Genomic DNA, 112,635 nt, shown 5'->3' on the forward strand with positions numbered 1-112,635 from the left:
CGGCGGCCACAGCGTGGTGGTGATCGAGCACGACCTCGACGTGATCGCCGAAGCCGACTGGATCATCGACCTCGGTCCGGAAGGCGGCGACGGCGGCGGCACCATCGTCGCGGCGGCGCCACCCGACGTGCTGGCGCGCACGCCGGGCAGCCATACCGGCGCGGCGCTGGTGCCGGTGCTGGCGCGCACCGCGGCGGTCGCGGCCAACGAGGTCGGGCCGAGGGTGGTGCGCGGCGCGGTGGCGTAGCCGCGCGCGATGCGCAGACAGCAGAAGAGGCCGCGCGAGCGGCCTCTTCTGCCATGGGCTCTGGCGAAGCACCGCCAGCCCACACATCCTTCCCGCGAAGGCGGGCGGGAATCCCAACGTCTTCCAAAGTCGCTGGATCCCCGCGTCCGCGGAGACGGCTGCGTCCTCGCTTACGCCCCCAGCGCCCCCGCATCCGGCACCACCAGCGCCACCAGGTCGTTCAGTTCCGTCAGCGCGGTGCGATGCACCACCGCGGCGGGTACCACCTCGCCGTTGACCGGATCGGGCAGATCGCGCGTCGCGCAGGCGGCCGCGACTACCGTGGTGGTGAAGCCCAAGTCGAGCGCGGCGCGCGCCGTCGCGCTGACGCACATATGGGTCATGAAGCCCGCCACCACCAGCTGCTTGCGGCCGGTCCTGGCCAATTCGTCGGCGAGGCCCGTGCCGGCGAACGCGTTCGGCAGGGACTTGGTGACCACGGCCTCGCCCTGCGCCGGCGCCAGCTCGGCGATCAGCTCGACATAGGGCCGCTGCGGATCGAAGATCGCGCCGCCGGGCTTGCCGTGATGCTGGATGTGCACCACCGGTGCACCGGCCTTGCGCGCGGCGGCCAGCAGGCGCCGGCACTCGGCCACGGCCTCGGCCATGCCGGACAGCGGCAGGCTGCCGTCGACATATTCGCGCTGATGGTCGATCAGCACCAGGCTGGCTTGCTGCCAGTCGGCCGGCTGGCGGGTCGCGCCGGCGAAATCCATCAGGGTCTTGGCTTGCGGCATGGGGTCTCTTCCTCGTCGAATGCACGACACTCGTGCGATGCCGCCATGATAGGGTTCGGCTTGCCGATCCACCATGCCAAATTCCGACGAGGCACTGTGCAAAAAAGAACAGCCGCGACCACCCATTGGGACGATCTGCTGACGCTGGCCGTGCTGGCCCGTTCGGGCAGCTACGCCGCCTGCGCGCGCGAGCTCGGGCTGACGCACGCCACCGTGATTCGCCGGCTGCGGCGGCTGGAGACCGCGCTGGGCGCGCCGGTGGCCGAATCGATGCAGGGCCGGATCGAGCTGTCGCCGGCCGGGCGCATTGCGCTGGCCGCCGCCGAGCAGATGGAACGGCACGCGGCGCGGATCGGCCGCGAGCTCGAAGCGCGCCGCGCCAGCCCGGGCAGCGTGTCGGGCACGGTCAAGCTGACCGCCACCGAGGGCGTGGCCACGCTGTTCATCGCCGAGCGGCTGCCGGCGCTGCGCGAGCGCCATCCCGGGCTGACGGTGGAGCTGATCGTCGAGGCGCGCCGCGCCAGCCTCGCACGCCGCGAGGCGCATCTGGCGGTCCGGCTCAATCGCCCGGTCGAGGAGCAGGTGGTGGCGCGCCGCGTCGGCACCATCCACTACGGCGTCTACGGCAACGCGGCCATGCGCCGCCGCTACGCCGACGAGGGCCTGGCCGCGCTGCCGTTCTGCCAGCTCGCGCTGTCGCTCGCGCCGGGCGTGGCGCTGCCTGAGATTCGCTGGGTCGACCGGCAGATCGCGCGCGACGCCATCGTGCTGTCGAGCAACAGCGTCGACACGCTGCTGATGGCCGCCGCGGCCGGCACCGGGGCCGCGCTGCTGCCGCACTTCGCCGCGCGGACGCAGCCGTCGCTGCATCTGCTGCAGGACTGCCCGGATGTGCGGCGCGAGGTCTGGCTGGCCTATCCGTCCGAATACCGGCGCCAGCCGCGCTTCGCGCCGTGGCCGAGTGGCTGGCCGAGTGCTTCGCGGAGATGCCATAGGGGGCCATTGGGGGGGTCATGGGTGCCATGGAGGGCCATGGGGGCCATGGGGGCCATGGGCGTCATGGCAGCCATAGGAAGCCATAGGCAGCCCCGGCACGCCAGCCGCTACGGCGTCTGCCGCTGCACCGGCGCGCCGATGCCGGCGTCCGTCACAGGCGCGATCACCAGATAGCGCCGCGCCTCCTGGCGCTCGCCGCCGCCGGCGACGATCTGCCGAATCGGTCCGACCGTATTGACGATCGCCGATCCCGCCGGATTCGCCATGAAGCGCGCCAGCGGCTCGATGCGGCCGCCGCCATCGGCGCGCTCGGCCAGGCCCAGCACATAGGCCTGCTTCGGCTGCAGGCCGGTGACCGAGGCCTGCAGCACCTGCACCAGCCCCTGATCGAACAGCGCGACGCTGGTTGGTGCCTGTCGGTCCGGCGGCTGTTGCGCGTGCGGCTGTCCGCCGGCAGCGACCGGCACCAGCGACAGCTGCGTGGCCCTGGCGATCGTGCCGGCAGGCTGCAGGTTCTGCCGCCCATCGCCCTGCCTGACCGCCTCCGGCACATAGACCACCGCCTGCGGCGCCTGCCCGATGGGGATCGTCGCGACCACGCGCTGGCTCAGCGTGTCGATCGCCGCCAACGCATCCTCGTTCTCGAGCCCGACATAGATGCGGCTGCCGTCGCCCGACGGCCACAGGCCGTGCGGCAGCTTGCCGACCGGAATGGTGGCGACCGGCGCGAAGTCGTCGGTGCGGAACACCTTGACCTCGTTGGTCCCGCCCACCGTCACGTAGGCGAACTGGCCGTTGCGGTTGCGGACGAAATTGACGTGGTTGGTGATCGGCCCGGTATCGATGGTGCGGATCGGCGCGAACGGCGGACGCGCGTCGAAGACCTGTACCTTGCCGATGTCCTTCAGTGTGAACCAGACCTGCTTGCCGTCGGGCGTCGCCGCGATGTTCGGGCAGAAGGCGCTGGCCTGCTCGATGGTGGCGATCACCTTGTGCTCGGCCACCGAGACCACGCTGGTGCGCGGCTGGAACGACGAGCAGACATAGCCGTACTTGCCGTCCGGCGAGAAGATCTGCATGCCGGGACCCGCAGGCACCGTGATGCGCGTCTTCTCGCGATAGGTCGCCGCGTCGATCACGGCGACATAGTCCTCGCCGCGCACGGTGACCCAGACCTCCTTGCCGTCCGGCGTGTAGAACGCCTCGTGCGGCGAGCGGCCGAGATACGTCACGTGCCTGACCGCATTGGTCTGCGTGTCGATGAAGGACACCGAGTTCGAGCCGATCGACACCACCGCCAGCGTGCGGCCGTCCGGCGAGAAGCCGAGCCCGTGCACCAGCAGCTGGCCCTTGTACAAGGGACTGAAGTTCGCCGGCGTCGGCTCGCCCAGCCGGATCATGCCGAGCACCTCGTTGGAGGCGGGGTCGGTGACGGACACCGTGTTGGAGAACTGCTCGGCGGCATAGATGCGGTCGCGATGGCTGATCGGCCGGTCGGGCTCTGCGGCGGCGCGGGGCGGCTGCCCGGCCTGCGTGGCGGCCGGCAGGGCCAGCGCCAGCGCCGCGATGGCGGCGACGGCGGCGGTCGGGGTGGGCTTCATCGTGGCTCCTTGTGCGAATGGTGGACGGTGCGGTGGCGGTGGCGTTCGCCGCCGCCGGCGGCCGCGGCGGGATCGGAGGACATATCGGCCGGCGTTGTTGCCGGCGTTGTGGCCGACGTTGTGGCCGACGTTGTGACCGACCTGGTGGCCGACGTAGTGGGGGGACGTCGTGGCCGACGTAGTGGCCGACGTATCGGCCGACGTATCGGCGGATGTATCGGCACCAGGCGGCGCCAGCCCGATCGCCAGATACATCGCCGCGATCTCCTGCTGCTGCGTGGCGATGATTTCCTGAGCCAGCCGGCGCAGCTGCGGATTGCGCCCGTGCCGCAGCTGCGCCATCGCCATCTCGATCGCGCCGCGGTGGTGCGGCACCATCATGTGGACGAAGTCGCGGTCGACGTCGCCGCTCGGCGTGATCGCCATCTCGTTCATCATCCGCTCCATCGCCCGGTCGTTCTCGGCGAGGAAGGCGGCGTGGTTGGCGGCATCGGGGGGAAGCCGCACCCGTGGCCGCCGAGGGCTCGGCCGCGGCTGCCGGCGCGACGCATATCGCCAGCGCCCCGACGAGGGTCACGGACATGGCCACGGATATGACCAACAACATGGCCAACGGCATGGCGGACGCCACCCGCGCGGCGCCGCGATCGCGGCCGCGCCATCGAAAACAGACTGGCATGCTGCACTCCTCGAGGTCCGTACCCACAGGTAAACAGCGCTCCCGCCCCGCTTATTCCGCCGAGCGGCGAAAAAAATCCGGACGGTGGCCGGCATGGGCCGGAATAAAATCGCCCCGATGGTGTTCACGCTGCAAGGGCACAGTGCAGGAGAAACCCGGCGCGGCCCGCCGACCGACAAAGGAACAGCGATGGGGGTTCGTGAAGAACTGATCGACCACGTGCCGCGGCTGCGCCGCTATGCGCGCGCGCTGGTCCACAACCGCGAGCTGGCCGACGACCTGGTGCAGGACACGCTCGAGCGCGCGCTGCGCCATGCGCGGCAATACCACGACGGCACCGATCTGCGGGCCTGGCTATTCACGATCATGCATAACGCCTTCGTCAACCAGATGCGCGGCGCCGGCATGCGCGCGACGCATGTACCGATGGACGACGACACGCTGTCCGACGGCCTGTCCGGCGCGGACTGGCACAGCACGGCGGCCAATCCGGCCGGCTCGCTGGAAGTGCGCGACCTCGATTACGCGCTGCAGCGGCTGCCGGCCGAACAGCGCGAGGTGGTGCTGCTGGTCGGCCTCGAATCGATGAGCTATGCCGAGGTCGCGCTGGCGCTCGGCATCCCGGTCGGCACCGTGATGTCCCGGCTGTCGCGCGGACGCGAGCGGCTGCGCAGCCTGATGGCCGGTGTCAAACCCGAAGCCCGACTGAGGGTGGTGCGATGAGCAACGAAGCATTCGCGATCAGCGAGGAAGAGATCCACGCCTACGTCGACGGCATGCTGCCCGACGCACGGCGCGCCGAAATCGAGCAGCGGCTCGAGCACGACCCCCAGCTTGCCCAGCGGATCAGCCAGTACTACGCGCTGAACCACATGCTGCACGCGCGCTACGACCGCGTGCTGAACGAACCGCTGCCGTCGCGGCTGCGCGACCCCGGCCGGCGTGGCGCATGGCTGCGACGGCTGGACTGGAAGCTGCTGGGCGGCATGGCCGCGGCGCTTGTGGTCGGCATCGGCATCGGCGCCAATGCCGATGCGTGGCGCCGCGCGGTGCCGTCGCTCGGCGGCGAGCTGGCCCGGCGCGCGCCGACGGGCCTGGATACCGGCGAATCGTTCGCGCGCCAATCGGCGATCGCCCACGTGATCTATGCCCCCGAGGTACGCCGGCCGGTGGAGGTCGGCGCCGACCGCGAGCAGGAGCTGGTCAAATGGGTATCGAACCGGCTGGGGGCCGATGTCCGCCCGCCGATCCTGACACGCACCGGCTTCTCGCTGATGGGCGGACGCCTGCTGCCGAGCAACCACGGCCCGGTCGCGCAGTTCATGTATCACGACGCCAACGGCGAGCGCATCACGCTGTGCATCTCGCACCGCGACCTGGCCGCCGACGTGACCGCGTTCCGGCTGTATCAGGACGGTCCGGTCAATGTCTTCTACTGGATCGACGGCAAGTTCGGCTATGCGGTATCGGGCGGCATCGACCGCCAGCGCCTGCTCGAACTGGCGCACGACGTGCACGCGCAGGTCGCCGCGCAGTAGCGGTGGCCGATGGCTGGCGGCCGGCCATCCGGGGGGGAACGATAGCCGCGCCGGCTCAGAACGTCTTCGTCAGCGAGGCCCAGGCCGTGCCGCGGCCCATATAGCGTCCCCTGGCGTTGGTGTAGAGGGTGCGGTCCGCGTTGGTGTCGACATAGGCCACGGCCAGCGCGAAGCCGTTGCCCAGGTCCTTGGTCAGGCCGAGCTTCCAGTCGGCATACGAGGCGTCGGCCGCCTGCACCTTCTGGTAGCCGACATGCGTGTTCAGCGTCAGGCCCCAGACCTCCAGCGGCACGTTGGCCGACAGGTCCGCATACCAGCTGTGCCGGCTGTCCGCGAGGCCGAACAGGTTGGTCGGCGCATACGAGACCTTGAGCGACACCGGACCGTAGCCGATGCCGGCATAGGCTTCGGTGGTATGGGGACGGGTGAAGCCACCCGGGTAATCGCCAGGGTAGTAGTACTGCAGCACGCCGATGTCGTAGCTCCATTTTTCCTCGGTGCCGAAGGTGTTCCTGAAGCCCGCGTAGAAGTCCATCTCGATCGGCGCCGACACCTCGTCGTTGCTGTCGCCCAGCCAGCTGATGCTCGAGTTCCAGTTGCCCAGATAGAAGCCGCTGGCATGGCTGTAGTCGAAGCCGCCCTGGATCGCTGGCCGGCGATCGGTCTGCGTGATGCCGCGATAGCGGTAGTCGGTGGCCAGCGACAGATTGGCCGTCAACGTGTGCTGGGCGGTCTGCGCGGCCGCCGGCATCGCGGACAGCAGCGTGAAGGAGAGCAGAGAAGCGGCGGGCAGGGGAAGCGGCGAGCAGCGCCGCTGCGGTATGGCGCGGTAGCGTGATTCGAGTCATGAGGATCGTGGCGAAGTGGAAGGAATCGTCCCGTTGGGGACCTTCGCCACGATAGGGATCGGCGCGTAAAAACGGTGTCAAGAGTGCGAGGCGCGGCGTGCGAACGGCGTAAAGGCGCGTGCGGGCCGCCTATGTCCCAGGTCGCTCATGCCGTAGGTCGTTCCTGCCCCGCGTCGCTCATGCGCCAGGTCCCTCATGCCCCCGGGGCGCTCACCCCGCGAAGCGATAGCCGATGCCGGTCTCGGTCAGCAGGTGCACGGGCTGCGCGGGATCGCGCTCCAGCTTGTGCCGCAGGTGGCCCATGTAGACGCGCAGATACTGGCTGCTCTCCGACTGCGACGGCCCCCATACCTCGCGCAGCAGTTCGCGATGCGTCATCACCTTGCCGCGGTGGGCGATCAGCACCGACAGCAGGCGATACTCGATCGGTGTCAGGTGCACCGGCTGTCCCGCGCGCGTGATCACGCGATTGGCGAGGTCCACCTGCACGTCGCCGAAGGCGATCAGGTGGCTGCCCTGCGGATTGGCCCTGGCGTGCCGGCGCAGCAGCACGCGCACGCGCGCCACCATCTCGCCGACCCCGAACGGCTTGGTCAGATAGTCGTCGGCGCCGCCGTCGAGCGCGACGATCTTGTCGGCTTCGTCGCTGCGCGCGGACAGCACCAGGATCGGCACCTGGGTCCAGCTGCGCATCTCGCGGATCAGCTGGACGCCATCGCCGTCGGGCAGGCCGAGATCGAGGATCACCAGATCGGGCTGCCGCGTGCCGGCGTCGATCAGCCCCCGCTTCAGCGTCTCGGCCTCATGCACGGTGCAGCCCTCGGCCTCGAGCGTCGCGCGTACGAAGCGGCGGATATGCGGCTCGTCTTCGACCAGCAGCACCGTGGGAGAGAATTCGAAGGGCATGGCGGTAGTGGATTCCTTGGGATCGACGTGGTGCGGACGTAGCGAGGACGTGGTGCGGACGTGGGCCGAATGTGTTGCGGATGGCGGTGCGCGGACTCGAACGAACAGTCCGCCGGTTCAAGCGGGTGGCATGTCGGACTCGGCCTCCACCGCCGGCGGGTTGCCGCGCGGCAACGCGACCACGAAGCGGGCGCCGGGCCCGTGCACGGCCCGGCGCGCCGCGGACCGCGCCGGTTCGACCCAGATCCTTCCCCCCCATGGGCCTGCACGATCGCCTCGCAGACGGCGAGCCCGAGGCCGACGCCGGCCGTGGCCGACTCGCGCTGCCCGCGCGTGAACTTCGCGAAGATCTGCCGCTCGCTGCCGGCCGGCACGCCGGGGCCCTCGTCCTCCACGGCGATGCGGATCTCGCCCTCGCCTCCCACGCCGCCCTTGCCGTCTTCGCTGTCCTCACCGTCCTCGCGGCCCTCGCGGCCCTCGCTGACCTTGCCGTCCTCGCCAGCCCCGACGGCCTCCGCGGACACGCGAATCGTCGTTCCCGCCGGCGTGTACTTGCCCGCATTCTCCAGCAGATTGCACAGCACGCGCTCGATCAGCACGGCGTCGCACTCGACGAGTGGCACCCGCGACAGGTCCGCCACCTCGACGCGGTGCCGCGACAGCGCCTCGCGCATTGCGGCCAGGCTCGAGCCGACCAGCTCCTCGACCGACTGCCACGCCCGGTGCATCGGCACATCGCGGCTTTGCAGCCGCGCCATGTCGAGCAGGTTGACCACCATCGTGCGCATCCGCCGCGCCTGCTCGAGCATCGCGTCGACGGTATCGGCCACCGAAGGCGCCAGCGGCGGCTCGGCACGCCGCAGCGTCTCGGCCATGCCGATCAGGCCGGTCAGCGGCGTGCGCAGATCGTGCGATACGGCCGCCAGCAGCGAACTGCGCAGCCGCTCCGACTCCATCGACAGCAGCGCCTGCTGCGCGACCTCCACATAGTGCAGCCGCTCGATGGCGATCGCGATCAGCGTGCAGAAGGCGTCGACCTGCCGCCGCAGTGCGGGCTGCGCGAACGCGCGCCACGCGGCCGGCTCCACCGCCAGCACGCCGCGAGTCCGCATCGGCGCCTTCAGCGGCAGATAGAGCACGGTGCTGCCGGGCAGCGTATGCGTGCCCGTGCCGGCGGGCTGGCCGTGGTCGAACACCCATTGCGCCAGCACGCGGTCGATCGAATCGGTGCGCGCGGCGGTGTCCTGCTGTTCCGCGTCCGTCACCGGCGGCAGCAGCTTGCCGTCGGGCGAGGTCAGGAAGAACGCCGAATTGGCGTCGAACGCCGCGCGCAGGGAAGCGACTGCCGATCGGCACGATCTGCTCCAGCGTCAGCGCCGACGACAGTTCGCGCGCAAGTTCGTACAGCGTGCGCGCATCGGTCTCGCGCCGCACCGCGACCTGCGCCTGCTCGCGCAGCCCCGCGGTCAGCTGGCCGATCACCAGGCCCACCGACAGCAGCACCACGAAGGTCAGCAGGTACTGCACGTCCGTGACGGCGAACGACAGCCGAGGCGGCACGAAGAAGAAATCGAAGGCTGCCACCGACAGCACCGAGGCCAATGCCGCCGGCCCGCGGCCGTGCCGCAGCGCGACGCCCATCACGGCGGCGAGAAACAGCATCGCGATATTGACCACGTCGAACCATGGCGTGGCCAGCGCCGACAGCGCCGAGGCGCCGGCGCACCAGGCCACGGCCCACAGGTAGTCCCCTCGCCCCGCGCCTTCGGTGCCGGTGTCGGCCTGCCGCTCGTCGGCGTCGTGGCGCGGCCGCCGATCGGCGTGTGCGGGGTTGCGGGCGGGGCTGCGAGCGGGGTTGCGAATGGTATCGGCGGCGACACGGATGATGTCGATCTCGGGACAGCCCCTCGCCAGCGCGTCGGCAAAGCTGCGCCGTCCGATCCACGCCGCCGGCGCGCCGACCAGCGGCGACAGGCCCAGCGCGAGCAGCGAACGCGCGCGTTCGGCCAGCGACGCACCGCCGCGCCGCCAATCGCCCGGCGCGCGCCCGATCACCACCTTGGTCAGGTTGTGGCGCCGCGCATAGCCGGCCACCGCCTGCACCATGTCCGCGCCGGCCAGCGTCTCGGTGCGCGCGCCCAGCTGCTCGGCCATCCGCATCGCGTCCTCGAGGCGGGCCCTGGCACGCTCCGGAAGGTGGCGCCAGCCGCGGCGTGGCGACCGTGACCACATGCCAGTCGCAATCGAGCTGGTCGGCCAGGCGGCGCGCGCTCCTGACTACCTGCTCGGCATCGTCGCCGCTGCCGATGCAGGCGAGCACCGCCTCGCGCGTGCGCCATACCGGCTGCACCGGTTCCGACTGCCGCCACGCGCGCACGTCGTGGTCGACCCGTTCGGCGGTGCGGCGCAGCGCCAACTCGCGCAGCGCGATCAGATTGCCCTTGCGGAAGAAATGGCGCGCGGCATGGCGCGCCTGCTCGGGCAGGTAGACCCTGCCCTCCTTCAGCCGGCGCAGCAGCTCGTCGGCCGGCAGGTCCACCAGCACGACCTCGTCGGCGCCGTCGAACACCGCGTCGGGCACCGTTTCCCAGACGCGGATGCCGGTGATGCCGCCCACCGCCTCGTTCAGGCTGTCCAGGTGCTGGACGTTGACGGTGGTCCAGACATCGATGCCGGCCGCGCGCAGTTCCTGGATGTCCTGCCAGCGCTTCGGGTGGCGGCTGCCCGGCGCATTCGAATGCGCGAGCTCGTCCACCAGGATCAGCGCGGGTTGGCGCGCCAGCGCGCCGTCGAGATCGAATTCGTGCAGCACGCGGCCGCGGTAGGGCACCTCGCGCATCGGCAGCCGTTCCAGGCCGGCCAGCAGCGCCTCGGTCTCGGCGCGGCCGTGGGTCTCGACCACGCCGATCGCCACATCGGTGCCCTCCGCCATCGCCGCCCTTGCCGCGGTCAGCATCGCGAAGGTCTTGCCCACGCCGGCCGACGCGCCGAAATACACGCGCAGCTTGCCGCGCGCGGCCCGCTCGCCCTCCTGCTGGACCATCCGCAGCAGGGCATCGGGATCGGCGCGCGCACCGGCATCGCGCAATTCGGCTTCGGTCATCGGCAATGCAACCGTGCTGGACAATGGCGGAACAAGGGCAGAACAACGGAAGGGCAAGGGGAAGGCCATTCTGCCACGGCCCGCGCGGCACTACTTCGGGCCAAGCGCGTCGAGCGCCAGGTTCAGCCGCAGCACGTTGACGCCGGCATCGCCCAGCACCGCCAGAGCGGGCCGGTCGGTGTTGGCGGCGATCAGCTGGCGTACGCGCTCCAGCGGCAGGCCGCGGGCGCGGGCGACCCGTGCCGCCTGATACTCGGCCGCGGCCGGGCTGATATGCGGATCGAGGCCGCTGCCCGAGGCGGTGACGAGGTCCACCGGCACCGGCGCCGTGTTGCCCGGGTCGGCCGTGCGCAGCGCCTCGATGCGCGCGCGTGCCGCGTCGGCCAGCGCCGGGTTGCTCGGGCCGAGGTTCGAGCCGCCCGAGGCGGCCGCGTTGTACGGCATCGGCGCCGTGGCGGACAGCCGGCCCCAGAAATAGCGCGGCTCGGAGAACGGCTGCCCGATCAGCGCCGAGCCGATCGTCCTGCCGTCCTTGACGATCAGCGAGCCGGCCGCATGATGGGGAAACAGGCCCTGCGCGAGCCCGGTGACGACGGCCGGATACAGCAGCCCGGTCAGCACCGACAGCGCGGCGAAGACGGTCAGCAGCGGGCGCAGCAGGCCCGCCTGCGCTGGGGGGACGGGGGGCGGCGTGCAGAGATGCGTTGGTGTTCATGGCGTCGATGTCCTTGTGTTCCGGTGATGCCTTGGTCCGGTGGTCCGGTGGTCCGGTGGTCCAGTGGTCCGATAGTCCGGTGGTCCGGAGAGTCGGCGACTCGCTGACTCGATGGCTAGGCGGCCCGGCGTTCAGGCCCACCCCAGCACGGTCAGCAGCATGTCGATCAGCTTGATGCCCACGAACGGCACCAGGATGCCGCCGAGCCCATAGACCAGCAGGTTCCGGCGCAGCAGCGCCGCGGCGCCCAGCGGCCGGTAGGCGACGCCCTTCAGCGCCAGCGGAATCAGCACGACGATGATCAGCGCGTTGAAGATCACCGCGGACAGGATCGCCGATGCCGGCGTGGACAGCCCCATCACGTTCAGCAATGCCAGCTGCGGATAGGTCGTGGCGAAGGCAGCCGGAATGATCGCGAAGTACTTGGCGATGTCGTTGGCCACGCTGAAGGTGGTCAGCGAGCCGCGCGTCATCAGCATCTGCTTGCCGATCTCGACGATCTCGATCAGCTTGGTCGGATTGCTGTCGAGGTCGACCATGTTGCCGGCCTCCTTGGCCGCCTGCGTGCCGGTGTTCATCGCCACCGCCACGTCGGCCTGGGCCAGCGCCGGTGCGTCGTTGGTGCCGTCGCCGGTCATCGCCACCAGCCGCCCTTCGGCCTGGTACTGGCGGATCAGCTTGAGCTTGGCCTCGGGCGTGGCCTCGGCGAGGTAGTCGTCGACACCCGCCTCGGCGGCGATCGACGCCGCGGTCAGGCGGTTGTCGCCGGTGATCATCACGGTCCGGATGCCCATCCGGCGCAGCTCGCCGAAGCGCTCGCGGATGCCGGTCTTGACGATGTCCTTCAGCTCGATCACGCCGAGCACGCGAATGTCGCGGCCCTGCTCGCCGCCTTGTTCGCCGCCTTGTTCGCCGCCTTGTTCGCCGCCTCGTTCGCCGCCTTGCTGGATGCGCTGCTCGTCGACCACCACCAGCGGCGTGCTGCCGGCGCGCGCGACCTCCTCGACCGCCTGCGCCACCGCATCGGGAAACTTGCCGGCGCGCTCGGCGACGTAGCGGCGCACCGCGTCGGCCGCGCCCTTGCGCACGTGCCGCACGTGCCGTCGCTCGCCGTCCTCGTGCAGGTCGACGCCGCTCATCCGCGTCTGCGCGGTGAAGGGCACGAACTCGGCGTGGCGCGGCGCCACCTCGGGGGTACGCGGGTCCGCCTGCCGGCGAGCCAGCGCGACGATGCTGCGCCCTTCCGGCGTGTCGTCGGCCAGCGAGGACAGCCACGCGGCTTCGGCCAGGCGCGACGGCGCCACGCCGGGCGCGGCGATGAAGCGTGACGCCTGGCGGTTGCCGTGCGTGATGGTGCCGGTCTTGTCGAGCAGCAGCACGTCGACGTCGCCGGCCGCCTCGACCGCGCGGCCCGAGGTGGCGATCACGTTGGCCGCCATCATGCGGCTCATGCCGGCCACGCCGATCGCCGACAGCAGCCCGCCGATGGTGGTCGGGATCAGGCAGACCAGCAGCGCCACCAGCACCGTGACGGTCACCGGCACGCCGGCCTTGGCGACCAGCACGCTGTAGACCGCGAACGGCTGCAGCGTCGCGGTGGCCAGCAGCAGCACGATGGTCAGCCCCACCAGCAGGATGGTCAGCGCCAGCTCGTTCGGTGTCTTCTGGCGCTTCGCGCCCTCGACCATCGCGATCATCCGGTCGATGAAGCTCTCGCCCGGGTTGGAGGTGATGCGCACCACGAGCCAGTCGGACAGCACGCGCGTGCCGCCGGTTACCGACGAGAAGTCGCCGCCCGATTCGCGGATCACCGGCGCCGATTCGCCGGTGATCGCGCTTTCGTCGACCGACGCCAACCCTTCGATGACCTCGCCATCGCCGGGAATCATGTCGCCGGCCTCGACCAGCACCACATCGCCGCGGCGCAGCGCCGTGGCCGCACGCGGCTCGGTGGCGCCGCCGCGCCGGCCGTCCTTCAGCACGCGCGCCGTCACCGTGGTGCGCAGCCCGCGCAGCGCCGCCGCCTGCTGCTTGCTGCGCCCTTCGGCCAGCGCTTCGGCAAAGTTGGCGAACAGCACCGTGAACCACAGCCAGACCGACACGGCCAGGGATGAAGCCGGCGCTCTCGCCGCCGGGGGAGGGTTCGGGCGCGAAGGCGGCGCGCAGGAACAGGATCGTGGTCAGGATACTGCCGGCATAGACCACGAACATCACCGGGTTGCGCAGTTGCTGGCGCGGCGACAGCTTGCGCCAGGCCGCCGCCAGCGCCGGCTTGAGCAGCTGCGGCGCGAACATGCCGCGCGACGGCGCGCGCTCGGAACGAGTGGGTTGGCGATCGGCCATGGGCGTGCCGGCCGACACTTCGCCCGGATTGCCGCCGATCTCGGCCGCATTGGCCGTGGAGTCTTGTTGCATGGGATCTCCGCAGTGCGCTAGAGAGAGGGGGACGGACGCCGGCGCGGTCGCAAAGCGCGCGGCGTCCGATGTCATCAAGGGGAACGCCTGGCTCATCGAGCCGGCTCATCGAACGGACTCATCGAACGAACTCATCGAACGAACTCAGCGAACGGACTCAGCGAACGTCGGCGCCCTGCAGCTGCTCGGCCACGGGACCGAGCGCGAGCGCCGGCACATAGGTCAGCGCACCGACCAGCAGCACGGTGCCCACCAGCAGCACCACGAACAGCGGCCCGTGCGTGGGCATGGTGCCGCCGCTTGCCGGCACGCGCTTCTTCGCGGCGAGGGCGCCGGCCATCGCGAGGACCGGGACGATCACCCAGAAGCGGCCGAACCACATCGCCGCGGCCAGCAGCGTGTTGTAGAAGGGCGTGTTGGCCGACAGGCCGGCGAACGCGCTGCCGTTGTTGTTCGCGGCCGACGACAGCGCGTAGAGGATCTCGGAGAAGCCGTGCGTGCCGGGATTGAGCGCGCCGGCGCGGCCGGCCTCCATCGACACCGCCACCGCCGTGCCCAGCAGCACCAGCAACGGCGTGACGAGGATCACCACGGCGGCCATCTTCATCTCGTAGGCCTCGATCTTCTTGCCGAGATACTCGGGCGTGCGGCCGATCATCAGGCCGGCGATGAACACGGCCAGCACCGCATACACCAGCATGCCGTACAGGCCCGAGCCGACGCCGCCGAACACGACCTCGCCGAGCTGCATCAGCAGCATCGGCACCAACCCGCCGATGGCCGTGAAGGAGTCGTGCATCGCATTGACCGCGCCGCACGACGCCGCGGTCGTGACCGTGGCGAACAGCGCCGATGCGGCCAGGCCGAAACGCGTTTCCTTGCCTTCCATATTGCCGCCGACCTGCCAGGCCGAGGCGAGGCTGTCCACCGGCAATCCCGCCAGCGCGGGGTTGGCCTGCTGCTCGGCCAGCGCCGCCACGCAGGCCATCGCGACGAAGATCGCGGCCATCGATGCCAGCACGGCGATGCCCTGGCGGCGGTCGCCGACCATCTCGCCGAAGGTGAAGCACAGCGCGGCGGGAATCAGGAAGATCGCCAGCATCTCGATCAGGTTGGCCAGCGCGGTCGGGTTCTCGAACGGATGCGCCGAATTGGCGTTGAAGAAGCCGCCGCCGTTGGTGCCCAGCATCTTGATCGCTTCCTGCGACGCGACCGGGCCCATCGGCAGCGTCTGCCGGTCGGTGCGGACCGGCTCGGCCACGGGCTTGCCGTCGGCGCCCAGTACCGGCTGCCCGGCGGCATCGGTCTTCGGCACCGTGTACTCGACCGCGGACACCATCGACACCGGCTTGTAGGCATCGAAGTTCTGGATCACGCCCTGGCTGACCAGAGCCAGCGCGATGACCGTCGCGATCGGCATCAGCACATAGAGCGTGGTGCGGGTCATGTCGACCCAGAAATTGCCGATGGTCGCCGCGCTCTGCCGCGCGAAGCCGCGGATCAGCGCGAACACCACCGCGATGCCGGTCGCCGCCGACACGAAGTTCTGCACGGTCAGGCCCAGCATCTGCGTCAGATAGGCCATCGTCGATTCGCCGGCATAGCCCTGCCAGTTGGTGTTCGCGACGAAGCTGATCGCCGTGTTGAACGCGGAATCGGGCGACACCGGGCCGAAGCCCTGGGGATTGAGCGGCAGCACGCCCTGCAGCCGCTGCAGGCCATAGACCGCCACCACGCCCAGCACGTTGAACGCGAGCACCGCGACGGCATACCGCTGCCAGCCCATCTCGGCATCGGCGCGTACGCCTGCGACGCGGTAGAGCAGGCGCTCGACGGGCCGCCCCCATGCCGTCCCTGCGTATTGGCCGTCCTCGACGGCGCGGCGCAGATAGCGGCCCAGCAACGGCGCCATCGCCAGCAGGATGGCGAGAAACAGGGCCAGCAGGCCCATGAACTGCGTGGTCATCAGAATTTCTCCGGGCGCAGCAGCGCGATCAGCAGATAGAGGAAGATGCCCGCGGCCATCGCCGCGGCCAGCAGATCGGTCCAGTTCATCGCTGCCCCTCGCCCGGGGTCATGCCGCGCCGCGGCGGCATGTCGTTGGCCGGGCCCTGCAGGCCCGCATGCGCCGGCACGCGCGGCGCCAGCACGGCGCACAGCCGCAGCAGCGCGGCACAGAGCGCGGCAAAACCGGAAAGTACGATCAGGAAGATCCCGTCCATGGCAAATACCGAGAGTGATATCGGCTTGCAGATTAGGGAGGGACGGCTAAAAACGGGGTAGAAAGGTGGAGGGGTGCCGTAAAGAAGGTATAAAGATGCGGCACGGGGCGTCCGTCAATGGATTTGCCGCATTGTTTTGACAGCCCGGCACATGACCTGTATAACGGGAACCGCAGGATCTTCAAGCAAGCACGTCGATTACCGAGTTGGCCGCCCCCGGCTCCGCCACTTCTTCTCCATGTTTCTTCTTGATCGTCATGCCCCTCGGGACATTCGTCCGATGGGAACAATCCAGGAGATACACATGGATACTGGTACCGTAAAGTGGTTTAACGATTCGAAGGGCTTCGGCTTCATTACGCCGGACGCCGGCGGCGACGATCTGTTCGCGCATTTCTCGGAAATTCAAGGCAGCGGCTTCAAGTCGCTGCAGGAAGGACAGAAGGTGCGCTACGTGCGCGGCGTCGGCCAGAAGGGCCCGGCCGCCACGAAGATCGAGCCGATCTGACGCATGCCACGAAAACCCCGCGCTTGCGGGGGTTTTTTATTGCCGGCCGCTTTTTCTGCTTGCCGCAGCAAGCCGGCGTCCACGCTGTTCAACAGGAGCGATGCATGGACTCCCTTCCGACCGCCAGCTACAAGGGCTACGAGCTCTACCCGCTGGTCTACCGGCGCACCCCGGTGCAGACATGGCCGCGTACCAAACCCGAACTTGCTTTTGACGTTTCGGTGATGATCTGCATCGAAGGCCAGCCCCCTGGCAACGAGCAATCGCGGCTGTACCGCCTGACCAGCGGCTCGTGCGAGAACGTCGGCACCGCCCGACGCGCCGCCGTCGACTACGGCCGCGCCATCATCGACGGCCTGGTCCCGACCGAAACGCTGCCTACGGCGTAAAGCGCCAAAGCGAGCCCGCCATGAGCGAAGCCGTCAGTTACCTCTGTACGTTGCCATGGGCCGGAACCAGCCTCGCCTACCATGTCAGCGTCAATTTCGCCGGTTCCGGCGAATGCGATTGCGTGCGGTTCACCAGTTTCGTCGGCGTGGGCCGGCGCTCGTTCACGATCCGCGCCGATGCGGATACGGAGCTCGGCACGCTGACGCGCGACGGCGAAGCGCTGTGCCGGCTGGCGATCGGCCAGGCGCTGCGCGACGCGCTGCACGACAAGACCCTCGCCGGCGATCATCTGCTCGATGCGTTGGCCGCCCCGTGGCAAGGCGAACTGCGCCCGGTCCGATCGCGCGACGCCAGCCGGCCGGCGCGTTCGCGATTGCAGTCGTTCGGCGTGTAAAGGCCGGGTATAAGGGCCCCGGTATAAGGGCCCCGGTATAAGGGCCCGGCCATAAGGGCCGGCGCGTACGGTTCCGCGAGGGGCCGCGTACAACCGGTTCCGCGTATCCCTGCCCGCATCGTCGATCCCGCTCAGCGCTCCCGCTGCTCGGCATCGGCGGCCGCCTGCACCGATTCGGCGCCCAGGCGCACCACTTCGATACGGTCGATGCGCCGTTCGGTCGCCTCCACCACCGTGAAGCGATAGCCGTCCAGATCGATCGCGCTGCCCGCGGGCGGCACGATGCCGAAGCGGTCCAGCAGCAGGCCGCCCAGCGACGCATAGCGCCCCTGCGATTGCGTCCACGGTTCGCCCAGCTCCAGCACATGGGCGACCGCATGCAGATCGGCACTGCCGTCGATCAGCCAGCGCCCCTCCCCCGCCGCCGCGATGGTTGGAAGTTCGTCCTCGTCGGGGAATTCTCCCGCGATCGCCTCCAGCACATCGACCGGCGTGACCACGCCCAGCACCGCGCCGTATTCGTCGGTCACCAGCACCAGCTGGCCGCGCGAGGCGCGCAGCGTCTCCATCAGCGGCAGGATGCGGATCGATTCGGGCACCACGATCGGCGGCCGCAGGCTGGCTTCGTCGATGCGGCCCTGTTCGGCCAGCGTGCCGATCAGGTCCTTGCCGCGCGCGACGCCCAAAATATCGTCCAGCTGCCCGCGGCAGACCGGAAAGAAGCTGTGCGGCGTGGCCAGGATCTGCCGGCGCAGCGTGTCGGCATCCTGCTCGATATCGATCCACGACAGCTCCGAGCGCGGCGTCATGATCGAGCGCACCGAGCGTTCGGCCAGCGACAGCACGCCGCTGACCATGGTGCGCTCCTCCGGCGCGAAGGCCGCGGGCGCGGCGGCGTCGCGCCTGACCGGCTCGCTGGCCTCGCCCTCGGCCGCCCGGCGCGCGCCCAGCAGGCGCAGCACCGCATCGGCGGTGCGCTGCCGCATCGGGCGGCGCGCCTCGTAGCGCAGCAGATTGCGGCGTGCCAGCTGGTTCAGCGCCTCGATGCCGACCGAGAAGCCGATCGCCGCGTACAGATAGCCCTTGGGGATATGGAAGCCGAAGCCGTCGGCGACCAGGCTCAGGCCGATCATCAGCAGGAAGCTCAGGCACAGCACGACCACGGTGGGGTGGGCGTTGACGAAGCGCGTCAGCGGCTTGGACGCAAACAGCATCACCGCGATGGCGAACACCACCGCGACCATCATCACGCTCAGATGATCGACCATGCCCACCGCGGTGATCACCGAGTCCAGCGAGAACACCGCGTCCAGGATGACGATCTGCGTGACCACGAGCCAGAAGCCGGCATAGGCGGGCTTCTCGCTCTCATGGTGGGGCTTGCCCTCGATGCGCTCGTGCAGCTCCAGCGTGGCCTTGACCAGCAGGAAGATGCCCCCCGCCCAGCAGGATCAGGTCCCGCCCCGAAAATTCCAGCGGGCCGAGCGCGAACAGGGGCCGCGTCAGCGTGACCAGCCACGACATCACCGACAGCAGACCCAGCCGCATGAACAGCGCCAGCGACAGGCCGATGATGCGCGCCTTGTCGCGCTGGTCGGGCGGCAGCTTGTCCGCCAGGATCGCGATGAACACCAGGTTGTCGATGCCCAGCACGATCTCGAGCACGATCAGCGTCGCCAGGCCTATCCATATCGTGGGGTCAGTCAGCCATTCCATGTGGGCATCGTCGCGTGGGGGAAGGAGCAAGGGGGGACGCTGCGCACGGAACGGGAATGGCCGCGGCAGCCGGATACGCCACAGTGTAGGGCCTGCGCCGGCTACCGCGTCAATAGGAGGGAGGATGACAAGACCGCGGCGTGCGCCCGGTCAGGCAGCCGCGCGCGCCGGTGCCCTGCCGGCGGGACGCGCCAGCTGCAGATGGTCGCGCAGCGTCGCGCCCGTGTACTCGGTGCGGAAGATGCCGCGCCGCTGCAGGATCGGCACCACGCCGTCGACGAAGTCCTGCAGGCCGTCGGGCAGCGCATCGGGCATCAGGTTGAAACCGTCGGCGGCGCCATCGCGGAACCAGTGCTCGATGTCGTCGGCGATCTGCTCGGGCGTGCCGACGATCACGCGATGGCCGCCGCCGCCCGCCAGCTCGCGGATCAGCTCGCGCACCGTCAGGTTGCGCCCTTGCGCCGCGGCCAGCGTCGCGCGGAAGAACGTGTGATTGCCATTGGCCGGCACCGCCAGATCGTCGGGCAAGGGCGCATCGAGCTCGAGCCGCCCGGCGTCGATGCCCAGCGTGCCGGCCAGGCGGTTCAGGCTGTAGTCCCACGGGATCAGATCGACCAGCGCATCGCGCCGCTGCCGCGCCTGCGCCTCGGTGGCGCCGATGATGGTGGTCAGGCCCGGCAGCACCTTGACCGCATTCGGGCCGCGCCCAGCGCTCCGGCGCGCGCCTGGATCGCGCGCCGGTAGGCCAGCGCCTCCTCGAACGACTGCGCCGCCGAGAACACGGCCTCGGCATGGCGCGCCGCCAGCTCGCGTCCATCGTCCGAGCCGCCGGCCTGGAACAGCACCGGATGGCCCTGCGGCGGCCGCGGCAGGTTCAGCGGTCCGTGTACGTCGAAGAACGCGCCGTGATGGGCGACCGGCTGCAGTCTGCCGGTATCGACGAAGCGCCCGCCGGCCTTGTCGCCGATGAAGGCATCGTCCTCCCAGCTGTCCCACAGCGCCTTGACCAGCGCCGTGAACTCGTCGGCGCGGGCGTAGCGCTCGCCGTGATCGGGGGGCGCGCTGCGGCCGAAATTGCGCGCCGAGCCGGCGTCGGCGGTGGTCACCACATTCCAGCCGGCGCGGCCGCCGCTGACATGGTCCAGCGTCGCGAAGCGCCGCGCGATGTTGTAGGGCTCGTTGTAGCTGCTGGAAACCGTGGCGACGAGGCCGATGTGCATGGTCGCGGCGGCGACGCAGGCCAGCAGCAGCGTCGGCTCCAGCGCGGTGATCGGCCGGAAGTGGATCTGGTCCGCGATCGACGCGTTGTCGGCGAGGAAGATCGCATCGAACTTCGCGGCCTCGGCGATGCGCGCCACGCGGACGTAGTGCTGCACGTCGACGAAGGCGCGCGGATCGCTCGCGGGCAGGCGCCATGCCGAGGGCACGAAGCCGGAATGCAGCGCGTTGATGTTCAGGTGCAGCTGGCGCGGGGGCGTGGTCGATGTCGATGTCGATGTCATTGTCGTTGCCATGGCTCGTCCCCGGGGCTCAGAACACCCGGCCCTCGGTCAGGTGGGTGGTCTCGCCGTTCAGGTGATAGGCGCCGATGACGCGCGCCTTGTGCAGCAGCGGGTTGTGGCTGAAGATCGTGCGCAGATTGCGCCAGTGGCGGTCGAAGTTGTAGCGCTTCGCCGTGAACGACGCCCCGCCCGCCTCGAACATCCGCTCGCCGACGTGCAGCGCCAGCTTGCTGACCACCAGCTGCGTCTGCGCGGTGGCCAGCGCGCCTTGCAGCACCAGCGCCTCGGCATCGTCGGCGCCCGCCTGCAGCGCGTCGGCCGAGCGGTCCAGCACGCGCGCGTTCTCCCGGACCAGCGCGTCGATCGCATGGCTGTGCGCGGCCAGGTCGCCGATGACCTGCTGGATGACATGGTCCTCGCGCGCGGACGGCGCCGGACTGTGCAGCGCGGGACGGCCATGCCGCTGCACGTAGTCCCGCGCATCGGCCCACGCGTTGCGCACGATCCCGGCGGCCACCGCGACCAGATGCAGCTGCCGCAGCGCCCCGCAATGGCGGCCGATCAGCGTGCTGTTGCCGCGCCGGGTCACCTCGTCGGCAAATACCTGCACGTTGTCGAGCACCAGGCTGCCGCTGGCCGTCATGCGCTGGCCCATGCCGTCCCAATCGTCGAGCACGCCGAAGCCCGGGCGATCGGTCGGAATCACGATCGACGCATCGGCGCCGTCGGCATCCTTGACGTTGATGCGCGCGTAGTCGGCGAAGGCCGTGCCGGTCGAGTAGTACTTGCGGCCCGACAGCCGGTAATGGTCGCCGTCGCGGCGCAGCGCCGTGGTGATTTCGCCGGGCCGCGCGGTGCCGACCTCCGTCGATGCCCCGCCGAAGATCGCGCCGCCGACGATGCGCCGCACCTGCAGGTCGTTGAACGACGAGCGCGGCGACAGCCGCAGCGACTCGGTCTGGTCGAAATGGATCCGCAGCGCGTGCGCGACATTGGACTCGTGCGCCGCGATGGTGGCGATCACCTCGAACAGATCGACCAGCGAGCCGCCCAGCCCGCCCTGCTCCGCCGGAATCCGCAACAGGCCCAGCCCCGACCGCCGGAACAGCGCGAAGCCCTCATAGGGCAGCAGGCGCCGAGCCTCGCGCGCCGCGGCATCGGTACCGATCTTCTGCGCCAGCTCGGGCAGCGACTCGAGCGCGGCGCGCAGGGCATGGCGCGCATCGAAGTCCAACGGGGCATTCATTGGCGGGTCCTCTCGTCTGCAATACGAGCCTGAGAGGATAGGGACGGGGCCGGCGGAGGGGAACGAAGGAAAGGGGATATCGATATCCGGGGGGACGTTCTTTGCATAGGAGCGCGCGCAGACACGCCGCCGCAGTTCCGTCCGCCAATGAACGTCCGCCAACGAAAAGAGCCCGCATGAAGCGGGCTCGATCGGATGCCGGTGAAGCGCGGAACCTGGACTCAGAACGGAATATCGTCGTCCATATCCTCGAAGCCGTTCGACGGCGACTGCTGCGGCCGGCGTGCGCCGCCGCCCTGGCCGCCGCCACCGCCCTGCGCACCGCCACGGCCGCCGCCACCGCCATAGCCGCCGCCCGACGATTCGCGCGCGTAGCCGCCGCCTTCCTCGCCGCCGCCGCCCTGGCGCGAGCCCAGCATCTGCATCTGCTCGGCGACGATCTCGGTGCTGTACTTGTCCTGGCCGGACTGGTCCTGCCACTTGCGGGTGCGGATGCGGCCCTCGATATAGACTTGGGAGCCCTTGCGCAGGTACTGGCCGGCGATCTCGGCGAGCTTGCCGAAGAAGGCCACGCGGTGCCATTCGGTCAGCTCCTTCATGTCGCCGCTCTGCTTGTCCTTGTAGCGGTCCGTGGTGGCCAGCCGGATATTGGTCACGGCATCGCCACTGGGCATATAGCGCGTTTCGGGGTCCGCGCCGAGGTTGCCGACGAGGATGACTTTGTTGACGGATGCCATGAGGTGTTCTCCGAGAACCGCGCCCCGATGGGCGGCGCGGCAATGTGCTGACTGATTTGACTCTTTCGACTGATTTGCGCCCGGCGCGCCGATGGTAGTGCGGCCCGGCGCCGGAAAGCGTTTCCGCGTGATGCGGCCGTTGCCGTGGACCGCCGTGGACCGCGCTGGAGACGTCGTGCCCGGCAGCCCGCAGCGTCAGTGCGCCGGCTGCGGCTCGCTGTCCGGGCCGCGGTGGCGGACCCTGGCGGGCGGCGGCTTCATGCCCCAGGCGATTATAAGCCAGAGCACCAGCACGGCCGCGCAGCCATGGAAGACCGCGCTGCGGCCCGCATGCTGCAGCAGCCAGCCGCCGACGGCGCCGCCGAGAAACAGCCCGATCGCCTGGGTGGTGTTGTAGACCCCGAGCGCGGCGCCGCGCGAGGCCGCCGCGTAGCGCGACACCAGCGAGGGCTGCATCGCCTCGAGCACGTTGAAGGCGACAAAGAACAGCAGCAGGACCCCGACGATCGGCCACAGGCCATGCACCGCGGCGAACAGCAGCTGCACCGCCGTCATCAGCGCGACCGCGCCGAGCAGCACCGGCCGGATCCGGCCGTAGCGCTCGGCCGCCATCATCGGCGCCAGCATCAGCAGGAACGACACCAGCACGACCGGCAGATAGACCTTCCAGTGCGAATCGACCGGCATGCCGGCATCGGCCAGCATGCCCGGCACCACCATGAACATCGCAACCTGGGAGGCATGCAGCGCCAGCACGCCGACGTTCATGCGGGCCAGGTCCGGATTGAGCAGCACCTTCGGCAATACCCGGTGCAGCGGCAGCTGGTCCGGGTGGGGCGGCGGCGGAGTCGGTACCAGGAACAGCGTGACGGCGATCGCCAGCAGGCCGAGCACCGACATCAGCGTGAAGATGCCCGGCATGCCGATGGTGCGCAGCAGCGGCGAGGCGATCACCAGCGACAGCGCGAAGGTCAGGCCGATGCTGCCGCCGACCATCGCCATCGCCTTGGTGCGATGGCGCTCGCTGGTCAGGTCGGCGATGCAGGCGGTGATCGCCGCCGAGATCGCGCCCGTGCCCTGCAGCGCGCGGCCGGCGATGATGCCGGTCAGCGTGTCGGAGAACGCCGCCACCAGCCCGCCGGCGACGAACAGCAGCAGGCCGCCGACCATCACGGGCTTGCGGCCGATGCGGTCGGACAGCCAGCCGAGCGGGATATGCAGGAAGGCCTGCATCAGGCCGTAGATGCCCATCGCCAGGCCGATGCGCTGGGCGTCATGGCCATCGGGCAGCGTACGGGCGTATTCGGCGAAGACCGGCAGGATCAGGAACAGGCCCAGCATGCGCAGCGCGAAGATGCTGGCCAGCGACACGCTGGCGCGCAGTTCGATACGGGTCATCCGTGCGGAGACCGTGCCGGCTGTTCGTTCGGCACCATCGGCCGCGGCTGGGGAAGAAGACTGGGTCGACGGCATTGCGCTCGTGGGGACTCGGGGATACGGGTGGCCGGCCGTGCGCCGGGCCCCGCGCCGCGGTGCGCGGCCATGCCGGGGCGCCATGCGAACCGCCACCGTGGCCACCGTGCCGGGCGCCGGAGCCGCGCCCCCTCGCCGGCAGGGGCAGAGGCAGGGGCAACCCCGGAAACCGAAGTTCGGTATATTAGCAGGTTTGCTCCCGGCGTCAGACGCCGGATCGGCGGGAAGTGGCCCCGGGCTGGCGAGGCAAATCGGCCAGCGGCACGGACGTGGCGGCCAAGGGTGGACAGGTAGCGGCAGATGGCAGCCGGAAGCGGCGGAAAGCGGCAAAAGCGGCCACCGAAGCCGCGCCAAGGCAGCCGCCGCCCCCCCTCTCCCCGCCGGCCCGCGCCGAAGCCCCGGCCTGCTTCCTGCTTTGAGCGTACGCCCGCTGCTGGCCATGGCCATGGCGCGGGCGCTCCGTGAGACCGGCCTGTCGACCCCGACTGGCGGCCCCGCCTGGCGAAGACAAACGGTATATGGAAGAAATCAGAATCCGTGGGGCCCGCACCCACAATCTCAAGAACATCAATCTCGATCTGCCGCGCAACAAGCTGATCGTGATCACCGGCCTGTCGGGATCGGGCAAGTCCTCGCTCGCCTTCGACACGCTCTATGCCGAAGGCCAGCGCCGCTACGTCGAGTCGCTGTCGGCCTATGCGCGCCAGTTCCTGCAGCTGATGGAGAAGCCGGACGTCGACCTGATCGAAGGCCTGTCGCCGGCGATCTCGATCGAGCAGAAGGCCACCAGCCACAACCCGCGCTCGACGGTCGGCACCGTCACCGAGATCCACGACTACCTGCGCCTGCTGTACGCGCGCGCCGGCACGCCGTATTGCCCCAACCACGACCTGCCGCTGCAGGCCCAGAGCGTGTCGCAGATGGTCGACGCGGTGCTGGCGCTGCCGGAGGACACCAAGCTGATGATCCTGGCGCCGGTGGTGGCCGACCGCAAGGGCGAGCACACCGACCTGTTCGAGACGATGCAGGCGCAGGGCTTCGTGCGCTTTCGCATCCGCTCGGGCGGCGGCGCCGCGCACGAGGCGCAGGCCAAGGTCTACGAGGTCGATGCGCTGCCCAAGCTGAAGAAGACCGAGAAGCACAGCATCGAAGTGGTGGTCGACCGCGTCAAGGTACGGGCGGACATCAAGCAGCGGCTGGCCGAATCGTTCGAGACCGCGCTGCGGCTGGCCGACGGCCGCGCCATCGCGCTCGAGCTGGACAGCGGCGCCGAGCATCTGTTCAGCTCGAAGTTCGCCTGCCCGATCTGCTCGTACTCGCTGCCCGAGCTGGAACCGCGGCTGTTCTCGTTCAACAACCCGATGGGCGCCTGCCCGAGCTGCGACGGCCTGGGCCAGATCACCTTCTTCGATCCGAAGCGGGTGGTGGCCTTCCCGAACCTGTCGCTGGCCTCGGGCGCGATCAAGGGCTGGGACCGCCGCAACCAGTTCTATTTCCAGATGCTGCAGAGCCTGGCGGCGTTCTACGACTTCGACCTGGACACCGCCTTCGAGGACCTGCCGGCCGAGGTGCAGCAGGTGGTGCTGCACGGCTCGGGCGAGACCGAGATCCCGTTCACCTACATGAACGAACGCGGCCGCACCACCACGCGCTCGCATGTGTTCGAGGGGATCATCCCCAATCTGGAGCGCCGCTATCGCGAGACCGACTCCGTCGCGGTCCGCGAGGAACTGGCCAAGTACCAGAACAACCAGCCCTGCCCCGCCTGCCATGGCACACGGCTGCGCACCGAGGCGCGCCACGTCAAGGTCGGCGACGGCGAGCAGGCGCGCGCGATCTTCGAGATCAGCGGCTGGCCGCTGCGCGACGCGCTGACGTGGTTCCTGACGCTGCAGCTGCAGGGCGCCAAGCGCGAGATCGCCGACAAGATCGTGCGCGAGATCTCGGCGCGGCTGAACTTCCTGAACAACGTCGGGCTCGACTATCTGTCGCTGGAGCGCAGCGCGGACACGCTGTCGGGCGGCGAGGCGCAGCGCATCCGCCTGGCCTCGCAGATCGGCTCGGGGCTGACCGGCGTGATGTACGTGCTGGACGAACCGTCGATCGGGCTGCACCAGCGCGACAACGACCGGCTGATCGGCACGCTCAAGCATCTGCGCGACATCGGCAATTCGGTGCTGGTGGTCGAGCATGACGAGGACATGATCCGCGCCAGCGACTATGTGGTCGACATCGGCCCGGGCGCGGGCGTGCATGGCGGGCAGATCGTCGCCGAGGGCACGCCGCCGCAGATCGAGGCCTCGCCGGCCTCGCTGACCGGGCAGTACCTGTCGGGCGAGCTCAGCATCGAGGTGCCGGCCTCGCGCACGCCGCCGGACCCGGAACGGATGCTGCGCATCCTGAACGCCAGCGGCAACAACCTGAAGCAGGTCAGCGCCGAGATTCCGGTCGGCCTGCTGACCTGCGTGACCGGTGTCTCGGGCTCGGGCAAGTCGACGCTGATCAACGACACGCTGTATCCGGCGGTGGCGCGCCACCTGTACGGCTCGACGCCGGAGCCGGCGCCGCACGACCGCATCGACGGGCTGGAGCACTTCGACAAGGTCATCAACGTCGACCAGAGCCCGATCGGCCGCACGCCGCGCTCGAATCCGGCCACCTATACGGGGCTGTTCACGCCGATCCGCGAACTGTTCGCCGGCGTGCCGTCGGCCAAGGAGCGCGGCTACGATCCGGGCCGCTTCTCGTTCAACGTCAAGGGCGGGCGCTGCGAGGCCTGCCAGGGCGACGGCGTGCTCAAGGTCGAGATGCACTTCCTGCCCGATGTCTACGTGCCCTGCGACGTCTGCCACGGCAAGCGCTACAACCGCGAGACGCTGGAGGTGCTGTACAAGGGCAAGAACATCTCGGAGGTGCTGGAGCTGACGGTCGAGCAGGCCTACGAATTCTTCAGCGCGGTGCCGGTGGTGCGGCGCAAGCTGCAGACGCTGCTCGACGTGGGGCTGGGCTACATCCGCCTGGGCCAGGCGGCGACCACGCTGTCGGGCGGCGAGGCGCAGCGGGTCAAGCTGTCGCTGGAGCTGTCCAAGCGCGATACCGGCCGCACGCTGTACATCCTCGACGAACCGACCACCGGCCTGCACTTCCACGATATCGCGCTGCTGCTCAAGGTCATCCACAAGCTGCGCGACCAGGGCAATACCGTGGTCATCATCGAACACAACCTCGATGTGATCAAGACCGCGGACTGGGTGCTGGACCTCGGTCCCGAGGGCGGCGCCGGCGGCGGGCAGATCATCGCGCGGGGCACGCCGGAGGACATCGCCGCCAGCAAGGCGAGCTTTACCGGCAAGTACCTGGCGCCGCTGCTGAAGCGGCCCGTGGAAGAGGCCGCGGCGCAGGCCGCGGCACGGGCCCCGGCGCGGGTCAGGCGCCGCTGACGCGCGGCGGCGCCCGGCCCTCGTCGGCGTGTGCCATCGGCGCGCGCGCCGAGGCAGGCGCGCCGGCGGCGGCCGCGGGCGCAGGGATGCCCTCCTCCTGCGGCTGGCCGCCCTCTTCGCGCAGGCGGCTGCGATCGAGCGCGCCGGCTTCCTCCAGCACCGGATAGGCGGTGGCGCAGAACAGCGAGTTCAGGCGCTTCAGATCGCTGATCACGTCCAGGTGCAGCGAGCTGGTGTCGATGCTCTCGATGGTCTGCGTGGCCACGCGGCGCAGGTGGGTATGCGAATACTTGCGCTCCAGTTCGCGGAAGGTCGCCTTCTCGTGCATCAGCTGCCGCGCGCTCTTCAGGTCGCCGTTCAGGAACACCGACAGCCCCAGCCGCAGATTGCTGATCAGGCGCGCATGCATCTCGGTGATCTCCTCCATGCCGGCTTCCGAGAACACCAGGTTGTGGGCGATCTTCTTGTCGCGCGCGTCGAGCAGGATCCGCTCGATGATGTCCGCCGCATGCTCGAGGTTGATATTGAGCGAGATGATCTCGGTCCAGCGGCGGCCGTCGCGCTCGTCGAGCGCCTCGACGCTGATGCGCGTCAGGTACAGCTTGATCGCGGTGTAGAGATCGTCGATCTCGTCGTCGATGCGGCAGGTGGCGGCGGCCAGCTTGGCATCGTTGGTCCGCAGCACGCGCAGCATGTTGTCGAGCATCTGCTCGACGCGGTCGCCGATGCGCAGCACCTCGCGCGCGGCGTTGGCCAGCGCCAGCGTCGGCGTGGACAGCGCGGCCGGGTCGAGATGGCGCGGCGTGACCTGGCTCTCGCCGGTGTTGCGGCCCGGCAGAATGGTTTCGCACAGGCGCGCCAGCGGCGCGGTCAGCCCGATCAGCGCGACCGCCAGCACCACGTTGAACAGCAGGTGGAAATTGACGATCAGCCGCTGCGGGTCCGCGTCGAGCGCGCGCAGCAGCGTCTGCGATTCGTCCAGCAGCGGCAGGGCCACCACGCAGCCGAGCAGGCGCGACAGCAGATTGCCCAGCGTCACGCGCTTGCCGGGCTGGTTGTTGCCGGAGGTGGTCAGGAACGCCGAGATGCCGGAGCCGAGGTTGGCGCCGAGCACCAGCGCCAGCGCGACCTGGATCGACACCACGCCGGCCGAGGCCAGCGCGCCGCAGAACAGCACCACCGCCAGGCTCGAATACGACAGCACGGTCAGGAAGGCGCCGACCAGCATGTCGAGCGCGGTATCGCCGGTCAGGCTGGCGAACAGCACCTTGACGCCGGCGGCCTCGACCACCGGTCGGGTCGCATTGGAGATCAGCTCCAGAGCCAGCGTGATCAGCCCCAGGCCGATCAGCACGCGGCCGACGTGGCCGGGCCGACTGCCCTTCCAGCTCAGATGCGCGATCACGCCGACGAAGATCAGCAGCGGCGACAGCCACGACAGGTCCAGCGAGAACACCTGCACCATCAGCGCGGTGCCGACGTTGGCGCCGAGCATGATGGCCAGCGCGGGAGCGACCGCGATCAGGCCCTGGCTGACGAAGGAACTGACGATGACGGCGGTCGCATTGCTGCTTTGCACCAGGCCGGTCACGCCGAGGCCGGCGGCGAAGGCGGTGAAGCGATTGGCAACGCTGGCGGAGAGCACGTGGCGCAGATTCGCGCCGTAGACGCGCAGAATGCCGACCTTGACGATATTCGTGCCCCAGACCAGCAGCGCGACCCCGGAGAGCAGATGAAGCAGAACGCCCATGGTGTGGCACCCATTGCGGCCGGTGCGGCGGTCAGAGGCAGGGGCCGCCCGGCCCTTGTTGTGAATGAACGGCCATTATGCGCCCGCGCTGCGGGCAAGGGCAACGCGGGGCGCCAGCGATGGTGGGCTTTGCAACGCTTCGCGGTGCTGCGGCGTCGCGACTTTGCGGTTCAGTGGCCTTCGAAGCGACACACGGTAAACAGCGGCAGGCCGCTGTCGAGCAGATGGCGCGAGCCGCCCAGCTCCGGCAGGTCGACGATCGCCGCGCCCTCGACCACCGTCGCGCCGAGCCGCTCCAGCAGCCGGCGTCCGGCCATCATGGTGCCGCCGGTGGCGATCAGGTCGTCGACCAGCAGCACGCGCTCGCCCGGCTTGCAGGCATCGGCGTGGATCTCGACGGTGGCGCTGCCGTATTCGAGCTCGTATTCCTCGGCCACGGTCTGGAACGGCAGCTTGCCCTTCTTGCGGATCGGCACGAACCCCAGGTTCAGCTCGTAGGCGACGATCGCGCCGAGGATGAAGCCGCGCGCATCGATGCCGGCCACCACGTCCAGGCCGGCATCCATGTAGCGGTGCACGAACACGTCGATCAGCACGCGCAGCGTCTTCGGGTCCTGCAGCAGCGGCGTGATGTCGCGGAACATCACGCCGGGCTGCGGCCAGTCGGGCACGGTGCGGATGCGGTCGCGCAGATAGGTGGTGACGTCGCCCAGGGGCGGGGACTGGATGGTGGGAGCGGGCATGGTCTGAAACGGCGGATGAAGAATGGCGGAAGCGCCAGCCATCTAGGATAGCGGCTTCCTCTCCCCCTACCCCTTCTCCCGCGGGTGGGAGAGGAGATCGGTTTGCGTCCGTCGCGGTGCTTGCTGTCTATTTCGCCCCGCTCCCGCTTGCGCGTGGGGGGGCCGGGGGAGAGGGAGCGTGCTCCGTCAGCGCTCGGTCAGGCGCTGCTCGGCCGCCTCGAGCGCCTCGGGCGTGCCGCGCAGCACCAGGATGTCGCCGGGCTCGAGCACGGTATCGGGCTGCGGATCGAAGGCGCGGATGCCGCGCCGCCGCACGGCGGTGACCTCGGCGCCGATATGCTCGAGCCCCAGCGTGCCCAGGCGCCGGCCGACCGCGGTGGCGTCCGGTCCCAGCGACAGCGAATGCAGCCGCACCGAATCGCGCTCGATCATGTCCTCCTCGTCGTCGCGGCCGTGGAAGTAGCCGCGCAGCAGGCTGTAGCGCGCGTCGCGCGCCTGCTGCACGCCCCGCACCACGCGCCGCATCGGCACGCCCAGCAGCACCAGCGCATGCGAGGCCAGCATCAGGCTGCCCTCGATGATCTCGGGCACGACCTCGGTGGCGCCGGCGCGCTGCAGCACCTCCAGCTCCGAATCGTCGACCGTGCGCACGATCACCGGCAGCGCGGGCTCGAGCTCGTGCACATGGTGCAGGACCTTCAGCGCCGACGGTGTGTTGGCATAGGTGATGATCACCGCCGCGGCGCGGTGAATGCCCGCCGCGATCAGCGCCTCGCGCCGGCCGGCGTCGCCGTAGACCACCGTATCGCCGGCCGCGGCGGCCTCGCGCACGCGGTCCGGGTCCAGGTCCAGCGCGACATAGCCGATGCCCTCGCGCTCGAGCATGCGGGCCAGGTTCTGGCCGCTGCGGCCGTATCCGCAGATGATCGCGTGCTTCTCGGTCTGCAGGCTCTGCGCGGCGATGCGCGTCATGTTCAGCGACTGCAGCAGCCATTCGTTGGCGGCAAAGCGCATCGCGATCGCGTCGCTGTACTGGATCAGGAACGGGGCCACCAGCATCGACAGCAGCATCGAGGCGAGGATCACCTGCGTCAGCACCGGATCGACCAGCCCCAGCCCGTCGATCTGGTTCAGCAGCACGAAGCCGAACTCGCCGGCCTGCGCCAGCCCCAGCCCGGTACGGATCGCCACGCCGGGACGCGAGCCGAACAGCCGCGCCAGGCCGGCGATCAGCAGAAACTTGAACAGCACCGGCACGATCAGCAGCGTCAGCACCAGCCACAGGTTGTCGACCACCACGCGGACATTGAGCAGCATGCCGATGGTGACGAAGAACAGGCCGAGCAGCACGTCGCGGAACGGCTTGATGTCCTCCTCGACCTGATGCCGGTACGGCGTTTCCGCGATCAGCATGCCCGCCATGAAGGCGCCCAGCGCCATCGACAGGCCCAGCCGCTCGGTCAGCGCCGCCATGCCCAGCGTGACCAGCAGCAGGTTCAGCATGAACAGTTCCTGCGAGCGGCGCGCGGCTACCACATGGAACCAGCGGCTGACCACCTCCTTGCCGAGCACGAAGATCAGCGTCAGCGCGACCACGATCTTGATGATGGCCAGGCCCAGCGCCATCGGCAGCTCGCCGGGGTCGCGCGACAGCGCGGGAATCACGATCAGCAGCGGCACCACCGCCAGATCCTGGAACAGCAGCACGCTGAAGATGTTGCGGCCGTGCTCGGTCTCCAGCTCCAGCCGTTCGGACAGCATCTTGGAGACGATCGCGGTCGACGACATCGCCAGCGCCCCGCCCAGCGCGATCGAGGCCTGCCAGCTCAGGTCGAACACCGCGCTGAACAGCCAGCCGGCCGGCGCCACCGCCAGCATGGTCAGTACCACCTGGCTGCCGCCGAGGCCGAACACCAGCCGCCGCATCGAGCGCAGCTTGGCCAGATTGAACTCCAGCCCGATCGAGAACATCAAAAAGACCACCCCGAACTCGGCAAGGTACTTGGTCTGCCCGGAATCGCTGGCCAGGCCGAGCGCGTGGGGTCCGATCAGGATGCCGACCGCCAGATAACCGAGCATCGGCGGCAGCTGCAGCATGCGGAAGGCAACCACGCCGAGCACGGCGGCGGCCAGCAGCACAAGGGTCAAGTCCAGCGGAGAATGCATTCGGGCGGGCCGGTGGTGGTGCGAGCGTTGATGCGAGCGTTGATGCGAGCGGTAGTACGAGCGGTTGGTGCGGGCCGTAGTGCGAACGGTTGGTGCGGGCCGTAGCGCGAACGGTGGTGCGAATAGCGGTACAGCAGCGCAGCGGTCGCTGCGGGCAGCATGCAAGCGGTGGACCAGGGCCGGGCTGTCCGCACGGCGGTATCCCGCCGGGGCGGCCAGCCGGCGGAGACGCAACCCGGACGCGGAGGCGGACGCCGCGCCGGACGCGCCGCGACCGGCCCGGGCGTCATCGCATTCATTGGTATACTTCGTCGCCATGATAGCCAATTTCAATGCGGAAAGAGCACTCGAGCTCGCACGCCATACCCTGCAGATCGAAGCCGATGCGGTCGCCGCGTTGTCGTCGCGGCTGACGCCGGACTTCGCGCGGGCGGTGCAGTTGGTGCTGGAGTGCTCGGGCCGCGTGGTGGTCTCCGGCATCGGCAAGTCCGGCCATATCGGCCGCAAGGTCGCGGCCACGCTGGCCTCGACCGGAACGCCCGCCTTCTTCGTCCATCCCGCCGAGGCCTCGCATGGCGACCTCGGCATGGTCACGCGCGACGACGTGCTGATCGCCTTCTCCAACTCCGGCGAGACCTCCGAACTGCTGTCGATCGTCCCGATCGTCAAGCGGATCGGCGCCAAGCTGATCTCGGTGACCGGCAACGTCGAGTCGAATCTGGCCCAGCTGGCCGACGCGCATCTGGACGCCCGCGTCGAGAAGGAAGCCTGCCCGCTGAACCTCGCCCCGACCGCCAGCACCACGGCGGCGCTGGCGCTGGGCGACGCGCTGGCGGTGGCGGTGCTCGACGCGCGCGGCTTCGGCGAGGAGGACTTCGCCCGCTCGCACCCCGGCGGTGCGCTCGGCCGCAAGCTGCTGACCCATGTGCGCGACGTGATGCGCACCGGCAATGCGGTGCCCGAGGTCCGCGAAAGCACGCCGCTGGCGCAGGCCCTGATGGAAATCACCCGCAAGGGCATGGCCATGACCGCGATCGTCGATGCCGACGGGCGCGCGATCGGCGTCTTCACCGACGGCGACCTGCGCCGGCTGCTGGAGACGCCGCGCGACTGGAAGACCGTGCCGATCGGGGATGTCATGCACGCCAACCCCTTCACCGTCGGGCCGGATCAGCTCGCGGTCGAGGCGGTGCAGGTCATGGAAGCGAACCGCATCAACCAGCTGTTGGTGGTCGACGCCGACCACCGCCTGGTCGGCGCGCTGCATATCCATGACCTGACCCGGGCCAAGGTCATTTGACGCAAGCCATGCGGGATCTGTTTCCTTCCCTGTCCCGCCTCGCGCTGCGGCTGATGCCGCTGCTGCTGATGGCGCTGGTTGCCGGCAGTACCTTCTGGCTGGTGCAGGTCAACACGCCGCGCGAGGTCAGCGATGGCGAACGCCAGAAGCGCCATGTACCCGACTACTGGATGGAGCGCTTCACCGCGACCGAACTGGCCGAGGACGGCAGCACCAAGATGCGCTTCACCGGCGAGCGGATGATCCATTACGAGGACGACCAGACCTACGAGGTCACGCGGCCGGCGATGCGCGCCTACGAGCCCGATCGGCCGCCGGTGACCGGCACCGCCGATGTGGGCAAGATGAACGCCGACGCCAGCGTGATCGACCTGTTCGGCAACGCCCATATCGTTCGCGTGCAGGGCGCCGATCCGTCGCAGGACCCGCAGATGAGCGCGACTTCCAGCTACTTCCAGATCCTGATCAACGACGACATCGTCAAGACCGACAAGCCGGTCAAGCTGACCCGCGGCCCGTCGGTGATGACCGCCAACGGCCTGGTCTTCAACAATGTCACGCGCGAGGTCAACCTGCTCGGCAATGTGCGCGGCACCATCGTGATGGCGCCGCGCGGCGGCGGCGCGAAACCATGACGCATCGCGCCCGCGCGCCAGGCGCGCACCCTTCGAACGATCCTTGCGCCAGTCCGGGCCGCCTGCCCTCCCTGGACGATTCCCGGACAACGCCAATCAACGCCATCGTGGCCAACATGACCCTGACCCTGACGACCTGGACCCGCCGCCGCGCCACCGCCGTGCTGCTCGCCTTCGCCGCCGGCATGACGCTCGCCCTGCCGGCGCTCGCCGAACGCGCCGACCGCGACAAGCCGCTGGTGCTCGAGGCCGACAACGCCAGCTACGACGACGTCAAGCAGATCTATACGCTGACCGGCAACGTGGTGCTGACCAAGGGAACCATGGTGCTGAAGTCCGATGCCGCCGAGGTGCGCACCGACCCCGAGGGCTACCAGTACGCGGTGGCCACCTCCAAGGGCGGCAAGCAGGCCTATATCCGGCAGAAGCGCGACAACGTCGACGAGTACATCGACGGCTGGGGCGACCGCATCGAATACGACGGCAAGCAGGAAGTGGCCAAGCTGATCGGCAATGCGCGCATGGCGCGCCTGGCGGGCGCCAAGGTGGTCGACGAGATCCGCGGCGCGGTGCTGACCTATGACAGCCGCAACGAGTTCTACACCGCCGCCGGCGGCAGCGGCAACGCGGCGCCGGCAAACCCGTCCGGCCGCGTGCGCGCCGTGCTGTCGCCGCGCCAGAGCCAGGGGACCGGCGGCAGTGGTGCCGGCGTCGACCTGAAGGGGCTCGCCGACGGCCAAGCCCTGATCGCTTCCCGGGCCTGACGTACCCGCACGCCACGCACGCTTCGCCACGCCTGCTCCGCCACGCACGCTTCGCATGACGCAGTATCAAAGGATTGCCCACATGTCCGTTGCCGACACCGCTACCGCCACCGCTCCTGCCGCCAACGCCAACACCGCAGCCGGCGCTGGCGCGGGCACGATGCCCGCCACCAGCAACCTGGTGGTGCGCCATCTGAAGAAGCGCTACGGCTCGCGCACCGTGGTCAAGGACGTGTCGCTGGACGTCAAGAGCGGCGAGGTCGTCGGCCTGCTCGGCCCCAACGGCGCGGGCAAGACCACCTCGTTCTACATGATCGTTGGTCTGGTCGCGCTCGACGAAGGCGACATCGTGCTCGACGGCCAGCACATCAGCGGCCTGCCGATCCACGAGCGCGCCCGCATGGGCCTGTCGTACCTGCCGCAGGAAGCGTCGGTGTTCCGCAAGCTCAATGTCGAGCAGAACATCCGCGCGGTGCTGGAGCTGCAGCGCGACAACGGCAAGGCGCTGTCCGGCGCGGAGATCGAGCGCCGGCTCGACAGCCTGCTCGACGACCTGCAGATCGCGCACCTGCGCAACAACCCCGCGCTGTCGCTGTCGGGCGGCGAGCGCCGCCGCGTCGAGATTGCGCGGGCGCTGGCCTCCGCGCCGCGCTTCATCCTGCTCGACGAGCCGTTCGCCGGCGTCGACCCGATCGCGGTCGGCGAGATCCAGCGCATCGTCAGCTTCCTGAAGGCACGCAATATCGGCGTGCTGATCACCGACCACAATGTGCGCGAGACGCTGGGCATCTGCGACCACGCGTACATCATCAGCGAAGGCGCGGTGCTGGCGGCCGGCGAGCCCAAGGACATCATCGCCAACGAATCGGTGCGGCGCGTCTATCTGGGCGAAAACTTCCGCATGTAATGGCGGTTTGGCGCGCGGCCGCCCTCGCACAGAGGGCGGCCGTTTTCATTTGGGCACGGGCGATGTACGGATCCTGCACTGGTGATCCATCAGGCAATCGCTTCTGACCACGCAATCGAAACTTCCGATAGCAAATTCCGTTCCATCGCGGCCGAAGTTGCGCATAAAATAGGCCGCATGAAACCGTCGCTACAGCTACGCCTCTCCCAGCATCTGGCCTTGACGCCGCAGCTGCAGCAGTCGATCCGGCTGTTGCAGCTCTCCACGCTGGAACTGCAACAGGAAGTCGAGCAGGCGCTGACCGAGAATCCCCCTGCTCGAACGCGAAAACGACTGGATCGAAAGCCCGCTGCGGGTCGCCGCAGACGGCTCGGTCAATGTGCAGACCACCACCACGACCCCGTCCTCCGAGCCCGCGGCGCCCGCGGACTCGCGCGCGGATGGCGCGGCCGCGGCCGACGACGGCTACGCCGACGGCGCGGGCGACGATTATGGCGGCGACTGGAGCCTGGACGACTTCGCCCGCCGCCCGCAAAGCGACGAGGACGAGAAAACGCCGCTGCAATTGCGCGATGCCGAGCCTACGCTGCGCGAATATCTGATGGAGCAATTGGCGCCGCTGAAAATCTCCACGCGCGACAAGGGCCTGGCGATTTTCCTGATCGAATCGCTCGACGACGATGGCTATCTGAGCGCCTCGCTCGAGGAAATCCTCTCCGAATTGCCCGAGGAGCTCGAATTCGAGCTCGACGAAGTGCACGCGATGCTCACGCTGCTGCAAAGCTTCGACCCGCCCGGGGTCGGCGCACGCAACGCGGCCGAATGCCTGTCGCTGCAACTGCGCCGCATCGAACATCCGCAGCGCGAGCTGGCGATGACGATCGTGCGCCATCACCTCGAACTGCTGGCCGCGCGCGACTACACGCGGCTGAAGAAGGCGCTGCAGGTCGACGACATGCAGCTGAAGGCCGCGCACGAGCTGATCCGCTCGCTGGCGCCCTATCCCGGCCATGCCTACAGCCGGCCCGAAGCGGACTTCGTCGTGCCGGACGTGTTCGTGCGCAAGAGCGGCCATAACTGGATCGCCCAGCTCAATCCCGATGTGATGCCGCGGCTGCGCATCAACGATATGTATGCGCAGATTTTGCGCGGCGCAAAAGGCGATACCGGCGCCGCGGGATTGCAGCAGAAACTGCAGGAGGCGCGCTGGCTCATCAAAAATATCCAGCAGCGTTTCGACACCATTTTGCGCGTCGCACAAGCGATCGTGGAGCGGCAGAAGAATTTCTTCACGCACGGTGAAATTGCGATGCGCCCCTTGGTTTTGAGGGAGATAGCCGATACACTGGGTCTACACGAGTCGACCATTTCTCGTGTGACGACCAATAAGTACATGGCCACCCCGATGGGGACATTCGAGCTGAAATATTTCTTTGGCAGCCATGTATCGACCGAAACCGGCGGTGCCGCCTCTTCCACCGCAATCCGTGCGCTGATCAAGCAGTTGATAGGAGCCGAAGACCCCAGAAACCCGTTGTCCGACAGCCGGATTGCCGAACTGCTGGGGGAACAAGGCTTCGTCGTGGCGAGACGTACCGTCGCCAAATATCGTGAAGCCTTGAAGATCCCCGCCGTGAACCTTCGCAAGTCTTTGTAGCCGAGTCGCATCGCCTGCCTGGTGCGGCTCTTTCAGAAGGAGAAGCGCTATGAACTTCAAGATCAGTGGACACCACTTGGACATCACGCCTTCACTGCGTGAGTACGTGGAAACGAAACTGGAGCGAATCCTCAGGCATTTCGATCAGGTTATTGACGTCAGCGTGCTGCTATCGGTCGACAATCAAAAGGAAAAGGATCGCCGTCAACGCGCGGAAATCAATGTGCATCTGAAGGGCAAGGACATCTTTGTCGAGGCGCACCACGAAGATCTATACGCGGCAATCGACATGCTGGTCGACAAGCTGGACCGGCAAGTGATCCGCTACAAGGACAAGGTGCAGAGCCACGACCGCGAATCGCTGAAGTACCACAGCTTCGTGGCCAGTCAGGCCCAGCAGTAGCTTGAAGATTCGGCGCGGCCACAACGCCGGCCGGCCTTGAAGTGAGGAAAGAAGCCGTGCCAGGTGCACGGCTTTTTTGCGCCCTGCGCACCGGCCCTCGGGCGAGCCCGCAGTGCCGGCTCGCCGTGCAACCTATAGGATGAAACCGGGATGGGGTTCCGTCTGGCTGGCTTCCCGGTGTATGCTGTGCAATACATATAGAGAATGCCCGCCCCGTTTCCTTGCGCAATGCCGCTCGGGGCGATCGGCATCGGACGGCAGGGAGCCCCCTGCACTATAATGTGCCGCACGCTGATAGTCGGGAAGCGGCGGCAACGAACGCGCACCGCCCAGCAACGGCAGACCGGCCCACGCCGGCAAGAAACCGCATGGCGGCGCCAGTATCAGGAATTCCGCGCATTTTCAAATGAACCGTTTGGCCAAACTGCTGCCGCCCGGCAATATCTCGCTCGACGTCAGCGTCACCAGCAAAAAACGCGTGTTCGAACAGGCCGGGCTGCTGTTCGAAAACAACCATGGCGTGGCGCGCGCCACGGTGACCGACAACCTGTTCGCCCGCGAATCGCTCGGCTCGACCGGCCTCGGTGCCGGCGTGGCCATTCCGCATGGCCGCATCAAGGGCCTGAAGCAGCCGCTGGCCGCCTTCATGCGGCTTGCCGAGCCGATTCCGTTCGAATCGCCCGATGGCAAGCCGGTTTCGCTGCTGATCTTCCTGCTGGTGCCGGAACAGGCCACGCAGCAGCATCTCGAAATCCTGTCGGAAATCGCTCAGCTATTGTCCGATCGCGATATGCGTGATGGTCTCGCCGCTTTGCCGACGCCCGATGCGGTTCACCAGCTGCTGGTGCAATGGCATCCTTGATCCTCTCGGCGTAAGCGGCCGACCGCCGCGCCGCTCGCCCTCACCACCGCCCTAGCGCCCCGCCTCATCCCGCATGGAACTCACCGGCGTTACCTCCCAGTCGATCTTCGACGACAACGCAGCCGACCTCAAATTGTCCTGGGTGGCCGGGCTGGAGGGCGCCGATCGCGCCTTCGATCTCGACTTCGCACGCGAGGCAACCTCCGCGGCCGACCTGGTCGGCCACTTGAACCTGATCCACCCGAACCGGATCCAGGTGCTCGGCAAGCCGGAGATCACCTACTACCAGCGGCTCGACGACGAAACGCGCAAGCGGCAGATGGGCGAGCTGATCCTGCTGGAGCCGCCCTTCCTCGTCATCGCCGACGGCATGGAGCCGCCGCCGGACCTGGAACTGCGCTGCACCCGCTCGTCCACGCCGCTGTTCACCACGCCGGTGTCCTCGGCGGCGGTGATCGACCATCTGCGGCTGTACCTGTCGCGCATTTCCGCGCCGCGCGTGACGATGCACGGGGTATTTCTCGACATCCTCGGCATGGGCGTGCTGATCATGGGCGAATCCGGCCTTGGCAAGAGCGAACTGGGCCTCGAACTGATCTCGCGCGGACACGGGCTGGTCGCCGACGATGCGGTCGATTTCGTGCGTCTTGGACCGGATTTCGTCGAAGGCCGCTGCCCGCCGCTGCTGCAGAACCTGCTCGAAGTGCGCGGCCTGGGTCTGCTCGATATCAAGACCATCTTCGGCGAAACCGCGGTACGCCGGAAGATGAAGCTCAAGCTCGTGGTCCAACTGGTCCGCCGCAACGACGGTGAATTCGAGCGGCTGCCGCTTGATTCGCAATATCTCGACGTGCTGGGCCTGCCCATCCATATGGTGAAGATCCAGGTGGCGGCCGGCCGCAACCTTGCGGTGCTGGTAGAGGCCGCGGTGCGCAACACCATCCTGCGCCTGCGCGGCATCGACACGCTGCGCGATTTCATGGATCGCCAGCGCGCCGCGATGCAGGCCGACGCGGCCTCGCGCGGCCAGGGCCGCCTGCTCTGAGCGTCTGGCCGAGTGCGAATTCGCGGGTCGCCCTGGCCCGCGCCGCAGCACGCATTGACGCATCGGCGTGCCGGACACGCCGACAGCGTCAACCTGATTGGGGTTTTCAGCGTTTTGTGCTGTAATGGGCATCACGCCCAGCCTGCGCCGTTGCGCATCCTGCGCTTGGCGACCCGATCCTCAGTCAGGAGATTCCAGCATGAAGACACTGATCGCAACCTGCGTGCTGCTGTGCCCTCTGGTCGCCACGGGTGCCTTTGCCCAGACCGCCTCCGGCAACAGCCAGCAGAGCAAGATGAAGACGTGCAACACGCAGGCGGCCGGCAAGACGGGCGACGAGCGCAAGGCCTTCATGAAGGAATGCCTGTCGGCCAAGCCCGCCACGGCCGGCAACTCGCAGCAGCAAAAGATGAAGGCGTGCAATGCGCAGGCCAGCGGCAAGAAGGGCGACGAACGCAAGGCGTTCATGAAGGAATGCCTGTCCGCATGACGGCTCACTGATCCGGCATTGTTCCGGAACGGCCGGAAGGCGAAACAGGAAGCAAAGAAGGCGAAAAGAAAGGCGGATCGCGCGGCATACGGCGGTTCGCCTTTTTCGTTGCCGAGCGGCTTCCTGCAGTTGCGCGGCTTTCGCACGCTTTCGCCGCCTTTTCCGGCCATCCCTTCCTTGCACGCGGCCGATTTCATCGGACCGTCATGACGCAATCATCACGCGATGCTATCCTTCAAGGGTTATGCGCATCGTCCTCATCACCGGCATTTCCGGCTCCGGCAAATCGGTTGCATTGAACGTGCTCGAAGACGCAGGCTACTACTGCGTCGACAACCTGCCCGCGCAGTTCATCCCCGAACTGGCCCGCTACCTTGCGGCCGAGGGCTACACGCATCTGGGCATCGCCACCGATATCCGCAGCCGCGAATCGCTGGCCCGGCTGCCGGAGACGCTGCGCAGCCTGTCGGCCGAGCACGAAGTCCGCGTGGTCTTCCTGACCGCCAATACCGATTCGCTGGTACAGCGCTATTCCGAAACGCGGCGGCGCCATCCGCTGTCGGTGCGGCTGGCCGCCCGCGAAGTGGACGGTGCACCGGCGCCGACCGAGACCCCGCTGGTCGAAGCGATCGAGATGGAGCGCGAGTTGCTGAGCCCGCTGGCCGAATCGGCGCATCGGATCGATACGAGCAATGTGCGCACCAATACGCTGCGCGCGTGGATCAAGGATTTCATCCGCGACGACAACCTGCAACTGACGCTGCTGTTCACCTCGTTCGGCTTCAAGCACGGCGTGCCGAGCGATGCCGACATGGTGTTCGACGTGCGCTCGCTGCCCAATCCGTATTACGACCTGCAACTGCGGCCCCTGACCGGACGCGATGCGCCCGTCATCGATTTCCTGCAGAGCCAGCCGATGGTGCTGGCGATGGCCGAGGACATTCGCGCCTACGTGGAGAAATGGCTGCCGAGCTTCGTCGCCGACAACCGCAGCTATCTGACGGTGGCAATCGGTTGCACCGGCGGCCAGCACCGCTCGGTCTACATCGCGGAAAGACTTGCCAACTACTTCCGCGCGCATGGTAATGTGCTGGTCAGACACCGCGAGCTGGTGCCGGTAGGCTGAACCGGCCAGCGCCAAGGCGGTGGATCCCGGCGGCGGCGCGACCTGCGTGCCCCCGCCCCGTGAGCGACAGTCTTCTCGGGATCGCATGTCTTCCAGTTCCCCAGCGTCCAATCACGCGGCACCGCTCCACGTCGAAGTCGACAGCCTGCCGCTGTTTCCCCTCCATACCGTGCTGTTTCCCGGCGGCCGGCTGCCGCTGCGCGTATTCGAACCCCGCTATGTCGACATGGTGCGCAATTGCCTGCGCGACAACGCGGCGTTCGGCGTCTGCCTGATCGCCAGCGGCCCGGAGGTCGCGCAGGAAGGCAGCGCCACCGTGCCGGAAGCCGTCGGCTGCCTGGCCGAAATCGTCGACTGCAATATGGAGCAGCTCGGCGTGCTGCTGATCGAGACGCGCGGCAGGCAGCGCTTTCGCGTGCTCGAGCACCACACCCGCGACGATGGCCTGCTGGTCGCGCGCGCAGAACTGCTGCCCGACGACGTGATCGACTGCAAGCTGGAACTGCTGGGCGAATGCCTGGCGGCCCTGCGCCGGATCGTGGCCTCGCTGCATGCGCCGCCGCACAAGCTGCCGTTCGCCGAACCGATGCAGTGGGAAGACCCGAGCTGGGTCGCCAACCGGCTATGCGAACTGCTGCCGGTGCCGATGAAGGCGAGGCAGATGCTGATGGCGCTGCCCGATGCGGGCATGCGGATCGAGATCGTGCATCGCTTCATGCGCCAGCACCACATGCTGTAGCGCGCGGCGGCTGCGCGGCGGTCGGTGCCGTCGGCGCGGCGGGTGTGGACCTGTGCTGGCCTGTGTCGGTCGAGGTTCAGAACAATTGCGGCATCACCTGGCCCGCCAGCAGCTTGCGCACCGGCGCCGGCATGCCGAGCTCATCGAGCCGGTCCAGCGACAGCCAGCGCCATTGCTCCGCCGCTGCTCCCGCATCGCTTGCACCGCCCGCACCGCTTGCACTGTTTGCAGCGCTTGCATCGCGCAATGCCAATGCCGCCATGTCGACCCGCACCGCGCGGATCAGCAGCCGGAAGTGGGTGAAGACGTGGGTCATCTCGGCGACCATCGCGGCGCGCGCCGGCGTACCGAAGGCCCGTCCGAAGGCGAGCGCGTCGTCCTCGGCCCGTTCGGCATCGAACGGCGGCGCCGGCACGGGCAGCTCGGGCAGGCTCCACAGGCCGCCCCAGATCCCGCTGTCCGCGCGCAGCCTCAGCAGCACCTCGCGGCCGTGCCGCAATACCACCATCACGGTGCTGCGCTCGGGTATCGGCGCACGCGTCTTCGGCGTCGGCAGCACCGCGGTCAGTCCCTCGCGCCGGGCCACGCACAGGTCCGACAGCGGACAGCGCGCCGCGTCGTCGAGACAGCCCGGCTTGCCGCGCGAGCAGACCGTCGCGCCCAGGTCCATCAGCCCCTGCGTATAGGCCACCATGTCCTCGGACTGGTGCGGACCCGGCGCCGGCAGCGCGGCCTCGGCCATCGCCCACATCCGGTTCTCGATCGCCTTCTCGCCGGGATGGCCGTGCACGCCGAAGCAGCGCGCGAAGACCCGCTTGACGTTGCCGTCGAGAATCGGCGCACGCACGCCCGCGCTGAACGCGGCAATGGCGGCGGCGGTCGAGCGGCCGATGCCGGGCAGCTCGGCCAGCAGGGCCGGATCGCTGGGAAACCGGCCGCCGTACTGCTCGACCACCAGCTTGGCGCAGCGGTGCAGATTGCGCGCCCGCGAGTAGTAGCCCAGCCCGGCCCACAGCGCCATCACCTCGTCGGCCGGCGCCTCGGCGAGCGCCTGCACGGTCGGCAGTCGCGCCAGAAAGCGCTGGTAGTAGTCGATCACCGCGCTGACCTGGGTCTGCTGCAGCATGATTTCCGACAGCCAGATCCGGTAGGGATCGCGCGTGTTCTGCCAGGGCAGGTCGTGGCGCCCGTGCCGCCGCTGCCATTGCACGACGCGGGCGCCGAAATCGGACGGCACCGCGTTGGTGGCAAGGTCGGCGGCGCGATCGGCAGTGAAATCCATGGCGGATCGGCTGGTGGAGCGGCGAGGCATCGATGCGTAGCGAGGGGATCGGGATGTTTTTGGAGTCAGGCGCGGCGTGTCGGTCCGCTCAGCGCTGGCATTGCGGGCAATAGAACGTCGAGCGCTGGCCCTGCACGATCTGCCGGATCGGCGTGGCGCAGTGGCGGCAGGGCTTGCCGGTGCGATCGTAGACCAGGCAGTCGAGCTGGAAATAGCCGCTGGCGCCGTCGCTGCCGACGAAATCGCGCAGCGTGCTGCCGCCGCGCTCGATCGCCAGCGCCAGCGTCTCGCGCACCGCGGCGGCGAGCCGCTCGCAACGCGCGCGCGACAGCCGGCCCGCGGCGGTGGTCGGCCGGATGCCGGCGCGGAACAGGCTCTCGGAACAATAGATGTTGCCGACGCCGACCACGATATCGCCCGACAGCAGCACCGTCTTGATCGCCGCGCTGCGTCCGCGCGTATGGCGGTACAGCCAGTCGCCGTCGAAGGCCGGGTCGAACGGCTCGATGCCGAGATTGCGCAGCAGCGGATGGGTCTGCAGCAGCGCCTCGGGTAGCGTGGTCCACAGCACCGCGCCAAAACGGCGCGGGTCGCGGAAACGCAGCGTCAGCGGCCGGCCGGCCGCATCGTGCAGCTGCAGGTCGATATGGTCGTGCGTGCCCGGCGCGGGCGGCTCGTGCCACACGCGCAGGGTCCCGGTCATGCCGAGGTGGATCAGCAGCCAGCCGGCGCCATTGTCACCATTCACACCATTCCCACTATTGCCACCATCGCAACCATCGCCACCATGGCCATCAGCCACGCCGCCCACCACCGCGGCCGCCTCGCGCACGCATTCGAGCAGCAGATACTTGCCGCGCCGCTCGACACGCCGGATGACCCGCCCGGGCAGGCAGGCTTCCAGCTCCTCGGGCACCGGCCAGCGCAGGCCGCGATGGCGCACCGCCACCCCGACGATGCGGCTGCCCTCCAGATGCGGCAGCAGTCCCCGTCGGGTCACCTCGACCTCGGGCAATTCCGGCATCGAACCTCTCCTTTGCGCACGACTCCAAGCGGCAGACGCCATGCCAGCCATGGTGCACCGCAGCCGGGCATTGTAGCGGCACGTTACAATGGCCCTAACTTGTCATATGGCACCACGCGTGCCGGAGTCCCACCCATGCCGGACCGCCTGGACCGCATCTCCGCTCTGCTCCCTTCCCACGTACCGCTTGACGAGCCGCCCGCGCAGACCGCCGCGCGCCGCACAGCGCCAGGTCGGCGCCTGCTGCCGCTGCTGGTGGCGGCCCTGGTCGGCGCCGGCGCGCTGACCGGCTGCGCCAGTGCGCGCGATGCCCGGCCCGCCGAGGCCGATCCGGCGCGCGCGGAGGCGAAGTCCGACGGCGCAGAAGCCGGCCGCCCGATGTTCACGCTGGGCAGCGACGGCGAGCTCGAGCCGACTCCGGCGACGCCGCTGCCGCCGAAGATGCCGCTGCCCGAGCTGCCGCTGACGGCCGACATCATGTACCGCGTGATGGCCGCCGAGATCTCGATGCAACGCGGCCTGACCGGCCCGGCCTACCGCACCTACGTGGAACTGGCCCGCTCGACACGCGATCCCCGCTTCGCGCAGCGCGCCACCGAAATTGCCTTCAATGCGCGCGTTCCGCAGCAGGCCCTCGATGGCGCCCGCCTGTGGACCGATCTGGCGCCCACTTCGCCGGCCGCGCGCCAGGTGCTGTCCACCCTGCTGGTGCTCAACGCGCGCTGGGAGGAAGCCGAGCCGCTGCTGTCGCTGCAACTGAACGGCGTGCCGCCGAGCCATCGGCCCGAGGCCATCCTGCAATTGCAGCAGCAGCTGTCGCGCACCAGCGATCCGGCCGGCGCGGCCGCGCTGCTGCAGCGGCTGGTCGCCAACGACATGCAGTCGGCCGAGACCCGGCTGGCGCTCGCGCGGGCCAAGGAAACCGCCGGCGACGTGCCGGGCGCGCTGGCGGAACTCGACGAAGCGCAGCGCCTGCGTCCCGACTACGAAGCCGCGGCGCTGATGGCGGCCGAACTGCGCGCCGACAACGCGCCCGAGCAGGCGATCGCCGGCCTGAAGCGCTTTCTCGACAAGGCGCCCGCCTCGGTGAACGGCCGCATCACGCTGGCGCGCGTCTATCTGCAGCGCAACGAGATGGACGCGGCCCGGCGCGAATTCGAGGCGCTGCGCAAGGTCGCGCCCGACGACCCCCGCGTGCCGCTGGCGCTCGGCCTGACCGGGCTGCAGGCGCGCCGCTACGACGAGGCCGAGCGTTACCTGCACGAATATCTGCGGCTGGCCGAAAAGGCGCCCACCTCCAATCCCGACATCGCCTACCAATACCTCGCGCAGATCGCCGAGGAGCGCAAGGACTACGCGGGCGCGGTGCAGTGGCTGGACCGGATCGAGGACCAGCGCATGGTCGGGGCGGCATCGGTCAAGCGCGCGCAGATGCTGGGCCGCATGGGCCGGTTCGACGATGCGCAGGCGATCTTCGGCGACATGCTGGCCGATGCGGAGGACATTCCCGACCCCGACCAGCGCGCGCAGCGGATGATGGCGGTGCGCCAGGCCGAGGTCGGCATGCTGATGGAAGTCAAGGCCTACGACCGCGCGCGCAAGGTGCTGGACGAACGGGTCAAGGCCGAGCCGAAGAATGCCGAATGGCTGTACGAGCTGGCGATGCTGGACGAGCGCGAGAAGCGCTACGACAGCATGGAACGCCGGCTGCGCCAGTTCATCGCGATGCAGCCGGACCAGAAGCAGGGCTACAACGCGCTGGGCTATTCGCTGGCCGATCGCAACATCCGCCTGCAGGAAGCGCTGAAGCTGCTGGAGAAGGCGACCGAGCTCGGCCCCGACGATCCGTACATCATGGACAGCCTGGGCTGGGTCAAATTCCGCCTGGGGCAGCTGCAGCCCGCCGCCAAGCTGCTGCGCGACGCCTATGCCAAGGCGCCCGAGGCCGAGATCGCCGCGCATCTGGGCGAGGTGCTGTGGCAGCTCGGCGAGCGCGACGAGGCCCGCAAGACGTGGGAGGAAGGCGTCAAGCTGGACCCGAACAATGAGACGCTGGTGGAAACGCTGCGGCGCTACAACGTGCGCTTGGCGCAGTAGCGTCGCCGGCCTGCCGCCCGTGCCCCGGCACTCCGCGCCATTCATCGACATCCATCGGCGATCCCGCCACCATCGACATCCATCGCCGGCACGGTCCGCGCCAACGCGCGCCGTGACCCGGCCTCGATCTCCGTTCTGCGCATGGACCGATCCCGCCGTACCCTGACCCTGCTTTGCCTGTCCGCGCCGCTGTGGCTCGCCGCCTGCGCCAGCGTCACGCCGTCGCGCCAGTTCGATGCCGCCGCCGGTGCCCGCGCCAGCGAATTGACGGGGCGCTTTGCGGCCAATTACGTTCGCTATGGCCGCGACGAAGGCGTGCAGGGCAGCTTCCACTGGCGCGAACAGGGCGACAACGTGCGGCTGGACCTGATCTCGCCGCTGGGCCAGACGCTGGCGGTGGTCACCGCGACGCCCTCGGGCGCGACGCTGGATCTGCCCAACGAACCGCCGCGCAACGCGCCCCAGGTCGATGCGCTGCTCGAGCAGAGCCTGGGCTTCGCGCTGCCGGTGGCCGGCATGCGCGACTGGCTGCGTGCGCGGCCCGCGCCTGGCGCCCCGGCCAGCGCCACGCGCGACGCGCAGGGCCGGCTCGAGACCTTGTCGCAGAACGGCTGGACCGTGCGCTACGCGGCCTGGCAGGCCGCGCCGGACGGCGCCGAAACGCTGCCGCGCCGGATCGACCTGGCGCGCGACGGCGCCGGCGGGCCGATGTCGGTCAAGCTGGTGATCGACGCTCCGGCTTCGCATTGATCGCCCGATGTCGGCCCCCTTGCCCCCCGCGCAACTGCGCGACTGCCCCGCCCCGGCCAAGCTGAACCTGTTCCTGCATGTGACCGGCCGCCGCCCCGACGGCTATCACACGCTGCAGACGGTGTTCCAGCTGATCGACTGGAGCGACACGTTGCATTTCGAGCGCCGCGATGACGGCGCGGTACTGCGCGTGACCGACGTGCCCGGCGTGCCGGCCGACAGCGACCTGGTGGTGCGCGCGGCCAGGGCCCTGCAGGCGGCGACGGGAACCCGGTACGGCGTCGAGATCGCGCTGGACAAGGCGCTGCCGATGGGCGGCGGCATCGGCGGCGGCTCGTCCGACGCCGCCACCACGCTGCTGGCGCTGAACCGGCTGTGGGGCCTGGGCCTGGCACGGGAGCAATTGATGCGGATCGGCCTGAGCCTGGGCGCGGACGTGCCGTTCTTCGTGTTCGGCCAGAACGCCTTCGCCCAGGGGATCGGCGAGGAGCTGACCGCGGTCGACCTGCCGGACAGCTGGTTCGTGGTCATTCATCCACGCCAGCATGTGCCGACCGCAGCAATTTTTTCGGACGAACGCTTGACAAGGGATACGCCCATCTCCATAATTGCGGACTTCGCTGCTTGCACAAACAAATTCGGTTTCGGTCGCAACGATCTGGAAGCGATAGCGACAGCGAAGTTCGGCGAAGTTGCCCGAGCCCTTGCCTGGCTGAAACAATTCAGTCCCGAGGCGAGGATGACCGGCTCCGGTGCCTGTGTGTTTGCACGTTATCGTGACGCGCAAACTGCGCAACAGGTGCTCGACCGGTTGCCATCCGAATGGGATGGCAGATGCGTGAGAAGTTTGTCGCGCCATCCGCTCGCAGCGTTCGCATAGCAAGTTTTCGTTCGGCGTTGTGGCAGTCGGCGCAACGAAGAACGGTCCCGGTTGTGTAGGGGAGTCGCCAAGTCGGTTAAGGCACCGGATTTTGATTCCGGCATTCGAGGGTTCGAATCCTTCCTCCCCCTGCCATTACATTCCTCGCAGATCTGCAGAATCCGTCGCCGGCAGCGCCGGCGACCCTCCCCCAGCAGCAAGACAGGTGCCCCTCATGAGTAGCGACGGCTTGATGGTATTCACCGGCAACGCCAACCCCAAACTCGCGGAGGCTGTCGTGCAGCACCTCGGCATTCCGTTGGGCAAGGCGCTGGTGGGCCGATTCTCCGATGGCGAAGTCCAGGTCGAAATTCAGGAAAATGTCCGCGGCAAGCACGTGATCGTGCTGCAGTCCACCTGCCAGCCGACCAACGACAACCTGATGGAACTGATGGTGATGGTCGACGCGCTCAAGCGCGCCTCGGCACGCAGCATCACCGCCGCCATGCCCTACTTCGGCTATGCCCGCCAGGACCGCCGCCCGCGCTCGGCGCGCGTCGCGATCTCGGCCAAGGTGGTTGCCAACATGCTGGAAGTGGCCGGTGTCGAGCGCGTGCTGACGATGGACCTGCACGCCGACCAGATCCAGGGCTTCTTCGATATCCCGGTCGACAACATCTACGCCTCGCCGGTTCTGCTGGGCGATCTGCGCGAAAAGAACTACGGCGACCTGCTGGTGGTCTCGCCCGACGTGGGCGGCGTGGTGCGCGCCCGCGCGCTGGCCAAGCAGCTGAACTGCGACCTGGCCATCATCGACAAGCGCCGTCCCAAGGCCAATGTGGCCGAGGTGATGAACATCATCGGTGAAGTCGACGGCCGCAACTGCGTGATCATGGACGACATGATCGACACCGGCGGCACGCTGTGCAAGGCGGCCCAGGTGCTGAAGGAACGCGGCGCGCAGAAGGTGTTCGCCTACTGTACCCACCCGGTGCTGTCCGGCGGCGCGGCCGCCCGCATCGCGGACTCGGCGCTGGACGAAGTGGTCGTCTGCGACACCATTCCGCTGCGCGACGACGCCCGCCAGACCGGCAAGATCCGCCAGCTGTCGACCGCCTCGCTGCTGGCCGAGACGTTCACCCGGATCGTCAAGGGCGACTCGATCATGTCGCTGTTCGCCGATTCCTGAGCTTCCTGTTAGAATTCAAGGCTTTGTCGCGTCCGCCGGCTTGTCCGCAAGCGGCAATGCGACGCAGAGGCGCCCGGTCACCGTACCTGGCGCCGGTTCATCGGGCTGTCTGGTCGCGGGCAGCCCTCTTACTTTTTGGAGTGCACAATGAAAGTCATCGCTTTCGAGCGTAGCGTACAGGGAACGGGTGCGAGCCGCCGCCTGCGCAACGCCGGCAAGACCCCCGGCATCATCTACGGCGGCACCGCCGAACCGAAGATGATCGAGCTCGATCACAACGCGCTGTTCCACGCGCTGAAGAAGGAAGCCTTCCACTCGTCGATCCTCGACCTGGAAGTGGGCGGCACGACCGAGAAGGCCCTGCTGCGCGCCTTCCAGATGCACCCGTTCAAGCCGCTGGTGCTGCACGTCGACTTCCAGCGCGTGTCGGCCACCGAGAAGATCCACGTCAAGGTGCCGCTGCACTTCATGAACCAGGAAACCGCTCCTGGCGTGAAGCTGGGCCACGGCATCATCAACCACATCCTGAATGAACTGGAAGTGTCGTGCCTGCCGGGCGACCTGCCGGAATTCATCGAAGTGGACATGGGCGCGGTCGAACTGGGCCAGACCGTTCACCTGTCGGACCTGAAGCTGCCGAAGGGCGTGACCCCGATCACGCACGGCGACGACAACCCCGCCGTGGCGAGCATCGCCCTGCCGGCCGGCGGCGTGTCGGAAGCAGCCAGCGAAGGCGAAGGCGAGACGCCGGCTGCCTGATCGGCGCCAGCCCTCGGCTGACCCGGCGGCACTGTCGTACCGACAGGCGCCGCCACAAAGACCGCCGGTTCGTCCGGCGGTTTTTTTCGCGTATGCTTTCCTGCTGCGCCGCGTCCCGGATGCCGTGCGTGTCCGCCACCGAACCCGTTTGCACCATGATCAAGCTCATCGTCGGCCTCGGCAATCCCGGGGCGGAATACGAAGCCACCCGGCACAATGCCGGCTTCTGGCTGATCGACCAGCTGGCCCGCATGGCCGGCGCCACGCCGCGCGTGGAAGGCCGCTTCCATGGGCTGGCGGCGCGCGCGCGCTTGTGGGATCAGGATATCTGGCTGCTGAAGCCGTCGACCTTCATGAACCGCTCGGGCCTGGCCGTGGTGTCGCTCGCCCGCTTCTACAAGATCCTGCCCGACGAGATCCTGGTCGCGCATGACGAGATGGATCTGCCGGCCGGCGCGGTCAAGCTCAAGCGCGGCGGTGGCTCAGGCGGACACAACGGCCTGAAGGACATCTCGGCGCATCTGTCGACGCCGGATTACTGGCGCCTGCGCATCGGCGTGGGACATCCGCGCAACGCCGGCGGAGCCGGCGATCGGGAGGACGTCGTCAACTTCGTGCTCAAGCCCCCGCGCCGCGAGGAGCAGCAGGCGATCGACGAGGCAATCGACCGCAGTATTGCGCCCGTGTCGCTGCTCGCCAAGGGCGAGGCCGAACGCGCGATGATGCAGTTGCATTCGGGCAAATGATGGCTTGAGCGGCCGCCCGCCGACGCCTGCGGTGAGTCGGTGCGAGTTGCCATTGTGGTTCGCAGGCGGTTCACGATACCGCCACAGGCTTGGCTTCCCGATCGGGCGCCAACCTTTTTCGGCGGCGCACCGTGCACCATCGCCGTCCACGAGGTTGTGGATCCTTATTTTCAGTTCCTCGATGACAGGGTTCCTGGCGGCGGGATCCGATGAGCAGTACCGCAGCGGCCAAAGATCCCCCGGGGCTCACGCCCAACTCCTTCAACGTTTGCTTGATCAACCTGCGCGCATTCGGATGGGGATTGCGCGTCCTGTCGAGCAAGCGAATCGCCTGCTCGGTGGCGTCATCAAGCGACAGCGGCTGCGTGTCCGGCTGTTCATCCAACGCCTTCTCCGGCCGAGTGCCCGTCCCCGCCGTGAGGACATTGTTTCCCTTCTCGATCGCGGCCTGAATGGAACTCGCAGCGTGACGATGGCGATATCCCGCATAGAAGGTCCATCCCGCCAATACCAGGCCACCGACGATGCCAAAGAGGATGCCACCGGTCGACACTCCACCCGCGACAAGAAAAAGCGCCAGCGAAATCCCACCGACTGCCATCGCCGCCCCGCCATAGGTCATCCGCCATTTTCCCAGGCGGATCTGGTGCCTGGCGTCATCCTCGGCACGCCGTTCGTTGCGCTTGGCATGCGAGAGCAAGGACTCGGCAACCGTCGCTGCGTCGACCAGTTCCGCTTGCTGACTCTCCTTTGCTTCCTTGACGGTTCTTTTGGCGCGCCTTATCGCGTTCAGCACTTCGCTCGCTGCCGCCAGCTTCTTGAGTCCGTCGCGCCATCGCACTGCACCGGCGATGACATGAAGCGCGCCGCAGCCCAGACTGAAGGCAAAGCCGCAGATGGCAGTCGCCGTGGCATGGATTGGCACTGTCGCCAGGTGCAGCAGCTCGCTTACCTTCAGGTTGTCCCAGAGCAGCGCCAGGTTGCAGCCGACCCCCGCGGCCTGCAAGACGCCGTCGCGCGTGAACATGACGAAGGAGTGCTTCAAGGTATCGGTGGCTTCCGGGCGGTCCATCTGCGCGGTTTGATAGTGCAGATAGCCGGTCGCCAACACCGCCATGGCGCCCCCGTCGGCTCGGACGCTGGTTGGACATGGCTGGACCGACGTGCTGCCGTCGGGCGGATATGCGGCAACCGCTCCACGGCTAGCGGCCGTCACCGCCATCGCCTTCGATATTCTCGCCGCCCGCTTTTGGTGGGCGATTCGCTCAATAAAGATCGCGCGCAATTCACCGGTTGCGACAAGCTGCCGTGCGATTCGCAAACGCGCGCGCAGGTGCCTGCCGAACACGATTGTCGTGATCACGATTTCCACAATGGAGGCCGCGGTGCTTAATCCCATTGCCGCTTGCGAAATCGCATGCCTCGGACCATCGGTGCTGAATCGTGCGGTCAAGACAGACGACGAGGGATTGGCGCGGAAGAAGGCGACGATGGCCTCGGCAAAAGCGCCGGCCTTATATAGCGCAATGCCGCTCCATCCGAAGTACAAGACCGAATTCGCAAGGGCGACATGCCGGGCCTGAGGCAGCGCGTCTGTCTGTTCGACGATCCGGCTTGCACATGAAATGTGACCGCATCCCTCGCTCATCGAGCGTCCCCTCCTCTGCCTTGGCCGGTGCCTCGATCCGCTACAGCCCCTTGGATCCATCTTCGGTTCTTTTCGCCGATTTTCTCCGGGGTTTTTTGCGCATCCCACGGCAAGACATCGCCATCGCTGGGCACCGCCTCCTGCGGTTTCGCACCAGGGACCAGCGCGACGCGCGTACCTGGCCGCTTGAATCTCCTGCTGGCAGCGTTGTCGGGGGGCACAGTCTTTGGCATTCCGCAGACGATCCCTGTCCTGCGCGATGCGGGGCTCTTCGGAGTCCGCCTCGTCCGAGGTAGAAACAAACGCCGCGAACTCATCGATCGCAACGTCCGACGGAATCGCCTTGAACCGGTCCCGCATCAGTGATACGGCTGCAAAGCCGCTGCCGCACTGCTGGCCATGGTTTCGCCAACAGCATCGAATGAGAAGGGCGGTCCTGGCCAACCCCAGCACGGCGGCTGAATCCACTGGCGTCATCGATGGAACCAGCTGCAGTATGGTTTTCCACCTCGTTTCGTCCCGCGCCCGCGTGTTGTCGTGCAGCCGCTGTGCAATGGCGCCGATCAGCAGCTCCGTTTCTTTCCTGATAATAGGGTCCTGCAAAAGCGGGGCCGCGAAGAGACGCAGCTTGTCGTGGAAGTCGGCGTCGATGTCATCCTGATAAATCGTGCGACGCGCAAATTCGGGCAGCACCATCACGGCCCAACTTGGGCAACGCTCCATGGCGAGATGAAACGCCTCGTCTAGGACTGCCTGCTTCGCGTGCCTGGTGAGCGCCCTGAACAGTGGCCATAGCTCGCAAAAAACGCGCTCCGGTATACGCGGGTACATCCTGCCCAACCGCTTGAACGTCTCCACGAATACCGTTCTTGCGCGCCAGCTCGTCCAGCGGTCTCCGGTCAGGAGATGCGGCATGGCGCTCGACCGAGCTGTAGGGATGCCGCACGGTTGCACGGTGGCGAGCGCCAGCGCTTAACAATGAGTTGCGAGCCGACAACTTTTGATTGCGATTGTTACGAAGATGTATCCGGGTGCGGGATAGACGGCCCGAAGCGGCGGCTAACGACGTAAAAAAAACCCCGCCATCGTCGATGCGGGGTTCTTGCCGTGGCTTGCGATGCAGGCGGCTGGTAGAGCCGCGGCGTAGCGCGAGTCGCCTCAGGCGGCGTGCTTGGCGGCAGTCAGCAGCCGGTAGCGCTGCATCAGCACCTCATGGGTCTCCACGCGGTTCGGATCGCGCGGAATGCAGGCCACCGGGCACACCTGCTGGCATTGCGGCTCGTCGAAGTGGCCGACGCACTCGGTGCATTTGTTGGGGTCGATCTCGTAGATTTCGGGCCCCATCGAAATGGCTTCGTTCGGGCACTCGGGCTCACAAACGTCGCAATTGATGCAATCGTCGGTGATGATCAGCGCCATGGTGGTTCCTTCTGCTATCCGGCCATCGCCGCGCGATACGCCGCCGGAGTCCGCCCGCGCCCGACTGGCCGCGTCCTGACGGTTTCCGAACCCCGTATTCTAGGCGTTTTCGGGCCGGCCCACCGAGCCGGCCCCGGCCTGCAGCGCAGGCAGCGGTCGACGGCTCAGTCGGCCTTGCCGATCTTTCCTTGAGCCAGCGCTCGACGGAGGGGAACACGAACTTGCTGACGTCGCCGCCCAGCACCGCGATCTCGCGCACGAAGGTGCCGGAGATGAACTGGTATTGATCGGACGGCGTCAGGAACATCGTTTCGACGTCCGGCAGCAGATAGCGGTTCATGCCGGCCATCTGGAACTCGTACTCGAAGTCCGACACGGCGCGCAGGCCGCGCACGATCACGCGCGCATTGTTCTTGCGCACGAAGTCCTTCAGCAGGCCGGAAAAGCCGTCGACGCGCACGTTCGGATAGTGGCCCAGCACTTCCTTGGCGATGCCGATGCGCTCCTCCAGCGAAAAGAAGGGGCGCTTGTTGGGACTATGGGCGACTCCGACCACCAGCTCATCGAAGATATTGGACGCCCTGCGCACCAGATCCTCGTGTCCCCGGGTCAATGGATCGAACGTGCCGGGATAGACCGCGACGACCATGCTTCCTCCTTGTTCTGCCCGCTGCCGTGAACCGGCAAGCCGCACCGGCACCGGCTTTGCAGCCGGCTTGCGCCGATGCCGCCAGGCGAGCGTTGGCGACAGCGGCGTAGTGTACCCCTAAATGCGCGGCTTGAAAGCCGCCGCGGGGAGCGGGCGCGAGCGCCCTGGGCGATCATCGCGCACCGGCGCTCGCAGCGCCAGCGGCCGGATTCAGTCGGCCGCGCCGCGATGGCGCAGCAGGTGGAAATGGACCGCGCCGGCACGCGCATGGCGGACGATTTCCAGCGACGCGGGCACCGGCGCATCGGCGCCGTTCAGCGGGCTTTCCGATTCGACATAGACCAGCCCCGCCGCATGGGTCAGCCGCTCGGCATGGGCCAGCGCCGGGCCGATCCAGTCTTCGGCGAACGGCGGATCGAGAAAGACGACGTCGAAGCTGGCGGCCGGCATCTGGGCCGCGATGGCGAAGGCATCACCCTGGAGAATCTGGATCTGCTCGGCGCCGAGCCGCTCCTGGTTCTCGCGCAGTTGGCGCACCACGCGCGGATTGGCTTCGACCATCGCGACGTGGGCGGCGCCACGCGAGGCGGCCTCGAAGCCCAGCGCGCCCGAGCCGGCGAACAGGTCCAGGCAGCGCTGGCCGCTCAGGTCCTGGCCGAGCCAGTTGAACAGCGTCTCGCGGACGCGGTCCGGCGTGGGCCGCAGGCCTTCGGCATCGAGCACCGGCAGCGGGGTGCGCTTCCATCGGCCCCCGATGATGCGCACCTGCGCGGGGGTCTGGCGGGAGGAGAACGAGGGAACGCGCCCACGGGGGGCGGTCTGGCTGCGCCCGCCGGCGGCGGGCTGCGGAGAGGGGGAACGCGGGCTCATTCCGTGATTGTAGAGCCTGGCGGGCGGGCGGCTGGCGCCGGCGCGCAGGCGGCGCTGGAACACTATGCGCGCCAGCGCACCGAGTCCAGTCCACGAAGGGGCGACGAATCGGCGCTGCCACGATGCGTTGCCGGGCTCAGTCGGCCGCCCCGCTCAGCTGGCCCTCGCGCTCAGTTGGTCGCCAGGCTCAGCAGCCGATAGGCTTAGCGGACCACCGCGTTCAGCGAATCGCCGGGCAGCCGGCCCTCCAAGCTCGGCGGGCCACCAGCCTCAGTCGGCCCCAAGACCCTCAGCGGGCCGCCGCCGTCGGCGCGCCGCCGGTCGGACCGCCGACGATCACGGTAGCCATCGCGTCGGGGCGGACATGGCGCTGGAAGGCCTGCCTGACGTGCTGGCGATCGACCTTGGCGATCTGCGCGGTCCAGGTATCCAGATAATCCAGCGGCAGCCCGTACCAGCCGATATTGGCGACGTTGGTCAGCAGCTTGCGGTTGCTGTCGATCCGGAGCGGGAAGCCGTTGATCAGATTGTCCTTGGCCGCCTTCAGCTCGGCCTCGGTCGGCCCTTCCTCGACGAAGCGCTTGAGCACCTGCCGCACCAGCGCCAGCGCCTCGTCGGTCTGCGCCTTGCTGGTCTGCAGGCCGATGCCGAACGGTCCCGGTTGCTTGGATGGCGCGAAATAGCTGTCGACGCCGTAGGTCAGCCCGCGCTTCTCGCGCACCTCTTCGGTCAGCCGGGAGCTGAAGCCGCCGCCGCCGAGCACATAGTTGCCGACCAGCAGCGCGAAATAGTCGGGATCGCCGCGCGCGATGGCGGGCTGCCCCAGCACCACGGTGGCCTGCTGGGCCGGATGCGGAACGCGCTGTACGCTGGCGCCGATGTCCATCTTGACCGGCGGCATCGCCGGCGGTGCGGCGCCGTTGGGCAGCCCGCGCGTCAGCAGCTCGGCGATCTGTTCGGCCTGGCGGCGGTCGATCGCGCCGATCAGCGTGACCACCGCGCGCGAGGCCGCGTAATTGGCGCGCCAGAAGCGCTCCAGGTCGGCGCGCGTGACCGAGGCGACCGACTCGGCGGTCGCCGACATGCCGTAGGGATGGTTCGGGTAGATGGCCTTGGACAGCAGCTTGTCGGCGATCACGCCCGGACGCGTATCGCCCTCGCGAATCGCAGCGATCATCCGCTCCTTCTCGCGCGCGACCACGGCCTCGGGGAAGGTCGGCGCCTTGATCAGCTGCGCGGCCAGCGTCACCGACTGCGTCAGTTCCGGGTTCGAGGTCAGCGTCCGCAGGCCGATGCCGCCGCGGTCGCCGCCGGCCGCGCCGCCGAAGCTGGCGCCGGTATCGGCGAAGGCGTCGGCGATCTGCGCTTCGTCGCGCGCCGGCTGGCCTTCCACCGCGCCGGTGCCCTTGTCGAGCAGCGCGGCCGTCAGCGTTGCGAGCCCGGCCTTGCCCGGCGGGTCATAGCGGCTGCCGGCATCGAAGTCGACGTTGATGTCCAGCATCGGAATCGACGGGCTGCGCACGAAATAGACGCGGGCGCCGGTCGACGCGGTCCAGTGTTCGATCGGAATGGCGGCCTGCGCGGTGGCGGCGCCCAGGCCGGCCAGCAGGCCGGCGGCCACCGCCAGTGCCCGGCGCAGCCGCGCCGAGGGACGGGAAAACGAGAGCGAATCCATGGCGAACATCGGCGGTCCTCAGTGGCGCAGGCCGGACGGGGCCTGGGGCTTGGGCTGGTTGGGATCGATCGGCTGCGGCAGCAGCGTTGCCACGGTCAGGTTGTCCTCGCTGAAGTATTTGCCCGCCACCGTCTTGACCTGCTCCGGCGTGACCTGCTTGATCCGCTCGAGAATGCGGTCCAGCTGCTGCCACGAGATGCCGGCGATCTCCGCGACGCCGATCTCCATGCCCTGCCCGAACACCGAATCGCGCTTGTAGATCTGGCCGGCCACGACCTGCGCCTTGACCCGGCGCAACTCCTCGTCGGACACGCCCTCGCGCGCGATCCGCTCGATCTGCTGCCGCAAGGCGCGCTCGATCTCGTCGGTGGTATGGCCATTGGCCGGCGTGCCGTCGAGCACGAACAGCGACTCGCCGCGATTGATGCCGTCGTAGCCGACATTGACATCGTCGGCCAGCCGCTGCGTGCGGACCAGGTCGCGCGTCAGCCGCGCATTGTCGTAGCCGTTGAGCACGGCGGCCAGCACCTCGAGCGCATACGGATCGATGTCCTTCTCGACGTCGCGCAGGCGCGGCACCTTGTAGGCGAGCACCAGATAGGGATTCTCCGCGGGCGCCTTGACCCAGATCCGCTTGACGCCCTTCTGCGGCGGCTCGATCTGCGGCTTGCGTACCGGCAGCGCACGCGGCTTGAGCCTGCCGTAGGTGCGCTCGGCCAGCGCCCGCACCTCGGCCGGATTGACGTCGCCCGCGACCACCAGGATCGCGTTGTTGGGCACGTACCAGTCGCGATACCAGGCGCTGACATCGTCGACGCGCATATTGACCAGATCGTTCATCCAGCCGATCACCGGATGGCGATAGCCGGCGCTGGTGTAGACCGTGGCCAGCAGCTGTTCGTAGACCGTGCCGCGCGGCGAGTCGTCGGTGCGCAGCCGGCGCTCTTCCATCACGACCTTCATCTCGCGTTCGAAGTCCTCGGCGCGGATCACCAGGTTGGCCATGCGGTCCGCCTCGAGCTCCATCATGCGCGGCAGATGCTGCTTGGCGATCTGCTGGAAGTACATGGTGAAGTCGCGATTCGTCATCGCGTTCTCGCGGCCGCCGAGCGCGGCGATCTGCCGCGAGAACTCGCCCGGCCCGACCTTGGGCGTGCCCTTGAACATCATGTGTTCGAGCATGTGGGCCACGCCCGTGGTGCCGCTGACCTCGTCGATGCCGCCGACGCGATACCAGACCTGATGGGCGACCGTGGGCGCGCGGTGGTCTTCCTTGACGATCACGCGCATGCCGTTGGCGAGCTTGAATTCGGTGGTGCCGCCATCGGGGACCGCCGCCTGCACCGCCGCGCCCGGAGCCGGCGGGGCGTCGACCGCCACGCCCTGCGCATGCGCCAGCGGCATCCAGGCGGCCGCCGCGAACAGCGCAAGCGAGGCCAGACGGGCCGGAAGCGATGGAGAATCAGGCCGCCATGATGGCAAGGAGGATGGCGAAGAGGAATGCCGGCGCCGGTCGGCGCCTTTGGTGACATGCTGATGGGCGGGCGTTGCGCCCTGCCACGTCGACGCCGCGGTCGACCCTGCGCGATGGTTCATGCGACCCCGTCTGCTAGAATTTTGGCGATTGATTCTACCGGGGTATGGACCCCTTCCCAATGTTTAGTTTCTGGAAGAAGCGCAAGGCCGAGCCGGCCGAGGCACCGGCCGCCGAAGCGCCGCCGGTCAGCGCCGCACCGCCGCAGCCGGAAACGGTGGCGCCTCCCGCGCCGATCGAGCCGCCGATCGAGACCACCCCAGCGGCCGCCGAAGCCAAGCCCGCACCGTCCCGACTGTCTCCACTGTCCTGGTTCACGCGTTCCTCGCGGCCGGCGGCGGAAGAGGCTCCGCAGGTTTTGCCGCAGGCGGAGCCGCAGCGAGAGCCCGAGCCTGAGCCACAACCCGAGCCCCAACCCGAACCTCGTTCGCAGCCGCAAGTAGCACCACAAGTAGCACCACAAGCGGCTCCCCAAGCTGCACCACAACCGGCGGGCGCTCTCGCGCCCCAACCGGTCCCCGCCACGCCACCCCAGGCCGCGCCGCTGTCCCCGCCCGCGCCCGTCGCCACGGAGCGCGACGATGGCGAGGATGGCGACGATGACGACGAGATGGTGCTGGTCCCGGTGCCGCCGCCGAGCGAGGAAGCCAAGCGCGGCTGGATGCAGCGGCTGCGCACCGGCCTGTCGAAGACCAGCCGCGGCATCAGCACGCTGTTCGTCGGCGTCAAGGTCGACGAGGCGCTGTTCGAGGAATTGGAAACGGCGCTGCTGATGGCCGATGCCGGCGTCGAGGCCACCGAATACCTGCTGGGCGAGCTGCGCCGCCGCATCAAGAGCGAGCGGATCGACACCGCCGAGGGCGTGCGGGTCGCGCTGCGCGATCTGCTGACGGAACTGCTGCGTCCGCTCGAAAAGACCATGGAGCTCGGCCGCGAGCAGCCCATGGTGATGATGATCGCGGGCGTCAACGGCGCCGGCAAGACCACCAGCATCGGCAAGCTGTGCAAGCACTTCCAGCACTACGGCCAGTCGGTGCTGCTGGCCGCGGGCGATACCTTCCGCGCGGCGGCGCGCGAGCAGCTGACGATCTGGGGCGAGCGCAACAACGTCACCGTGGTCTCGCAGGAGAGCGGCGATCCGGCCGCGGTGATCTTCGACGCGGTCAACGCGGCGCGCGCGCGGCGTCGATATCGTGATGGCGGACACCGCCGGCCGCCTGCCGACGCAGCTGCATCTGATGGAAGAACTGAAGAAGGTCAAGCGCGTGATCGGCAAGGCGATGCCCACCGCGCCGCATGAAGCGCTGCTGGTGATCGACGCCAACACCGGGCAGAACGCGCTGGCGCAGGTCAAGGCCTTCGATGATGCGCTGCAGCTGACCGGCCTGATCGTGACCAAGCTGGACGGCACCGCCAAGGGCGGCATCCTGGCCGCGATCGCGCGCCAGCGCCCGGTGCCGGTCTACTTCATCGGCGTCGGCGAAAAGGTCGAGGACCTGCAGCCGTTCAAGGCCGACGAGTTCGCGCGGGCCCTGCTCGGCGATTGATCGCGCGTCAAGCGCGACGGCAAATAAAAACGGGCGCCGCTGGAAACAGCGGCGCCCGTTCTTCATTGACGTCCCTTCGCCTGGCGGCGTCGGCTATTCCGCGTCGGGCTGCGCCTTCGGTGCGGCCTGCTGGAACGCCGGCAGCGCCATGCACGCCTCGAAGATCCGCACGATGGTCGGATAGGGCTCCAGATCGACCTGGAAGCGCTGCGCGTTGAAGACCTGCGGCACCAGGCAGATATCGGCCAGCGTCGGCGTATCGCCGAAGCAGAAGCGGCCCGCCTTGCCCTCGCGCGTCAACGTGGCCTCGAGGCCGTCGAAGCCGATCTCGATCCAGTGGCGGTACCAGGCGTCCTTCGCTTCCTCGCTGACACCGAGCGTGTGCTTCAGGTACTTGAGCACGCGCAGGTTGTTCAGCGGATGGATCTCGCAGGCGATCGACTGCGCCAGCGCGCGCACGTAGGCGCGGTCCAGCGCCGTGCCGGGCAGCAGCGCGGGCTCGGGATGGGTCTCGTCCAGGTATTCGACGATCGCCATCGACTGAGACAGCGCGTGGTCGTCGTCGAGCAGCGTCGGCACCAGCGCATTGGCGTTCAGCGCGCGGTATTGCTCGCTCAGTTGCTGGCCGCCATCCTTGAGCAGATGCACCGGCACGTATTCGAAGGGCAGGCCCTTGAGCGCCAGCGCGATGCGCACGCGGAACGCCGCGGAACTACGGAAATAGCTGTAGAGCTTGAGCATCGCTTCAGACCACCTTGACCGACAGTTCGCCCACGCCTTCGATCGCGCATTGCATGCGATCGCCCTTGACCACCGGGCCCACGCCCTCGGGCGTGCCACTATAGATCAGGTCGCCCGGCTGCAGCTCGAACAGCTTCGACAGATACGACACCATCTCCGGCACCGACCAGATCAGGTCCGACAGGTCGCCGCGCTGCTTCTCCGCGCCGTTGACGGCCAGCGTCACCGCGCCGCGCTCGGGATGGCCGATGGCCTGCACCGGCACGATCGGGCCGATCGGCGCCGAATGGTCGAACGCCTTGCCGGTCTCCCAGGGGCGCCCGGTCTTCTTCGATTCGTTCTGCAGGTCGCGGCGCGTCGTGTCCAGGCCCACCGCATAGCCGAACACGTGAGAGGCGGCCTGCTCGACCGGGATGTCGCGGCCGCCCTTGCCGATCGCGACCACCAGCTCGACTTCGTAGTGCACGTTGTTCGAGCCCGGCGGATACGGGAACGTGCCCTCGACGCCGTCGGCGATCGGGCTGACCGCATCGCTGGGCTTGCAGAAGAAGAACGGCGGTTCGCGGTCCGGGTCCGATCCCATCTCGCGTGCGTGGGCGGCGTAGTTGCGCCCGACGCAGTAGACCCGCCGCACCGGGAAACGCGCGCTGCTGCCGCGCACCGGCACGCCGGTGGGCGCGGGGGGTTGGAATACGAACTCCTCGGTCATGCATCTCTCCACTGGATGGATTCTGGAATGGATATCGGAGGGTGGTCCGGGCGGTGCGGCGAGCGCAGCGCGGGACCGGCCCGCGAGGGTGCGCGGCGAAGGCCTGCGGGTCGCGTCGGGGGCGCCCGGGGCCCCGCGGCAGGGCATCAGCATACACCGGCCGCCCCATCGCGGGGCAAGGCTACGCCCCAAAACCCGGCGTGATTCTTGCATGAAGGCAGGGGCAGACATCGGCCGCCCATGCGGCCATACAAGGCCACAGAAGGCCACAGAAAGCCGGCGAGCAAGCCGACCACCGAACGTCGGCCGTCGCCTGACCGAACCATGAATCGCCGCCCGTCCCCTCCCTCGCCCGCGCGTTCCGCATCGTCAGCCGCTCCGGCAGCCGCTCCGTCGGCCGCAGCATCGGCCGCAGCAAACGCCGTACCATCGGCCGCCCCCGGGCTTCCGCAGCGGCCGCCCCGACTACGGCCGGGCGGCCGCTGCGCATCCTGCTGGTGCGCGATCCGCTCGACGCCGATCCGCTGAACGTCGACACGATCCGCGCGGGGCTGGCCGCGGCCGGCTTCAGCGAGGTCGAGACGGTGGACGCGGACTTGGCACTGCCCGACGCCATCGCCGCGCGGCAGCCGGACCTGATCATCATCGCGTCGGAGTCGGCCGCGCGCGACACGGTCGAGCACGTCTGCGTATCGACCCAACATGCGCCGCGCCCGATCGTGCTGTTTACCGACAACGACGACGCCGACCGCATCAAGGCCGCGCTGACGGCCGGCATCACCGCCTATATCGTCGACGGCCTGCGCGCCGAGCGGGTCAAGACCGTGCTCGACGTCGCCTACGCGCGCTTCCAGCTCGACCAGGCGCTGCGCGCGGAGCTCGATGCGACCCGGCTGAAGCTGACCGAGCGCAAGCTCGTCGAGCGCGCCAAGGGCCTGCTGATGCAGGCGCGCGGCCTCAGCGAGGACGAGGCCTACAAGCGCCTGCGCACGATGGCGATGGAGCGCGGCCTCAAGCTGATCGACGCCGCCCAGCGCGTGATCGACGTGATGGGCTAGGACGCCCGTGGCCGCTTTTCTTCAGGAGCCTGCATGCCCTCTCGCCCCAGTCCCGACAAACCCAGGCGCCCGGCCCTCGCTGCCGATGCCGTGGGCCACGGCGCCGACGCGCCGCCCGCCAGCCAGCGCCGTCGCCGCGCACCGACCACCGCTGCGGGCACCAGCGTGATGACGCTCGTCGATCCCGCGGTGCGCGCCGGTGCGTGGGCGGCCGGCTCGGATGCGCCCGAGAAGCCCGAGGTCCGCATCGGCTTCATCCCGCTGACCGATTGCGCCTCGGTGGTGATGGCCGCCGCGCTCGGGCTGGACCGCAAGCACGGCATCCGCATCACGCCGACCCGGGAGGCCTCGTGGGCCGGCGTGCGCGACAAGCTGGTCAACGGCGAGCTCGATGCCGCGCACGTGCTGTATGGCCTCGTCTATGGCGTGCAGCTGGGCATCGGCGGACCAAGGAAGGACATGGCGGTGCTGATGAACCTGAACCACAACGGACAGGCGATCTCGCTGTCGGCGAAGCTGGCCGACAAGGGTGTCAGGGACGGCGCCAGCCTGCGTGCCTACATGACGCGCGAGCCGCGCCAGTACACCTTCGCGCAGACCTTCCCCCACCGGCACGCATGCGATGTGGCTGTACTACTGGCTGGCGGCCAACGGCATCGATCCGCTGCGGGAGGCCCGCGCGATCACCGTGCCGCCGCCGCAGATGGTGGCCAATATGCGGGTCGGCCACATGGACGGCTTCTGCGCCGGCGAGCCGTGGCACGCACGCGCGATCGCGGATCGCATCGGCTTCACCGCCGAGACCACGCAGGGCATCTGGCGCGACCATCCGGAGAAGACGCTGGGCACTACCGCCGAGTTCGTGCAGCGGTATCCGAACACCGCGCGCGCGATGGTGGCGGCGGTGCTGGAGGCCTCGCGCTTCATCGACGCATCGGCGTCGAACCGGCGCCGGACCGCCGAGACCATTGCCGCGCCGTCCTATGTCGACACCGACACGGACCTGATCCTCGACCGCATGCTGGGCCGCTATGCCAACGGTCTGGGCAGGACCTGGGACGACCCCGAGGCGATGCGGTTCCACGGGGACGGCGAGGCCAACTATCCCTACCTGTCCGACGGCATGTGGTTCCTGACGCAACACAAGCGCTGGGGACTGCTGAAGGAACACCCCGACTATCTCGCGGTGGCGCGCAAGGTCAATCGGATCGACGTCTACCGGCAGGCGGCCGCGGCCGCGCAGGTGGCACTGCCCGCGAGCGACTTCCGCACGGCGAAGCTGATGGACGGCGTGGTGTGGGACGCCAGCCGGGACCCGAAGGCCTATGCCGATGGCTTCGCGATCAGGGCCTGAGGCGGCCCGGCGAGCCGTGTGCGCGTATCGCGCTATCATCGGCCGGAAGCGCCCTCACCGGCCGCCCTTGCCGCACCGCCCTTGCCGCACCGCCGTTACCGCATTGCCGTTATTGCAGTGGGCGCGCATTGCCCTCGCACTACCCTTGCGCACCGCCCTTACCGTACTGCCCTTAGCACACCGACATGCCCACTGACCGCCACGACACCTCGTCCGCTTTTTCCGCGGCGCCCTATATCAAGGAAATCGGCCGCGGCGTCGCCGGGGCACGCGCCCTGCCGCGCGACGATGCGCGCCTGCTGTTCGATGCGATGCTGTCCGGACGCGTCTCGGACCTCGAGCTGGGCGCCGTGCTGATGGCGTACCGGATCAAGGGCGAGGCGCCGCACGAGCTGGCCGGCATGCTGGAGGCCGCGCATGCGCATTGCCTGCCGCTGCCGGCGCCGGAGCGCCAGGTGGTGGTGATTCCCAGCTACAACGGTGCCCGCAAGCAGCCCAATCTGGTGCCGCTGCTCGCGCTGCTGCTGGCGCGCGAGGGCATCCCGGTGCTGGTGCATGGCACGCGCGAATTCAATCAGCGGGTCACCAGCATCATGCTGTTCGAGGCCTTGGGGATCCCGCCGTGCGCGACGGTGGACGAAGCCGCGCGGCGGCTCGCGCAGCCCGGTGGCGGCGGCGATGCCGATCCCGGCCCGCTGGCCGTGCTGCCGATCGACGTGCTGTCGCCGGCCCTGTCGGCGCTGCTCGACAAGCGCACCGTGATCGGGCTGCGCAATTCCTCGCACACCATCGTCAAGATGCTGCAGCCGGTCGGGGCGCATACGCCGGCCGAGGCGCTGCGGCTGTACAGCTACACCCACCCGGAATACCGCGAAACGCTGACGGACTACTTCTCGCACGAGCCGGCCAACGTGCTGCTGGCGCGCGGCACCGAGGGCGAGGTGGTGGCCGACGCCCGCCGCGGCAGCCGCATCGACTGGCTGCACGACGGCCATCAGCGCACGCTGGTGGATCCGATGTCGGGCTCGGTCGCCGACGTGCCGGCGCTGCCGCCGGGCACCGACGTGGCGCTGACGGCGGCGTGGATCCGCCAGGTGCTGTCCGGCGCCGTGCCGGTGCCGGCGCCGATCGCCACGCAGATCGAGACGATCCGCGGCTGCCTGCGGGAGAGCGCGCGGGTCAGCTGGGTCAGTCCGCTGTAGCGGAATTTCCCTTCGCCTCTGCCCCGGCCCGTCTCCCTGACCCCTTTCCGGCGCGCGGAAGAGTTGGGCCCTCGCCCCTCGTTCAGACCCGCCGCGGCGGCAGCGGAATGCGCTCGGTCTCGCCCGGCACGTGCGGGAATTCGTCGTTCTCCCAGCGCCGCGCCGCCTCCTCGATCGCCTCGCGGCTGCTGGCGACGAAATTCCAGAAGATATGCCGCCGGCCGTCGACCGGCTCGCCGCCGAGCAGCATCAGGCGCGACGGCTCCAGCGCCGTGACGGTGGCCTCCGCACCGGGCGTCAGCACCGCCAGATGCTCCGCCGGCAGCGGGGTGCCCTCTATCGCGGCGGCGCCGTCGACCAGATACAGGCCGCGCTGTTCGTGCTCGGGCGGAATCGCCAGGCTGGCGCCGGCGTCCAGTTCCAGCGCCGCATAGAGCGTGCGGCTGAACACCTGCACCGGCGAGCGCGCCCCAAAAGCGTCGCCGGCGATCACGGTGATGCGGGCGCCGCCATGGACCAGTTGCGGCAGCGTCGCCGCCGGATGGTGGAAGAACGACGGCGCGACGGTCTCGTGCTCGCGCGGCAGCGCCACCCAGGTCTGGATGCCATGCAGCCGCGGGCCGGCGTCCCGGGCGGCCTGCGGCGAGCGCTCCGAATGGACAATGCCGCTGCCGGCGGTCATCCAGTTGACGTCGCCAGGCCGGATCGTCTGTTCGCTGCCGACGCTGTCGCGATGGACGATTTCGCCTTCGAACAGATAGGTCACGGTGGCAAGGCCAATATGCGGATGAGGACGCACATCCATACCGTGGCCGGGCGGCAGTTCGACCGGGCCCATATGGTCGAAGAAGATGAACGGCCCCACGGTCTGGGCGGCGGCGGAAGGCAGCACACGCCGCACCGAGAAGTCGCCGATATCTCTTACATGCGGTTTCAACAAATGTTCAATGGCGGACATGGCTGACACTCCGAGGACGTGGGCGGATCGACGCAATGCTGGCAAGTGTAGCCCTTGCGGCGTATGGCATGGTCCCTGCACAGAACCCCGGCCGACGCCGGCCCTCTAACGAACTTGTGTCCGTCTCCGCGGCGATACCTCGGCGGTACCTGCGCGATACCCGGGCGCTTCGGAGCCGTTTCCGGGCGATGTCCGGGCGATGTCCGGGCGATGTCCGGGCGATGTCCGGGAGATCACCGGGCGATCACGGGGCGATTACCGGGCGACTTCCAGGCAACGTAGACTGCTATGAAACATTTTCTCCGATATCCTGGAACTATCGCCGCGAGCCGGACTCCAATTAGCACTCACCCGGATGGAGTGCTAATATGCGTTGCATTGCAGTGTGGGAAGCGCCGGCAACAACGCCGATGATGCTTCCGGCACGCGGGCACGCCGCCCGCCGGATGCGAAAGGAGCCCTGAGTGAACGCAGTCCTGTCTGCCGATTCGATCACCATGAACAACACCCTGCCGATGGTGCCCCAGCGCGCCAACAGCATGGCCCTGACCCTGCCCGCCGGGCTGGGCAATCTCGACAGCTATATCCAGGCTGTCCACCGAATTCCGATGCTCACCGCCGAGGAGGAGCAGCGGCTCGCGCGCGAGCTGCGCGACCACGACTCGGTCGAGGCCGCCCGCCGGCTGGTGATGTCCCACCTGCGTCTCGTCGTGTCGATCGCACGCCAGTATCTGGGCTACGGCCTGCCGCACGCGGACCTGATCCAGGAAGGCAATATCGGCCTGATGAAGGCCGTCAAGCGCTTCGACCCGGATCAGGGCGTGCGCCTGGTGTCGTACGCGATCCACTGGATAAAGGCGGAGATCCACGAGTACGTGCTGCGCAACTGGCGCATGGTCAAGGTCGCCACGACCAAGGCCCAGCGCAAGCTGTTCTTCAACCTGCGCAGCCACAAGCAGGGCGCCCATACCTTCACGCCGGACGAGATCGACGCGGTCGCCCGCGAGCTGAACGTCAAGCCCGAAGAAGTGATGGAGATGGAAACCCGCCTGTCGGGCGGCGACCTGGCGCTGGAGGGCCAGGTCGACGACGGCGAGGAGGAGTTCGCTCCGATCGCCTACCTGGCCGACAACCATAACGAGCCGACCCGCGTGCTCGAGGCCAAGCGCCAGGACCGGATGCAGGTGGAAGGCCTGGAGCAGGCGCTGACCAAGCTCGATCCGCGCAGCCGCCGCATCATCGAGGCGCGCTGGCTGCAGGTCAACGACGACGGCTCGGGCGGCGCCACGCTGCATGAGCTGGCCGACGAGTTCGGCGTCTCGGCCGAGCGCATCCGCCAGATCGAGTCCGCCGCGATGAAGAAGATGAAGGGCGCGCTGCAGGCGTTTGCGTGATGGACGCCGAGGCAAGCAGCAAGCCGTAAGCCGCCGGGCCCCCGCATGCGCGGGGACGGCGGCGGGAAGGGCCGGGTTCCGCAAGGACCCGGCCCTTTTCTTTGCCTCCCGCCTCCCGCCTCTCGCCTCTCGCCTCCCGTCTCTCGCCTCTCGCCTCTCGCCTCTCGCCTCCCGCCTCCCGCCTCTCGCCTCTCGCCTCTCGCCTCCCGTCTCTCGCCTCTCGCCTCTCGCCTCTCGCCTCTCGCCTCTCGCCTCTCGCCTCTCGCCTCCCGCCTCCCGCCTCCCGCCTCCCGCATCCCGCCTCCCGCCTCCCGCCTCTCGCCACCGCCTCCCGCCACCGCATTCCGCCACCACCGCCCTCCGACGCCCCCCACGCCACCCGCGCGGCCCCGCGCCGCACCCACGCGCCGCCCCTCCTCGGGGTTTGCCCGCATCCGTCCGCCGTGATGTTGACAATCACCGAGCCGTGATCTACAAATCCGTACACAACTACAAACGATTTTGTAGACAATCTTGTCTACAAAGAAATCCTGAGAGCGGATTCCCGATCCATTCGATCCACACCGCCCGCCCGGCGCGCCCGCGCGCCGGCCACCGCATGGCATCGCCTTGAGGAGACAAGCATGATGCACACCACCGCGCCTGCCGCCGCCGAGCTGCAGGACAGCGCGTCCGTCCACCATGGCAACGCGCTGATCAAGCCGTCGTACGACGAACGGCTGACCAACGAAGACCTGGCGCCGCTGAAGAAGCAGACCTGGAGCACGTACAACATCTTCGCCTTCTGGATGTCGGACGTGCACAGCGTCGGCGGCTATATCACCGCCGGCAGCCTGTTCGCGCTGGGCCTGACCAGCTGGCAGGTGCTGGCGGCGCTGCTGGTCGGCATCGTCATCGTGCAGTTCTTCTGCAACCTGGTGGCCAAGCCCAGCCAGGTCACCGGCACGCCGTATCCGGTGATCTGCCGCGCCTCGTTCGGCGTGCTCGGCGCCAACATCCCCGCGGTGATCCGTGGCCTGATCGCCGTGGCGTGGTACGGCATCCAGACCTACCTGGCCTCGTCGGCCTTCCTGGTGCTGGCGCTGCATTTCTTCCCGTCGCTGGCACCCTATGCCGACGTCAAGCTGCATGGCTTCGCCGGGCTGTCGACGCTGGGCTGGGCGGCCTTCATGACGCTGTGGGTGCTGCAGGCGCTGGTGTTCTGGACCGGCATGGAGACCATCCGCAAGTTCATCGACTGGGCCGGCCCCGCGGTCTATGTGGTGATGATCCTGCTGGCGATCTGGCTGGTGAACAAGGCGGGCTGGAGCAACGTCAGCTTCACGCTGAGCTTCGTCAAGTACAGCGGCTGGGAAGCGGTGCCGGTGATGCTGACCGCGATCGCGCTGGTGGTCTCGTACTTCTCCGGCCCGATGCTGAACTTCGGCGACTTCTCGCGCTACGCGAAGAACTTCGGCGCGGTGCGCAAGGGCAACTTCTGGGGGGCTGCCGATCAACTTCCTCGGCTTCTCGCTGCTGACCGTGATCACCACCTCGGCCACGCTGCCGGTGTTCGGCAAGCTGATCACCGATCCGGTCGAGACCGTCAGCCATATCGACAGCACCTTCGCGATGGTGCTGGGCGCGCTGACCTTCATGATCGCCACCATCGGCATCAACATCGTCGCCAACTTCGTCTCGCCGGCGTTCGACTTCTCCAACGTCTCGCCCAAGCACATCAGCTGGCGCACCGGCGGCATGATCGCCGCGGTCGGCTCGATCTTCATCACGCCCTGGAATCTGTACAACAACCCGCAGGTCATCCACTACACGCTGGACGTGCTGGGCGCCTTCATCGGGCCGCTGTTCGGCATCCTGATCTCCGACTACTACCTGGTGCGCCGCCAGCAGGTCGACGTCGACGACCTGTACACGATGCGCCCGCAAGGCAAGTACTGGTACACCCGGGGCTACAACCCGGTGGCGATCGCCACCATGATCCCGGCCGCGATCATTCCGATCCTGTGCGTGGTAGTGCCGGCCTGGCAGGGCCTGGCCAACTACAGCTGGTTCATCGGCATGGGCATCGCGCTGGTGCTGTACCGCCTGCTGGCGCGCCGCATGATGCCGCACTTCTTCGCGGCCGCCTGACGCCGCGCCACCACGACCCGACGACCAGACGACCAGACGACCTCGACGACTTCACGACCTCGACGACCCCGACGATCCGACCACCCGACGTTTGCCATGAAGCTGAAGATCATCAATCCCAATACCACGCAGAGCATGACCGACAAGATCGGCCAATGCGCCCGCACCGTGGCCTCGCCCGACACGCGCATCGTCGCGGTCAGCCCGCGCATGGGTCCCGCCTCGATCGAGAGCCACTATGACGAGGCGCTGTCGGTGCCGGGCATCCTCGAGGAGGTCCGGCTGGGCGAGGCCGATGGCGTCGACGGCTACGTGATCGCCTGCTTCGGCGATCCGGGGCTGTACGCGGCGCGGGAGATGGCGCGCGGGCCGGTGATCGGCATCGCCGAGGCCGCCATGCACATGGCCAGCCTGATCGGCACCAGTTTCAGCGTGGTCACCACGCTGGCGCGCACCTGCAATATCGCGTGGCACCTGGCCGAGCGCTACGGCATGGAACGCTTCTGCCGCAACGTGCACGCCTGCGATCTGCCGGTGCTGGAGCTCGAGCGGCCGGGCTCGGACGCGCGCCGCATCATCACCGAATCGTGCCGCCAGGCGCTGGCGCAGGACCGCAGCGACTGCATCGTGCTCGGCTGCGCCGGCATGACGGACCTGTGCGAGGAAATCTCCGAGGCGATCGGCGCGCCGGTCATCGACGGCGTGGTGTCGGCGGTCAAGATGGTCGAGTCGCTGGTCGCGATCCGCCTGCGCACGAGCAAGCGCGGCGACTGGGCCAGGCCCTTGCCGAAGGCCTACGCCGGCATGCTGGCGCCGTTCGCGATCAACTGAGGCGCCGCCTTCATCGATTTCCGCTTACCGCAGACCATGTCCACTTCGCTCTCCCCTTCCCGCTCGCCGGCCGGCGCCGATGCCGGCCAACCCCTATCCCCGCGACCTGATCGGGTACGGCGCGCAGCCGCCGCATGCCCGCTGGCCCGGCGGCGCCCGCGTGGCGCTGCAGTTCGTGCTCAATTACGAGGAAGGCGGCGAGAACTGCGTGCTGCACGGCGACGCGGCCTCCGAGCAGTTCCTCTCCGAGATCGTCGGCGCGGCGGCCTACCCCGACCGCCACATGAGCATGGAGAGCATCTACGAATACGGCTCGCGCGCCGGCGTCTGGCGCATCCTGCGCGAGTTCGAGCAGCGCGGCCTGCCACTGACCATCTTCGGCGTGTCGATGGCCCTGCAGCGCCATCCCGAGCTGACCCGCGCCTTCGTCGAGCTGGGCCACGAGATCGCCTGCCACGGCTGGCGCTGGATCCATTACCAGAACATCGACGAGGCCACCGAGCGCGAGCACATGCGCATCGCGATGCAGATCATCCGCGAGCTGACCGGCAGCGCGCCGCTGGGCTGGTACACCGGCCGCGACAGCCCCAACACGCGGCGCCTGGTGGTCGAGCACGGCGGCTTCGTCTACGACTCGGACTACTACGGCGACGACCTGCCGTTCTGGACCGAGGTGCAGACGAGCAACGGCGAAACGAAGCCGCATCTGGTGGTGCCCTACACGCTGGACTCGAACGACATGCGCTTTGCCACGCCGCAGGGCTTCAACACCGGCGAGCAGTTCTTCCAGTACCTGAAGGACGCCTTCGACGTGCTGTACGCCGAGGGCGATCCGCAGGGCCTGAACCAGCCGAAGATGCTGTCGATCGGCATGCATTGCCGGCTGCTCGGGCGGCCCGGGCGTTTCCGCGCGCTGCAGCGTTTTCTCGATTACGTGCAGTCGCACGACAAGGTCTGGATCGCGCGCCGGATCGACATCGCGCGGCACTGGATCGAGACCCATCCCCATCCGGGATCGGCGCGTGCGCCGATGGCGACGGCCGTACAGGGCGATCTGTCGCTGGCGCTCTGAAGGGGCGGTGCGGATGGCTGGATGGCACGCGGCGCGGACGACCGGATGGCACGCTGCTGCGCGGATGGCTCGACGGCACGCTGTGCGCATCGTCGCGGTGCCGGGCCCGATCCTTCCATCGGTGCGCGCGCCCGGCGGCGTTTCGGACCGGTGCCGCGCGCTTTGTGTACGATATGCGGATCGTTCGTCGCCAATCGCGGTGACAAAGTCCACCGCGCATCGTCACAATGTCATCACTTCGCAAGCCGACCGGCGGCAAGACGGCCGCCGCCTCGGCGCCCACGCCGGCCGCCCGCAAGAACGCCGCCGGCAAACCCGCCGCCCGCAGGACGGCCTCCCGCGGCGCTTCGCCGGCTGAGGACGCGCACAGCATGGACGCCGCCGAGGCCGCCGCTGCCAACGCCGCCGACGGCCCGGAGAACGGCACCGCCGAGGCTTCGGCCACCGAGGCGATCTATCTGAGCCTGCTGTCGGCCATCATGGAACACCGGCTGCTGGCCGGCACCAAGCTGGTCGAGGAGCGGCTGTGCGAGGTCACCGGGGCCAGCCGCGCCCGCATCCGCCAGGTGTTCGCCCGGCTCGCGCACGAGAAGCTGGTGACGCTGGTGCCGAACCGCGGCGCCTTCATCGCCAGCCCGACGGTCGAGGAAGCGCATCAGGTGTTCCAGACGCGCCAGGTCATCGAGCCCGAACTGGCCGCCACGCTGGCGCGCCAAGCGACGCCGGCCAAGGTCCGCAGCCTGCAGCGGCACGCGCAGGAGGAGGACGCGGCGCGCGCGCGCGGCGACCGCGCCGCGGTGATCCGGCTATCGGGGGAATTCCACATCCTGCTGGCGGAAATGGCGGGCAACGCCATCCTGGAGAAGGTCATCCGCGAGATGGTCTCGCTGACCTGCCTGATCATCACGCTGTACGACCGGCCCGGCGCGCCGGCCTGCCCGGAGCACGAGCACCGCGAGCTGATCGCGGCGATCGAGAAGCGCGACGAGGCCGCGGCCCGCGCGGTGATGCGCGAGCATCTGGAGCACATCGAAGGATCGCTGGACCTGACGGTGACCGAGGCCGGGGCACCGGACTTCTACAGCATCTTCAACAAGGGCTGAGCTCGCCGTACCGAGGACTCGGGACGCAAGCATGCGAGACCTGAGGGCTCGGGTCCTGAGGACTCCGGAGGTGAGGATTCAGGACCTGAGCCCTCGGGTCGATCGAGGCGCTCAGGACAGCAGCTGCTTCATGTCCTTGACGATCGGCTCGGTCCCCTGGCCATGGCGGATGAACAGCCGCAGCCGCCCTTCCGGATCGAACACATAGCTGCCGGCCGAATGGTCGACCGTATAGTTGCCCGGCGCGCTGCCGGGCACCTTGGCGTAGAACACCTTGAAGTCCTTGGTCAGCTGGCGCAGCGATCGCCTCGTCGGCGGGCCGCATGCCGAGGAAGCGCGGATCGAAGGCCGGCACGTACTGGGCCAGCAGCGCCTGCGTGTCGCGCTCCGGGTCAACAGTGATGAACAGCACCTGCACGCGGTCGGCGTCGGGGCCGAGCTGCTCCATCACGGTCTTCCACTCGACCATCGTGGTCGGGCAGACGTCCGGGCAATGGGTGTAGCCGAAGAACATCACCACCGCCTTGCCCTTGAAGTCCGCCAGCGTGCGCTGCTTGCCGGTGTGGTCGGTCAGCTTGAAGTCCTTGCCGAATTCGCTGCCGCCGGTCACGTCGATATTCTGGAAGGTCGGCTTCTGCTGGCCGCAGGCGGCCAGGCCCAGCGCCAGCAGCGCGACCAGCAGGAAGCGCCGCAGGTTGGCCAGCAAGGGGAAGACGGACGAGGAAAACGAGGCGGTGCGCATGGTATCGGTTCGGTTTGGGCTTGTCGGCCACTTGTTGGCGGCTTAGGCGGCTTATTGGCGCTTATTGGCGCTTATTGGCGGCTTCGCTGGTGCTTATCGCAACTGATCGGCGGCTTCGTTTGCGGCCTGTCGGCGCTTGTCTGCGTGTGCCGGGGCCTGAGGTGGCGCGGCAGGCGCGCCGGCGGCAGCGGCTAGTATCGCCGATCGCGGCGCACCGGGCGGTGGCCGCGACATCTTGTCGCGGCCCGGCCGCCATCACGCCTGCGGCACGAACTTGAAGTAGTGGTCGATCAGCAGCGCGGCGAACAGCAGCGACAGATAGAGGATCGAGAAGCGGAAGGTGCGCTGCGCCAGCGCGTCCGAGTACTGTCGGTACAGCTTCCCCGCGTAGGCAAGGAAGATGCCGCCCAGCACCAGCGCCGCCGCCAGATAGATGTAGCCGCTCATGCCGTAGACGAAGGGCAGCAGCGTGGCCGCGATCATCACCAGCGTGTACAGCAGGATGTGCAGCAGCGTGAAGCGCTCGCCGTGCGTGATCGGCAGCATCGGCAGGCCCGACTTCGCATAGTCCGCGCGGCGGTACAGCGCCAGCGCCCAGAAGTGCGGCGGGGTCCAGGTGAAGATGATCAGCACCAGGAACCAGGCCTCGGCGGGCACGTCTCCGGCCACCGCGGCCCAGCCCAGCGCGGGCGGCATCGCGCCCGACAGGCCGCCGATCACGATGTTCTGCGGCGTGGCCGGCTTGAGCAGGATCGTGTAGACCACCGCATAGCCGACGAAGGTGGCAAAGGTCAGCCACATCGTCAGGTCGTTGGTGAACACGTGCAGCAGCCACATGCCGGCGCCGCCCAGCACCAGCGAGAACACCAGGATCTGGCTGGTGCCGATTTCGCCGGTGGCCGACGGGCGCCACGCGGTGCGGCGCATCAGCGCGTCGACCTTCTGCTCGACCAGGCAGTTGATCGCGAAGGCGCCGGCGGCCAGCAGCCAGATGCCGGCGGCGCCGCCGATCAGCACGCGCCACGGCACCATGCCGGGCGTGGCGAGGAACATGCCGATGATGGCGCAGAAGACCGCCAGCTGCGTCACGCGCGGCTTGGTCAGCGCGGCGTACTGGCGGGCGAGGTGGCGCAGCCGGCTGGGCGGTTGCTGGGTCTGGGTAGCGGTGGTGGCCACGGGAGCTGTCTTGTCTTTCATGAGGCGCGCGCCGTGTCGGCCGGGCGGTTTGCGCCGGCGGCATCGGGAGCCGGGGCGTCAGGGGCGGCAGCGGGGGCGCGATCGAATGAACCGGGGGCCGCGGCGGTGGCGGCACGGGTCGCGAGCCCTATATTGTAATTGAGCCTGACCAACAGCATCAGCAGCACCGCCGCGCCGCCATTATGGGCGACTGCCGGCAAAAGCGGCCAATCCAGCACGATGTTCGACAAACCGGTCGCCAACTGCAGTACCAGCACCGCCAGCAGCCAGTGCGAGGCCCGCGCCAGCGGCGCGAAATGGCGGGTGCGCAGCGCGAACCAGGCCAGATAGCCCAGCACGACCACCGCGAAGCCGCGGTGCACCCAGTGGATCGCCACCAGCGCCGAGTGCGGGATGTAGTCGCCGTCGGCCGTCATGCCCAGCTGCCGCCACAGCGTGAAGCCATGGCGGAAGTCCATCTCCGGGATCCATTGCCCATTGCACAGCGGGAAGTCGGTGCACGCCAGCACCGCGTAATTGGTGCTGACCCAGCCGCCGAGGAAGATCTGGATCACCAGCAGCGCCAGCGCGATCCGTCCCGGCCAGCGCAGGCCGGCTGCCGCCGGCGCGATCGTGCGCGGCGGGTCGCTGCGCGAGCCCAGCCAGATCAGCGCCGCCAGCAGCGCCATGCCCAGCAGCAGATGGGTCACCACGATGATCGGCTGCAGCTTCATGGTCACCGTGAAGGCGCCGAACGCGCCCTGCACGCACACCAGCAGCAGCACGCCGGTGGCGAACCACGGCGACTGCTTCAGCTCGCGGCGCTTGCTCCAGGCCAGCACCACCAGCGCGATGATCAGCACGCCGACCGCCATGGCGAAGTAGCGGTGCAGCATCTCGATCCAGGCCTTGGCCCAGGTCACCGGCCCGCTCGGCAGCGCCGTTTCGGCCGCGCGAATGTGCTCGACGGCGGCATACGGGTTCGAATGGCCGTAGCAGCCGGGCCAGTCGGGGCAGCCCAGGCCCGAGTCGGTCAGCCGGGTGAAGCTGCCGAACATGATCAGGTCCAGCGTCAGGAAGGCGGTGATCCAGACCAGCTTGCGGTATTTGTCGCGGCTGCCGCGGGCCAGCACGTAGCTGAGCGGCAGCAGCGCCAGCAGCAGGCCGATCAGGGCGAGTTGAGTCAGCATGGGCCCTCCATCAGCCGATGCGGTTGTACTTGAGCAGGCGGCTGAGGTCCGAATGCACCTTCTTCGGGTCCGGGTCCTTCGGGAACCGCATCATCAGATTGCCGAGCGGATCGACCAGATACAACGTCGCCTCGACGGCCTGCCCTTCCGCCGGCGGCAGCCAGCCGCGGATCTGCTCGCGGTCCATGCGCAGGAAGCGCACGCCGGCATAGGGCTCGTTGTAGGCCGCCGTCAGGCGCGGATCGATCGGCCCGTCGTCGCTGACCAGCCAGACCGGCACGATGCGCTCGCGCTCCTTGCCCTGGCCGGCCCGGATCTGCCGGATCGTGAACAGCCGCTTCGCGCAGGCCTCGTCGCAGGCGGCGCTGTCGGTCGACACCAGCAGCCATTTGCCCTTGAAGTCCTGCAGCGGCACCGGCTGGCCGCGTTCGTCGGTCACGCGCACGGCCGGCGCCGGGCGCTGCGGCTCGATCAGCGTGCCGTAGTTGGTCTGCCCGCCGGCCGGCCGGAACACGTAGTAGGTCAGATACGAGGCGATGACCGGCGAGGCGCAGACCAGCAGCAGCAACAGCATCTGGATCCGGCCCCGGCGCGTGCGGGCATCGATGCGCGGATCGCTGCGGGAGTCTTGCGGCGCGGCCGGCTTGGCCGTGGCGGGATCGGAAGGCATGGATAGTCGTTGGAGTGATTAATCGTCGTGGCGGGCACCGCGCGTGGGGGCCGTGGCCGTGGCCCCGCCGGCATCCGCGGGCATGGCGAGCCGCCGGGCACGCCGCCACGTCAGCGCCACCAGCAATACCAGCGTCAGCGCGGCCAGACCATACCACTGAAAGGCATAGCCGTAGTGGCGCTCGACGCCGAGGTCGGCGCTGGCCCAGTCGCGCGCCAGGCCATCGCCGGTGTCGCTGCGCTGCTGCAGCACGAAGGGCTGCAGGGGCGTACCCAGTTCGGTGGCGAAGGCGTCCAGGTCCAGGTTCTGCCGGATGCGTTCGCCGCGCTGGGCATCGGGGCCGCCGAGCTGATAGACCTTGGGCACATCGGCCAGTGCCACGCCCTGCAGCGTCACCGTGCCCTCGGGCGTCGGAAACGGCGCGATGCGGGTGCGGTCCTGCGCATCGCGCGGCAGCCAGCCGCGCAGCACCAGCACGGCGCGGGGGGCATGCGTGCCAGTACCAGTGCCAGTGCTGCTGCCGGTGCCGGTGCCGGCGTGCGTGCCGGCGTGCGTGCCGTCGAGCCCCGTAGCGTCGTCGGGCCGCAGCGGTGTCAGCACCAGGAAACCGGAGCGGCTGTCCTGCCCGTTGCCGTGCGGACGGTTTTCCAGCAGCACGGTGTGGGCCGGATCGAACCGGCCGCGCACGACCACCTTGCGCGAGACCAGATCAAGCGCGGGCAGCGGCGGCGGCGCCGTGCCGATCCGCAGCGGCGGCGCCTCGGCCAGCGCGCGCAGCCGCTCGGCGCGCGCGATCTTGTCGTGCGCCCGGCCCAGCTGCCAGTTGCCGAGCGCACAGGTCACCGCGATGACGACCAGCGCCGCCACCGTGGGCACGGGGCTCAGGGCGCGCAGCAGCTTCATCGCGGGAACGGCGGGAAGGGCCGGAGCGGCTGCAAGGGCCGCGGCGCCGGGAACGGCCGCGGAGACCCGGTGCGATAATGGCGCACCATTGCCCCGACCGCCGCCATGCGCATCGTCATCGTCATTGCCTTCATCCTGATCGTCTCCAGCCTGGCCTCCGCCCTGTTCTTCATGATGCGTGACCGCGGCAAGTCGAGCGCGCATATGGTCCGTTCGCTGACGGTTCGTGTCGGGCTGTCGATCGCGCTGTTCCTGTTCATCCTGTTCTCGTACTGGATGGGATGGATCGAAAGCACGGGCATCCGCACGGGGCCGTAGCACCGGGCCCCTTCGACAGCCGGACAAAAAAGCAAGCGCCGCAGGGATGGGATTCCTGCGGCGCTTGCTTTTTGGACTGGCAGGCAACGCACGGCGATGCCCGCATTCTAAAGGATCGGCCGCAGCGGCCGCGCCGCAGGGTCTTTTCCACCGCGCCGGCGCACTCCACCTCCCACAGGCCACGCTCGCCACAAGCTGACCACCGCGCGATGCCCGTGCATCACAATCCAAAAATATTTACCTAAAAACGCGCCGCGTAATTCGCCATTCTTGATTCTGATCAAAAGAAGATTTGATTCCGTTTTTGCCGATCGAGTGGCATGTTAATGTGGCTTCGCGAATCTTCCATTTCGCCTTCACTCGACAATACCAATAGCCGCCCCACGAATTGTGACCTGTCGGAGCGCGTGCGTCCGCACGTGCGGGACGGCTGTGGCCGCTGTCATTCCGGGTTCGCGCTGAAGCGGCCTGGATTGCGCCATTGCCCATGCGCGACACGCTGGATTGCCGCGCCGGATTGAATTCTCCCGCAGCCGACAGGCGGGATCGATCGGAGCCGTCATGAGCCATTTCCTCGATCGCTTGCGTTTCTTTTCCGCCGAGCGCACCGCATTTTCAAATGGTCATGGTGCCGTCACGGACGAAGACAGAAAATGGGAAGACGGTTATCGCCAGCGCTGGCAGCATGACAAAATCGTGCGCTCAACGCATGGCGTCAATTGCACCGGTTCCTGTTCCTGGAAAATCTATGTCAAGGGCGGCATCGTGACATGGGAAACCCAGCAGACCGACTATCCGCGTACCCGTCCCGATCTCCCCAATCACGAACCGCGCGGCTGTTCCCGCGGCGCCTCCTATTCCTGGTACCTCTATAGCGCCAACCGGCTCAAATATCCGCTGGTGCGCAGCGCGCTCGTCAGGCTCTGGCGCGAACGGCGCCAGTCGATGGGGCCGGTCGAGGCCTGGGCCTCGATCGTCGACGACCCGGATGCGCGGCGCGGCTATCAGTCGCGCCGGGGCCTCGGCGGCTTCGTCCGTTCGAGCTGGGACGAGGTCAACGAGATCGTCGCCGCCGCCAATGTCCACACCATCGCCCGCCACGGCCCGGATCGCGTGGTCGGCTTCTCGCCGATCCCGGCGATGTCGATGGTGTCCTACGCCGCCGGCGCGCGCTATCTGTCGCTGCTGGGCGGCGTCTGCCTGAGCTTCTACGACTGGTATTGCGACCTGCCGCCGGCCTCGCCGCAGACCTGGGGCGAGCAGACCGACGTGCCCGAATCGGCCGACTGGTACAACTCGACCTTTATCGTGATGTGGGGCTCGAACGTGCCGCAGACGCGCACGCCCGACGCCCACTTCATGACCGAGGTGCGCTATCGCGGCACCAAGGTGGTATCGATCTTCCCCGATTATTCGGAAGGCGCGAAGTTCGGCGACATCTGGCTGCATCCCAAGCAGGGCACCGACGCGGCCCTGGCGCTGGCGATGGGCCACGTGGTGCTGAAGGAATTCCATCTGGCGCCCGGCCGCAGCGACTACTTCCTCGATTACTGCCGCCGCTATACCGACATGCCGTGCCTGGTCCGGCTGGTGCCGCATGGCGACGGCTATGTGCCGGAGCGGCTGGTGCGCGCCGCCGATTTCGACGACGCCCTCGGGCAGTCCAATCGGCCCGAGTGGAAGACCGTGATGATCGACGAGACCACCGGCCGCGTCGTGGTGCCACCCGGTTCCGCCGGATTTCGCTGGGGCCAGCAGCAGGACGGCAAGCCGGCCGACGACGCGGGCAAGTGGAACCTGCGCATGGAAAGCGCCGACGGCACGCCGATCGTGCCGCGGCTGTCGCTGGCGCAGGCGCACGACGAGGTGGTCGACGTGCAGTTCCCCTACTTCGGCAACGTCCCGCATCCGCACTTTGCCAATACCGGCCACGCCTCGGTGCTGTCACGCCGGATCGGCGCGCGCCGCATCGCCACACGCAGCGGCGACATGCTGGTCGCCACGGTCTACGACCTGTTCATCGCCAACTATGGCCTGGACCAGGGACTGGGCGGCCGCGATGTCGCCGCCTCGTACGACGACGACCTCCCCTACACGCCGGCATGGCAGGAGGCGATCACCGGCGTCAGGCGTGCCGACGTGATCAACGTCGCGCGGCAGTTCGCCGAGAACGCGCACAAGACCGAGGGCAAGTCGATGGTGATCCTCGGCGCGGGGCTGAACCACTGGTTCCATATGGACATGTCCTACCGCGCGATCATCAACCTGCTGATCATGTGCGGCTGCGTCGGCAAGTCGGGCGGCGGCTGGTCGCACTACGTCGGCCAGGAAAAGCTGCGTCCGCAGACCGGCTGGACGCCGCTGTCGTTCGGCCTGGACTGGTACCGCCCGCCCCGGCAGATGAACGCGACCTCGTTCTTCTATGCGCATACCGACCAGTGGCGCTACGACCCGATGGACCCCGGCGCGCTGCTGTCGCCGCTGGCCGACCGGTCGCAGTTCCACGGCGCGCCGATCGACTACAACGTGCGCGCCGAACGGATGGGATGGCTGCCGTCCGCGCCGCAGTTGCTGCAGAACCCGCTGGAGCTCGGCCGCGAGCTGGGCCGCGCGCTGGGCCACGAGTCCGGCCGCCAACCTGCCGATCCGGCCGCTGCCGCCAGCGCCGTCGCTGACGGCCTGAAGTCCGGCGCGCTGCGCATGGCCTGCGAGGACCCCGACGATCCGCGCGCCTTCCCGCGCAATCTGTTCGTCTGGCGCTCGAACCTGCTGGGCTCGTCCGGCAAGGGGCACGAATACTTTCTCAAGCATCTGCTGGGTACCACGCACGGCGTGCAGGGCGAGCAGATCGGCGAGGGACGCCATGGCGAGGTGCCGCGCCCGGAAGAGGTGAAGTGGCACGAGCACGCGCCCGAGGGCAAGCTGGACCTGCTGGTGACGCTGGATTTCCGCATGTCGACCACCTGCATGTACTCCGACGTCGTGCTGCCGACCGCGACGTGGTACGAGAAGGACGACATGAACACGTCCGACATGCACCCGTTCATTCATCCGCTGTCGGCGGCAGTCGATCCGGCCTGGCAATCGAAGAGCGACTGGGAGATCTTCAAGGGCATCGCGAAGCGTTTCTCCGAACTCGCGCAGGGCCACCTCGGCGTCGAGCGCGACGTGGTGCTGTCGCCGATCGGCAAGGACACGCCGGCGGAGCTGGCCCAGCCCTTCGACGTCCGCGACTGGAAGCGCGGCGAGTGCGAGCCGCAGCCGGGCCGCACCATGCCGTCGGTGACCGTGGTCGAGCGCAACTATCCGGCCACCTATCGCCGCTTCACCTCGCTGGGGCCGCTGATGGACAAGCTGGGCAACGGCGGCAAGGGCATCGGCTGGAATACCGAGGACGAAGTCAGGTGGCTGGGCGAGCTCAACGACCGCACGCCCGGGCCCGACAGCGGCGATCCGCAAGCCAGCGATGCGGGCCACGCCGGCCCGCGGCCGCGCATCGATTCGGCGATCGACGCCGCCGAGGTGATCCTGTCGCTGGCGCCGGAGACCAATGGCGCGGTCGCGGTCAAGGCATGGAAGGCGCTGTCGGCGCTGACCGGCATCGACCATACCCATCTGGCGCAGGCGCGCGCGGACGAGCGCATCCGCTTTCGCGACATCCAGGCGCAGCCGCGCAAGATCATCTCGTCGCCGACCTGGAGCGGCATCGAGTCCGAGCACGTGTCGTACAACGCCTGCTACACCAATGTGCACGAGCTGATTCCATGGCGCACGCTGACCGGGCGCCAGCAGCTGTACCAGGACCATGCGTGGATGCGCGCGTTCGGCGAATCGCTGTGCGTCTACAAGCCGCCGATCGACACCGGCAGCTACGCGGGCATGGTCGGCACGCGCTCGAACGGCAATCCCGAGATCGTGCTGAACTTCATCACGCCGCACCAGAAGTGGGGCATCCACAGTACCTACACCGACAATCTGCTGATGCTGACGCTGTCGCGCGGCGGCCCGATCGTGTGGATCGCCGAGGACGACGCCAGGCAGGTCGGCATCGTCGATAACGACTGGATCGAGTGCTACAACGCCAACGGCGCGCTGTGCGCGCGGGCCGTGGTCAGCCAGCGGGTGCCGCGCGGCATGGTGATGATGTACCACGCGCAGGAGAAGATCGTGAACACGCCGGGGTCGGAGATCACCGGCGGGCGCGGCGGCATCCACAACTCGGTGACGCGGGTCTCGCTGAAGCCGACCCACATGATCGGCGGCTACGCGCAGCTGTCGTACGGCTTCAACTACTACGGCACCGTCGGCGCCAACCGCGACGAATTCCTGATCGTGCGCAAGATGCGGCGCGTGGACTGGCTCGACGATGCGCAGCCCGATCCGGTCAATCCGGCCACCGAACACAAGATCCGCGAAGGAGAGGCCCGATGAAAGTGCGCGCACAGATCGCGATGGTGCTGAACCTGGACAAATGCATCGGCTGCCATACCTGCTCGGTGACCTGCAAGAACGTCTGGACCAGCCGCGAGGGCATGGAATACGCGTGGTTCAACAACGTCGAAACCAAGCCCGGCATCGGCTACCCGAAGGACTGGGAGAACCAGCAGCGCTGGCGCGGCGGCTGGACCCGCAAGGCCAACGGCCGGCTGGAGCCGCGCCTGGGCAGCAAGTGGCGGATCCTGGCGCAGATCTTCGCCAATCCGCGCCTGCCCGAGATCGACGACTACTACGAGCCCTTCACCTTCGACTACGCGCATCTGCAGGACGCCGGCGACAGCCGCGCGATGCCGGTGGCACGGCCGCGCTCGCTGATCAGCGGCGAGCGGCTGGAGAAGATCGAATGGGGCCCGAACTGGGAAGAGATCCTCGGCGGCGAATTCGAGAAGCGCGCGCAGGACTACAACTTCGAGCAGGTGCAGAAGGACATCTACGGCCAGTTCGAGAACACCTTCATGATGTACCTGCCGCGCCTGTGCGAGCACTGCCTGAATCCCGCCTGCGTGGCGGCGTGTCCCTCGGGCTCGATCTACAAGCGCGAGGAAGACGGCATCGTGCTGGTCGACCAGGACAAATGCCGCGGCTGGCGCATGTGCGTGTCCGGCTGTCCCTACAAGAAGATCTACTTCAACTGGCATAGCGGCAAGGCGGAGAAATGCATCTTCTGCTATCCGCGCATCGAGGCGGGCGAGCCGACCGTCTGCTCGGAGACCTGCGTCGGCCGCATCCGCTATCTCGGTGTGCTGCTGTACGACGCCGATCGCATCCAGCAAGCGGCGAGCGTCGAGTCGGAACAGGACCTGTATGCCGCGCAGCTGTCGCTGTTCCTCGATCCCAACGATCCGGCGGTGGCCGCGCAGGCCGAGCGCGACGGCGTGCCGGCCAGCTGGATCGAGGGCGCGCGCAAGTCGCCGGTCTACAAGATGGCGATCGACTGGAAGATCGCCTTTCCGCTGCATCCGGAATACCGCACGCTGCCGATGGTCTGGTACGTGCCGCCGCTGTCGCCGATCAACGCAGCCGCCAACAGCGGCGACCTCGGCATCAACGGCTATCTGCCCGACGTCGGCTCGCTGCGCATTCCGCTGCGCTACCTGGCCAACCTGCTGACCGCGGGCGACGAGGCGCCGGTCAAGCTCGCGCTGGAGCGGCTGCTGGCGATGCGCGCCTATATGCGCGCGCGCCATGTCGACGGCATCGACGCGCCGGGCGTGCTGGCGCAGGCGGGGCTGAACGTCGGACAGGTCGAGCAGATGTACCGCTACCTGGCGATCGCCAACTACGAGGACCGCTTCGTCATCCCGACCTCGCACCGCGAATACGCCGAGGATGCCTTCGACCTGCGCTCTTCGTGCGGCTTCTCCTTCGGCAACGGCTGCTCGGACGGCCGCTCCGAGACCAGCCTGTTCAGCACGAAGAAGGGCAACCGCAAGATCCCGATCCGCCAGGAGTTCTGACATGTTCGCCGACGTCTTCTCGCGCGCCGCCGGCCCCTCGCCGGCCACCTTCACGCTGCTGTCGGTGCTGCTCGACTATCCCGAGGCTGCGCTGCGCGACGCGGTACCGGAGGCGCGCCGGCGCGTCGCCGACGATCGCTCGCTGCCGCGCGACAGCCGCGCCGACCTCGAACGCTTCCTCGACTACCTGGCCTCGCGCGAGCCGCTGACGCTGCAGGAGAACTATGTCGCGCTGTTCGATCGCGGCCGCGCGACCTCGCTGCATCTGTTCGAACACGTGCACGGCGAATCGCGCGATCGCGGACAGGCGATGGTCGACCTGCTGCAGATGTACGAGCGGCACGGCCTGCGGCTGCAGCCCGGCCACCTGCCCGACTACCTGCCGGTCTTCCTCGAATACCTGTCGCGGCTGCCGGCTGCCGAGGCGGTGGCGCTGCTGGCGGAGACCGGCGAGATCCTGCAGTCGATCGCGACGCAGCTGGCGCAGCGGCGCAGCCACTACGCGCTGCTGCTGGGCACGCTGCTGCGGATGATCGGCGAGCGGCCGCCGGCGGTCACGCTGCCCGACGCGTCGGCAGCGGACGGCGACGACGCCGCGCGGGTGCCCAGCACGGCGGACTACCGCGAGCTCGATGCCGCCTACGCCGACGAGCCGGTGCGCTTTGTCGGCGCGGGCCAGCCCGCCGCCGAGCCGGTCCGCTTCTACGACAAGCGGCCCACGCGCTGATATCCGGACATCCAGACACGCAAACACCGGAACATCCGATCACCCGATCACCCGAACATCCGATTCCGCACGGAGGGCCGCCATGACGCACTACCTGCATACGTTCCTGTTTGGCATCTACCCGTATATCTGCCTGGTGGTGCTGCTGCTCGGCAGCCTGATCCGCTTCGACCGCGAGCAGTACACGTGGAAAAGCGACACCTCGCAGCTGCTGCGGCATCGCTCGCTGCAGATCGGCAGCAATCTGTTCCACTGGGGCGTCCTGGTGGTCGTGATCGGGCATTTCGTCGGCTTCCTGGCGCCGCACTGGCTGGTGTCGCCCTTCCTGTCGGCATCGGGCCATCAGCTGCTGGCCATGGTCGGCGGCGGCGCGGCCGGCGTGGTGGCGATCGTGGGCCTGTCGATCCTGATCTGGCGGCGGCTGTTCGATGTACGGATCCGCCGCAACAGCCGTATCTCGGACATCGTGATCGTGCTGATGCTGTGGGTGCAGCTGGCCCTGGGGCTGTGGACCGTGGTGCTGTCGATGCGGCATATGGACGGCGTGCTGTTCGAATCGCTGACCAGCTACGTCAAGGGCATCGTGACGTTCCAGCCCGGCGCCGCCGACATGCTGCGCGGCGTGCCGCTGACCTACCAACTGCATATCCTGCTCGGCTTCACGCTGTTCCTGGTGTCGCCGTTCACGCGGATGATTCATATCTGGAGCGGCATGGGCACGGTCGCCTATCTGGTTCGGCCGTTCCAGCTGGTGCGCAAGCGCTGAACGCGGCGTTTCGAGAAGGAGGACATCGCCATGAACGATGCGGCAATCGAAGGCATCGAAGCGATCGCGCCCGCCAGCGTCAACGGCGTCGCGATCGGCGCCGAGGCGATCCGCGAGGAGAGCCGGCTGTACCGGGACGAGCCCGATGCGATCGGCAGCGCCCGGCGCGCGCTGGCGCTCCGCGAACTGCTGCGGCAACGCGCCGTGGCGCTGGGGATGGTCGACGCCAGGGCCGAGCTCGACGACGCCGCGGTCGATGCGCTGGTCGACGCGCTGATCGCGCGCGAGGTCAGCGTGCCGGTGCCGACCGAGGCGGATTGCCGGCGCTACTACGACGGCCATCCGGCGCGGTTCCGGCGCAACGAGATCGTCTACGCGAGCCATATCCTGTTCGCGGTCACCGGCGGCGGCGCGCTGGCGCCGGTTCGGCACCACGCCGAGCAGACCCTGCGACGCCTGCTGTCGGAGCCCGAGGCCTTCGAAGCGGCGGCGCGCGAGATGTCGAATTGCCCGTCGGCCGGCGTCGGCGGCAGCCTGGGCCAGCTGCTGCGCGGCGACAGCGTGCCGGAGTTCGAGCAGGCCGTGTTCGACGGCGAGGCGCTGGGCGTGCTGCCGAGCCTGGTCCGCACGCGGTTCGGCTTTCATATCGTGCGGATCGAGCGACGCGTGCCCGGCGACGCAGTGCCCTTCGACGAGGCCAGCGCCGAAATCGCTCACTTTCTCGGCGAGCGCGTGCGGCACAAGGCGATCCAGCAGTACATCGCGATCCTGGCCGCGCAGGCCAGCATCGTCGGCGTGGCGCTCGGCGAGGCCAATGGCCCGCTGGTGCAGTAGCGCCGCTCCCATCGATCCGAACCTCCTAGGGAGAACGACATGAGGAGAACGACATGAGCTCGGCGGCGAACGTGACGGCGGTCGGCGGCGGCGCCAGGGTGTCCGCGCAGGCTTGGTCGGTGCTGGTCGCCAGCACGCTGGCCTTCATGGTCTGCTTCGTGGTGTGGATGATGTTCGGCGTCATCGGCGTGCCGCTGCGCGACGAGCTGGGCCTGAACAGCACGCAGTTCGGCCTGCTGACGTCGACCCCGGTGCTGACCGGCGCGCTGATGCGCCTGCCGCTGGGGGCCTGGACCGACCGTTTCGGCGGCCGCGTCGTGATGACGGTGCTGCTGGCGGTCTGCGCGCTGCCGGTGTTCGCGGTCAGCTACGCCACCGCGCTGTGGCAGTTCCTGCTGATCGGGCTGTTCCTCGGCTGCGTGGGCGCGTCGTTCGCGGTAGGCACGCCGTACGTGGCGCGCTTCTTCCCGGCCGAGAAGCGCGGCTTCGCGATGGGCTTCTTCGGCGCCGGCACGGTCGGCGCGGCGGTGAACCTGTTCGTCACGCCGGCGCTGCAGCAGGCCTACGGCTGGCGTGCCGTGCCGCGCGTCTACGCGGTGGCGCTGCTGGTCACCGCGGTGCTGTTCTGGCTGGCCTCCGCGCGCGACCCGGGCGCGGGCAAGCAGGGCGGCTCGTGGACCGAATCGTTCAAGGTACTGCGCGATCCCCGGGTCTGGCGGCTGTGCCAGTACTACTCGATCACCTTCGGCGGCTTCACCGCGCTGTCGCTGTGGATTCCGCAGTATCTGCAGGGGCAGTACGGCATGACGCTGGTGGTGGCGGCCGCCTTCGCGGCGGGATTCTCGCTGCCGGGCTCGGTGCTGCGCGCGGTCGGCGGGCTGCTGGCCGATCGGGTCGGCGCGCACAGCGTCACGTGGTGGGGGGCTGTGGGTCGCGTGGATCTGCCTGTTCCTGCTGTCGTATCCGCCGACCGACTTCACGATCCACACCATCGACGGTCCGCTGACGATCGCGCTGCATACGCCGATGGCCGCCTTCGTCGTGCTGACCTTCGTGCTGGGCGCGGTGTTCGCCTTCGGCATGGCGTCGACGTTCAAGTATGTCGCCGACGATTTCGCGGCGAATATGGGCGTGGTGACCGGCATTGTCGGGCTGGCCGGCGGCGTCGGCGGCTTCCTGCTGCCGATCCTGTTCGGCGCGCTGCTGGACCTGACGCGGGTGCGCTCGAGCTGCTTCATGCTGCTCTACGGCATCGTCTGGGTGTCGCTGATCCTGATCTATTTCGCCGAGGTGCGGCGCACACCCGTGATCGGGACCGGGGCCGCGGTGCGGGCCGGCGCCGCCTGAATCGAAACGGCCGCGGCAAAGGAAACGGGGGCGCGATGCGCCCCCGTTTTCCGTTCCTTCGAACCGGTGTCCGCTTACAGCCAGTACACCACGACGTAGAGGAACAGCCAGACCACGTCGACGAAGTGCCAGTACCAGGCGGCGCCTTCGAAGGCGAAGTGATGGTCCGGCGTGAAATGCCCCTTGAGCACGCGGATCAGCACCACCGTCAGCATGATCGCGCCCATCGTCACGTGGAAGCCGTGGAAGCCGGTCAGCAGGAAGAAGGTCGAGCCGTAGATGCCCGAGGTCAGCTTCAGGTTCAGGTCGCTGTAGGCGTGCATGTATTCATAGACCTGGAAGCCCATGAAGACCGCGCCCAGCAGGATGGTCAGCACCAGGCCCTGCACCACCTGGCTGCGCTTGCCGGCCAGCAGCGCGTGGTGTGCCCAGGTCAGCGTGACGCCCGACATCAGCAGCAGCGCCGTGTTGATGGTCGGGATCGGCCACGGGCCCATCGCCTCGTACGGCTCGACCGTGCCGGCCGGACCGGCGTTCGGCCACACCGCGGCGAAATCGGGCCACAGGATCTTGTTGTTCAGGTCGCCCAGCCACGGCATCGTGTAGACGCGGGCGTAGAACAGCGCGCCGAAGAAGGCGCCGAAGAACATCACCTCGGAGAAGATGAACCAGCCCATCGACCAGCGGTACGAGATGTCGATGCGGCGGCCGTACATGCCCCCTTCCGACTCGCCGATCGCGTCGCCGAACCAGCTCTTGAGCACGAACAGGAACCACAGGATGCCCAGCACGCAGACATAGGGCGCCCACGGCTGCCCGTTGACCCACCCTGCCGCGCCGGCGGCGGTGGCCAGCAGGCCGAGGCTCGCCGTGATCGGATGGCGCGACGGGCCCGGTACGAAGTAGTACGGAGCGTTTGCGCGATTCGCACTCATTCTGTTTTCTCCAGCTCAGATCTCTGATTCATCGTTATACGCCGGCTGCCCGAGGGCGGACGACGCTCTGTCTTCTGTCTTCTTTGCCTGTTCCGGCCGACCTGCCTGCTCGCCTATCCGCCAACCACCAGGCGGACGATGCCAATCAGCACCAACACCAGGATCACGGCACCGAGCACGCCGGCGACGATCACATGGATCGGGTTCAGGTTCGCCATGTCGCGATCGTGTTCCGCGCCCTTGCGCAGGCCGATGAACGACCAGAACACCGCGCGCAACGTCTGCCAGAACGACATCTTGCGTTTGACCGCGTCCTTCAACTCGTCCATGGCAGCCCTCCTCTACTGCGTCAGCTGCCGGCGCTGGCCGGCGGCTGGTCGAGATGGCCCTGCGGCGCGGGCGCCATCGGCGTGCCGATCTCGAAGAATGTGTACGACAAGGTGATGTTCTCGACGTCCTTGGGCAAGTCCGGGTCGATCACGAACACCACCGGCATCTCGCGCGATTCCTTCGCTTTCAGCGTCTGCTGCTGGAAGCAGAAGCACTCGAGCTTCTTGAAATACTGGGTGGCCTGCTTCGGCGCGTAGCTCGGAATGGCCTGCGCCGAGATATCGCGGGTCTGCCCGTTGGCGACCTCGTAGACGATGGTCGCCATCTCGCCGGGATGGACCTGCATGCTGCTCTTGACCGGACGGAACGCGAACGGGCCGCGGGCGTTGGAATCGAACTCCACCGTGATCGTGCGGCTGGTGTCGACCTGCGTGTTCTGGCTGACCTTGCCGGCGCTGGCGCCGTAGAGCTCGCGCGTGGTGACGACGTTGATGCCGGTGATCTCGCAGATCTTCTTGTACAGCGGCACCAGCGCATAGCCGAAGGCGAACATCACGCCCACGATCACCAGAAGCCGCAGCATCATGCCGCGGTTGTAGCGCTTGTCCTCGACGTCGCCGGTCGGGGCCGGCTGCTTCGTGCTCATCTCGATACCTTGCAGCGGGACTCAGCCAAGCCAGGTCATCTTCGCGAAGAAACCCAAAAAGAAGACCAGCACGATCGACAGCAGGATCAGGCCGAGACGGCGATTGGCGGCCTTGCGATCGGTCGGCGATGGGCTTTCGTTTGGATGCTGCATCGAATTCTCGGATAGGTGATGGCCGCTGCGGGCTGGAGGGGCCGGTGCGGCCGGTGCGGCGGCATCGGGGGCGGGGCGCGGACCTTGCGGCCCGCCGCCCCGCCTGCCGGATGCCGTTACCGGACCTGCGGCGGCACCTCGAAGGTGTGGAACGGCGCCGGCGACGGCACGGTCCACTCCAGGCCTTCGGCGCCTTCCCACGGCTTGTCGGCGGCCACTTCGCCTCCGCGGTACGACGGCAGCACCACGAAGAAGAAGAAATACACCTGCATCAGGCCGAAGCCCAGCGCGCCCAGCGACGAGATCGCGTTGAAGTCCGCGAACTGGATCGCGTAGTCCGCATAGCGGCGCGGCATGCCCGCCAGCCCGAGGAAGTGCATCGGGAAGAAGGCGATGTTGAAGAAGATGATCGAACCCCAGAAGTGGACCTTGCCGCGGGTTTCGTTGTACATGAACCCGCTCCACTTCGGACCCCAGTAGTAGAAGCCCGCGAACAGCGCGAACAGCGAGCCGGCCACCAGCACATAGTGGAAGTGCGCCACGATGAAGTAGGTGTCCTGGATCTGGATGTCGATCGGTGCCACCGCCGGGATCAGGCCGGTGAAGCCGCCGATGGTGAACACGAAGATGAAGCCGATCGCGAACAGCATCGGGGTCTCGAAGGTCATCGAGCCCTTCCACATGGTGGCGATCCAGTTGAAGATCTTCACGGCCGTCGGCACCGCGATCAGCATCGTCGCGTACATGAAGAACAGCTGGCCGGTCACCGGCATGCCGGTGGTGAACATGTGGTGCGCCCAGACGATGAACGACAGGATCGCGATCGAGGCGGTCGCGTAGACCATCGAGCTGTAGCCGAACAGGCGCTTGCGGGCGAAGGCCGGCACCACCTGCGAGATGATCCCGAATGCCGGCAGGATCATGATGTAGACCTCGGGGTGGCCGAAGAACCAGAAGATATGCTGGTACATCACCGGGTCGCCGCCGCCGGCCGCCGAGAAGAAGCTGGTGCCGAAGTGGCGGTCGGTCAGGACCATGGTGATGGCGCCCGCCAGCACCGGCATCACGGCGATCAGCAGGTAGGCGGTGATCAGCCAGGTCCAGCAGAACATCGGCATCTTCATCAGCGTCATGCCCGGCGCGCGCATGTTCAGGATGGTGACGATGATGTTGATCGAACCCATGATCGACGACGCGCCCATGATGTGCATGGCGAAGATCGCCATGTCCATGCCCGGGCCCATCTGCACCGACAGCGGCGCGTACAGCGTCCAGCCGGCGGCGGTGGCGCCGCCCGGCACGAAGAACGACAGCGCCAGCAGCAGCGCGGCGGGCGGCATCAGCCAGAAGCTGAAGTTGTTCATCCGCGCGAACGCCATGTCCGAGGCGCCGATCTGCAGCGGGATCATCCAGTTCGCGAAGCCGACGAAGGCCGGCATGATGGCGCCGAACACCATCACCAGGCCGTGCATCGTGGTGAACTGGTTGAACAGCTCGGGGCGGAAGAACTGCAGGCCCGGCTCGAACAGCTCCAGGCGGATCAGCAGCGCCAGCACGCCGCCCGAGATCAGCATCGTGAAGGAGAACAGCAGGTACAGCGTGCCGATGTCCTTGTGGTTGGTGGCAAACAGCCAGCGGCGCCAGCCATGCGGATGATCGTGGTGTTCGTCATGCGCGTGGTCGTGCGGATGGGCGAGTGCGTCCGGGGTAGCAGTACTCATCGCGAAAACTCCTGAAATCCTGTTCTAACGTCCACGCGCTCAGCTCGCGGCGCCCTGGGCGCCCGCGCTGGCTTGCTCTGCGGCGGGCTTGGCGTCCGCCGGTGCGCCTTGCGCCGACTTGGCGCCGCCGCCCTCGGGGAACTTGCCTGCACGCGCATTGACGAAGTCGGCCGGCTGGATGACCTCGCCGGTCTTGTTGCTCCAGACGTTGCGGGTGTAGGTCATCACCGCGGCGAGCTCGGTATCGGACAGCTGCTTCCATGACGGCATGCCGCCCTTGCCCTCGAGCAGAATGTGCATCTGGTCGGCCTGCGGGCCGTTGACCACCTTCGAGCCGTCCAGCGCCGGGAAGGCGCCGGCGCCCTTGCCGTTGGGCTGGTGGCAGACCGCGCAGTTGGCGGCGTAGACCTTCTCGCCGCGCACCTTCAGCTCGTCCAGGGTCCAGGTCTTGTTGGGATCGTCGGCCGCGGCGGCCATCGCCTTCTTCTTCTCGTCGACCCACTTGGTGTACTCGGCGTCGGTCACGACGCGCACCACGATCGGCATGAAGGCGTGTTCCTTGCCGCACAGCTCGGCGCACTGACCGCGGTAGACGCCGGTCTTCTCGGCGCGGAACCAGGTGTCGCGCACGAAGCCGGGAATCGCATCCTGCTTGACGCCGAAGGCCGGGATCATCCACGCGTGGATCACGTCGTTGGCGGTCGTGACGATGCGGATCTTCTTGTTGACCGGCACCACCATCTCGTTGTCCACCTCCATCAGGTAGGTGTTCGACTTGGGTGCCTCGTTGTTGATCTGCTCGCGCGGGGTGGTCAGGGTGGACACGAAGGAGATGCCCTCGCCCTCACCCTTCAGGTAGTCGTAGCCCCACTTCCACTGGTAGCCGGTGGCCTTGATGGTGATGTCGGAGTTGGTGGTGTCCTTCATCGCCACCACGGTCTTGGTCGCGGGCAGCGCCATGCCGATCACGATCAGGAACGGGATGATGGTCCAGACGACTTCGACGGTGATGCTTTCGTGGAAGGAGGCCGGCTTGGAGCCCTTGGCCTTGCGGTGCGTGAAGATGGAATAGAACATCACGCTGAACACCGCGATGAAGATCACCGTGCAGATGATCAGCATCATCCAGTTCAGCCAGTGAATCTGCTCGGCGATCTTGGTGACCGGCTCGGTCAGGTTCAGCTGGCGCACGGCGGGACCGCCCGGCATGTCTTCGACAGCGAGGGCTGCCTGGCTGGCGAGCAGGGACGCGCCTGCCAGACACGCTGCGGATGCCTTCTTCCACATTTTCATTTGTTGTCTCTACCCAAATTACAGATTCGAATCTGCCCCTCGCTCCCAACCGTGCCGCCTTTACAAGGCGCGCAATGCTGAAACGAGTTCCTGCGCGAACTTTCGTCGCTTGTACGGGTCCAGAAAACACCCCACCTGCACAGCGTGCGTTCCAGAGCGCACCACCACCAGCGCCGGGAACGATTCGCCCAGTTCGACCCGCACCCAGTGCGGATTGAATTCCTCGCGGGTCACCTCACCGGCGCTGGCCTTCTCGACCACCAACCTGCCCTCGCTGAGCGTGACGCGCTCGTAGTCTGTCGCGTGCTGTGCATAGGCGAGCAGGGCCACGCCCAGCCCGGCCAGTTCGAGCCCCGCAAAGGGCAGCACGAGCCAAGCCCCTCGCCACGCGAAGAACAAGGCGATGGCAAGGGAAATACTGACGATGGAGAGGTAAAACCAGCCGACCTGGCGTGGAGACAGCGAACAATTCCGCTTCATCAGCCAGTCGTTGTTCGGCACGGCATGGGCTCCGTTGGGACTATCACCGGGCCCGTCACGCGCCGTCTGGAGTGCGATACCGAGTTCCTGCATCGCCAACCACTCTGCATCGCTGCATCGGTTGCACGCCTGGAATTCTGCCGGCTTCACCGCACTGCTGCACTGCTTCGGTGCTAAAACGCCGATCTTCTGTGCCAGGGGACCACTGCGACAAACTGGCGCATTATAGGGCGCTTCGTCAACCGTAACAAGCCAAGTCCGGCGCGGCACGGCGCCCGCGCCACAGCGCGGCGGTGCACAGCGGCAGTGCAGCGGCGCGATGTACGCCGGGTCGCGGCGGTGCCGGAGGGCGCTTGATGCAAGGTCCCGCGCGACGTAGGCGCGCGGTCTTGCGCGAGATCCGCCGCGCGGCGGGCGCGCGGTCGGGGCGAGCCTGGAGCGGCTCAGCCGCGCGGGCGGCCGCGGCCGATGCGGTCGATCGGCACGACGGTACGGCCCTGCTCGTCGCGGACCTGGCCACCCTTGGGCGGCAGCTTCCACGCATGGCCGTAGACGATCTCGAAAGTCAGCGCGATCACGCCGTCGCGATTGCGGCGGCGCTCCAGCGCGGCCAGCAGCGCCTGGTGCCAGTGTCGGCCCTTCAGTCCGCGCGGGCGCTGCGCACCGTCGGCGTCCGCGGGCCGGCGCAAGCCGCCGAAGGCATGCACGTCGCGCAGCAGCCTCTCGGGCGTCTCGTAGGTGACCGTCAGCGTTTCCATGTCCATCACCGGCGTCGACCAGCCGCTGTGGACCAGCATGTCGCCGATATCGTGCATGTCGACGAAGCGCAGCGTGTGCGGCTCGGCATCGACCTCGGCGAAGGCATCGCGCAACTCGCGCAAGGTGTCCGGGCCGAACAGCGAGAACAGCGCCAGGCCGTCGGTCCGTGTCACGCGATGCCATTCGGGAAACACGCGATGCGGCTCGGGATGCCAGTGCAGCGCCAGGTTCGACCACAGCAGGTCGAAGGCGCCCTCGGCAAAGGGAAGCGTGGCAAGATCGCCCTGCACCAGGTCGAAGGTCGGCCGCTTGCCGAGCAGGCGGCCGAGCCAGCCGGGCTGGCGCTGCGGATCGCGCTGCGCCGCCTGCGCCAGCATCGCGCCCGAAATATCGAGCCCGGCGATCTGCGCGTCGGGATACTGCGCCCGCAGCGCGGCCAGGCCCTGGCCCTGCCCGCAGCCGATATCGAGCGCGCGCTCGGGCTGGATGCGGATCAGCTGCATGCGCTCCTGCATGCGCCGGCCGATCTCGCCGAGCAGGAAATCCAGCTGGGCGAAGGCGGGGCTGCGCCGGTCGAAGGCGAGCCGGGTCAGCCGCGCGGGCGGCAGATAGGTATCGGGGGGAGTCGGCGTGAGGCGTGGACACGGAAGCGGCGGCAAGGACGAGGATCGGCACGGCGGCGCGCGGCGCGAAGGCGCGACGGGTCCGCGCGGTGGCGCCGGGCCGACAGTATACGCGCGCCTCGCCCGACTTGCCGGCGGCGCCCGCGAGCGGCTGGCGCGGTGGTGGCTGCCGTGTGCCTGCGTGCTGTGCGGACAGGTGCAGGCGGACGTCGTCTGCGCCGGCTGCGCGGACGACCTGCTGAAGCCGACACCGCGCTGTCCGCGCTGCGCCCTGCCGCATCGGGCCGCCGGCCTGTGCAATATGTGCCGCTGCGCGCCGCCGCCCTTCGACGCCACCATCGCCCTGGGCGACTACGCGCCGCCGCGCGAGGCGCTGGTGCTGGCCCTGAAGTTCGGCGGCGTGCTGCCGCTGGCGAACTGGCTGGCGCGCGAACTGGCGTCGGCCTGGACCGCTGGGCCCTCACCGTCATCGACCGATCCGGACGGCAAGCCCTGCCTGGTCGTGCCCATTCCCTTGGCCCCGGCACGGCTGGCCGAGCGCGGCTTCAATCAATCGTGGGAAATCGCGCGGCGGCTCGCGCCTCGCCTGGGCGCGGCGGCCCGTGCCGATCTGCTGGTGCGGGCGCGCGGCACCGCGCCGCAAACCGCGCTGGCCGCCGAGCGGCGGCATCTCAATATCGCGGGCGCCTTCGCGCTGGCGCGCCATGCCGACGCCGACGACGTGCGCGGACGGCATGTCGCGCTGGTCGACGATGTGATGACCACCGGCGCCACGCTGGCCGAGGCGGCCGCCGTGCTCAAACGCCACGGCGCGGCGCGCGTCACCGCGCTGGTGGCGCTGCGCACGCCCGCGCCGCAGTGATGCCTGCCGTGATGCCTGCCGTGATGCCCGCCGTGATGCCTGCCGTGATGCCCGCCGTGATGCCCGCCGTGATGCCCGCCGTGATGCCCGCCGTGATGCCCGCCGTGATGCCCGCCGTGATGCCCGCTGTGATATCCGCGATGGTGCCCGCGGAGATGCACGCCGTGATGCCGCCGATGGAGCCCGCGATGGCACGTGGGATGACAGCGGCGCCCCGGCACGGTAAGCTGCGCGCGCCATGTTCCATGTCGTCCTAGTCGAACCCGAGATCCCGCCGAACACCGGCAACGTGATCCGCCTGTGCGCCAACACCGGCGCCCAACTGCATCTGGTCAAGCCGCTCGGCTTTCCGCTGGACGACGCGCGCATGCGCCGCGCCGGCCTCGATTACCACGAGTACGCCAGCATGAAGGTGCACGACAGCTGGGACGCCTTTCTCGCCGGCGAACGTCCCGACCCCGCGCGGATGTTCGCGCTGACCACGCACGGCTCGACGCCGTTCGGCCAGGTCGCCTTCGCGCCCGGGGACTGGTTCGTATTCGGCTCGGAAACGCGCGGGCTGGCGCCGGAGCGCCGCGAATGGTTCGCGCCGTCGCAGCGCATCCGCCTGCCGATGCGCCCCAACAATCGCAGCCTGAATCTGTCGAACACCGTCGCCGTGGTGGTGTTCGAGGCCTGGCGCCAGCAGGGCTTTGCCGGCGGCGCCTGAACGCCTGTCGAACACCGTGGCCGTGGTGGTGTCCGGGGCCTGCCGCCAGCAGGGCTTCGCCGGCGGCGCCTGAACGCCTGTCGAACACCGTGGCCGTGGTGGTGTCCGGGGCCTGGCGCCAGCAGGGCTTCGCCGGCGACGCCTGAACGCCGAACGTTCGGCTATTCCGGCTGCACTCCGGCCGCGCGGATGACCTGGTCCCAGCGCGCCTTCTCGCTGGCCATGGTCTGGCGCAGCGAGGCCGGCGCGGTGCCGGCCGGCATGAAGTACTGCGCCCGCATCTGCGCGCGCACGCTGTCGCTGCCGATGATCTTCACGAGTTCCCGATAGAGCCGGTCGACGATGGGCGCCGGCGTGCCGGCCGGGGCCAGCACGGCCTGCCACGAGATCGCCTCGAAGCCCGGGTAGCCGGATTCGGCCACGGTCGGCACCGACGGCAGCAGGCTCGTGCGGCCGCTGGTCGTGACCGCGAGCACGCGCAGCCTGCCCGCATTGACCTGCGGCATCGCGATCGCCGGCACCATGAAGGCGGCCTGGATCTGCCCGGCGATCATCGCAGCCGCGATCTGCGGAAAGCCGGGATACGGGATGTGTTCGAGCGAAATGCCGGCGCGCGCCTTCAACTGCTCCATCGCCAGATGCGCGGCGCTGCCGTTGCCGACCGAGCCGTAATTGAGCGCACCGGGCCGCTGGCGCGCCAGCGCGACGAACTCGCGCAGATCGCGCACGCCGGTGCGCGGGTCGACCACCAGCACATTGGGCGAGGTCGCGACCAGCGTGATCGGCGCCAGCTGGCGCACCGGATCGTAGGGCAGATGGCGCGACAGCGTCGGCGCCGTGACCAGCGGACCGTTGATGGTGAACAGCAGCGTGTAGCCGTCCGGCGCGGCGCGGGCGACCTGTCCGGTGCCGATATTGCCGCCGGCGCCGGGGCGATTCTCGATCACCACCGGCTGGCCCAGCGCCTGCGCCAGCGGTTCGGAGATCAATCGCGCGATCAGGTCCGGCGACGAGCCGGGCGGAAACGGCACCACCATGCGAAGCGGCCGCGCGGGCCAGTCCTTGTCGGCCGCCAGCAGCGAGCGCGGCAGCGCCAAGGCCCCGCCGCAGGCGGCCAGCGCGCCGAGCCAGTGGCGGCGTGGTTTCAAGCGATCCGGGGCCGTCATTCGTCGCGCGCGTCGCGTTGCAGCAGCTGCGTGACCGCGTCGGCCACCGCCAAGCCCTCGAACAGCACCGCGCAAACGGCGCGCGTGATCGGCATCTCGACCCCGTGCTGGTCCGCCAGCGCCGCCACCGCCTGCGCGCAGCGCACGCCCTCGGCGACGTGGCCCAGGTCGGCCAGCACCTGCTCCAGCGTCCTGCCACCGGCCAGTTGCTGGCCGACCTTGCGGTTGCGCGACAGATCGCCGGTCGCAGTGAGAATCAGGTCGCCCATGCCGGCCAGGCCCATGAAGGTCTCGGCGCGTCCGCCCAACGCCAGCCCCAGCCGCGTCATCTCGGCAAGGCCGCGCGTGACCAGCGCGGCGCGGGCATTGAGCCCGAGGCCGAGCCCATCGCTGGCGCCGGTGGCGATCGCCAGCACGTTCTTGACCGCGCCGCCGACCTCGACGCCGACCAGATCGTCGCTGCCGTAGATCCGCATCGCGCGATGGTGGAAGGCGCGCTGCGCGAGTTCCGCGATCGCCGGCGCATTGCCGGCCACGGTCAGCGCGCACGGCAGCCCCAGCGCGACCTCGCGCGCGAAGCTCGGCCCCGTCAGCACGCCGTACTCGACCGGCACCGAGGCGCCGGCCGCCGCCAGTTCCTCGGCCACCATCTGATGCGGCATCGCATGCGTGCCGGCCTCGAAGCCCTTGCACAGCCACAGCATGCGCAGCGGCACGCCGTGCGCGGCGGCCTCGGTGGCCAGGCGCCGCGTCATCTCGCGCAGGCCCGACACCGGCGTGGCGACGATCACCAGCCCGTCAGGCGCGCACAGCGCATGCGCGGCCGCGCGGGCGAAATCGGCTTCGAAGCCGAGCCGCTCGGACAGCGGCACGCCGGGCAGATAGTCCGCATTGACGCCGGAGGCTGCCATCGCGGCGAGCTGGCCGGCGTCCCGGCCCCACAGCACGACCGCGTGCGCGGCGGCGGCATGGCTGGCCAGCGCGGTGCCCCAGGCGCCGGCTCCGAGAAAGGCGAGGTTCATGGTCGAGGCGTTGGTCGTGGCGTTAGTCGGTAGCGTTGATCGTGGCGATGGTCGATGGCGGTCGAAAGATCAGCCCGCTGCATGCCCGACGGTGGACGCGATGTCAGCGATGACAGCATCGCAGCGATGTCCGTGGTCATAGCGAAGTCAGCGGTCGCAGCGATGTCGGCGATGGCGTCGATGGCGTCGATTGAAGCTATAGACGCAAAAGGCGGAACGGGGCCGCAGCCCCGTTCCGCCGGCAGATATTTCGACGATCAGTGACGTGCCTGCGTGCCATCGGGCATCACGATGCCGGAGCCGCCGCCTTCCGCCTGGGCCTGCTCCATCGCCGCCTGCAGACGCTGCTCGTACAGCGCCTGGAAGTTGATCTCGGACAGATGGATGGCCTGGAAGCCGGCGCGCGTGATCACGTCCGCGATATTGCTGCGCAGGTACGGATACAGGATGGTCGGGCAGGCGATGCCGAGCAGCGGATCGAGCTGTTCGTCCGGCACGTTGCGGATATCGAAGATGCCGGCCTGATGGGCTTCGACCAGGAAGGCGACCTTGTCCTGCACCTTGGTGGTGACCGTGCCGGTCACGACGACCTCGAAGATGCCGTCCGTCAGCTGCGAGGCGCCGACGTTGACCTGCACTTCGACCGAAGGCGCTTCGGTTTCGAGGAAGATCTGCGGCGAATTCGGCTGCTCCAGCGACATGTCCTTCAGATAGACGCGCTGGATATTGAAGTACGGTTGATCGTCCTGCTGCTGATTGGTTTGCTGGTCGCTCATGGATGGCTGCCCGAATGGCGGGAATGAAACGTGGCGGGAAGGGGGACGGGCTGCGGACGGCCGCGCGCCAGGCGGCGGCCAACCGCGTGGTCCGGTTGGAAAACGCATATGGTACATGACGCGGATGACGAATTCATCCGCGTGGGGGGGCGGATCAGGCAGCCAGCAGCGGCGCCAGGCCCCCTTGGCGATCGAGCGCGGACAGATCGTCGAAACCGCCGACATGGCGGTCGTCGATATAGATCTGCGGCACGGTGCGGCGACCGGTGCGGCTCATCATTTCCTCGCGCTTGCCGGGCTCGCGGTCGATCATGATCTTCTCGATCGTCTCGACCCCCTTCGAGCGCAGCAGGCGCTCGGCCATCTGGCAATACGGACACACCATCGTGCTGTACATGACGACGCGGGCCATGCGCTTATCTCCTTGCATCTTGCGGTTCGGACCGGTCCCGCCGCTGCGGTGGCAGCGGCGGCCGGTCGACTTCCGGACTGTACCAGCGTCGGGCCGGACCTGCTGACGGCCCGCCCGAGCGCGGCATCGGCCTGGTGCGGTACTTCTTGGTGCGGTACTTACTTGACCAGCGGCAGACCGGCCTGCTGCCAGGCGGCCACGCCGCCTTCGAGCGAATAGACCTCGCCGAAGCCGGCCTGCTTCAGTGCGGCGTGCGCCTTCGACGAACGCTGGCCGGTCTGGCATACGACGATGATGGGGGGCGGACTTGTCCTTCGCAAGGCTGGCCGCGCGATTGGCCAGATCGGCCAGCGGCGCGCTCTTGGCCTGCGGCAGGTGGCCCTTGGCGTATTCGGCGGGCTCGCGGATATCGACCACGACGGCGCCGCGCTTGTTGATCAGCTGCGTCGCCGTGGTCGCATTGACCGTCTTGCCGCCCGCGCTGCGCGAAATGGTGGGCCAGGCCAGCAGGCCGCCCGACACCACCGCGAGGGCGATCAGGGCAAGGTTGTTGTAGTCGGCGAAGAAATTCACGTTGGGTTTCCGGTGGGTTGTGTCGGCGGCATTATAAAATAGCCGGTTTCGCGCCCAGGCCCTGTCGCGGGCCCTGTCGCGGGTCATCTTGCAGGCTCATCCGGCAGGCCCATATCCGCGGAGCCGGTTCCGCAGCGGCAAGTGGCTCGCGAGCGGCGCGCGCAGCATTCTCACTCTTTGGAAGCACCATGTACAAACTCGTTCTCATCCGCCACGGCGAATCGACCTGGAATCTGGAAAACCGCTTCACCGGCTGGGTCGACGTGGACCTGACCGAGACCGGCGCACAGCAGGCCCGCCAGGCCGGCCAACTGCTGAAGGACGCCGGCTTCGCCTTCGACGTGGCCTATACGTCGGTGCTCAAGCGCGCGATCCGCACGCTGTGGCACGTGCAGGACGAGATGGATCTGATGTGGATCCCGGTGCGCAACGAATGGCGCCTGAACGAGCGCCACTATGGTGCGCTGGCGGGCCTGAACAAGGCCGAGACCGCCGCCAAGTTCGGCGACGAGCAGGTGCTGGTCTGGCGCCGCAGCTACGACACCCCGCCGCCCGCGCTGGAGCCGACCGACCCGCGCGCCTCGTTCGACGATCCGCGCTACGCCAACGTGCCGCGCGAACTGGTTCCGCTGACCGAATGCCTGAAGGACACGGTGGCCCGCGTGCTGCCGCTCTGGAACGAATCGATCGCACCGGACATCAAAGCCGGAAAGCGCGTGGTGATCGCGGCCCATGGCAACAGCATCCGCGCGCTGGTGAAGTACCTCGACCAGATTTCCGATGACGATATCGTGGGCCTCAATATCCCGAACGGCACGCCGCTCGTGTACGAACTCGACGCCGAACTGCGGCCGATCCGGCATTACTACCTGGGCGACCAGGAAGCGATCGCCGCCTCGCTGGCCGCTGTCGCCAGCCAGGGCAAGGCCCGCTGAGCCGGACCCGCCAGCCTTGGCGCATCAAGGCCTGCGCCGCATCGCGGCGCGGCCTTTTTTCCGCCCGCTCTTATACTGTCGGTCAGACCGGACCGGCAGCGCCCCTTGCGCCACGCCGCAACCGGCGCAATCCACGGCGCCCTGGCCGGCGCCAATCAACGTTCAGGCAGCCCACATGCGTAAGACGCTCAAGAACATCAGCCTTGTCTCCGCGGGACTCGTTGCCGGCGTGCTCGCCACGCTGCAGCTGTCCGCGACCGCGCAGAACTCCTCGGGGCCGCTGCCCCTGGAGCAGTTGCGGCTGATGGCGGACATATTCGGGCAGATCAAGCGCGAGTACGTCGAGCCGGTCGACGACAAGAAGCTGCTGACCGAAGCCATCAAGGGCATGGTGGCCAGCCTCGACCCGCATTCGTCGTATCTGGACGCCAAGGACTTCAAGGAACTGCAGGAAGGCACGCGCGGCCGTTTCGCCGGCCTGGGCATCGAGATCTCGCAGGAAGAGGGCCTGGTCAAGGTCATCAACCCGATCGAGGACACGCCCGCCTTCCGCGCCGGCATTCAGCCCGGCGACCTGATCACCCGCATCGACGACAAGCCGGTGCGCGGCCTGCCGCTGGAACAGGCGGTCAAGCGCATGCGCGGCGAGCCGGGCACCAAGGTCACGCTGACGATCTACCGCAAGAGCGAGGAGCGCACCTTCCCGGTATCGATCACGCGCGCCGAGATCCGCGTGCAGTCGGTCAAGGCCAAGATGGTCGATCCGGCCATCGGCTGGGTCCGCCTGACCAGCTTCCAGGAACGCACCGTGTCCGACCTGGGCCGGCGCCTGGCCGAGCTGGCGCAGAAAAATCCGAACATGAAGGGCCTGGTGCTGGACCTGCGCAACAACGGCGGCGGCGTGCTGCAGGGCGCGGTCGGCGTGTCGGCGGCCTTCCTGCCCGAGGACGTGACGGTGGTCTCGACCAACGGCCAGGTGCCCGACGCCAAGCGGGTCTACAAGACCAACTTCAACAACTACCGGCTGTCGTCGGTCGAGGACGATCCGCTGAAGGATCTGCCGCCGCTGTTCAAGAAGATCCCGATGGTGGTGCTGACCAACGCCTATTCGGCGTCGGCCTCGGAAATCGTCGCGGGCGCGCTGCAGGACCACAAGCGCGCGCTGATCATGGGCAAGACCACGTTCGGCAAGGGCTCGGTGCAGACCGTGCGGCCGCTGACGAACGACACCGGCATCAAGCTGACCATCGCGTACTACTACACGCCGTCGGGCAAGTCGATCCAGGCCAAGGGCATCCGTCCGGACATCCCGGTCGACCAGAATCCGGAAGGCGATCCGGACGACGCGCTGATCACGCGCGAGATCGACACCGAGCGCCATCTGCACAACAAGCAGGAGTCCGAGGAAGCCGAGATGACCGAGCGCGAGCAGCGCCGCGTCGAGGAACTGCGCCGGCTCGAGGAAGAGAACGCGAAGAAGTCGCCGGAGGAGCGCGAGAAGGAACGGCGCAAGAAGCCGATCGAGTTCGGCACCGCCGAGGACTTCATGCTGCAGCAGGCGATCCACCAGCTCAAGGGCGAGCCGATCAAGCGCTCGCGCTCCAAGCTCGAGGCGACGCCGGTGTCCGACAGCAAGGTGCCGAAGGGCCCGGTCAAGGCCGATCCGTCCAGGCGTGCACCGGCTCCCGACGCCAAGCCCGCCGCGCCGGAAGTGAAGCCGGACAGCAAGCCGCCGGCCAGCGCGCCGATGGGCAAGCCGCTCGGCACGCCGACCGGCAAGGCGCCCTGACCCAGTCCGCGAACGCAACCTGAACGCGTAGACCGACGCATCGCGGCGGGACCCCGGTCCCGCCGCCCGCCCGATGAACGACGACCAACTGCTGCGCTACTCGCGGCACATCCTGCTCGATGAACTGGGCATCGAAGGCCAGGGCCGGCTGCTGGCCGGCCGCGCGCTGGTGATCGGCGCCGGCGGCCTGGGCGCCGCGGCGCTCCCCTACCTGGCCTCGGCCGGCGTCGGCACCATCGTCGTGGTCGACAACGACGACGTCGACCTGACCAATCTGCAACGCCAGATCCTGCATACCACCGCCAACGTCGGCCGGCCCAAGGTCGAGTCGGCGCGCGAGGGCATGCTGCGGATCAATCCCGAGATCGATGTGCGGCTGGTGCCGGCGCGCGTCGGCGACAGCGAACTGGATGTGCTGGTGCGCGACGCCGACGTGGTGCTGGACTGCTGCGACAACTTCGCCACGCGCCATGCGGTCAACCGCGCCTGCGTCGCGCATCGCGTGCCGCTGGTCTCCGGCGCCGCGCTGCGCTTCGACGGGCAGATCAGCGTGTTCGATCGCCGGCGCGACGATGCGCCGTGCTACGCCTGCCTGTTCCCGCCATCGGAGAACGCGCCGGAGGCCGCCTGCGCGACCATGGGCGTGTTCGCGCCGCTGGTCGGCATGGTCGGCACCGTGCAGGCCGCCGAGGCGCTGAAGCTGATCGCCGACGTGGGCGAGACCCTGGCCGGGCGGCTGCTGATGGTCGATGCGTTCCGCATGGAATGGACCACGATGGCGCTGGCGCGCACGCCCGACTGCGAGGTTTGCGGCGGGCATTGAAGGCGCCGCGGTCCCGCCCTCTCCCCCTACTCCTCTCCCGCCCGCGGCGGGGAAAAACCCACCGGCCGGCCGGCTCCGTTGTTCAGCGAGCAATCTGCCGCTGTACGGTCGCCTGATTGCGCAGATATTCGCGCACTGCCTGCCGATCGCCGCGAAACACGATGCGGCTCTCCCTCGCCTCGCGCTGGTAGTCGTACATCGGGTCGTAGTAATGGCGCAGCAGCACCGCGATCCAGACGCGGTGCTCGTCGACCTCGCCGCTCTGCGCCTGGCGTTGCAGCGCATGGGCGAGCAGCGCGGCCAGGCGCTCGTAGCGCTGGCCGCCGAGCCGGCGCGCGATGCCGGCCAGCGCGTCGCGCATCCGTTCCGAGAAGGCATCGAAGCCCTTGTCCGGCCCATGCGCGGCGACATATTCCGCCGCCAGATCCACCACATAGTCGTGCAGCACGCGTTCGACGCGCGCCTCGAACGGTTCGTCCAGCCACACCAGCGGACTCGCCTGCATGCGGGCGTACAGCCGCGGCGGCACGTCGCGGCTGCCGATCAAGCGGCCCTCGTCTTCCACCACCAGCGTGCCGGCGCCGGCCGCGCGCCGCCGCAGCAGATCGATGGCCAGCCCGTTCTCGAAGTCGATCTGCGTTGGCTGGGGACGCGCGCGCCGGCCGAAGCTGGAGCCCCGATGCGCGGCATGGCCTTCCAGATCGACCCCGCTGTCGAGCTCGGCCAGCAGCGCGGTCTTGCCGCTGCCCGTCAGGCCGCCGAGCACCAGCCAGTCGCATTCCGTGACGGCGGCGTCCAGCGTTTCGATCAGGAAGGTCCGCATCGCCTTGTAGCCGCCGGTGACGCGCGGATACTCGATGCCGGCCTCGCGCAGCCACTGCTGCGAGATCTGCGAGCGCAGGCCGCCGCGGAAGCAGTACAGATAGCCGTCGGGATGTTGCCGCGCGAACTCGGCCCAGGCGGCCACCCGCATCGCCTTGCGCTCGCCGCTGACGAGCGCATGGCCGAGCGCGATCGCCGCCTGCTGGCCTTCCTCCTTGTAGCGGCAGCCGACCTGGTGGCGCTCGTCGTCGTCCATCAACGGCAGATTGACCGCGCCCGGAAAGGCGCCGCGCGCGAACTCGGCCGGCGCGCGCACGTCCAGCATCGGCACGCCGGACAGCAGCAGCGCCCGATAGTCGGCGCTGTCCGGTCTTGCCGTGAGCGAAGGTCCGGGCATGCGGTCCATCAGCACACCACCACGGCGTGATCGGCGCGCTCGGTCATCTCGCCGATGCATTCGAGCGCCAGGCCGCATTCGGCCGCCACGGCCAGGAATTCCTGTTCGCCCGCGGGCTCGACCGCGACCAGCAGCCCCCCGCTGGTCTGCGGGTCGCACAGCACCGCCCGCTGTTCCGCACCGAGTTCGCCGTCGGCGCCGGCGATCCGGTGTCCGTAGCTGGCGAAGTTGCGCTGGGTGCCGCCGGGCACGCAGCCGGCCGCGACGTAATCGCGCACGCCCGGCAGCAGCGGCACCGCGGCGTGGTCCAGCCGCGCGGTCAGCCCGCTGCCGTCCGCCATTTCGACCAGATGGCCGAGCAGGCCGAAGCCGGTCACGTCGGTCATCGCGCGCACCGCCTCGAGCCGGCCGAAGCGGCTGCCGGGACGGTTCAGCCGGCACATCCAGTCGGTCGCCAGGCGGCTGTGTTCGTCGCGCAGCTTGCCTTGCTTGCCGGCGGTGGTCAGCACGCCGATGCCCAGCGGCTTGGTCAGATACAGCCGGCAACCGGCGCGCGCGGTGTCGTTGCGCTTCAGATGCGCGCGCTCGACCATGCCGGTCACGGCCAGGCCGAAGATGGGCTCGGGCGCATCGATCGAATGCCCGCCCGCCAGCGCGATGCCGGCCTCGTCGCAGGCGCGCCGCCCGCCGGCCACCACTTCGCGCGCGACCTCGGGCGGCAGCACATTGACCGGCCAGCCCAGGATCGCGATGGCGAGCAGCGGGTCGCCGCCCATCGCATAGACGTCGCTGATCGCATTGGTCGCCGCGATGCGGCCGAAGTCGAAGGGATCGTCGACCACCGGCATGAAGAAGTCGGTGGTCGAGACCAGCGCGCGGCCGTCCTCGGTGCCGTCGATCGCGTAGACCGCCGCGTCGTCGCGCGAGGCGTTGCCGACCCACAGCCGCGGGTCCAGATGCTGCGGCCCGCTGCCGGCCAGGATCACGTCGAGCACCTGCGGCGAAATCTTGCAGCCGCAGCCGGCGCCGTGGCTGTATTGCGTCAATCGGATGGGTTCCGGCATGGGGATGTCCTCTCTGGGAAATCGGACCGCGGAGGGGGCGGCAGCGCTGGAGATGGAAATCGGACCGGTAGATGGGACCGGAGATGAGAAACCGAATGGGAATGAGAGGGATTCAAGCTGCGAAACGCGCGGCGGCGGGCGGCTCGGTGAGGCGCCGCTGACGACCGCCTGGCCCGGAAACTGGCGTTACGGGGCCTTGCGGGTCCTGCCGCGGCCGGGCTTTACTGCTCGCCCGGCTCCATCTGCGATTGCAGATAGTTCTGCAGGCCGACCTTGTCGATCAGGTCCAGCTGCGTTTCCAGATACTCGATGTGCTCTTCGGTATCGGTCAGGATGTCGACCAGAATCTCGCGGCTGACATAGTCGCCGACCGATTCACAGTAGGCGATGCCTTCCTTGACCGTCACGTGAGCGGTCTGCTCCAGCTTCAGGTCGCACTTGAGCATCTCGGGCGTGTCTTCGCCGATCAGCAGCTTGTGCAGGTCCTGCAGGTTGGGCAGTCCGTCGAGCATCAGAATGCGGTCGATCAGCCGGTCGGCATGCTTCATCTCGCCGATCGATTCCTTGTACTCGACGTCGCCGAGCTTTTTGAGGCCCCAGTGGCGATACATACGGGCGTGCAGGAAATACTGGTTGACCGCGGTCAGCTCGTTGGTGAGCTGCGCATTCAGATACTGGATGACCTTCTTGTCACCTTTCATCGGGGGGCTCCTGTTGCTACGGGCCCGCAAAAACGCGACGCGGCGCTGGTTGCGCCGCGTGCAGTCAGAGAAAAACGACGAAGACACGCGCCGATCGCCGGTCTGCGATCGGGAGGCGTGTTCAGGCAACCAGCTCGGTTTGCTGGTCGTTCGCGACTGCCGGGTCCCGTGTGTCCATTATGGCACGCGGTCCCGACGAGGAACAGGAGGAAAACTGGACGACGTGAACGGTCTGGGCCGTCACCGTGGCGGAAGCGCTGTGGCAGGACGCTGCAACGCCCTCGGCAAGAACCTGCTGCGCGCAATCGCGGCAGCGGCCGCAGCAAGTGCCGACGCCGAGCGTTTCGGCCAGCTCGTCGAGCGTCGACACGCCCAGCTGGACGGCGCCATGGATCTCGCGATCGGTTACCTGGTTGCAGATGCAGACGTACACAAAGCCTCCTTGGGGCAGCGCGGACACCGGCATGTCCTGACTGTTGGAAGCAGAATAACAGAGATCAAAAATGATAACAATTCCCATTAAGAAACAGAAACAACATAGGGGATTGCGATCACTTTCCTTGCAAATCAAGGGGTTAGGGCGTCACGTTACTGGATTAGAAGAGCCGAATGCGGCACTTTAACGGCGCAAGGGAGCCCCGCTATAACCCCGCAAGTTTCAGGGTTGTGACAGTCGTGCCAACGCGGCCGCGGCCTCTTCCGGCTCGTAGGCGCACAGCACCTGCTCGACCAAGCCCTCCAGCCGGGCGCAGTCCGCATGCAGGATCTCCTGCTTGACGCGCAGCAGCTGGGCCGGGTGCATCGAGAACTCGCGCAGGCCCATGCCGAGCAGCAGCCGGGTCATCGCCGGGTCGCCCGCCATCTCGCCGCAGACGGCGACCGGCACGCCGGCGTGATTCGCCTCGCGGATGGTGCGCGCGATCAGCTGCAGCACGGCGGGATGCAGCGGGTCGTACAGATGCGCGACGGCATTGTCGGCGCGGTCGATCGCCAGCGTGTACTGGATCAGGTCGTTGGTGCCGATCGACAGGAAGTCCATGCGCCGCAGGAACAGCGGCAGCAGCAGCACCGCGGCCGGGATCTCGATCATCGCGCCGACCTTCAGGTTGGGGTCGTAGGCGACCCCACGCTGATCGAGCTCGTGCTTGGCGCGCGCCACCAGTTCCAGCGTCTGGTCGATCTCGCGCGCATGCGCAAGCATCGGGAACAGCAGCTGCACCGGCCCGAAGGCGGAGGCGCGCAGCAGCGCGCGCAATTGGGTCAGGAACATCGCCGGCTCCGACAGCGACCAGCGGATCGCGCGCAAACCCAGCGCGGGATTGAGCGCGGTCTCGTATTCCTCGGCACGGCCGTCGCGCCCGTCGCGGAAGTCCAGCAGCGGCTTGTCGGCGCCGATGTCGATGGTGCGGATGGTGACCGGCAGCCCGCGCATCGCCTCGACCGCGCGGCGGTAGGCCTCGAACTGCTCGTCCTCGCCGGGCAGTTCGCCGCGCCGGTTCATGAACAGGAATTCGGAGCGGAACAGGCCCACGCCGACCGCGCCGGCCGCCAGCGCGGCGGAGGCGTCCTCGGCCATCTCGATATTGGCCAGCAGGTCGATCTCGATGCCGTCCAGCGTGACCGCGGGCGTATGCCGCAGCCGCTGCAGCCGCTTGTTCTCGAGCGCCCGCTCGCTCTGCCGGTGGCGGTATTCCTCGAGGATGATCGGCGTCGGATCGACGATCACCAGCCCGGCATCGCCGTCGATGATGATCCAGTCGTCCTGGCGGATCAGCTCGCTCGCGTTCTGCACGCCGACCGCGGCCGGAATGTCCAGGCTGCGCGCGACGATCGCCGTATGCGAGGTGCGCCCGCCCAGGTCGGTGACGAAGCCGTGGAACACGGTATGGCGGAACTGCAGCATGTCGGCCGGCGAGATGTCGTGGGCGACCACGATCACGCCGGGGGCGGGCTGGCCGTCGGCCGCGACCGCGGGCACCGGCGCCGGCGTCAGCACCGGGGCACCGGCCAGCACCTTCAGGATCCGCTCGACCACCTGCTCGATGTCGGCCTTGCGCTCGCGCAGGTATTCGTCCTCGATCTCGTCGAACTGCCGCATCAGGTCCTCGAGCCGCGTCGTCAGCGCCCATTCGGCGTTGTAGCGGCGTTCGCGGATCAGCGTCTCGGCCTCGCGCGACAGCATCTCGTCGTCGAGGATCATCGCGTGCACGTCGAGGAAGGCGCCCATCTCCTCGGGCGCATCGCGCGGCAGGTCGCGCTTGAGCGCCGCCAGTTCGGCCCGCACCGCGGTCCGCGCGTTGCGCAGCCGCAGCACCTCGTCCTCGAGCCGGTCTTCGTCGACCAGGTAATGGGACACGTCGAGCGCGGCCGGCGCCAGCAGGTGGGCGCGCCCGATCGCAACGCCGCGCGAGACTGGGATGCCGTGCAGGGCGAATGGCATGAACCGCTCCGTTCAGGAACGTTGATGAAATCCGGACAGGGCCTGCGCCCTCACTCTCCCCTCGCCGAAGCGGTTGGCGATCAGCGCGGTCAGCGCGTCCATCGCCTCCTGCTCGTCGGGTCCCTCGGTTTCGATCGTGACCGTCGAGCCGATGCCCGCGGCCAGCATCATCACACCCATGATGCTCTTGGCGTCGACCTGGCGCCCGTTGCGCGACATCCTGACCTGGCTGACAAAACTGCCCGCCAGTTGCGTGAGCTTGGCGGAGGCGCGGGCATGCAGCCCGAGCTTATTGATGATGGTGATGTCCCTCTGCAGCATACTTGTCGGGGTGATTGGCGATCTGGTTCTGTACGGTGGTCGAGCCGATCTGCAGCACGCCTTGCGAGCCGCCGGCGAGCGCCTTGGTGGCGAGCTGGTCCAGCTTTTCGGAGCGGTAGCAGATCGCCCGCACGAGCATCGGCAGATTGACGCCGGCGAGCACCTTGATCCGGCCCGGCTCGGCGAGCCGGGCGGCGATATTGGCGGGGGTGGCGCCGAAGATGTCGGTCAGCACCAGCGCCCCATTGTCTTCGATCACCGAGGCCAGGCACCGGCGCGCCTCGGCCAGCACGGCCGCGGGCTCCGCATCGGGAGCGACGTCGATCGCCTCGAGCCGCTTGGGCTCGCCGCAATAGACATGCGCGGCGCAGTCCCGCAGCGCGGAAGCGAGCGGCGCGTGCGCGATGATCAGAATGCCTGCCATGATGGTGAATCCTGTGGATTGCCGCGATTGTAGCAGGCGGGGTAACGGCGACGTCGCGCGCAGCGCGCGCCGTCGCCTGTCCTCAGGCGCCCTTCGCGGCCGCCCGCGCCGCGACCGCCCGCTCGAGCGCGTCGATGAACATGCCGGCCACCGGGAAACCGGTCTGCTGCATGATCTCCTGGAAGCAGGTCGGGCTGGTCACGTTGACCTCGGTCAGGTAGTCCCCCGATCGCGTCGAGCCCCACCAGCAGCAGGCCGCGCTGCCACAGCACCGGCGCCAGCGTCTGCGCGATCTCGCGGTCGCGTTCGGACAGCGGCTGCGCGCGGCCGGTGCCGCCCGCCGCCAGGTTGCCGCGCACCTCGCCGGCCATCGGCACGCGCGCCAGCGAGTACGGCACCGGCTCGCCGCCGATCAGCAGGATGCGCTTGTCGCCGTCCTTGATCGCGGGGATATAGCGCTGCGCCATCAGCGTGCGCGCGCCGTTCGCCCCGAGCGTCTCGATGATCGCGCCCAGGTTCATGCCGTCCGCGCCGACGCGGAACACGCCCATGCCGCCCATGCCGTCCAGCGGCTTGACGATGATGTCGCGATGCTCGGCATGGAAGGCACGGATGCGGGCTGCATCGCGGGTAACCAGCGTCGGCGTGATGAACTGCGGGAACTGCGCGATCGCCACCTTCTCGGAATGGTCGCGGATCGCCTGCGGCTTGTTGAAGACGTTGGCGCCCTGCGACTCGGCCAGCTCCAGCAGCCAGGTGCTGGTCACGTACTCCATGTCGAACGGCGGGTCCTTGCGCATCAGCACCGCGTCGAAGGCCGGCACCGGCATCGCGGCCGGGGCATCGAGGCGGAACCAGGCGGCGTGGCCATGGCCGTGGTCATGGGCGTGATCGTGACCGTCATCGTTGCCCTGCTCGGCCTCCAGCAGATGCAGCCGCTGCGCGACCGCCTCCACCGCGCCGCCGACCAGCGACAGCTGCGACTGCAGGCAGAAGAACAGCTCGTGGCCGCGCGAGGCGGCCTCGACCATCATCGCGTAGGTGGAGTCCTTGTAGGTCTTGAAGGTCTCGAGCGGATCGGTAATGAACAGAATGCGCATGCTGGCGAGTTCCGGTTGTCGTGCCCGTTGTCGGTCGTGGTCGTGGTCGTGCCCGTTGCCCCGTTACAGGATCGGGTTGGGGTCGGTCTTTTCCAGTTCCAGCGAGGCTGCCAGCAGCGCGAGCCGCGCCACCACGCCATACATGTAGAACCGGTTCGGCACCGCCGCGCCCGGCTTGGCATGCGTGTCCGGAATGCTGTTGGGCGCGAACGCCAGCGGCACGAAATGCATGCCCGGCGCGTTCAGGTTCTCGTCGACGCCGCGGCCGGTATGGACGCGGTAGAAGCCGCCGACCACGTACCGGTCGATCATGTAGACCACCGGCTCGGCCACCGCCTCGTTGACCTTCTCGAAGGTATGCACGCCTTCCTGGATGATCACGTCGTTGACCTCGAGGCCTTCCTTGACGACGCTCATCTTGTTGCGTTCCTTGCGGTTCAGCCCCTTGACCTCGGCCGGATCGCGCACCGTCATCACGCCCATGCCGTAGGTGCCGGCATCGGCCTTGACCACCACGTACGGCGTTTCCTTGATGCCGTATTCGCGGTACTTCTTGGCGATCTTCTTGAGCACGCCCTCGACCGCGTCGGCCAGCGCGTCCTCGCCGACCCGCTCATGGAAGTCGATGCCGCCGACCTTGGCGAAATACGGGTTGATCATCCACTGGTCGATATCGATCAGCTTGGCGAACTTCTTGGCGACCTCGTCGTAGGCCGAGAAATGCGAGGACTTGCGCCGCGTCGACCAGCCCGCATGCAGGGGCGGCAGCACGTACTGCTCGTTGATGTTCTCGAGGATCGGCGGCACGCCGGCCGACAGGTCGTTGTTCAGCAGGATCGAACAGGGATCGAAGTCCTTGAGCCCCAGCCGGCGGTCCTTGGTGCCCAGCCGGGTCAGCGGCTCGACCACCAGCGTCTGGCCGTCGGGCAGTTCGATCGGGGTCGGTTCGGTGATGTCCTCGGACAGCGAGCCCAGCCGGACATTGAGCCCCGCCTGGCGCATGATCAGCGACAGCCGCGCCACGTTCTGCAGATAGAACATATTTCGGGTATGGCGCTCGGGGATCAGCAGCAGGTTCTTGGCGTCCGGACAGATCTTCTCGATCGCCGCCATCGCCGCCTGCACCGCCAGCGGCAGCATTTCGGGAGCCAGATTGTTGAAACCGCCGGGGAACAGGTTGGTATCGACCGGGGCCAGCTTGAAGCCGGCATTGCGCAGATCGACCGAACAGTAGAACGGAGGGGTATGCTCCTGCCATTCCAGACGGAACCACCGCTCGATGGACGGCGTCGCGTCCAATATCTTCTTTTCCAGTTCGAGCAGCGGGCCGTTCAGCGCGGTGATGAGGTGCGGGACCATATCCATCCTATTGATCGTCTTTATCGTCCGCCCCGATTGTAGAGGAACGGCCAATTGCATGCAGATGGCATGCCAATGCCGGCGGAACGGGAAAATGTCCGATCGTTTCCGCCTTGGGCTAACAATATGGGGATGGGTCGCGGATTTCAAAGAGCGCGGGGAGCGCCGTCGCGAGGGCAAAAAAAACGCGGCTTCGCCGCGTTTCAAGTGGCCTGACAGATACGGGGAGCGTTCTGCAGGTGGAGGAAACTGCCTCACCTGCACTCTATGCGGGTGCTGTCCTTAACACAAATGAACGATATTGAATTCGGATTTAAGCGGATGGCGAACATTGCTTGCCAACCTGCCGGGAAGCCGCGCCAGTGCTGGCTTTGCGGGCCGCTTCCCAATAAAAAAGCCCGGCACGCGGCCGGGCAAAACTCCTGAGAGAAGATTCCCAATCAGCTCTCCAGCACAACACCGTGGGCGATGCGGGGGGCGGCAAGCCGTGGGTCCCCGCACCGCATGTTTCGTTGGCATCAGGCCTCGTAGGCAGTCTCGCCGTGCGAGGTGATGTCCAGGCCTTCGCGCTCCTCGTCCTCGGGCACGCGCAGGCCGATCAAGAGGTCCACCAGCTTGAAGGCGACGAAGGCCACCACCGCCGACCACACCACGGTGGTCAGCACGCCCTCGGTCTGCACCCAGACCTGGCTCGCGATCGAATAGTTGTCCGCCACCTTGTTGGCGACGTAGTC

The 112,635-nt window shown here is 68.2% G+C and carries 94 protein-coding genes, 1 tRNA gene and 13 pseudogenes (2 of these 108 cut by a window edge); 48 read left to right on the plus strand and 60 right to left on the minus strand.

Annotated elements, in window-relative coordinates; all coding sequences use genetic code 11:
* A pseudogene (gene uvrA, locus OJJOAM_RS06775) lies at positions 1–247 on the plus strand (excinuclease ABC subunit UvrA) (it extends 5,670 nt beyond the left edge of the window).
* A 170-nt stretch (positions 248–417) separates the two neighbouring features.
* Here uvrA (OJJOAM_RS06775) and OJJOAM_RS06780 read toward each other — a convergent pair.
* The gene (locus OJJOAM_RS06780) at positions 418–1,023 is read right to left on the minus strand and encodes a cysteine hydrolase family protein (protein WP_422649287.1); all 606 of its coding nucleotides are present in this window, start codon (positions 1,021–1,023) and stop codon (positions 418–420) included.
* A 96-nt stretch (positions 1,024–1,119) separates the two neighbouring features.
* Between OJJOAM_RS06780 and OJJOAM_RS06785 the strand changes: the two genes are divergently transcribed.
* Positions 1,120–2,193, plus strand: coding sequence for a LysR family transcriptional regulator (locus OJJOAM_RS06785; protein ID WP_422649288.1), 1,074 nt, complete (start codon positions 1,120–1,122; stop codon positions 2,191–2,193).
* Here OJJOAM_RS06785 and OJJOAM_RS06790 read toward each other — a convergent pair.
* Positions 2,127–3,620 carry a YncE family protein gene (locus OJJOAM_RS06790; protein ID WP_422649524.1) on the minus strand — a complete coding sequence of 498 codons (1,494 nt, stop codon included), beginning with the start codon at positions 3,618–3,620 and terminating at the stop codon, positions 2,127–2,129. The genes OJJOAM_RS06785 and OJJOAM_RS06790 overlap by 67 nt on opposite strands.
* A gap of 312 nt (positions 3,621–3,932) precedes the next feature.
* Positions 3,933–4,067, minus strand: a pseudogene (locus OJJOAM_RS06795) (DUF305 domain-containing protein); the annotation flags it as partial.
* Between the two features lie 421 nt (positions 4,068–4,488).
* On the opposite strand from OJJOAM_RS06795, the gene OJJOAM_RS06800 reads away from it, so the two are divergent.
* Together OJJOAM_RS06800 and OJJOAM_RS06805 are read left to right on the plus strand one after the other, a co-directional pair.
* The gene (locus OJJOAM_RS06800) at positions 4,489–5,022 is read left to right on the plus strand and encodes an RNA polymerase sigma factor (protein ID WP_422649289.1); all 534 of its coding nucleotides are present in this window, start codon (positions 4,489–4,491) and stop codon (positions 5,020–5,022) included.
* Positions 5,019–5,837: an anti-sigma factor family protein gene (locus tag OJJOAM_RS06805; RefSeq protein ID WP_422649290.1), complete on the plus strand. Its 819-nt coding sequence runs from the start codon at positions 5,019–5,021 to the stop codon at positions 5,835–5,837. The genes OJJOAM_RS06800 and OJJOAM_RS06805 overlap by 4 nt, the downstream gene beginning before the upstream one ends.
* Before the next feature lie 55 nt (positions 5,838–5,892).
* On the opposite strand, the gene OJJOAM_RS06810 is transcribed toward OJJOAM_RS06805, so the two are convergent.
* From OJJOAM_RS06810 to kdpB, 5 genes and pseudogenes are all read right to left on the minus strand, one after another.
* Positions 5,893–6,588, minus strand: coding sequence for a TorF family putative porin (locus tag OJJOAM_RS06810; RefSeq protein WP_422649291.1), 696 nt, complete (start codon positions 6,586–6,588; stop codon positions 5,893–5,895).
* 307 nt (positions 6,589–6,895) lie between these two features.
* Entirely contained in the window at positions 6,896–7,591 is a 696-nt protein-coding gene (gene kdpE / locus OJJOAM_RS06815; RefSeq protein ID WP_422649292.1) for a two-component system response regulator KdpE, read from the minus strand.
* 117 nt (positions 7,592–7,708) lie between these two features.
* Positions 7,709–10,694 (minus strand): annotated as a pseudogene (locus tag OJJOAM_RS06820) (DUF4118 domain-containing protein).
* A gap of 90 nt (positions 10,695–10,784) precedes the next feature.
* Positions 10,785–11,354 (minus strand): potassium-transporting ATPase subunit KdpC, encoded by a 570-nt coding sequence (kdpC, locus tag OJJOAM_RS06825; RefSeq protein WP_422649525.1) that lies wholly within the window; start codon positions 11,352–11,354, stop codon positions 10,785–10,787.
* Positions 11,355–11,540: 186 nt separating this feature from the next.
* Complete coding sequence (kdpB, locus tag OJJOAM_RS06830) at positions 11,541–13,511, minus strand: potassium-transporting ATPase subunit KdpB (protein ID WP_422649293.1); 1,971 nt, start codon at positions 13,509–13,511, stop codon at positions 11,541–11,543.
* On the opposite strand from kdpB, the gene OJJOAM_RS06835 reads away from it, so the two are divergent.
* Positions 13,489–13,845 carry a hypothetical protein gene (locus OJJOAM_RS06835; protein ID WP_422649294.1) on the plus strand — a complete coding sequence of 119 codons (357 nt, stop codon included), beginning with the start codon at positions 13,489–13,491 and terminating at the stop codon, positions 13,843–13,845. The two genes, kdpB and OJJOAM_RS06835, sit on opposite strands and share 23 nt — an antisense overlap.
* 136 nt (positions 13,846–13,981) lie before the next feature.
* On the opposite strand, the gene kdpA is transcribed toward OJJOAM_RS06835, so the two are convergent.
* From kdpA to OJJOAM_RS06850, 3 genes are read right to left on the minus strand one after another with little or no spacing between them, the layout of a single operon-like run.
* A complete protein-coding gene (gene kdpA / locus OJJOAM_RS06840) occupies positions 13,982–15,790 on the minus strand; it encodes a potassium-transporting ATPase subunit KdpA (RefSeq protein ID WP_422649295.1) in 1,809 nt (602 codons plus the stop codon).
* Entirely contained in the window at positions 15,790–15,879 is a 90-nt protein-coding gene (gene kdpF / locus OJJOAM_RS06845; RefSeq protein ID WP_174108585.1) for a K(+)-transporting ATPase subunit F, read from the minus strand. Before kdpF ends, kdpA begins: the two co-directional genes overlap by 1 nt.
* The gene (locus OJJOAM_RS06850) at positions 15,876–16,046 is read right to left on the minus strand and encodes a hypothetical protein (RefSeq protein WP_422649296.1); all 171 of its coding nucleotides are present in this window, start codon (positions 16,044–16,046) and stop codon (positions 15,876–15,878) included. Before OJJOAM_RS06850 ends, kdpF begins: the two co-directional genes overlap by 4 nt.
* Before the next feature lie 304 nt (positions 16,047–16,350).
* Between OJJOAM_RS06850 and OJJOAM_RS06855 the strand changes: the two genes are divergently transcribed.
* From OJJOAM_RS06855 to OJJOAM_RS06865, 3 genes are all read left to right on the plus strand, one after another.
* Positions 16,351–16,554, plus strand: coding sequence for a cold-shock protein (locus OJJOAM_RS06855; protein ID WP_422649297.1), 204 nt, complete (start codon positions 16,351–16,353; stop codon positions 16,552–16,554).
* Positions 16,555–16,658: 104 nt separating this feature from the next.
* Positions 16,659–16,943: a hypothetical protein gene (locus tag OJJOAM_RS06860; RefSeq protein WP_149320131.1), complete on the plus strand. Its 285-nt coding sequence runs from the start codon at positions 16,659–16,661 to the stop codon at positions 16,941–16,943.
* Positions 16,944–16,963: 20 nt separating this feature from the next.
* A complete protein-coding gene (locus OJJOAM_RS06865; RefSeq protein WP_422649298.1) occupies positions 16,964–17,338 on the plus strand; it encodes a hypothetical protein in 375 nt (124 codons plus the stop codon).
* A gap of 131 nt (positions 17,339–17,469) precedes the next feature.
* Here OJJOAM_RS06865 and OJJOAM_RS06870 read toward each other — a convergent pair.
* The 5 genes and pseudogenes from OJJOAM_RS06870 to OJJOAM_RS06890 form a co-directional block, all read right to left on the minus strand.
* A pseudogene (locus OJJOAM_RS06870) lies at positions 17,470–19,054 on the minus strand (TerC family protein).
* A gap of 150 nt (positions 19,055–19,204) precedes the next feature.
* Positions 19,205–20,556: pseudogene (locus OJJOAM_RS06875) on the minus strand (LLM class flavin-dependent oxidoreductase).
* Between the two features lie 28 nt (positions 20,557–20,584).
* The gene (locus OJJOAM_RS06880) at positions 20,585–21,802 is read right to left on the minus strand and encodes an acyl-CoA dehydrogenase family protein (RefSeq protein WP_422649299.1); all 1,218 of its coding nucleotides are present in this window, start codon (positions 21,800–21,802) and stop codon (positions 20,585–20,587) included.
* 221 nt (positions 21,803–22,023) lie between these two features.
* Positions 22,024–22,539 (minus strand): single-stranded DNA-binding protein, encoded by a 516-nt coding sequence (locus OJJOAM_RS06885; protein ID WP_422649300.1) that lies wholly within the window; start codon positions 22,537–22,539, stop codon positions 22,024–22,026.
* 195 nt (positions 22,540–22,734) lie between these two features.
* On the minus strand, positions 22,735–24,012 hold the full coding sequence (locus tag OJJOAM_RS06890) for an MFS transporter (protein ID WP_422649301.1): 1,278 nt from the start codon (positions 24,010–24,012) through the stop codon (positions 22,735–22,737).
* A 518-nt stretch (positions 24,013–24,530) separates the two neighbouring features.
* Here OJJOAM_RS06890 and uvrA (OJJOAM_RS06895) point away from each other — a divergent pair.
* Complete coding sequence (gene uvrA / locus OJJOAM_RS06895; protein WP_422649302.1) at positions 24,531–27,452, plus strand: excinuclease ABC subunit UvrA; 2,922 nt, start codon at positions 24,531–24,533, stop codon at positions 27,450–27,452.
* Here the strand turns inward: uvrA (OJJOAM_RS06895) and OJJOAM_RS06900 are convergent.
* From OJJOAM_RS06900 to OJJOAM_RS06910, 3 genes are all read right to left on the minus strand, one after another.
* On the minus strand, positions 27,439–29,202 hold the full coding sequence (locus OJJOAM_RS06900; protein WP_422649303.1) for a Na/Pi cotransporter family protein: 1,764 nt from the start codon (positions 29,200–29,202) through the stop codon (positions 27,439–27,441). The two genes, uvrA (OJJOAM_RS06895) and OJJOAM_RS06900, sit on opposite strands and share 14 nt — an antisense overlap.
* Positions 29,203–29,372: 170 nt before the next feature.
* The gene (locus OJJOAM_RS06905) at positions 29,373–29,945 is read right to left on the minus strand and encodes an adenine phosphoribosyltransferase (RefSeq protein WP_422649304.1); all 573 of its coding nucleotides are present in this window, start codon (positions 29,943–29,945) and stop codon (positions 29,373–29,375) included.
* A gap of 186 nt (positions 29,946–30,131) precedes the next feature.
* Positions 30,132–32,111 carry a monovalent cation:proton antiporter-2 (CPA2) family protein gene (locus OJJOAM_RS06910; RefSeq protein WP_422649305.1) on the minus strand — a complete coding sequence of 660 codons (1,980 nt, stop codon included), beginning with the start codon at positions 32,109–32,111 and terminating at the stop codon, positions 30,132–30,134.
* 316 nt (positions 32,112–32,427) lie between these two features.
* Between OJJOAM_RS06910 and OJJOAM_RS06915 the strand changes: the two genes are divergently transcribed.
* The 11 genes and pseudogenes from OJJOAM_RS06915 to OJJOAM_RS06965 all read left to right on the plus strand — a co-directional run bounded on the left by OJJOAM_RS06915 (position 32,428) and on the right by OJJOAM_RS06965 (position 42,039).
* Complete coding sequence (locus tag OJJOAM_RS06915) at positions 32,428–33,411, plus strand: KpsF/GutQ family sugar-phosphate isomerase (RefSeq protein ID WP_422649306.1); 984 nt, start codon at positions 32,428–32,430, stop codon at positions 33,409–33,411.
* 8 nt (positions 33,412–33,419) lie between these two features.
* Positions 33,420–34,046 carry an LPS export ABC transporter periplasmic protein LptC gene (gene lptC / locus OJJOAM_RS06920; protein WP_422649307.1) on the plus strand — a complete coding sequence of 209 codons (627 nt, stop codon included), beginning with the start codon at positions 33,420–33,422 and terminating at the stop codon, positions 34,044–34,046.
* Between the two features lie 116 nt (positions 34,047–34,162).
* Positions 34,163–34,810: a lipopolysaccharide transport periplasmic protein LptA gene (gene lptA / locus OJJOAM_RS06925; RefSeq protein ID WP_422649308.1), complete on the plus strand. Its 648-nt coding sequence runs from the start codon at positions 34,163–34,165 to the stop codon at positions 34,808–34,810.
* Between the two features lie 82 nt (positions 34,811–34,892).
* A complete protein-coding gene (lptB, locus tag OJJOAM_RS06930; RefSeq protein ID WP_149320117.1) occupies positions 34,893–35,717 on the plus strand; it encodes an LPS export ABC transporter ATP-binding protein in 825 nt (274 codons plus the stop codon).
* Positions 35,718–35,894: 177 nt separating this feature from the next.
* Positions 35,895–37,374 (plus strand): annotated as a pseudogene (locus OJJOAM_RS06935) (RNA polymerase factor sigma-54).
* Positions 37,375–37,423: 49 nt separating this feature from the next.
* Positions 37,424–37,777, plus strand: a complete 354-nt coding sequence (gene hpf, locus OJJOAM_RS06940) for a ribosome hibernation-promoting factor, HPF/YfiA family (protein WP_149320116.1) — start codon at positions 37,424–37,426, stop codon at positions 37,775–37,777.
* A 406-nt stretch (positions 37,778–38,183) separates the two neighbouring features.
* Positions 38,184–38,639 carry a PTS IIA-like nitrogen regulatory protein PtsN gene (gene ptsN / locus OJJOAM_RS06945; protein ID WP_006576782.1) on the plus strand — a complete coding sequence of 152 codons (456 nt, stop codon included), beginning with the start codon at positions 38,184–38,186 and terminating at the stop codon, positions 38,637–38,639.
* A gap of 73 nt (positions 38,640–38,712) precedes the next feature.
* Positions 38,713–39,684 carry an HPr(Ser) kinase/phosphatase gene (gene hprK, locus OJJOAM_RS06950; RefSeq protein WP_422649309.1) on the plus strand — a complete coding sequence of 324 codons (972 nt, stop codon included), beginning with the start codon at positions 38,713–38,715 and terminating at the stop codon, positions 39,682–39,684.
* A 199-nt stretch (positions 39,685–39,883) separates the two neighbouring features.
* Entirely contained in the window at positions 39,884–40,174 is a 291-nt protein-coding gene (locus OJJOAM_RS06955) for a PsiF family protein (RefSeq protein ID WP_149320114.1), read from the plus strand.
* A 244-nt stretch (positions 40,175–40,418) separates the two neighbouring features.
* Positions 40,419–41,300 (plus strand): RNase adapter RapZ, encoded by an 882-nt coding sequence (gene rapZ, locus OJJOAM_RS06960; RefSeq protein ID WP_422649310.1) that lies wholly within the window; start codon positions 40,419–40,421, stop codon positions 41,298–41,300.
* A gap of 85 nt (positions 41,301–41,385) precedes the next feature.
* Complete coding sequence (locus tag OJJOAM_RS06965) at positions 41,386–42,039, plus strand: LON peptidase substrate-binding domain-containing protein (RefSeq protein ID WP_150084691.1); 654 nt, start codon at positions 41,386–41,388, stop codon at positions 42,037–42,039.
* Positions 42,040–42,115: 76 nt separating this feature from the next.
* On the opposite strand, the gene mutY is transcribed toward OJJOAM_RS06965, so the two are convergent.
* The gene (gene mutY, locus OJJOAM_RS06970; RefSeq protein ID WP_422649311.1) at positions 42,116–43,351 is read right to left on the minus strand and encodes an A/G-specific adenine glycosylase; all 1,236 of its coding nucleotides are present in this window, start codon (positions 43,349–43,351) and stop codon (positions 42,116–42,118) included.
* 58 nt (positions 43,352–43,409) lie between these two features.
* Positions 43,410–44,345, minus strand: coding sequence for a bifunctional DNA-formamidopyrimidine glycosylase/DNA-(apurinic or apyrimidinic site) lyase (gene mutM, locus OJJOAM_RS06975; protein WP_422649312.1), 936 nt, complete (start codon positions 44,343–44,345; stop codon positions 43,410–43,412).
* A gap of 135 nt (positions 44,346–44,480) precedes the next feature.
* On the opposite strand from mutM, the gene OJJOAM_RS06980 reads away from it, so the two are divergent.
* The 7 genes from OJJOAM_RS06980 (at position 44,481) to pth (ending at position 50,745) form a co-directional block, all read left to right on the plus strand.
* Positions 44,481–46,442, plus strand: a complete 1,962-nt coding sequence (locus OJJOAM_RS06980; RefSeq protein ID WP_422649313.1) for a tetratricopeptide repeat protein — start codon at positions 44,481–44,483, stop codon at positions 46,440–46,442.
* Positions 46,443–46,583: 141 nt separating this feature from the next.
* Positions 46,584–47,192, plus strand: a complete 609-nt coding sequence (gene lolB, locus OJJOAM_RS06985) for a lipoprotein insertase outer membrane protein LolB (RefSeq protein WP_422649314.1) — start codon at positions 46,584–46,586, stop codon at positions 47,190–47,192.
* A 7-nt stretch (positions 47,193–47,199) separates the two neighbouring features.
* The gene (gene ispE / locus OJJOAM_RS06990; RefSeq protein ID WP_422649315.1) at positions 47,200–48,072 is read left to right on the plus strand and encodes a 4-(cytidine 5'-diphospho)-2-C-methyl-D-erythritol kinase; all 873 of its coding nucleotides are present in this window, start codon (positions 47,200–47,202) and stop codon (positions 48,070–48,072) included.
* A 57-nt stretch (positions 48,073–48,129) separates the two neighbouring features.
* Positions 48,130–48,207 (plus strand) — tRNA-Gln (locus OJJOAM_RS06995).
* Between the two features lie 79 nt (positions 48,208–48,286).
* Entirely contained in the window at positions 48,287–49,240 is a 954-nt protein-coding gene (locus tag OJJOAM_RS07000; protein ID WP_149320107.1) for a ribose-phosphate pyrophosphokinase, read from the plus strand.
* A 147-nt stretch (positions 49,241–49,387) separates the two neighbouring features.
* Complete coding sequence (locus tag OJJOAM_RS07005; protein ID WP_053821027.1) at positions 49,388–49,999, plus strand: 50S ribosomal protein L25/general stress protein Ctc; 612 nt, start codon at positions 49,388–49,390, stop codon at positions 49,997–49,999.
* A gap of 155 nt (positions 50,000–50,154) precedes the next feature.
* Positions 50,155–50,745: an aminoacyl-tRNA hydrolase gene (gene pth / locus OJJOAM_RS07010; RefSeq protein WP_422649316.1), complete on the plus strand. Its 591-nt coding sequence runs from the start codon at positions 50,155–50,157 to the stop codon at positions 50,743–50,745.
* Between the two features lie 70 nt (positions 50,746–50,815).
* Here the strand turns inward: pth and OJJOAM_RS07015 are convergent, their stop codons facing one another.
* The 6 genes and pseudogenes from OJJOAM_RS07015 to OJJOAM_RS07040 all read right to left on the minus strand — a co-directional run bounded on the left by OJJOAM_RS07015 (position 50,816) and on the right by OJJOAM_RS07040 (position 58,410).
* A complete protein-coding gene (locus OJJOAM_RS07015; protein WP_422649317.1) occupies positions 50,816–53,308 on the minus strand; it encodes a hypothetical protein in 2,493 nt (830 codons plus the stop codon).
* Positions 53,309–53,551: 243 nt separating this feature from the next.
* Entirely contained in the window at positions 53,552–53,812 is a 261-nt protein-coding gene (locus OJJOAM_RS07020) for a YfhL family 4Fe-4S dicluster ferredoxin (RefSeq protein WP_149320103.1), read from the minus strand.
* Positions 53,813–53,984: 172 nt separating this feature from the next.
* Positions 53,985–54,461 (minus strand): annotated as a pseudogene (gene coaD, locus OJJOAM_RS07025) (pantetheine-phosphate adenylyltransferase); the annotation flags it as partial.
* 210 nt (positions 54,462–54,671) lie between these two features.
* Positions 54,672–55,331 (minus strand): 16S rRNA (guanine(966)-N(2))-methyltransferase RsmD, encoded by a 660-nt coding sequence (gene rsmD, locus OJJOAM_RS07030; RefSeq protein ID WP_422649318.1) that lies wholly within the window; start codon positions 55,329–55,331, stop codon positions 54,672–54,674.
* Positions 55,332–55,620: 289 nt separating this feature from the next.
* Positions 55,621–57,006: a M16 family metallopeptidase gene (locus OJJOAM_RS07035; RefSeq protein ID WP_422649526.1), complete on the minus strand. Its 1,386-nt coding sequence runs from the start codon at positions 57,004–57,006 to the stop codon at positions 55,621–55,623.
* An 18-nt stretch (positions 57,007–57,024) separates the two neighbouring features.
* Positions 57,025–58,410: a M16 family metallopeptidase gene (locus tag OJJOAM_RS07040; protein ID WP_422649319.1), complete on the minus strand. Its 1,386-nt coding sequence runs from the start codon at positions 58,408–58,410 to the stop codon at positions 57,025–57,027.
* 251 nt (positions 58,411–58,661) lie between these two features.
* Here OJJOAM_RS07040 and ftsY point away from each other — a divergent pair.
* Positions 58,662–60,087, plus strand: a pseudogene (gene ftsY / locus OJJOAM_RS07045) (signal recognition particle-docking protein FtsY).
* A gap of 93 nt (positions 60,088–60,180) precedes the next feature.
* On the opposite strand, the gene maiA reads toward ftsY, so the two are convergent.
* Both maiA and OJJOAM_RS07055 read right to left on the minus strand, forming a co-directional pair.
* Positions 60,181–60,828: a maleylacetoacetate isomerase gene (gene maiA, locus OJJOAM_RS07050; protein ID WP_422649320.1), complete on the minus strand. Its 648-nt coding sequence runs from the start codon at positions 60,826–60,828 to the stop codon at positions 60,181–60,183.
* A gap of 4 nt (positions 60,829–60,832) precedes the next feature.
* A complete protein-coding gene (locus OJJOAM_RS07055) occupies positions 60,833–61,537 on the minus strand; it encodes a fumarylacetoacetate hydrolase family protein (RefSeq protein ID WP_422649321.1) in 705 nt (234 codons plus the stop codon).
* Between the two features lie 497 nt (positions 61,538–62,034).
* Between OJJOAM_RS07055 and OJJOAM_RS07060 the strand changes: the two genes are divergently transcribed.
* The 3 genes and pseudogenes from OJJOAM_RS07060 to ybiB all read left to right on the plus strand — a co-directional run bounded on the left by OJJOAM_RS07060 (position 62,035) and on the right by ybiB (position 65,151).
* Entirely contained in the window at positions 62,035–62,595 is a 561-nt protein-coding gene (locus tag OJJOAM_RS07060; protein ID WP_422649322.1) for an ANTAR domain-containing response regulator, read from the plus strand.
* A gap of 33 nt (positions 62,596–62,628) precedes the next feature.
* Positions 62,629–63,949, plus strand: a pseudogene (locus OJJOAM_RS07065) (CmpA/NrtA family ABC transporter substrate-binding protein).
* A 185-nt stretch (positions 63,950–64,134) separates the two neighbouring features.
* A complete protein-coding gene (ybiB, locus tag OJJOAM_RS07070) occupies positions 64,135–65,151 on the plus strand; it encodes a DNA-binding protein YbiB (protein WP_422649323.1) in 1,017 nt (338 codons plus the stop codon).
* 82 nt (positions 65,152–65,233) lie between these two features.
* Here the strand turns inward: ybiB and OJJOAM_RS07075 are convergent, their stop codons facing one another.
* Positions 65,234–66,109, minus strand: a complete 876-nt coding sequence (locus OJJOAM_RS07075) for a pirin family protein (RefSeq protein ID WP_422649324.1) — start codon at positions 66,107–66,109, stop codon at positions 65,234–65,236.
* Between the two features lie 497 nt (positions 66,110–66,606).
* On the opposite strand from OJJOAM_RS07075, the gene rpoH reads away from it, so the two are divergent.
* From rpoH to OJJOAM_RS07100, 5 genes and pseudogenes are all read left to right on the plus strand, one after another.
* On the plus strand, positions 66,607–67,503 hold the full coding sequence (gene rpoH / locus OJJOAM_RS07080) for an RNA polymerase sigma factor RpoH (protein WP_023263656.1): 897 nt from the start codon (positions 66,607–66,609) through the stop codon (positions 67,501–67,503).
* Between the two features lie 623 nt (positions 67,504–68,126).
* A pseudogene (locus OJJOAM_RS07085) lies at positions 68,127–69,633 on the plus strand (NCS1 family nucleobase:cation symporter-1).
* 96 nt (positions 69,634–69,729) lie between these two features.
* Entirely contained in the window at positions 69,730–70,464 is a 735-nt protein-coding gene (locus OJJOAM_RS07090; protein ID WP_422649325.1) for an aspartate/glutamate racemase family protein, read from the plus strand.
* Positions 70,465–70,543: 79 nt separating this feature from the next.
* On the plus strand, positions 70,544–71,536 hold the full coding sequence (gene puuE, locus OJJOAM_RS07095; RefSeq protein ID WP_422649326.1) for an allantoinase PuuE: 993 nt from the start codon (positions 70,544–70,546) through the stop codon (positions 71,534–71,536).
* A gap of 227 nt (positions 71,537–71,763) precedes the next feature.
* Positions 71,764–72,639, plus strand: a complete 876-nt coding sequence (locus tag OJJOAM_RS07100) for a GntR family transcriptional regulator (RefSeq protein WP_422649327.1) — start codon at positions 71,764–71,766, stop codon at positions 72,637–72,639.
* Positions 72,640–72,750: 111 nt separating this feature from the next.
* Here the strand turns inward: OJJOAM_RS07100 and OJJOAM_RS07105 are convergent.
* The 5 genes and pseudogenes from OJJOAM_RS07105 to OJJOAM_RS07125 form a co-directional block, all read right to left on the minus strand.
* Positions 72,751–73,381: pseudogene (locus OJJOAM_RS07105) on the minus strand (SCO family protein).
* A 255-nt stretch (positions 73,382–73,636) separates the two neighbouring features.
* The gene (locus tag OJJOAM_RS07110; RefSeq protein WP_422649328.1) at positions 73,637–74,578 is read right to left on the minus strand and encodes a heme o synthase; all 942 of its coding nucleotides are present in this window, start codon (positions 74,576–74,578) and stop codon (positions 73,637–73,639) included.
* The gene (locus tag OJJOAM_RS07115) at positions 74,575–75,747 is read right to left on the minus strand and encodes a COX15/CtaA family protein (RefSeq protein WP_422649329.1); all 1,173 of its coding nucleotides are present in this window, start codon (positions 75,745–75,747) and stop codon (positions 74,575–74,577) included. The genes OJJOAM_RS07110 and OJJOAM_RS07115 overlap by 4 nt, the downstream gene beginning before the upstream one ends.
* Positions 75,748–75,757: 10 nt before the next feature.
* The gene (locus OJJOAM_RS07120) at positions 75,758–76,417 is read right to left on the minus strand and encodes an SCO family protein (protein WP_422649330.1); all 660 of its coding nucleotides are present in this window, start codon (positions 76,415–76,417) and stop codon (positions 75,758–75,760) included.
* 18 nt (positions 76,418–76,435) lie between these two features.
* Positions 76,436–77,320: an SURF1 family protein gene (locus OJJOAM_RS07125; protein WP_422649331.1), complete on the minus strand. Its 885-nt coding sequence runs from the start codon at positions 77,318–77,320 to the stop codon at positions 76,436–76,438.
* Between the two features lie 105 nt (positions 77,321–77,425).
* Between OJJOAM_RS07125 and OJJOAM_RS07130 the strand changes: the two genes are divergently transcribed.
* The 6 genes from OJJOAM_RS07130 to OJJOAM_RS07155 all read left to right on the plus strand — a co-directional run bounded on the left by OJJOAM_RS07130 (position 77,426) and on the right by OJJOAM_RS07155 (position 85,919).
* Entirely contained in the window at positions 77,426–77,638 is a 213-nt protein-coding gene (locus tag OJJOAM_RS07130; protein WP_006577163.1) for a twin transmembrane helix small protein, read from the plus strand.
* Positions 77,639–78,199: 561 nt separating this feature from the next.
* Complete coding sequence (locus OJJOAM_RS07135; RefSeq protein ID WP_422649332.1) at positions 78,200–82,069, plus strand: nitrate reductase subunit alpha; 3,870 nt, start codon at positions 78,200–78,202, stop codon at positions 82,067–82,069.
* A complete protein-coding gene (gene narH, locus OJJOAM_RS07140) occupies positions 82,066–83,592 on the plus strand; it encodes a nitrate reductase subunit beta (protein ID WP_422649333.1) in 1,527 nt (508 codons plus the stop codon). Before OJJOAM_RS07135 ends, narH begins: the two co-directional genes overlap by 4 nt.
* Before the next feature lies 1 nt (position 83,593).
* A complete protein-coding gene (gene narJ / locus OJJOAM_RS07145; protein WP_422649334.1) occupies positions 83,594–84,319 on the plus strand; it encodes a nitrate reductase molybdenum cofactor assembly chaperone in 726 nt (241 codons plus the stop codon).
* Positions 84,320–84,401: 82 nt separating this feature from the next.
* Positions 84,402–85,085, plus strand: a complete 684-nt coding sequence (narI, locus tag OJJOAM_RS07150; protein WP_422649335.1) for a respiratory nitrate reductase subunit gamma — start codon at positions 84,402–84,404, stop codon at positions 85,083–85,085.
* 30 nt (positions 85,086–85,115) lie between these two features.
* Positions 85,116–85,919, plus strand: coding sequence for a peptidylprolyl isomerase (locus OJJOAM_RS07155; protein WP_422649336.1), 804 nt, complete (start codon positions 85,116–85,118; stop codon positions 85,917–85,919).
* Positions 85,920–85,944: 25 nt separating this feature from the next.
* Here OJJOAM_RS07155 and OJJOAM_RS07160 read toward each other — a convergent pair whose 3' ends face one another.
* The gene (locus tag OJJOAM_RS07160) at positions 85,945–86,142 is read right to left on the minus strand and encodes a hypothetical protein (RefSeq protein ID WP_422649653.1); all 198 of its coding nucleotides are present in this window, start codon (positions 86,140–86,142) and stop codon (positions 85,945–85,947) included.
* Here OJJOAM_RS07160 and OJJOAM_RS07165 point away from each other — a divergent pair.
* Positions 86,057–87,266, plus strand: a pseudogene (locus OJJOAM_RS07165) (MFS transporter). The gene OJJOAM_RS07160 and the pseudogene OJJOAM_RS07165 sit on opposite strands and share 86 nt — an antisense overlap.
* Before the next feature lie 74 nt (positions 87,267–87,340).
* Here OJJOAM_RS07165 and OJJOAM_RS07170 read toward each other — a convergent pair.
* The 8 genes from OJJOAM_RS07170 to OJJOAM_RS07205 all read right to left on the minus strand — a co-directional run bounded on the left by OJJOAM_RS07170 (position 87,341) and on the right by OJJOAM_RS07205 (position 94,242).
* Entirely contained in the window at positions 87,341–88,201 is an 861-nt protein-coding gene (locus OJJOAM_RS07170; protein ID WP_422649337.1) for a cytochrome c oxidase subunit 3, read from the minus strand.
* A 113-nt stretch (positions 88,202–88,314) separates the two neighbouring features.
* Complete coding sequence (locus OJJOAM_RS07175) at positions 88,315–88,530, minus strand: DUF2970 domain-containing protein (protein WP_422649338.1); 216 nt, start codon at positions 88,528–88,530, stop codon at positions 88,315–88,317.
* A gap of 20 nt (positions 88,531–88,550) precedes the next feature.
* The gene (locus OJJOAM_RS07180; RefSeq protein WP_422649339.1) at positions 88,551–89,177 is read right to left on the minus strand and encodes a cytochrome c oxidase assembly protein; all 627 of its coding nucleotides are present in this window, start codon (positions 89,175–89,177) and stop codon (positions 88,551–88,553) included.
* 21 nt (positions 89,178–89,198) lie between these two features.
* On the minus strand, positions 89,199–89,330 hold the full coding sequence (locus OJJOAM_RS07185) for a cytochrome oxidase small assembly protein (RefSeq protein WP_422649340.1): 132 nt from the start codon (positions 89,328–89,330) through the stop codon (positions 89,199–89,201).
* Between the two features lie 116 nt (positions 89,331–89,446).
* On the minus strand, positions 89,447–91,051 hold the full coding sequence (ctaD, locus tag OJJOAM_RS07190; protein ID WP_422649341.1) for a cytochrome c oxidase subunit I: 1,605 nt from the start codon (positions 91,049–91,051) through the stop codon (positions 89,447–89,449).
* Positions 91,052–91,090: 39 nt separating this feature from the next.
* Positions 91,091–92,344, minus strand: a complete 1,254-nt coding sequence (gene coxB / locus OJJOAM_RS07195) for a cytochrome c oxidase subunit II (RefSeq protein WP_023263845.1) — start codon at positions 92,342–92,344, stop codon at positions 91,091–91,093.
* Between the two features lie 60 nt (positions 92,345–92,404).
* Entirely contained in the window at positions 92,405–92,917 is a 513-nt protein-coding gene (locus tag OJJOAM_RS07200) for a DUF2244 domain-containing protein (RefSeq protein ID WP_149317584.1), read from the minus strand.
* Positions 92,918–93,267: 350 nt separating this feature from the next.
* Positions 93,268–94,242: a methyltransferase domain-containing protein gene (locus OJJOAM_RS07205; protein WP_422649342.1), complete on the minus strand. Its 975-nt coding sequence runs from the start codon at positions 94,240–94,242 to the stop codon at positions 93,268–93,270.
* Positions 94,243–94,372: 130 nt separating this feature from the next.
* Between OJJOAM_RS07205 and OJJOAM_RS07210 the strand changes: the two genes are divergently transcribed.
* Positions 94,373–95,068: a phosphoribosyltransferase family protein gene (locus tag OJJOAM_RS07210; protein ID WP_422649527.1), complete on the plus strand. Its 696-nt coding sequence runs from the start codon at positions 94,373–94,375 to the stop codon at positions 95,066–95,068.
* Here the strand turns inward: OJJOAM_RS07210 and OJJOAM_RS07215 are convergent.
* The gene (locus OJJOAM_RS07215; protein WP_422649343.1) at positions 95,028–95,315 is read right to left on the minus strand and encodes a hypothetical protein; all 288 of its coding nucleotides are present in this window, start codon (positions 95,313–95,315) and stop codon (positions 95,028–95,030) included. The two genes, OJJOAM_RS07210 and OJJOAM_RS07215, sit on opposite strands and share 41 nt — an antisense overlap.
* On the opposite strand from OJJOAM_RS07215, the gene trmL reads away from it, so the two are divergent.
* A complete protein-coding gene (gene trmL, locus OJJOAM_RS07220; protein WP_149317139.1) occupies positions 95,307–95,777 on the plus strand; it encodes a tRNA (uridine(34)/cytosine(34)/5-carboxymethylaminomethyluridine(34)-2'-O)-methyltransferase TrmL in 471 nt (156 codons plus the stop codon). The two genes, OJJOAM_RS07215 and trmL, sit on opposite strands and share 9 nt — an antisense overlap.
* Positions 95,778–95,938: 161 nt before the next feature.
* Here trmL and OJJOAM_RS07225 read toward each other — a convergent pair whose 3' ends face one another.
* The 5 genes and pseudogenes from OJJOAM_RS07225 to OJJOAM_RS07245 form a co-directional block, all read right to left on the minus strand.
* Positions 95,939–96,943, minus strand: coding sequence for a Bug family tripartite tricarboxylate transporter substrate binding protein (locus OJJOAM_RS07225; RefSeq protein WP_422649344.1), 1,005 nt, complete (start codon positions 96,941–96,943; stop codon positions 95,939–95,941).
* Positions 96,940–97,965 (minus strand): NAD(P)H-dependent glycerol-3-phosphate dehydrogenase, encoded by a 1,026-nt coding sequence (locus OJJOAM_RS07230; protein WP_422649345.1) that lies wholly within the window; start codon positions 97,963–97,965, stop codon positions 96,940–96,942. The genes OJJOAM_RS07225 and OJJOAM_RS07230 overlap by 4 nt, the downstream gene beginning before the upstream one ends.
* A gap of 257 nt (positions 97,966–98,222) precedes the next feature.
* The gene (gene secB, locus OJJOAM_RS07235; RefSeq protein WP_006579211.1) at positions 98,223–98,741 is read right to left on the minus strand and encodes a protein-export chaperone SecB; all 519 of its coding nucleotides are present in this window, start codon (positions 98,739–98,741) and stop codon (positions 98,223–98,225) included.
* Positions 98,742–98,895: 154 nt separating this feature from the next.
* Entirely contained in the window at positions 98,896–99,153 is a 258-nt protein-coding gene (grxC, locus tag OJJOAM_RS07240) for a glutaredoxin 3 (protein WP_006579210.1), read from the minus strand.
* A gap of 158 nt (positions 99,154–99,311) precedes the next feature.
* Positions 99,312–99,726: pseudogene (locus OJJOAM_RS07245) on the minus strand (rhodanese-like domain-containing protein).
* Between the two features lie 188 nt (positions 99,727–99,914).
* On the opposite strand from OJJOAM_RS07245, the gene gpmA reads away from it, so the two are divergent.
* The 3 genes from gpmA (at position 99,915) to OJJOAM_RS07260 (ending at position 103,273) form a co-directional block, all read left to right on the plus strand.
* Positions 99,915–100,661 (plus strand): 2,3-diphosphoglycerate-dependent phosphoglycerate mutase, encoded by a 747-nt coding sequence (gene gpmA, locus OJJOAM_RS07250; RefSeq protein WP_422649346.1) that lies wholly within the window; start codon positions 99,915–99,917, stop codon positions 100,659–100,661.
* Positions 100,662–100,836: 175 nt separating this feature from the next.
* Positions 100,837–102,450 (plus strand): S41 family peptidase, encoded by a 1,614-nt coding sequence (locus OJJOAM_RS07255; RefSeq protein WP_422649347.1) that lies wholly within the window; start codon positions 100,837–100,839, stop codon positions 102,448–102,450.
* A 73-nt stretch (positions 102,451–102,523) separates the two neighbouring features.
* Positions 102,524–103,273, plus strand: a complete 750-nt coding sequence (locus OJJOAM_RS07260) for a HesA/MoeB/ThiF family protein (protein ID WP_422649348.1) — start codon at positions 102,524–102,526, stop codon at positions 103,271–103,273.
* 82 nt (positions 103,274–103,355) lie between these two features.
* On the opposite strand, the gene mnmH is transcribed toward OJJOAM_RS07260, so the two are convergent.
* The 10 genes from mnmH to amt form a co-directional block, all read right to left on the minus strand.
* Positions 103,356–104,501 (minus strand): tRNA 2-selenouridine(34) synthase MnmH, encoded by a 1,146-nt coding sequence (mnmH, locus tag OJJOAM_RS07265; RefSeq protein ID WP_422649349.1) that lies wholly within the window; start codon positions 104,499–104,501, stop codon positions 103,356–103,358.
* The gene (gene selD, locus OJJOAM_RS07270; protein WP_422649350.1) at positions 104,501–105,556 is read right to left on the minus strand and encodes a selenide, water dikinase SelD; all 1,056 of its coding nucleotides are present in this window, start codon (positions 105,554–105,556) and stop codon (positions 104,501–104,503) included. Before selD ends, mnmH begins: the two co-directional genes overlap by 1 nt.
* 221 nt (positions 105,557–105,777) lie before the next feature.
* The gene (gene bfr, locus OJJOAM_RS07275; protein ID WP_006579203.1) at positions 105,778–106,257 is read right to left on the minus strand and encodes a bacterioferritin; all 480 of its coding nucleotides are present in this window, start codon (positions 106,255–106,257) and stop codon (positions 105,778–105,780) included.
* 121 nt (positions 106,258–106,378) lie between these two features.
* A complete protein-coding gene (locus tag OJJOAM_RS07280; RefSeq protein WP_422649351.1) occupies positions 106,379–106,723 on the minus strand; it encodes a (2Fe-2S)-binding protein in 345 nt (114 codons plus the stop codon).
* A gap of 192 nt (positions 106,724–106,915) precedes the next feature.
* Positions 106,916–108,697, minus strand: a complete 1,782-nt coding sequence (gene ptsP, locus OJJOAM_RS07285; protein WP_422649352.1) for a phosphoenolpyruvate--protein phosphotransferase — start codon at positions 108,695–108,697, stop codon at positions 106,916–106,918.
* 12 nt (positions 108,698–108,709) lie between these two features.
* On the minus strand, positions 108,710–109,018 hold the full coding sequence (locus OJJOAM_RS07290) for an HPr family phosphocarrier protein (protein ID WP_422649353.1): 309 nt from the start codon (positions 109,016–109,018) through the stop codon (positions 108,710–108,712).
* A complete protein-coding gene (locus OJJOAM_RS07295; RefSeq protein ID WP_149317151.1) occupies positions 108,987–109,442 on the minus strand; it encodes a PTS sugar transporter subunit IIA in 456 nt (151 codons plus the stop codon). Before OJJOAM_RS07295 ends, OJJOAM_RS07290 begins: the two co-directional genes overlap by 32 nt.
* A complete protein-coding gene (gene gshB, locus OJJOAM_RS07300; protein ID WP_422649354.1) occupies positions 109,427–110,542 on the minus strand; it encodes a glutathione synthase in 1,116 nt (371 codons plus the stop codon). The genes OJJOAM_RS07295 and gshB overlap by 16 nt, the downstream gene beginning before the upstream one ends.
* A gap of 63 nt (positions 110,543–110,605) precedes the next feature.
* The gene (gene gshA / locus OJJOAM_RS07305) at positions 110,606–111,901 is read right to left on the minus strand and encodes a glutamate--cysteine ligase (protein WP_149317153.1); all 1,296 of its coding nucleotides are present in this window, start codon (positions 111,899–111,901) and stop codon (positions 110,606–110,608) included.
* 518 nt (positions 111,902–112,419) lie between these two features.
* Positions 112,420–112,635 carry the 3' portion of an ammonium transporter gene (amt, locus tag OJJOAM_RS07310; protein ID WP_422649355.1) on the minus strand. 1,311 nt of this gene lie beyond the right edge of the window, so the window shows 216 of its 1,527 coding nt (coding positions 1,312–1,527); the start codon falls outside the window, past its right edge; it ends in the stop codon at positions 112,420–112,422.

The organism is Cupriavidus sp. H18C1 (genome assembly GCF_049311595.1).
Classification (GTDB): Bacteria; Pseudomonadota; Gammaproteobacteria; order Burkholderiales; family Burkholderiaceae; genus Cupriavidus; species Cupriavidus cauae.

What these genes read in the sequence shown, in the direction of transcription:
- OJJOAM_RS07180 (WP_422649339.1), bottom strand. Translation starts at nt 89,177, where the DNA reads ATGAGCACGAAGCAGCCGGCCCCGACCGGCGACGTCGAGGACAAGCGC.
- OJJOAM_RS06780 (WP_422649287.1), bottom strand. Translation starts at nt 1,023, where the DNA reads ATGCCGCAAGCCAAGACCCTGATGGATTTCGCCGGCGCGACCCGCCAG.
- OJJOAM_RS06885 (WP_422649300.1), bottom strand. Translation starts at nt 22,539, where the DNA reads ATGGCATCCGTCAACAAAGTCATCCTCGTCGGCAACCTCGGCGCGGAC.
- OJJOAM_RS07135 (WP_422649332.1), top strand. Translation starts at nt 78,200, where the DNA reads ATGAGCCATTTCCTCGATCGCTTGCGTTTCTTTTCCGCCGAGCGCACC.
- OJJOAM_RS06805 (WP_422649290.1), top strand. Translation starts at nt 5,019, where the DNA reads ATGAGCAACGAAGCATTCGCGATCAGCGAGGAAGAGATCCACGCCTAC.
- ispE (WP_422649315.1), top strand. Translation starts at nt 47,200, where the DNA reads ATGTCGGCCCCCTTGCCCCCCGCGCAACTGCGCGACTGCCCCGCCCCG.
- OJJOAM_RS07040 (WP_422649319.1), bottom strand. Translation starts at nt 58,410, where the DNA reads ATGCCGCTGGCGCATGCGCAGGGCGTGGCGGTCGACGCCCCGCCGGCT.
- OJJOAM_RS06915 (WP_422649306.1), top strand. Translation starts at nt 32,428, where the DNA reads ATGATAGCCAATTTCAATGCGGAAAGAGCACTCGAGCTCGCACGCCAT.
- pth (WP_422649316.1), top strand. Translation starts at nt 50,155, where the DNA reads ATGATCAAGCTCATCGTCGGCCTCGGCAATCCCGGGGCGGAATACGAA.
- OJJOAM_RS07035 (WP_422649526.1), bottom strand. Translation starts at nt 57,006, where the DNA reads ATGGATTCGCTCTCGTTTTCCCGTCCCTCGGCGCGGCTGCGCCGGGCA.
- OJJOAM_RS07015 (WP_422649317.1), bottom strand. Translation starts at nt 53,308, where the DNA reads ATGCCGCATCTCCTGACCGGAGACCGCTGGACGAGCTGGCGCGCAAGA.
- gshB (WP_422649354.1), bottom strand. Translation starts at nt 110,542, where the DNA reads ATGCGCATTCTGTTCATTACCGATCCGCTCGAGACCTTCAAGACCTAC.
- mutY (WP_422649311.1), bottom strand. Translation starts at nt 43,351, where the DNA reads ATGCCTCGCCGCTCCACCAGCCGATCCGCCATGGATTTCACTGCCGAT.
- narH (WP_422649333.1), top strand. Translation starts at nt 82,066, where the DNA reads ATGAAAGTGCGCGCACAGATCGCGATGGTGCTGAACCTGGACAAATGC.
- OJJOAM_RS06865 (WP_422649298.1), top strand. Translation starts at nt 16,964, where the DNA reads ATGAGCGAAGCCGTCAGTTACCTCTGTACGTTGCCATGGGCCGGAACC.
- lptB (WP_149320117.1), top strand. Translation starts at nt 34,893, where the DNA reads ATGTCCGTTGCCGACACCGCTACCGCCACCGCTCCTGCCGCCAACGCC.
- hpf (WP_149320116.1), top strand. Translation starts at nt 37,424, where the DNA reads ATGAACTTCAAGATCAGTGGACACCACTTGGACATCACGCCTTCACTG.
- OJJOAM_RS07170 (WP_422649337.1), bottom strand. Translation starts at nt 88,201, where the DNA reads ATGAGTGCGAATCGCGCAAACGCTCCGTACTACTTCGTACCGGGCCCG.
- OJJOAM_RS07215 (WP_422649343.1), bottom strand. Translation starts at nt 95,315, where the DNA reads ATGGAACATGGCGCGCGCAGCTTACCGTGCCGGGGCGCCGCTGTCATC.
- OJJOAM_RS06800 (WP_422649289.1), top strand. Translation starts at nt 4,489, where the DNA reads ATGGGGGTTCGTGAAGAACTGATCGACCACGTGCCGCGGCTGCGCCGC.
- rpoH (WP_023263656.1), top strand. Translation starts at nt 66,607, where the DNA reads ATGAACAACACCCTGCCGATGGTGCCCCAGCGCGCCAACAGCATGGCC.
- OJJOAM_RS07100 (WP_422649327.1), top strand. Translation starts at nt 71,764, where the DNA reads ATGTCATCACTTCGCAAGCCGACCGGCGGCAAGACGGCCGCCGCCTCG.
- hprK (WP_422649309.1), top strand. Translation starts at nt 38,713, where the DNA reads ATGGAACTCACCGGCGTTACCTCCCAGTCGATCTTCGACGACAACGCA.
- mutM (WP_422649312.1), bottom strand. Translation starts at nt 44,345, where the DNA reads ATGCCGGAATTGCCCGAGGTCGAGGTGACCCGACGGGGACTGCTGCCG.
- narJ (WP_422649334.1), top strand. Translation starts at nt 83,594, where the DNA reads ATGTTCGCCGACGTCTTCTCGCGCGCCGCCGGCCCCTCGCCGGCCACC.
- ctaD (WP_422649341.1), bottom strand. Translation starts at nt 91,051, where the DNA reads ATGAGTACTGCTACCCCGGACGCACTCGCCCATCCGCACGACCACGCG.
- rapZ (WP_422649310.1), top strand. Translation starts at nt 40,419, where the DNA reads ATGCGCATCGTCCTCATCACCGGCATTTCCGGCTCCGGCAAATCGGTT.
- lptC (WP_422649307.1), top strand. Translation starts at nt 33,420, where the DNA reads ATGCGGGATCTGTTTCCTTCCCTGTCCCGCCTCGCGCTGCGGCTGATG.
- puuE (WP_422649326.1), top strand. Translation starts at nt 70,544, where the DNA reads ATGCCGGCCAACCCCTATCCCCGCGACCTGATCGGGTACGGCGCGCAG.
- OJJOAM_RS07110 (WP_422649328.1), bottom strand. Translation starts at nt 74,578, where the DNA reads ATGAAAGACAAGACAGCTCCCGTGGCCACCACCGCTACCCAGACCCAG.
- ybiB (WP_422649323.1), top strand. Translation starts at nt 64,135, where the DNA reads ATGCCCACTGACCGCCACGACACCTCGTCCGCTTTTTCCGCGGCGCCC.
- OJJOAM_RS07120 (WP_422649330.1), bottom strand. Translation starts at nt 76,417, where the DNA reads ATGCCTTCCGATCCCGCCACGGCCAAGCCGGCCGCGCCGCAAGACTCC.
- OJJOAM_RS06850 (WP_422649296.1), bottom strand. Translation starts at nt 16,046, where the DNA reads ATGGACGGGATCTTCCTGATCGTACTTTCCGGTTTTGCCGCGCTCTGT.
- lptA (WP_422649308.1), top strand. Translation starts at nt 34,163, where the DNA reads ATGACCCTGACCCTGACGACCTGGACCCGCCGCCGCGCCACCGCCGTG.
- OJJOAM_RS07280 (WP_422649351.1), bottom strand. Translation starts at nt 106,723, where the DNA reads ATGCCGGTGTCCGCGCTGCCCCAAGGAGGCTTTGTGTACGTCTGCATC.
- gpmA (WP_422649346.1), top strand. Translation starts at nt 99,915, where the DNA reads ATGTACAAACTCGTTCTCATCCGCCACGGCGAATCGACCTGGAATCTG.
- rsmD (WP_422649318.1), bottom strand. Translation starts at nt 55,331, where the DNA reads ATGAGCCCGCGTTCCCCCTCTCCGCAGCCCGCCGCCGGCGGGCGCAGC.
- OJJOAM_RS06905 (WP_422649304.1), bottom strand. Translation starts at nt 29,945, where the DNA reads ATGCCCGCTCCCACCATCCAGTCCCCGCCCCTGGGCGACGTCACCACC.
- mnmH (WP_422649349.1), bottom strand. Translation starts at nt 104,501, where the DNA reads ATGGACCGCATGCCCGGACCTTCGCTCACGGCAAGACCGGACAGCGCC.
- OJJOAM_RS07175 (WP_422649338.1), bottom strand. Translation starts at nt 88,530, where the DNA reads ATGGACGAGTTGAAGGACGCGGTCAAACGCAAGATGTCGTTCTGGCAG.
- OJJOAM_RS07090 (WP_422649325.1), top strand. Translation starts at nt 69,730, where the DNA reads ATGAAGCTGAAGATCATCAATCCCAATACCACGCAGAGCATGACCGAC.
- kdpA (WP_422649295.1), bottom strand. Translation starts at nt 15,790, where the DNA reads ATGACCACGCAGTTCATGGGCCTGCTGGCCCTGTTTCTCGCCATCCTG.
- OJJOAM_RS06810 (WP_422649291.1), bottom strand. Translation starts at nt 6,588, where the DNA reads ATGCCGGCGGCCGCGCAGACCGCCCAGCACACGTTGACGGCCAATCTG.
- OJJOAM_RS07115 (WP_422649329.1), bottom strand. Translation starts at nt 75,747, where the DNA reads ATGCTGACTCAACTCGCCCTGATCGGCCTGCTGCTGGCGCTGCTGCCG.
- trmL (WP_149317139.1), top strand. Translation starts at nt 95,307, where the DNA reads ATGTTCCATGTCGTCCTAGTCGAACCCGAGATCCCGCCGAACACCGGC.
- uvrA (WP_422649302.1), top strand. Translation starts at nt 24,531, where the DNA reads ATGGAAGAAATCAGAATCCGTGGGGCCCGCACCCACAATCTCAAGAAC.
- coxB (WP_023263845.1), bottom strand. Translation starts at nt 92,344, where the DNA reads ATGAAAATGTGGAAGAAGGCATCCGCAGCGTGTCTGGCAGGCGCGTCC.
- kdpE (WP_422649292.1), bottom strand. Translation starts at nt 7,591, where the DNA reads ATGCCCTTCGAATTCTCTCCCACGGTGCTGCTGGTCGAAGACGAGCCG.
- OJJOAM_RS07295 (WP_149317151.1), bottom strand. Translation starts at nt 109,442, where the DNA reads ATGGCAGGCATTCTGATCATCGCGCACGCGCCGCTCGCTTCCGCGCTG.
- OJJOAM_RS07130 (WP_006577163.1), top strand. Translation starts at nt 77,426, where the DNA reads ATGCGCATCGTCATCGTCATTGCCTTCATCCTGATCGTCTCCAGCCTG.
- lolB (WP_422649314.1), top strand. Translation starts at nt 46,584, where the DNA reads ATGGACCGATCCCGCCGTACCCTGACCCTGCTTTGCCTGTCCGCGCCG.
- ptsP (WP_422649352.1), bottom strand. Translation starts at nt 108,697, where the DNA reads ATGCCATTCGCCCTGCACGGCATCCCAGTCTCGCGCGGCGTTGCGATC.
- OJJOAM_RS07000 (WP_149320107.1), top strand. Translation starts at nt 48,287, where the DNA reads ATGAGTAGCGACGGCTTGATGGTATTCACCGGCAACGCCAACCCCAAA.
- OJJOAM_RS06860 (WP_149320131.1), top strand. Translation starts at nt 16,659, where the DNA reads ATGGACTCCCTTCCGACCGCCAGCTACAAGGGCTACGAGCTCTACCCG.
- OJJOAM_RS06965 (WP_150084691.1), top strand. Translation starts at nt 41,386, where the DNA reads ATGTCTTCCAGTTCCCCAGCGTCCAATCACGCGGCACCGCTCCACGTC.
- OJJOAM_RS07075 (WP_422649324.1), bottom strand. Translation starts at nt 66,109, where the DNA reads ATGTCCGCCATTGAACATTTGTTGAAACCGCATGTAAGAGATATCGGC.
- OJJOAM_RS07020 (WP_149320103.1), bottom strand. Translation starts at nt 53,812, where the DNA reads ATGGCGCTGATCATCACCGACGATTGCATCAATTGCGACGTTTGTGAG.
- OJJOAM_RS06855 (WP_422649297.1), top strand. Translation starts at nt 16,351, where the DNA reads ATGGATACTGGTACCGTAAAGTGGTTTAACGATTCGAAGGGCTTCGGC.
- maiA (WP_422649320.1), bottom strand. Translation starts at nt 60,828, where the DNA reads ATGCTCAAGCTCTACAGCTATTTCCGTAGTTCCGCGGCGTTCCGCGTG.
- OJJOAM_RS07005 (WP_053821027.1), top strand. Translation starts at nt 49,388, where the DNA reads ATGAAAGTCATCGCTTTCGAGCGTAGCGTACAGGGAACGGGTGCGAGC.
- OJJOAM_RS06900 (WP_422649303.1), bottom strand. Translation starts at nt 29,202, where the DNA reads ATGGGCGTTCTGCTTCATCTGCTCTCCGGGGTCGCGCTGCTGGTCTGG.
- OJJOAM_RS07055 (WP_422649321.1), bottom strand. Translation starts at nt 61,537, where the DNA reads ATGACCGAGGAGTTCGTATTCCAACCCCCCGCGCCCACCGGCGTGCCG.
- selD (WP_422649350.1), bottom strand. Translation starts at nt 105,556, where the DNA reads ATGCCGGAACCCATCCGATTGACGCAATACAGCCACGGCGCCGGCTGC.
- OJJOAM_RS07125 (WP_422649331.1), bottom strand. Translation starts at nt 77,320, where the DNA reads ATGAAGCTGCTGCGCGCCCTGAGCCCCGTGCCCACGGTGGCGGCGCTG.
- OJJOAM_RS06980 (WP_422649313.1), top strand. Translation starts at nt 44,481, where the DNA reads ATGCCGGACCGCCTGGACCGCATCTCCGCTCTGCTCCCTTCCCACGTA.
- OJJOAM_RS06880 (WP_422649299.1), bottom strand. Translation starts at nt 21,802, where the DNA reads ATGAATGCCCCGTTGGACTTCGATGCGCGCCATGCCCTGCGCGCCGCG.
- OJJOAM_RS06790 (WP_422649524.1), bottom strand. Translation starts at nt 3,620, where the DNA reads ATGAAGCCCACCCCGACCGCCGCCGTCGCCGCCATCGCGGCGCTGGCG.
- OJJOAM_RS07255 (WP_422649347.1), top strand. Translation starts at nt 100,837, where the DNA reads ATGCGTAAGACGCTCAAGAACATCAGCCTTGTCTCCGCGGGACTCGTT.
- narI (WP_422649335.1), top strand. Translation starts at nt 84,402, where the DNA reads ATGACGCACTACCTGCATACGTTCCTGTTTGGCATCTACCCGTATATC.
- OJJOAM_RS07290 (WP_422649353.1), bottom strand. Translation starts at nt 109,018, where the DNA reads ATGCTGCAGAGGGACATCACCATCATCAATAAGCTCGGGCTGCATGCC.
- OJJOAM_RS06890 (WP_422649301.1), bottom strand. Translation starts at nt 24,012, where the DNA reads ATGCCGTCGACCCAGTCTTCTTCCCCAGCCGCGGCCGATGGTGCCGAA.
- kdpF (WP_174108585.1), bottom strand. Translation starts at nt 15,879, where the DNA reads ATGAACTGGACCGATCTGCTGGCCGCGGCGATGGCCGCGGGCATCTTC.
- OJJOAM_RS07260 (WP_422649348.1), top strand. Translation starts at nt 102,524, where the DNA reads ATGAACGACGACCAACTGCTGCGCTACTCGCGGCACATCCTGCTCGAT.
- OJJOAM_RS07225 (WP_422649344.1), bottom strand. Translation starts at nt 96,943, where the DNA reads ATGACGGCCCCGGATCGCTTGAAACCACGCCGCCACTGGCTCGGCGCG.
- ptsN (WP_006576782.1), top strand. Translation starts at nt 38,184, where the DNA reads ATGAACCGTTTGGCCAAACTGCTGCCGCCCGGCAATATCTCGCTCGAC.
- gshA (WP_149317153.1), bottom strand. Translation starts at nt 111,901, where the DNA reads ATGGTCCCGCACCTCATCACCGCGCTGAACGGCCCGCTGCTCGAACTG.
- grxC (WP_006579210.1), bottom strand. Translation starts at nt 99,153, where the DNA reads ATGGCCCGCGTCGTCATGTACAGCACGATGGTGTGTCCGTATTGCCAG.
- bfr (WP_006579203.1), bottom strand. Translation starts at nt 106,257, where the DNA reads ATGAAAGGTGACAAGAAGGTCATCCAGTATCTGAATGCGCAGCTCACC.
- secB (WP_006579211.1), bottom strand. Translation starts at nt 98,741, where the DNA reads ATGAGCGACCAGCAAACCAATCAGCAGCAGGACGATCAACCGTACTTC.
- OJJOAM_RS07185 (WP_422649340.1), bottom strand. Translation starts at nt 89,330, where the DNA reads ATGCAGCATCCAAACGAAAGCCCATCGCCGACCGATCGCAAGGCCGCC.
- OJJOAM_RS07155 (WP_422649336.1), top strand. Translation starts at nt 85,116, where the DNA reads ATGAACGATGCGGCAATCGAAGGCATCGAAGCGATCGCGCCCGCCAGC.
- OJJOAM_RS07200 (WP_149317584.1), bottom strand. Translation starts at nt 92,917, where the DNA reads ATGCAGGAACTCGGTATCGCACTCCAGACGGCGCGTGACGGGCCCGGT.
- OJJOAM_RS07230 (WP_422649345.1), bottom strand. Translation starts at nt 97,965, where the DNA reads ATGAACCTCGCCTTTCTCGGAGCCGGCGCCTGGGGCACCGCGCTGGCC.
- OJJOAM_RS06910 (WP_422649305.1), bottom strand. Translation starts at nt 32,111, where the DNA reads ATGCATTCTCCGCTGGACTTGACCCTTGTGCTGCTGGCCGCCGCCGTG.
- OJJOAM_RS06955 (WP_149320114.1), top strand. Translation starts at nt 39,884, where the DNA reads ATGAAGACACTGATCGCAACCTGCGTGCTGCTGTGCCCTCTGGTCGCC.